At 53.3% G+C, this 91021-nt stretch carries 77 protein-coding genes, 1 tRNA gene, 1 pseudogene and 1 riboswitch; of the genes and pseudogenes, 24 read left to right on the forward strand and 55 right to left on the reverse strand.

What is annotated here, in order from left to right; genetic code table 11:
- Positions 1-224: 224 nt before the first annotated feature.
- Positions 225-332: riboswitch (TPP riboswitch) on the forward strand.
- A gap of 34 nt (positions 333-366) precedes the next feature.
- From ADN00_RS13330 to ADN00_RS13340, 3 genes are read left to right on the forward strand one after another with little or no spacing between them, the layout of a single operon-like run.
- Entirely contained in the window at positions 367-1044 is a 678-nt protein-coding gene (locus tag ADN00_RS13330) for a thiamine diphosphokinase (protein ID WP_075063491.1), read from the forward strand.
- Positions 1041-2111 (forward strand): thiamine ABC transporter substrate-binding protein, encoded by a 1071-nt coding sequence (locus ADN00_RS13335; protein ID WP_075063492.1) that lies wholly within the window; start codon positions 1041-1043, stop codon positions 2109-2111. The genes ADN00_RS13330 and ADN00_RS13335 overlap by 4 nt, the downstream gene beginning before the upstream one ends.
- Positions 2108-3826: an ABC transporter permease gene (locus ADN00_RS13340; protein WP_201781197.1), complete on the forward strand. Its 1719-nt coding sequence runs from the start codon at positions 2108-2110 to the stop codon at positions 3824-3826. Before ADN00_RS13335 ends, ADN00_RS13340 begins: the two co-directional genes overlap by 4 nt.
- Position 3827: 1 nt before the next feature.
- On the opposite strand, the gene ADN00_RS13345 is transcribed toward ADN00_RS13340, so the two are convergent.
- Entirely contained in the window at positions 3828-4340 is a 513-nt protein-coding gene (locus ADN00_RS13345; RefSeq protein ID WP_075063493.1) for a GNAT family N-acetyltransferase, read from the reverse strand.
- A 173-nt stretch (positions 4341-4513) separates the two neighbouring features.
- On the opposite strand from ADN00_RS13345, the gene ADN00_RS20030 reads away from it, so the two are divergent.
- The 3 genes from ADN00_RS20030 (at position 4514) to ADN00_RS13355 (ending at position 6280) form a co-directional block, all read left to right on the forward strand.
- Complete coding sequence (locus ADN00_RS20030) at positions 4514-4654, forward strand: hypothetical protein (protein WP_160317528.1); 141 nt, start codon at positions 4514-4516, stop codon at positions 4652-4654.
- A gap of 74 nt (positions 4655-4728) precedes the next feature.
- Positions 4729-5775, forward strand: a complete 1047-nt coding sequence (locus tag ADN00_RS13350) for an ABC transporter ATP-binding protein (RefSeq protein WP_075063494.1) — start codon at positions 4729-4731, stop codon at positions 5773-5775.
- A gap of 7 nt (positions 5776-5782) precedes the next feature.
- Entirely contained in the window at positions 5783-6280 is a 498-nt protein-coding gene (locus ADN00_RS13355; protein ID WP_075063495.1) for a DUF402 domain-containing protein, read from the forward strand.
- A 26-nt stretch (positions 6281-6306) separates the two neighbouring features.
- Here the strand turns inward: ADN00_RS13355 and ADN00_RS13360 are convergent, their stop codons facing one another.
- The 5 genes from ADN00_RS13360 to ADN00_RS13380 all read right to left on the reverse strand — a co-directional run bounded on the left by ADN00_RS13360 (position 6307) and on the right by ADN00_RS13380 (position 9209).
- Entirely contained in the window at positions 6307-6981 is a 675-nt protein-coding gene (locus tag ADN00_RS13360) for a hypothetical protein (protein ID WP_075063496.1), read from the reverse strand.
- Positions 6982-7055: 74 nt separating this feature from the next.
- Positions 7056-7430, reverse strand: coding sequence for a hypothetical protein (locus ADN00_RS13365; RefSeq protein ID WP_075063497.1), 375 nt, complete (start codon positions 7428-7430; stop codon positions 7056-7058).
- 19 nt (positions 7431-7449) lie between these two features.
- Entirely contained in the window at positions 7450-7794 is a 345-nt protein-coding gene (locus ADN00_RS13370) for a DUF4190 domain-containing protein (protein ID WP_075063498.1), read from the reverse strand.
- Between the two features lie 21 nt (positions 7795-7815).
- Complete coding sequence (locus ADN00_RS13375; RefSeq protein ID WP_075063499.1) at positions 7816-8385, reverse strand: DUF4126 domain-containing protein; 570 nt, start codon at positions 8383-8385, stop codon at positions 7816-7818.
- A gap of 20 nt (positions 8386-8405) precedes the next feature.
- Positions 8406-9209 (reverse strand): DUF2085 domain-containing protein, encoded by an 804-nt coding sequence (locus ADN00_RS13380; RefSeq protein WP_075063500.1) that lies wholly within the window; start codon positions 9207-9209, stop codon positions 8406-8408.
- A gap of 101 nt (positions 9210-9310) precedes the next feature.
- On the opposite strand from ADN00_RS13380, the gene ADN00_RS13385 reads away from it, so the two are divergent.
- Positions 9311-10534 (forward strand): DUF3048 domain-containing protein, encoded by a 1224-nt coding sequence (locus tag ADN00_RS13385; RefSeq protein ID WP_075063501.1) that lies wholly within the window; start codon positions 9311-9313, stop codon positions 10532-10534.
- 230 nt (positions 10535-10764) lie between these two features.
- Here the strand turns inward: ADN00_RS13385 and ADN00_RS13390 are convergent, their stop codons facing one another.
- On the reverse strand, positions 10765-11877 hold the full coding sequence (locus tag ADN00_RS13390) for a 6-phosphofructokinase (protein WP_082390133.1): 1113 nt from the start codon (positions 11875-11877) through the stop codon (positions 10765-10767).
- A 129-nt stretch (positions 11878-12006) separates the two neighbouring features.
- Here ADN00_RS13390 and ADN00_RS13395 point away from each other — a divergent pair, with 129 nt between their 5' ends.
- Both ADN00_RS13395 and ADN00_RS13400 read left to right on the forward strand, forming a co-directional pair.
- Entirely contained in the window at positions 12007-13434 is a 1428-nt protein-coding gene (locus ADN00_RS13395) for a cryptochrome/photolyase family protein (protein WP_075063503.1), read from the forward strand.
- A gap of 50 nt (positions 13435-13484) precedes the next feature.
- Complete coding sequence (locus tag ADN00_RS13400; protein WP_075063504.1) at positions 13485-14474, forward strand: aromatic ring-hydroxylating oxygenase subunit alpha; 990 nt, start codon at positions 13485-13487, stop codon at positions 14472-14474.
- A gap of 64 nt (positions 14475-14538) precedes the next feature.
- Here the strand turns inward: ADN00_RS13400 and ADN00_RS13405 are convergent, their stop codons facing one another.
- The 6 genes from ADN00_RS13405 to ADN00_RS13430 all read right to left on the reverse strand — a co-directional run bounded on the left by ADN00_RS13405 (position 14539) and on the right by ADN00_RS13430 (position 20992).
- A complete protein-coding gene (locus ADN00_RS13405; RefSeq protein ID WP_075063505.1) occupies positions 14539-15447 on the reverse strand; it encodes a phytoene/squalene synthase family protein in 909 nt (302 codons plus the stop codon).
- A gap of 39 nt (positions 15448-15486) precedes the next feature.
- Positions 15487-16974: a phytoene desaturase gene (locus ADN00_RS13410; protein WP_075063506.1), complete on the reverse strand. Its 1488-nt coding sequence runs from the start codon at positions 16972-16974 to the stop codon at positions 15487-15489.
- A gap of 84 nt (positions 16975-17058) precedes the next feature.
- The gene (locus ADN00_RS13415) at positions 17059-18021 is read right to left on the reverse strand and encodes a MerR family transcriptional regulator (RefSeq protein ID WP_075063507.1); all 963 of its coding nucleotides are present in this window, start codon (positions 18019-18021) and stop codon (positions 17059-17061) included.
- Positions 18022-18170: 149 nt separating this feature from the next.
- Entirely contained in the window at positions 18171-19145 is a 975-nt protein-coding gene (locus ADN00_RS13420) for a MerR family transcriptional regulator (protein WP_075063508.1), read from the reverse strand.
- Between the two features lie 211 nt (positions 19146-19356).
- On the reverse strand, positions 19357-19869 hold the full coding sequence (locus tag ADN00_RS13425; RefSeq protein ID WP_075063509.1) for an FKBP-type peptidyl-prolyl cis-trans isomerase: 513 nt from the start codon (positions 19867-19869) through the stop codon (positions 19357-19359).
- 157 nt (positions 19870-20026) lie between these two features.
- Positions 20027-20992 (reverse strand): sugar-binding transcriptional regulator, encoded by a 966-nt coding sequence (locus ADN00_RS13430; RefSeq protein ID WP_075063510.1) that lies wholly within the window; start codon positions 20990-20992, stop codon positions 20027-20029.
- Between the two features lie 374 nt (positions 20993-21366).
- Between ADN00_RS13430 and ADN00_RS13435 the strand changes: the two genes are divergently transcribed.
- The gene (locus ADN00_RS13435) at positions 21367-22356 is read left to right on the forward strand and encodes a LacI family DNA-binding transcriptional regulator (protein ID WP_075063511.1); all 990 of its coding nucleotides are present in this window, start codon (positions 21367-21369) and stop codon (positions 22354-22356) included.
- Positions 22357-22440: 84 nt separating this feature from the next.
- Here ADN00_RS13435 and ADN00_RS13440 read toward each other — a convergent pair whose 3' ends face one another.
- Positions 22441-24126, reverse strand: a complete 1686-nt coding sequence (locus ADN00_RS13440) for a tetratricopeptide repeat-containing diguanylate cyclase (RefSeq protein ID WP_075063512.1) — start codon at positions 24124-24126, stop codon at positions 22441-22443.
- A 246-nt stretch (positions 24127-24372) separates the two neighbouring features.
- Between ADN00_RS13440 and ADN00_RS13445 the strand changes: the two genes are divergently transcribed.
- On the forward strand, positions 24373-25383 hold the full coding sequence (locus ADN00_RS13445; protein WP_075063513.1) for a glycosyltransferase: 1011 nt from the start codon (positions 24373-24375) through the stop codon (positions 25381-25383).
- A 1-nt stretch (position 25384) separates the two neighbouring features.
- A complete protein-coding gene (locus ADN00_RS13450) occupies positions 25385-26719 on the forward strand; it encodes a glycosyltransferase family 4 protein (RefSeq protein WP_075063514.1) in 1335 nt (444 codons plus the stop codon).
- A gap of 76 nt (positions 26720-26795) precedes the next feature.
- Here the strand turns inward: ADN00_RS13450 and ADN00_RS13455 are convergent, their stop codons facing one another.
- Positions 26796-26984: a hypothetical protein gene (locus ADN00_RS13455; RefSeq protein WP_075063515.1), complete on the reverse strand. Its 189-nt coding sequence runs from the start codon at positions 26982-26984 to the stop codon at positions 26796-26798.
- Positions 26985-27431: 447 nt separating this feature from the next.
- Positions 27432-27504, reverse strand: a tRNA-Glu gene (locus ADN00_RS13460).
- Positions 27505-27645: 141 nt separating this feature from the next.
- On the opposite strand from ADN00_RS13460, the gene ADN00_RS13465 reads away from it, so the two are divergent.
- The gene (locus tag ADN00_RS13465; RefSeq protein ID WP_152966354.1) at positions 27646-29622 is read left to right on the forward strand and encodes a chloride channel protein; all 1977 of its coding nucleotides are present in this window, start codon (positions 27646-27648) and stop codon (positions 29620-29622) included.
- A gap of 36 nt (positions 29623-29658) precedes the next feature.
- Here the strand turns inward: ADN00_RS13465 and ADN00_RS20585 are convergent.
- Positions 29659-29832: pseudogene (locus ADN00_RS20585) on the reverse strand (response regulator); the annotation flags it as partial.
- Between the two features lie 225 nt (positions 29833-30057).
- On the opposite strand from ADN00_RS20585, the gene ADN00_RS20435 reads away from it, so the two are divergent.
- Together ADN00_RS20435 and ADN00_RS13475 are read left to right on the forward strand one after the other, a co-directional pair.
- The gene (locus ADN00_RS20435) at positions 30058-30192 is read left to right on the forward strand and encodes a hypothetical protein (protein WP_269083470.1); all 135 of its coding nucleotides are present in this window, start codon (positions 30058-30060) and stop codon (positions 30190-30192) included.
- Between the two features lie 186 nt (positions 30193-30378).
- Complete coding sequence (locus ADN00_RS13475; RefSeq protein ID WP_160317529.1) at positions 30379-31215, forward strand: right-handed parallel beta-helix repeat-containing protein; 837 nt, start codon at positions 30379-30381, stop codon at positions 31213-31215.
- Positions 31216-31454: 239 nt separating this feature from the next.
- On the opposite strand, the gene ADN00_RS13480 is transcribed toward ADN00_RS13475, so the two are convergent.
- The 6 genes from ADN00_RS13480 to ADN00_RS13505 form a co-directional block, all read right to left on the reverse strand.
- Complete coding sequence (locus tag ADN00_RS13480) at positions 31455-32855, reverse strand: sensor histidine kinase (protein ID WP_075063518.1); 1401 nt, start codon at positions 32853-32855, stop codon at positions 31455-31457.
- Positions 32852-33541: a response regulator transcription factor gene (locus tag ADN00_RS13485; protein WP_075063519.1), complete on the reverse strand. Its 690-nt coding sequence runs from the start codon at positions 33539-33541 to the stop codon at positions 32852-32854. Before ADN00_RS13485 ends, ADN00_RS13480 begins: the two co-directional genes overlap by 4 nt.
- A gap of 88 nt (positions 33542-33629) precedes the next feature.
- Positions 33630-34271 (reverse strand): DUF4956 domain-containing protein, encoded by a 642-nt coding sequence (locus ADN00_RS13490; RefSeq protein WP_075063520.1) that lies wholly within the window; start codon positions 34269-34271, stop codon positions 33630-33632.
- A 2-nt stretch (positions 34272-34273) separates the two neighbouring features.
- A complete protein-coding gene (locus ADN00_RS13495; RefSeq protein WP_082390137.1) occupies positions 34274-35137 on the reverse strand; it encodes a polyphosphate polymerase domain-containing protein in 864 nt (287 codons plus the stop codon).
- A gap of 170 nt (positions 35138-35307) precedes the next feature.
- Entirely contained in the window at positions 35308-37230 is a 1923-nt protein-coding gene (locus tag ADN00_RS13500; protein WP_075063521.1) for a carbohydrate-binding domain-containing protein, read from the reverse strand.
- 332 nt (positions 37231-37562) lie between these two features.
- Complete coding sequence (locus tag ADN00_RS13505; protein ID WP_075063522.1) at positions 37563-38441, reverse strand: diguanylate cyclase domain-containing protein; 879 nt, start codon at positions 38439-38441, stop codon at positions 37563-37565.
- A gap of 359 nt (positions 38442-38800) precedes the next feature.
- Here ADN00_RS13505 and ADN00_RS13510 point away from each other — a divergent pair, with 359 nt between their 5' ends.
- Together ADN00_RS13510 and ADN00_RS13515 are read left to right on the forward strand one after the other, a co-directional pair.
- Positions 38801-39913: a 4Fe-4S binding protein gene (locus ADN00_RS13510; RefSeq protein WP_075063523.1), complete on the forward strand. Its 1113-nt coding sequence runs from the start codon at positions 38801-38803 to the stop codon at positions 39911-39913.
- Entirely contained in the window at positions 39913-40752 is an 840-nt protein-coding gene (locus ADN00_RS13515) for an alpha/beta fold hydrolase (protein ID WP_075063524.1), read from the forward strand. The genes ADN00_RS13510 and ADN00_RS13515 overlap by 1 nt, the downstream gene beginning before the upstream one ends.
- Before the next feature lie 24 nt (positions 40753-40776).
- Here the strand turns inward: ADN00_RS13515 and ADN00_RS13520 are convergent, their stop codons facing one another.
- From ADN00_RS13520 to ADN00_RS13585, 14 genes are all read right to left on the reverse strand, one after another.
- Positions 40777-41175, reverse strand: coding sequence for a calcium-binding protein (locus ADN00_RS13520; protein WP_075063525.1), 399 nt, complete (start codon positions 41173-41175; stop codon positions 40777-40779).
- Between the two features lie 29 nt (positions 41176-41204).
- The gene (locus ADN00_RS13525) at positions 41205-43676 is read right to left on the reverse strand and encodes a signal peptidase I (RefSeq protein WP_075063526.1); all 2472 of its coding nucleotides are present in this window, start codon (positions 43674-43676) and stop codon (positions 41205-41207) included.
- A gap of 155 nt (positions 43677-43831) precedes the next feature.
- The gene (locus ADN00_RS13530) at positions 43832-44191 is read right to left on the reverse strand and encodes a hypothetical protein (protein ID WP_075063527.1); all 360 of its coding nucleotides are present in this window, start codon (positions 44189-44191) and stop codon (positions 43832-43834) included.
- Positions 44192-44836: 645 nt separating this feature from the next.
- Positions 44837-45499, reverse strand: coding sequence for an NBR1-Ig-like domain-containing protein (locus ADN00_RS13535; protein WP_075063528.1), 663 nt, complete (start codon positions 45497-45499; stop codon positions 44837-44839).
- Between the two features lie 186 nt (positions 45500-45685).
- On the reverse strand, positions 45686-46123 hold the full coding sequence (gene rpiB / locus ADN00_RS13540; protein ID WP_075063529.1) for a ribose 5-phosphate isomerase B: 438 nt from the start codon (positions 46121-46123) through the stop codon (positions 45686-45688).
- Positions 46124-46525: 402 nt separating this feature from the next.
- The gene (locus ADN00_RS13545) at positions 46526-46966 is read right to left on the reverse strand and encodes an FMN-binding protein (RefSeq protein ID WP_075063530.1); all 441 of its coding nucleotides are present in this window, start codon (positions 46964-46966) and stop codon (positions 46526-46528) included.
- Positions 46967-46989: 23 nt separating this feature from the next.
- Complete coding sequence (locus ADN00_RS13550; RefSeq protein WP_075063531.1) at positions 46990-47397, reverse strand: FMN-binding protein; 408 nt, start codon at positions 47395-47397, stop codon at positions 46990-46992.
- 18 nt (positions 47398-47415) lie between these two features.
- On the reverse strand, positions 47416-48387 hold the full coding sequence (locus tag ADN00_RS13555) for an FAD:protein FMN transferase (RefSeq protein WP_075063532.1): 972 nt from the start codon (positions 48385-48387) through the stop codon (positions 47416-47418).
- A 2-nt stretch (positions 48388-48389) separates the two neighbouring features.
- Positions 48390-48998 (reverse strand): TetR/AcrR family transcriptional regulator, encoded by a 609-nt coding sequence (locus tag ADN00_RS13560; protein WP_075063533.1) that lies wholly within the window; start codon positions 48996-48998, stop codon positions 48390-48392.
- 132 nt (positions 48999-49130) lie between these two features.
- Positions 49131-50858 carry an NAD-binding protein gene (locus ADN00_RS13565; protein WP_075063534.1) on the reverse strand — a complete coding sequence of 576 codons (1728 nt, stop codon included), beginning with the start codon at positions 50856-50858 and terminating at the stop codon, positions 49131-49133.
- 28 nt (positions 50859-50886) lie between these two features.
- Positions 50887-51528, reverse strand: coding sequence for a hypothetical protein (locus tag ADN00_RS13570; protein ID WP_075063535.1), 642 nt, complete (start codon positions 51526-51528; stop codon positions 50887-50889).
- Positions 51529-51580: 52 nt separating this feature from the next.
- Positions 51581-56209 carry an nSTAND1 domain-containing NTPase gene (locus ADN00_RS13575; protein WP_152966356.1) on the reverse strand — a complete coding sequence of 1543 codons (4629 nt, stop codon included), beginning with the start codon at positions 56207-56209 and terminating at the stop codon, positions 51581-51583.
- Between the two features lie 26 nt (positions 56210-56235).
- Positions 56236-58104, reverse strand: a complete 1869-nt coding sequence (locus ADN00_RS13580; protein ID WP_075063537.1) for a hypothetical protein — start codon at positions 58102-58104, stop codon at positions 56236-56238.
- Between the two features lie 266 nt (positions 58105-58370).
- Complete coding sequence (locus tag ADN00_RS13585) at positions 58371-59531, reverse strand: FecR family protein (RefSeq protein WP_075063538.1); 1161 nt, start codon at positions 59529-59531, stop codon at positions 58371-58373.
- A 195-nt stretch (positions 59532-59726) separates the two neighbouring features.
- On the opposite strand from ADN00_RS13585, the gene ung reads away from it, so the two are divergent.
- Positions 59727-60398 carry a uracil-DNA glycosylase gene (gene ung, locus ADN00_RS13590; protein WP_075063539.1) on the forward strand — a complete coding sequence of 224 codons (672 nt, stop codon included), beginning with the start codon at positions 59727-59729 and terminating at the stop codon, positions 60396-60398.
- A 37-nt stretch (positions 60399-60435) separates the two neighbouring features.
- On the opposite strand, the gene ADN00_RS13595 is transcribed toward ung, so the two are convergent.
- From ADN00_RS13595 to ADN00_RS13680, 18 genes are all read right to left on the reverse strand, one after another.
- Complete coding sequence (locus ADN00_RS13595) at positions 60436-60855, reverse strand: hypothetical protein (RefSeq protein WP_075063540.1); 420 nt, start codon at positions 60853-60855, stop codon at positions 60436-60438.
- 41 nt (positions 60856-60896) lie between these two features.
- Positions 60897-62510 carry a phytoene desaturase family protein gene (locus ADN00_RS13600; RefSeq protein ID WP_075063541.1) on the reverse strand — a complete coding sequence of 538 codons (1614 nt, stop codon included), beginning with the start codon at positions 62508-62510 and terminating at the stop codon, positions 60897-60899.
- Positions 62494-63447, reverse strand: coding sequence for an SDR family NAD(P)-dependent oxidoreductase (locus tag ADN00_RS13605; RefSeq protein WP_407944721.1), 954 nt, complete (start codon positions 63445-63447; stop codon positions 62494-62496). Before ADN00_RS13605 ends, ADN00_RS13600 begins: the two co-directional genes overlap by 17 nt.
- A gap of 434 nt (positions 63448-63881) precedes the next feature.
- On the reverse strand, positions 63882-64853 hold the full coding sequence (locus ADN00_RS13610; RefSeq protein WP_075063543.1) for a sugar-binding transcriptional regulator: 972 nt from the start codon (positions 64851-64853) through the stop codon (positions 63882-63884).
- A gap of 470 nt (positions 64854-65323) precedes the next feature.
- Positions 65324-65542 carry a transketolase C-terminal domain-containing protein gene (locus ADN00_RS13615; RefSeq protein WP_075063544.1) on the reverse strand — a complete coding sequence of 73 codons (219 nt, stop codon included), beginning with the start codon at positions 65540-65542 and terminating at the stop codon, positions 65324-65326.
- Positions 65543-65729: 187 nt separating this feature from the next.
- Positions 65730-66677 (reverse strand): 1-phosphofructokinase family hexose kinase, encoded by a 948-nt coding sequence (locus ADN00_RS13620; RefSeq protein ID WP_082390138.1) that lies wholly within the window; start codon positions 66675-66677, stop codon positions 65730-65732.
- A complete protein-coding gene (locus ADN00_RS13625) occupies positions 66674-67267 on the reverse strand; it encodes a class II aldolase/adducin family protein (protein WP_075063546.1) in 594 nt (197 codons plus the stop codon). Before ADN00_RS13625 ends, ADN00_RS13620 begins: the two co-directional genes overlap by 4 nt.
- Before the next feature lie 783 nt (positions 67268-68050).
- The gene (locus ADN00_RS13630; RefSeq protein WP_075063547.1) at positions 68051-69133 is read right to left on the reverse strand and encodes a GNAT family N-acetyltransferase; all 1083 of its coding nucleotides are present in this window, start codon (positions 69131-69133) and stop codon (positions 68051-68053) included.
- 453 nt (positions 69134-69586) lie between these two features.
- A complete protein-coding gene (locus tag ADN00_RS13635; RefSeq protein ID WP_075063548.1) occupies positions 69587-70432 on the reverse strand; it encodes an SDR family NAD(P)-dependent oxidoreductase in 846 nt (281 codons plus the stop codon).
- A 440-nt stretch (positions 70433-70872) separates the two neighbouring features.
- Positions 70873-72366: a xylulokinase gene (gene xylB, locus ADN00_RS13640; protein WP_075063549.1), complete on the reverse strand. Its 1494-nt coding sequence runs from the start codon at positions 72364-72366 to the stop codon at positions 70873-70875.
- Between the two features lie 5 nt (positions 72367-72371).
- On the reverse strand, positions 72372-73259 hold the full coding sequence (locus ADN00_RS13645; RefSeq protein WP_082390139.1) for a hypothetical protein: 888 nt from the start codon (positions 73257-73259) through the stop codon (positions 72372-72374).
- Between the two features lie 48 nt (positions 73260-73307).
- Complete coding sequence (gene xylA, locus ADN00_RS13650) at positions 73308-74474, reverse strand: xylose isomerase (protein ID WP_075063550.1); 1167 nt, start codon at positions 74472-74474, stop codon at positions 73308-73310.
- A 13-nt stretch (positions 74475-74487) separates the two neighbouring features.
- Positions 74488-76632 (reverse strand): glycoside hydrolase family 3 C-terminal domain-containing protein, encoded by a 2145-nt coding sequence (locus ADN00_RS13655; protein WP_075063551.1) that lies wholly within the window; start codon positions 76630-76632, stop codon positions 74488-74490.
- Between the two features lie 117 nt (positions 76633-76749).
- Positions 76750-77619, reverse strand: a complete 870-nt coding sequence (locus tag ADN00_RS13660) for a carbohydrate ABC transporter permease (protein ID WP_075063552.1) — start codon at positions 77617-77619, stop codon at positions 76750-76752.
- A 13-nt stretch (positions 77620-77632) separates the two neighbouring features.
- Complete coding sequence (locus ADN00_RS13665; RefSeq protein WP_082390140.1) at positions 77633-78577, reverse strand: carbohydrate ABC transporter permease; 945 nt, start codon at positions 78575-78577, stop codon at positions 77633-77635.
- A gap of 195 nt (positions 78578-78772) precedes the next feature.
- Complete coding sequence (locus ADN00_RS13670) at positions 78773-80152, reverse strand: extracellular solute-binding protein (protein ID WP_075063554.1); 1380 nt, start codon at positions 80150-80152, stop codon at positions 78773-78775.
- 205 nt (positions 80153-80357) lie between these two features.
- Entirely contained in the window at positions 80358-81377 is a 1020-nt protein-coding gene (locus ADN00_RS13675; protein ID WP_075063555.1) for a LacI family DNA-binding transcriptional regulator, read from the reverse strand.
- A gap of 444 nt (positions 81378-81821) precedes the next feature.
- Complete coding sequence (locus ADN00_RS13680) at positions 81822-83408, reverse strand: leucine-rich repeat domain-containing protein (RefSeq protein WP_152966357.1); 1587 nt, start codon at positions 83406-83408, stop codon at positions 81822-81824.
- 234 nt (positions 83409-83642) lie between these two features.
- Between ADN00_RS13680 and ADN00_RS13685 the strand changes: the two genes are divergently transcribed.
- From ADN00_RS13685 to ADN00_RS13710, 6 genes are all read left to right on the forward strand, one after another.
- A complete protein-coding gene (locus tag ADN00_RS13685; RefSeq protein ID WP_075063557.1) occupies positions 83643-83894 on the forward strand; it encodes a hypothetical protein in 252 nt (83 codons plus the stop codon).
- On the forward strand, positions 83885-84184 hold the full coding sequence (locus ADN00_RS13690) for a hypothetical protein (protein ID WP_152966358.1): 300 nt from the start codon (positions 83885-83887) through the stop codon (positions 84182-84184). Before ADN00_RS13685 ends, ADN00_RS13690 begins: the two co-directional genes overlap by 10 nt.
- A gap of 172 nt (positions 84185-84356) precedes the next feature.
- Positions 84357-85574, forward strand: coding sequence for an ROK family protein (locus tag ADN00_RS13695; protein ID WP_075063559.1), 1218 nt, complete (start codon positions 84357-84359; stop codon positions 85572-85574).
- A gap of 170 nt (positions 85575-85744) precedes the next feature.
- Positions 85745-86887: a substrate-binding domain-containing protein gene (locus ADN00_RS13700; protein WP_075063560.1), complete on the forward strand. Its 1143-nt coding sequence runs from the start codon at positions 85745-85747 to the stop codon at positions 86885-86887.
- Positions 86888-87144: 257 nt separating this feature from the next.
- Positions 87145-88671 carry a sugar ABC transporter ATP-binding protein gene (locus ADN00_RS13705; RefSeq protein ID WP_236691517.1) on the forward strand — a complete coding sequence of 509 codons (1527 nt, stop codon included), beginning with the start codon at positions 87145-87147 and terminating at the stop codon, positions 88669-88671.
- Between the two features lie 40 nt (positions 88672-88711).
- On the forward strand, positions 88712-89929 hold the full coding sequence (locus ADN00_RS13710; protein WP_075063562.1) for a sugar ABC transporter permease: 1218 nt from the start codon (positions 88712-88714) through the stop codon (positions 89927-89929).
- Positions 89930-91021 lie beyond the last annotated feature (1092 nt).

A 91021-nucleotide genomic window follows, 5' to 3' on the forward strand; every position in this document is an offset into this window, starting at 1 on the left:
CAAGCACTTTTTCCTCAATTTCCTTGGTCACACCTTCCACTTTTATGGTTATACTGATATGGACAGCTTCGTCTGTCATCGAGAGTTCCTTTCTTTGTTGTTTGTGCCAACTTCAATATTGACTGGAACTCTCTCTTTTTTCAACCCCTTCTATGGATTTTTGTGACTGTAACTCGGGTTATTCGGCGGCTTGACAAAACCACTCTGAGTGTTATACTTCAAATAATTCAACATCGGGGAGACTGACAACAGGCTGAGAGGAGAGCAAAGGCTCTCGACCCGCATTACCTGATCCGGATTATGCCGGCGGAGGGAAAATACGAATTTATTCGAATTAATTACCCTCCCAGGCGGAGGGTATTTTTTATGGCTGAACCCCGCGCATTCCTGTTTGTCAACGGAGAAATCCGCGATGCCGGGCCGCTCCTGGCACAAATCCAGCCGGGCGACCTGTTTATCGTTGTTGATGGGGGGCTGCGCCACCTCTCCGCCCTGGGACTGCGCCCGCAGGTATTGATTGGCGACCTGGATTCGGTGGACGCGGACGCAGAGGAACGCGCCCGCGAGGCAGGCTGCAGCGTGCTGCGCTACCCGCCGCATAAAGACGAAACCGATCTGGAACTGGCGCTAGCTTACGCACTGCAGGAAGGCTGCACAACACTGTGCATCGCTGGTGGTTTGGGCGGGCGGCTGGATCACACGCTGGGCAATCTGTATCTGCTCACCCAGCCAGCGCTGGAAGGCTGCCAGGTGCGCCTGGATGACGGCGTGGACGAAGTCTTCGTCGTGCGCCAATCCGTTGAGATCACGGGTAAGTCGCGGGACAGGGTCTCCCTGCTGCCGGTCAGCGAAATTGTAACCGGCGTGCGCACGGAAGGCCTGGCGTATCCCCTGCGGGATGAGACGCTCTACCGGGAGCGCACGCGCGGGATCAGTAATGTGATGCTGGCCGAACAGGCAAAGGTGTGGATAGAGAGTGGGTTGTTGTGGTGCATTCACAGCCGTTTGGGTTCCCCGCAAGATTCTTCTGGAGGTGAGAAATGAAACAGAAATGGAATATTGTTTGGGCTCTGGCGGCGTTGGCGCTGGTTCTGAGCGCGTGCGCCGCCCCCCAAGCAGCGGAAACGCCTGCAGCCGCGCCGCTGGAATTAACGGTGATGACTCACGATTCTTTCGCGGTGAGCGAAGAGGTGATCGCTGAATTTGAAGCAGCGAACCAGGTGAAAGTGGTCTTCTTGAAGAGCGGTGATACTGGCTCGGTGTTGAACCGGGCGATCCTTTCCAAAGACGCTCCGCTGGCAGACGTGCTCTACGGCGTGGATAACACCTTTCTCTCGCGCGCCCTGGAGGCAGACATTTTTGAAGCCTACGAATCTGCTGGAAGTGAAGGAGTGGCGGCAGAATTTCGCTTGGACCCCCAAAATCGGTTAACGCCTGTTGATTATGGTGACGTGTGCATCAATTACGATAAGGCCTATTTTGCCGAAAAAGGCCTGGCGTTGCCGCAGTCGCTGGATGATTTGCTCAAACCTGAATACAAGGGCTTGCTGGTGGTCCAGAACCCGGCCACGTCATCGCCGGGGCTGGCCTTTCTACTGGCAACCGTGGCCGAATATGGCGAAGACGGCTACCTCGATTTTTGGGCGGCGCTGCGCGCGAATGGTGTGGTTGTGGTGAACGATTGGGAAACCGCTTACTACACCAATTTCAGCGCGTCTACGGGTAAGGGCGAACAGCCGATGGTAGTGTCTTACGGTTCAAGCCCGCCTGTGGAGGTGGTCTACGCTGAGCAGCCCTTGGATGACGCGCCAACCGCCTCGCTGGTGGGAGACAATATGTGTTTCCGCCAGGTGGAGTTTGTGGGTGTGTTGAAAGGTGCGAAAAACCCTGAGGCGGCCCGTAAATTTGTTGATTTTATGCTTTCAAAGCGCTTCCAGGAGGATATGCCCCTGCAAATGTTTGTATTCCCTGTGCTTGCGGAAGCGAGCCTGCCGGATGTGTTTGTGAAATACGCGCAAATGCCGCAAGTCCCGGCAGCATTGGACCCGCAGTTGATCGCGGATAACCGCGAGAAATGGATTGATGCGTGGGATGAGGTCGTGCTGAAGTGAGCGAGGCGCAAGGCAGCAGCAAACGTCGCGCGATGAACCGGAGACTGCCCGCAACCCTGTTGTTGTGGGCAGCTCCGGCCGTTTTTCTGGGCCTGTTTTACTTCCTACCGGTTGGTTCTATTTTAGAGCTGGCCGCGAGAACGGCGCTGCTGGAAGGCCTGACGGTCAACTTCTGGCCGAAGGTTGTGCGCCCGTTGGGGTTTACCCTGTGGCAGGCGGGACTTTCTGCGGCGGCCACGCTGATGATTGGTCTGCCGGCGGCCTATCTTTTCGCGCGCTTCGACTTCAGAGGAAAGGCGTTTTTGCGGGTGCTCAGCACGCTGCCCTTTATTCTGCCAACGGTGGTGGTGGCAGCCAGTTTTAACGCTCTGCTGGGGCCGCGCGGCTGGCTAAATCAGTTCTTGATGGCACTTTTTGCTTTGGAAAGCGCGCCGGTTCGCCTGGTGAACAGCCTGGGGGCAATTGTGATCGCGCATGTGTTTTACAATACCTCGGTGGTGATCCGGGTGGTGGGCAGCGCGTGGGAGCAGCTTGACCCGCGGTTGGAACAGGCAGCGCGGGTGCTGGGAGCATCTCCGCTGCGGGCTTTGCGCGAAGTTACCCTGCCGCTGCTGCGCCCGGCGATTCTTTCTGCGGCGCTGCTGGTATTCTTGTTTGATTTCACCAGTTTTGGGGTGGTGCTGCTGCTGGGCGGTCCGCGTTTTTCCACGCTGGAAGTGGAAATTTACATTCAAACGCTGCACATGTTAAACCTGCCGCTGGCAGGTTTGCTTTCGGCGATTCAGTTGGGCATCACCTTGCTGCTCACTTTTGCGCAGGCGCGGCTCAACCGCGAAAAGCCTATTCCACTGGCCCCGCGCGTGCGGGGTGAAGGCAAGCGCAAACCCAAAAGCGGGGCGGAAAAAGCGTTTGTGGGGTTGAGCGTAGCGGTGTTGGCGGTCTTGCTGGTGGCTCCGCTGGTGGCGCTGGCGCTGCGCTCTGTAATTGGCCTGGAAGGCGGGCGAGGCAGCCAGGCGGTCAATGAGCTGACGCTGGTGTATTACCGCTCCTTATTTGAAAACCCGCGCCAGTCCATTTTTTATGTGCCGCCCATCGAGGCGATCCGCAATTCGTTGGTGTACGCGGGCAGCACGGTGGGGATTACAGTTTTATTGGGATTCTGCATCGCGTATGCCCTGAAGGCGCGCACGCGGGCCAATCGCGCGATGGACGCTTTGCTGATGCTGCCGTTGGGCACCTCGGCGGTTACCCTGGGGCTGGGTTTTATCCTGGCGTTTCATGACCCTTACCTGGGAAAAATGAACCTGCCATGGATGGTGCCGGTGGCACACAGCCTGGTGGCGCTTCCGTTTATGGTGAGGACCTTGCAGCCGGCGCTTGAGTCGATTCCCAAAAGCTACCGCCAGGCGGCAGCAGTGATGGGCGCTTCTCCCCTGCGGGTGTGGCTGGAAGTAGACCTGCCGATTCTCTCGCGGGCGGTGGTGGTGGGCTGCGTTTTCGCGTTTACCATTTCACTGGGGGAGTTTGGGGCAACCACCTTTTTGAGCCGACCGGAATATCCCACCATGCCGGTGGCAATTTTCGCGTTCCTCTCGAAGCCAGGCGCGTTGAATTACGGTCAAGCGCTGGCGATGGCCACGATCTTAATGGTGGTGTGCGCGCTGGGTATCTGGGTGGTTGAGAAAATGCAAATTACCGAGACGCGGGCGTTCTAGGCTAAACCCCGTCAAATTCCGGCCGGTAGCGCACAACGCCGGGGCGGTTTTCCAGAGTTCCGGCTGTCAATTCGAGCAGCATGAAGGCTTCATTTGGAACTGGATAGGGACTGCGAATGTTGAAGCCGGAAGCGGGCTTGAAGCCAAAGCGGGGGTAGTAATCGGGGTGGCCCAGGACGATGACCAGGTGATGCCCCTGGGCTTTGAGAATGTCCAGACTGACTTGTATGAGATGTGTGCCAACCCCGCTGTTTTGATGTTCGGGAAGGATGGCTACCGGGGCGAGGGCGAGCGCCTGCAGGCTGCCACCATCGTCAAACTCGACCACCACCGGGCTGTAGGCGATGTGGCCAATGATTTGATCGTCTTGAATGCAAACCATCGAAAGCGTCAGGCCACCTTGATCGCGCAATTGGTCAACCAGCCGGGCTTCATTTTCTTGTTGGAAGGCGGCCGCGTTTACCAAATGGATTGCTGTAACATCTGACGAACATTCTGGGCGAATTTCGATCATAAAAACCCCTGGGTGTTAATAAGACTATTAGAAATTATAGTTATAATCAAGGAAATAGGAAACGGTCAAAAGGTCTTTTTAACAGGGTTAGACAGGCGCTTTGCCCTGGTGAAGAAAACCCTTACAATACAAGTCAATATCGTTGCTGCCTTATGTAGCGAAAGGAGCCTATGATGATTGAATTCTTGGCGGCATCCATTTTATTGTTAGTTCTGCTTTACGGGTATGGGATGCGCTCAGAAGCCCTTAAACGCTCGGCGGTTCGCATTCCGGTTGAGGTGGAAACCCGCCGCCACCGCAGGAAGCTGAACTAACCCCATGCGCTTACCCTAAACAGCCCTCACCGCGAGGGCTGTTTTCCTGATCTGCTTGCCCGAAAGGATGAAGGATGCTCGAGATTGATCAGATCACCAAAGATTATGACGGACAACCGCTGCTGCGCGGGGTGTCCTTCTCGGTGCGGCGCGGAGAGACCCTGTGCCTGCTGGGCGCGTCGGGCAGCGGGAAAAGCACGCTGTTGAGAATAATTGCTGGCCTGGAAGACGCCAAATCGGGTGAGATTCGCTGGGACGGTGAAGATATCTCGCGCGTTCCGGTTCATGAGCGCCAGTTTGGACTGATGTTTCAAGATTACGCGCTCTTTCCACACCGCAGTGTGGCGCAGAATGTGGCGTTTGGATTGAAAATGCAGAAAATTTCGGAGGAAGAAACCGCCCAGCGTGTGTCTGAGGCGCTGGCGCAGGTGAATATGCAGGCGTTTGCCAGCCGCCGCGTAACAGACCTATCAGGGGGAGAACAGCAGCGGGTGGCCCTGGCGCGCGCCTTGGCTCCCCGGCCGCGCCTGTTGATGCTGGACGAACCGCTGGGGGCGCTGGACCGGACGCTGCGCGAGAGGCTGGTGGGAGAGCTGCGCGAACTGCTGCACCAGACGCAAATCCCGGCGATTTATGTTACCCACGATCAAGAAGAAGCCTTCACGCTGGGTGACCGGCTGGTGTTGATTTCGGATGGAATGGTGGTGCAAGCCGGCACGCCTGAAGAGATTTACGCGCGGCCAGCCAGCGGGTGGGTGGCGCGTTTTTTGGGGCTGACCAATATTTTAAGCGGAGTGGTGGAAGCCACTCAACCGCTGGTGGTGCAAACAGAATTAGGCCGTCTGGTCTCTTCCGCGCCCGACTGCGGCGAACCGCGGGTTGGGGGAGTGGTGGAAGTGCTGATTAAACCAACGGCGCGAGTGGCGGGTAAGGGCGAGCAAGGGGCGAACTGTGTGCAAGGCGAAGTGATGGATTCGGTCTTCCGGGGAGAGTTTCAATCTATCTTGCTGCGCTGCCAGCCCGGCCTGGTCTTTCAATTTCATGTTCGGCAGAGTCTGCGGGTGGGCGAGCGGGTAACACTTTGCCTGCCGGAAGACGGAGTGATCTGCCTGCAGGGGTGAAGAACGAATGGAAAAATGCGTTGTCATCAAGCAAAACACGGCTGGTGAAGAAACCTGGCGGTATGATGGGATGGTTGTGGAGCGGGATGAGAAGGCCCTGCTGATTGAGGCGTTCTTCAACCGGTCTGATCTGCCATTCCACGGAATTGTGCTGAAAGAAGGAGACCGCTTTGTGGAGGCCTACTTCCGGGAGCGGTGGTTCAATATTTTCCAGATTTATGACCGCGACGACCAGGCGCTGAAGTGCTGGTACTGCAATGTGACTCGTCCGGCGCAGTTTGTGGACGGCCGCATCGAGTATGTTGACCTGGCGCTGGATTTGCTGGTGTTCCCCGATGGCACCCGCATGGTGCTGGATGAGGATGAATTTTCCGCGTTGAACCTGGACGTAGAAACCCGGCAGCAGGCGCGCTCTGCGCTGCAGGAGCTGTGGGATATTTTCGCGGATGCTCAGCAGTTTCGAATTGAAAAAGAATACGCCAGCCTGGCGGCTGGCATATTCTGATCAACTGTCGTGTGAATCGCGCTTGATTAGGGCTGGTATACTACCAGATCATCAAACCAGGCATCCGTGCCGGCGACATCGTAGGTGCCGGCGATGAGACCAACATCCCCTGATGTGAACTGCGAGTCTTTCACCTGCGCCAGAATCTCACCGTTGGCGTAGAGGGTGAGGGTGTCGCCCACACAGTCCAGACGAACTTTGTTGGACGAAAGGCCCTGGTTGATTTTGGGGCTGGTGGACATACTGTCCATACCAATCAGATTGAACTCACCATCCAGCGTCTTAAAGATGCCGTAATAGCCGTCCGCGCCCACAATCCCGAAATAGAAATTGCTGTTATCCTGGTAGCGGCAAATCAGGCCTAGCTCGGCGTCTTGCGCGCCGGCCAGGAATTTGGCATTGACCTCTGTGTGGGTGTCGGTGAAGGTTTTGCCGGGGTTGGCCCACGAGTAGTATTGGGTGGCGGTAACCAGGATGTGATAGCCGCCGTCAAAATAGTCGGTGGTCATGTCCGCGTCAGAATAAACGTCCCATCCACTGGAGGTGGATGAGAAATCGTCCTGGTACAAAACGGTGGGACCTTGTTCCACCACGCTGCTTTGGCCCGGTTCATCATTGGAGCCAAAGTTCGGCAGACCGCAAGCAAGGGCGGTCAGGATTAGGATAGAGAGCGCGATCAGAATCTTTCTTTTTGCTTTCATGGATAACCTCAATAGTTATAAATTTTGCGCCTGTGGTTAAGGCGTTTTTTTGCGATGAAGGCGCAAACCAGGCGTTAAGCAACCAATAAATGGGTCAGCAAGGTTAAATTAAAGTCTTTCATGATGTTTTCATAATTTGATGCCGCGACGATTGCCAAAATGACGCAGCACAGGCAGATGAGAATCAAGACAACTGCCAAAATGATCCAGATGGTCTTGTTGCTCTTCTTGGCGGGGGGGGCGGCCGGGGGGGTGTAGGCTTCCTGCATGGGCGGGATCACCTCGCCGGGGGTGTAGGGAATTTCGGGTTCGGTGGCAGGCGCGGGCGGTTCGCTGGCAACCGGGCCGGGGGGGATGGGCATTTCGTTGCTGGTTGGGGCTGGTTCCGCGGGCTGCTGCGGCGCGTCGGACGATTCAAACGGATCGGGGAAAGAATTAAACTCGGTCATCATGTCCTCCTGGTAGGGGTTAAGGGATCAGAGAGAAATTAGTGTTGAATTGGTTGCCGAATGGAATGCAAACGAGCGGCGCGGCAATGGCGCCAGTCATCATCAGCACAAAGAAACAAAGGCCGACGAGAGAGAGGGCGATGTTGGCGTAGCCCAGCACCAGACCAGCTGTGGCCATGCCATCGCCGGTAAGGTAACCCCCGCTTTTGCGAATTTCTTTTTTCGCGATGTGCCCGAAAATTACGGCGAGGATGCCTCCCAGGCCAAAGACGCCCACCCAGCTGAGGATGCCGCTAATCAGGCTGATGATTGCAGGCGTGCTGGTTTGGGCAACCGGCGGAGGGGCTTGATAGGATTGTGACATGAGACCTCCTTAATGGCGGCGTCAGGCCGCGGCGGTGTGGCTGCGGCTGTGGCGCAATAGACGGAAAATAATCCAACTGGTGACGATCACCAGAACGCAGGCGATGACAACCGGCACGACTACAGACAGGATGGACAGCAGGGTGGAAACGACATCTTCAAGAATGCTGACCGGAATGTTGCCTGCTCCGCCGGTGGTGGCGGTAACGGCCGGGCGAACAGCGAGGGTTTTGGTAGCGTGCACGCCTCCGGCAATCAACAAACCCAGACCCAGAGAAAGCACCGGATGAATTTCGGTGATGACGTTGGCGCTGGCCGCGAAAGCCACCGCGCCGGCGGTGGGGCGAACAAAGGTCTGAATAAGGTCGTTGATATGGTTGACGGCGGGGAATTTATCGGCAAAGAACTCGACCAATGAAAGGACAATTAATAAACCAATCACCCACCAACTGGTCAGCGCGTCCCAGGGCGTTTTCAGGGTGATCAGGTTCGTGAATTTGGCCAGAAACGCTACCACCAACAGGGGAATATAGGCATTCAGGCCGGCGCTGGCAGAAAGGCCAAACGCAGAAAAAACACCAAATAGTTCCATGAAAGGGTTCCTCCAAAACCCTAAAGGGAGAAACCAGCCCAACTTCCGGTGAGCTGGTAACGGGCGAAGTCCATCAGTGCGATTTGCAGCATCGCGGTGCCAAAACCCGCCGCCAGCAGCCACCAGGCATCGCGCAGGCGGGTAAAGCGGTTTTCTTGTTTTAACAACATACTCCAAATAATTGTGTAAATCAAGGCCAGCAAGATCACCACGGTGAAGCTGGACAGGATGGCCACGGGGTAAAGGATGAACGAAACCTGCAGCAGAATGATCCCGATAAGGCCCGCCGCCAGCAGGCTCAGTGCCAGGATCTGCCGTCCGTTGGCCAAAACCCGCTCCTCAGTCCAGTCCACAAAGAGGGTCTGGATGAAAATGGGGTAGATCATGGCCGCCATTCCGATGCCCACTCCCGTGCCGGTGATCAGCCGCAGGGTGTTGTTAGGCTCGTACAGGGACGGTAAAGAAGGAAAGAAATGCAGATAGGAATTGACCCCATCCACACCAAAAGCAGCCAGGAAAACCGCCAGCACTGCCAGAACCGGGCGGCTTGGAAGGCCGCCTTTTTTCCCATACCGAACCTGATAAATCAACCCCAGCAATGCTCCCATGTACATGCCGGTGCAGCGCGCGCACAGCGAAATCGGCCGGTCGCCGATTAAGAAACTGCGCTCCGTAATCCGGTGGCAGACGGCGTACCCTACCGCGTCGGTTTTGCCCAGCAAACCAGGCGGTGTTTCCACCCCCCAGATGACGATGACGATTAACGCCAAAACGGCAGGAATGCTTTTAACCCATAAATGGCTGCTGTGGAGGGATGGTTTCATCTTTCCTCATTATATTGAGGAAAACATGCACACGCAAGTATAATAATTTTTCTGGTACACTGGAAGGCAGAATCAGAGCAATGTTCCGAAAAGGAAGAAGCATGAACAACAATAAGATCAAACCATTGATCTTCTTTTGCGTTTTATTGATCGCTGCCGGCTGCACGACCGGCCCCAACAGTGCCGTGGATGCGGGGCAGACCGGTTTGAGCCAGGATTTGTTTGCCAGCGCGGAAGCGCCCGCGGCGGTGGAAAACACGCCGTTTGTGGTGGCGGTGCCGCCGGCCAGCGCGGAAGAAGAAGAAACCACGTTCACCTACCCGCCGGAGGGCGTTGGGCCAGAGAGCTATCCGCAGGGTATCAACCCGCTGACAGGCCTGCCGCCCGCCCAGGCGTCGCTGCTCAACCGGCGGCCGGTGATTGTGAAAGTAGAAAACATGCCGCGCGAGCGCAGCCGCCCGCAGTGGGGGCTGCCGCAGGCAGACCTGGTGTTTGAATATTACATTGAATATGGCGACACACGCTTTTCAGTGGTGTATTATGGGCAGCAGCCCGAACAGGTGGGGCCGATCCGTTCAGCGCGGCATGTGGATAAGCAGCTTATCCAGATGTACCGCTCGTTTTTTGTGTTTGGCGGAGCCTACCCGGAACTGTACGATGAAATGGTTCAGGCTGATTACGGTGACCGGATCATTCGCGAAGGCCCCAATACGTCTCCGGCGCTGTTTCGCTTTGAGCCGGACCAGAACAACGAGCTGATGGTAAACCTGGGTTTATTGGAAGAGGTTTATGCCACCTACGGCATGGATAACAGCCGCCAACCGCTGCAGGGCCTGGCCTTTAACCCGGTGGCACCCCAGGGCGGGCAGCCCGCCAGCCGCGTCTACGCGCGGTTTTCTGGGGCGGTGTATAACCGCTGGGACTACGATCCGCAGAGTGGAACTTATTTGCGATTTGCCGATGCGCAAAACGATGTCAATAACGTTGAAGAAGTCTACGCGCCGTTGATGGACGCGGCTTCGGGGCAGCAGGTTGCGATGGAAAATGTGGTGATCATTCTGACGCGTTATTATCAGTTAAACGGCGCGGAGGTGTACGATATTCCCTTGCAGGGCAACGGGCCGGCGTTTGTGGCGCGCGACGGGCAGATCTACGCGGCGCGCTGGGAGCGAGCCGACCAGGAAATGCCGCTCCGGCTGATGTTGGATAACGGAAAGGCTTTTCCGCTGAAGCCGGGGCGCACCTGGTTCGAGCTGATGGGTGAGAGCACGCAGCAGTCGGTCGTGGAAGAGGCGGGTTGGCGCTTTGTTTTGCGCATGCCGTAATGATGAGAATCAGATTTGAATCGTGTACATTGTATTGACGGACGATTGAATTTATGCCATACTAAAACCGTTGGGGGGCAACACATTCACCGCCATTCTTTGAACAAGGAGGTGATGTCCATGTCAGATAGTACGAGTTTGCGTAGCGCTGCGGCATCCCTCCTTATCGTTCGATAAGTGATAGATGCCGCAGCCAAAAATGAGAGACGCCCGTTAGGGCGTCTCTCGCTTTAATGGGTATACACTTCTTCGGGCAGCGTCTCATCACCAAAGGCAATGCCCAGCGCGCGGGCAGTTTGCAGGGTGTCGCCGTGGATGTCGACTCGCTTGGGGACGGATAACGCCTCGTCGAGCGAGATGTCGGTGATGCGCTGGCCCTGCAGAGCCACCATGCGGCCAAAACCGTTGTTCAAGGCCAGGCGCACAGCCGCGGAGCCGAGGCGGGTGGCCAGCTGGCGGTCAAAGGCGGTGGGGCTGCCGCCGCGCTGCAAGTGTCCCAGCACAATGACGCGGGTCTCGATGCCGCACAGGTCATTGATATATTTCCCTACAAGGTTGCCCACACCGCCCAAGCGGGCGGCATAGGTCTCGCTGCCTGGGATGGCAAAAACTTGCTCTTTTCCAAAAGGCCGCGCGCCTTCTGCCACGGCGACAATGGAGAAGTGCGATCCGCTGCGCACACGCTCTTGAATTTTGTAGCAGATGGCATCCAGGTGGAAGGGAATTTCGGGGATAAGAATGACATCCGCGCCGCCCGCCATACCGGCGTGCAGGGCGATGAAACCGGCGTCTCGCCCCATCAGTTCCAGCACCATCACGCGGTGGTGCGATTCGGCGGTGGTGTGCAGGCGGTCTATGGCCTCGGAGGCGATGTTGACGGCTGTGTCGAACCCGAAGGAGAAATCGGTGCCGTAGATATCGTTATCAATGGTCTTGGGAACGCCTACCACCGGCACGCCTTTCTGAAAAAGCTCGTTGGCGATGCGCAGGGTGCCGTCACCGCCGACCACGATCAGAACATCGAGGTTAAGGGCGTGAATGGCGTCAATGATCTGACCGGACAGGTCTTCAATCACCACCTGGCCGTTGTGTATCACCTCGCGGGCAAAAGGGTTGCCGCGGTTGGCGGTGCCCAGAATGGTGCCGCCACGGGGTAAAATTCCGCGCACGTCGGCCTGGGTGAGCGGGTTGACGCCGCCGGTTTCCAGGAAGCCGTCGAACCCATCTTTGACCCCTAGAATTTCACAATCGCATTGGTGGTAAACCGTTTTCACCGCGGCGCGGATGACGGCATTCAGCCCCGGGGCGTCTCCACCGCCAGTTAAGATCGCTAATCGTTTCAATTTTCCCTCCGATTCTTTTCCTCTAGATTTGATTATAGCCAGAGAGATTGCTTTGAGGAAGAAAAGCTTTTACAGTATGCAAACATTTGGTTGTGAGGGGGGATAGAATCAGATTATGGAGGAGAAACGATGAAAACAGCCATCTGGTGGGTGAGACGCGATCTGCGGGTGGAAGACAACCCGGCCCTGAAGGCCGCGCTGGAAGTATCCGCTGAAGTGGTTCCGCTGTTTATCGCGGATGAGGGATCGATGCGCCTCGACGCGCCGAAACGGATCGCGTTTTTGTGGAATGGGCTGCGCGCTCTGGACGGAGAGCTGCGCAAGCGCGGCAGCCGGCTGATCGTCCGCAGCGGGCGGCCGGAAGAGGTTCTGCCGGCGGTGCTGGCGGAGAGCGGAGCGCAGGCAGTTTTCGCGGAGGAGGATTACAGCCCTTACGCGCGGGCGCGCGATCTTAAGGTAGGAGACACGCTTCCGCTGCGCCTGAGCGTGGGGCTGACAGCGCAACACCCGGTGGCGGTGGTGAAGAACGACGGCGCGCCTTACACAGTGTTTACCCCTTTCAGCAAAGCGTGGAAAGCGCTGCCCCAGTCCAGTCCAGCGGGCTTATTGGCAAACACACGCATTCATACCCCGCAAGGGCTGTTCTCGGAACCCATCGCGGCGGGCGCGGAGGTGCCTGGTTTCCCGGCGGGAGAAGAGGAAGCGCGGCGGCGGTTGGAGCAGTTCCTGGCGCAAAAAGTGCGTGATTATCACGACGGACGAAACCAACTGGACGAAGAGGGTACTTCCAGACTGTCGCCATATTTTCGGTTTGGCATGCTTTCGGCCAGACTGGCGGCGGCGAAGATGAGCGAAAGCGCACGAAAAGCGGCAAGCAAAGGCGCTGAAACGTGGTTAAACGAGCTGATCTGGCGCGAGTTTTACCAGGCGATTCTCTATCACTTTCCGGGGGTATTGAAACAGGCCTTTAACCCGGCGCTGCGCGAGATCGCGTGGAGAGACGCGCCCGCCGATCTGGCAGCCTGGAAGGCGGGGCTGACTGGTTACCCGGTAGTGGATGCCAGTATGCGGCAGTTGGCCGCCACCGGCTGGATGCATAACCGCGGGCGGATGATCGCCGCTTCTTTTTTGGTGAAGGATTTGCTGATCAATTGGCAGGAGGGGGAAACATGGTTCATGCACAGCCTGATCGACGGCGACCCGGCATCCAATAACGGCGGCTGGCAGTGGACGGCCGGGGTGGGCACCGATGCCGCGCCGTATTTCCGCGTGTTTAACCCGGTTTTGCAGGGAAAGAAGTTTGATCCGCGCGGTGATTTTGTGCGCGCATGGGTGCCGGAACTGGGCAGGGTGCCGGAGAAGTATATCCATGAGCCGTGGTTAATGAACTTACAGGAGCAAAGCGCGGCCGGCTGTCGGGTGGGGAGAGATTACCCCGCGCCGCTGGTGGATCACAGCGCGGCGCGCGAGCGAACCCTGGAAGCTTTTCGCGCTTCGCGGCTGCGGTGGGAGCAGCGCCAGGCAGGCGAGCAACCAGAAACAGACTTGCCTGGATAAGGATGGCCGTGTATACTTATTAGTATAACCATCAAACAGGGCAGGTGAATATGATCCGAAACCAATGGTACGTTGTGCTCGAATCGGATGAGGTGAAAACAGGGATGCCGGTGGGTGTAACCCGCTTGGGCGAAAAAATGGTCTTCTGGCGGGACGGCCAGGGGAAAGCGAGCTGCATGGTGGATGTATGCCCGCATCTTGGCGCGCCCTTGAGCCTGGGAAAAGTCAAAGACGGGCATATTGCCTGCCCGTTTCACGGGTTTGAATACGACACCAGCGGCCAATGTGTGGTGCTGCCCGCTTACGGCAGCCAGGGGAAAATCCCCAAAGCGCTGCGGGTAAAGGCCTATCCCGTCCACGAAGCCCACGGTTTGATCTGGATCTGGTGGGGAGAGAACGTCCCCAAAGACTTGCAGCCGCCGCGTTTCTTTGAATCGCTGGAAAATGAGCGCTTTGTTTTTGGGCGCTTTCGCGATCACTGGCCGGTGCATTATTCGCGCATGGCCGAAAACCAGTTGGATGTGATGCATCTGCCCTTTGTTCACCACAATACGATTGGGCGCGGCAACCGCAGCGTGGTGGACGGGCCGTATATTGAATTGGATGAGGGCTTGATGAATGTGTGGGTGATGAACCGCCTGGACGACGGCAGCCCGGTGAAGAAACCCAAAGAAGTTTCCCGCCCTGACCGGCGGCCATTTTTGCAGTTTCGCTTCCCTAATTTGTGGCATAACTGGATTGCTGAAGATATTCGCATTGTGATCGCGTTTGTGCCGGTTGACGATGAAAACACAATCATGATGGGGCGGTTCTACCAGAAAGCGGTGCGGTTTCCGCTGGCGGCGCAGCTCTTTAACCTTTCGGGGGTCATTGGCAGCCGGGTGATTGCCAACCAGGATAAGCGCGTGGTCAGCCGCCAGGTGCCGGTGAAAACCAGCCTGCACATGGGTGAAAAGATGATGAGCGGAGATTATGGAATTTTGACCTACCGCACCGAGCGCAATCGGCTCAAGGCGCTGGCCGGGCAGGCAGAAGATTAATCAAAATAACACACCCCGCGCAGTTGGTTGGCGGGGTGTGTGCTTTGCATTGGCTTGAGCACGATCAGGATTTGGTGGGGTCAAGCTTTGGCCTTTTGAGAAAGTTGATCGTAAGCAGGATGGACGGGAGCATGGCGATTTTTTTGAGCGCGGACGTGTGAGCGCGCTGCTGGAAGACGTTGTATTGAATGGCCTCAATTTCATCCAGAATGGCGCGGTATAAAATGGCTGACGCGCCCACAGCCAGGCGCACCGAGGGATGCAGGAGCAGAATACCCGGCAAAGCCTGGCGGTAAAGCTGGCGGGCGCGCTGGATTTGAAACTTCATCAAACTGATGAAGCGATGGTCGTAGACTTCTCGAAGGATATCGTCGCTGGTCAGGCCAAATTGGCGCAGATCTTCTTCGGGCAAGTAGATGCGCCCGCGGTCTTTATCTTCCTTAATGTCGCGAAGAATATTGGTGAGCTGCAGGGCGATGCCCAGCGTTACCGCATAGGGCGCGGCTTGTTCTGGGGTGGCGCGGTGCGCCAGTCCGATGATGGGCATGGAGAGCAGCCCCACCGTCGAGGCTACCAGGTAGCAGTACTGCTGCAGGTCGGCCCAGGTCTGATAACGGGTTTTCTCCAGGTCTTTGCGCACGCCGTCGATCAACTCGTTCTCGTAGCGCGAATCCACCTGATATTGAGAGCGGATTTTGCCCCAGTAATACAGAACCGGGTCGGTTTGCTCTTCAAAAGAAAGCGTATTTTGAGACCGCCATGCCTCCAACTCATCAAGGGTGGCTGACTCGCGGTCTACCAGGTCGTCGGTGGTGCGGCAAAACGCGTATAGAGCGCGAATCGCAGAGCGTTTGGCGCGCGGCAGGAGCGCCGTGGCAAAAAAGAACGTGCGCGAATGCTGGCGGATGATTTCTTCGGTGCTGCTTTGAGCTTGCTGCAGGTTGATCACCTGCGATTGTTGGATGGCGCTCATCCGTTTTCTCCTCATCAATAAAAACCGGTCAATCGCTTTCTACTGCAGATCCTCGCTGATCAGGTTCTCGGCAATCACCGCCGAAGAGAGAACTCCAGGCAGCCCGGCACCGGGGTGGGTACCCGCCCCAACCAGGTAGAGGTTGGAGAAATCTTCAGAGCGGTTGTGTGGGCGGAACCACGCGGACTGGGTCAGGATGGGTTCCACCGAGAATGCCGCGCCCTGGTAACTATTGAGGGTGTTTTGAAAGTGCAGCGGATCGATATAATGCTCGGCAACGATGCTGGATTGCAGGCCGGGCAGGTAGTTGTCTTCCAGGAACTGCATGATGCGGTCGCGGTAGGGGCGTGCCATGGTTTTCCAATCCACGCCGGAGCCAAGGTGGGGCACCGGTGAAAGGACGTAGAATGCTTCATGCCCCTCGGGGGCGAGGGAGGGATCGGTGATGGTCGGCATGTGTAAATAGAGCGAGAAGTCATCGGCCAGCGTCTTTTTCTTGAAGATGTCGTCCAGCAGTCCTTTGTAGCGCGGCCCAAGGATAATGTTGTGGTGCGCCAGGCGCGAGTCGGTGTAGCGGCGGTTGGTGCCAAAGTAGATGACAAACAGCGACATGCTGTAGCGCATGCGCTGGTAGCGCGCGTTAGTGTTGACGCGGCGATAATGCGGCTGGATCAGGCGGGTGTAGGTGAAGGCCGGGTCGGCATTGGAAACAATCGCGTCGGCGCGGTGAATGCTGCCATCGGCCAGGCGCACGCCGCTCACTTTTTTGTCTTCCACCAGAATTTCTTGAATTTCGGCCTTGAGATGCACTTTGCCGCCCAGTTCTTTGAATAATTTTTCCATCGCGTCTACAATCGCGCCGGTGCCGCCTTTAGCGAAGAAGACGCCCCATTCGCGTTCCAGGTAGTGGATCATGGCATAAATGCTGGTGGTTTCAAAGGGGTTGCCGCCCACCAACAGGGGATGAAAAGAAAACACCATGCGCAGAAAATCGTTGCTCACGAACTGTGAAACGTATTGATAAACACTCTTGTAGGATTGAAGGCGAATTAAGTCTGGGGCCACTTTAAGCATATCGGTTACATGCAAAAATGGCTGATCGGCCAGTTCCAAAAAGCCTTTCTCAAAGATGGGCTTGGTGGTGGCAATAAATTCCTGGTAGCCTTTTTTATCTTCGGGGCTCCAGCGGTCAATCTCGCTGAGGATATATTCAGGATCGTTATTGTAATTAAATTCTTTTCCCTGATGATCGAAAATGCGGTAGAAAGGATTGACGGGCACAAATTCCACATAGTCGGCGCGGTTTCTTCCGGCGGCCTGGAAGATATCATCAAACATGAAGGGGGCAGTGATGACGGTCGGGCCACCGTCAAACTTGAAACCGTTCATTTCATATACATAACCGCGCCCGCCCAATTTGTCTCTTTTTTCAAAAATTTCTACTTCGTAGCCGCGGGCGGCCAGGCGGCAGGCCGTAGCAAGACCGCCAAATCCGCTGCCAATGACAATGACTTTTCTTTTCTTCATGTTCACCTCAAAATTTATATTTTTTGATTATGGATAGTGTATCCATTTTTTATTTTTTACACGCTAATTGGCGTGAAGGGTTGGTTAACTGGCATAAGGGGTGGAGCGGTTGGCCTGCATGAGGCTCTCAATTTTCTGGGTGGAAGCCTGAAGCCCGGCTGCCTGGACCAGGTGAACGCCTTCCGGCAGGTCGGGAAGCGCTGAAAAGGCTTGCCCCCCAACCACCACCAGCGGGTGCGGGTGGGGAAGCTTTTGCAAGAAAGCGGGCAGCTCAGAGATAAAGTTAAGAGATTGCGGCAAGGTGGCTGAGAATAAGAGCATCCACGGGCGGAGCGTTTTGATCGATTCATCCAGACGCTCGAGGCTCAAATCAGCCCCCAGGTATTTTACGTCCCAGCCGCGCCAGCGCAGCATCACCACCAGCGAGAGCAGGCCTACCTGGTGCATTTCGTTGGGGGCGCAGGCGGCCAGGATGATTCCCGGCCGCACCGGCGGCGGTGAGGAACTGATGATTCCCATGAGGTGCTGGGTGAAAAAATTGGTGACGAAGTGCTCGGAGGCAATATTCATCTCTCCGCGATGCCAGGCTTCACCAATGGCGCGCTGCACCGGCTCAATAACTTCTTCAATCACCTGGTCGATTGGATAAATGGCCAATGAGTGGCGCAGCAAGTCGGTGGCGCGCTGGTCCTGGAACTGGATGAGGGCCGCTTGCAGGGCAGAGCGAACCTGCTGCAGGGAGGTGGGCTGTTCCTGCGCGATGGTAGGGTGGGCGGTAAGCGGGTCTTTGCCTTTCGCGCGTAAATCTGTCAGCAGTTGAACCGCGCGGCTGATGCTCATGCCAGTATCAACGCGTTCTTTAAGCCACTGTAGAACTTGTAAATCTTCTTCGGAATAAAGCCGGTAACCCTGGTTTCCGCGCTCTGGATTGGGAATGCCATATCTTCTTTCCCAGGCTCGAATGGTTACTGGCGGAAGACCGGTCATGCGGGCCACCGCTTTAATGTTATAGATCGGATCAAGCATGCTGTCTTCGGAATCTTTCATAGCGCACTCTTTTCTTTTTCAGTTATGGACATCATAAGCTGATTGATCTTCAATATCCACTATTTGTATAAAGTTTGTATAGTTGAAATTGTACCATTAAGGCATCAAACCCTGCGGGAGCAGGGTTTGATGCTGTGCGTATGCCAGGATTAAGCAGGCTGGGCCTCTTTTACCTTGATGTCGAAGAGCTTGAGCACATTCTCCACGGCCAGCTGCATTGAGTTTCCCAGGAAGATGCCGGGGACTTCCTGCTGCAGTTCGGGGTGCTCATTGAACGCGCTTCCACCGTAGCCGAAATACACCTTGGGGCGAATCTTTTTGAGTAGAGCCTGCATGGGTTTTAACCGGATAGCGGTCTCTTTGAGGGTGGCCGAGAGGATGATCATGCGCGGTTTTTCGTAGGCGGCGTATTCGGCCAGGTCTTCCAGTGGAAGGTCCGCACCCAGGTATTCCACGCGGAAGCCCGACTGGCGCAGCAGCAAGCCGAGCATCAAGCTGCCAATCTCGTGACGTTCATCGGGGCCTGAGCCGACCAAAATCAGCGGCGCGCTGCGATTGGTGGGGAAGGTGTCCATCAGGTTGAGCAGTTTTCCCTGAATGATGTTGCTGGCGTAATGCTCGGTTGAAATGCGGATGCGGCCGTGATACCAGGCTTCACCGATTTGAACCAGGGTGGGGCAGATAATCTCGTGCAGCAGTGAATTGAGGTCAAAACTTTTGATCATCTCATCAAACAGCTCATTGACACGTTCTTCCTCATGGTTGATCAGGGCGTCGAAGAGATGAGTGGAATAAAATTCGGGGGGAACAGAATTATCTTTCTGACGCTGAATCAGCGGCGATTGGGGCAGCGCATCGGGCCAACTGCCAATCCTCTGCATGGATTTCAGCTCTGCGACCGCGCTGCTGATTGGAATTCCCCGATCCACGCGGCTCTTAATCCAGCGCAGAATAGCAATGTCGCGGTCGGAATACAGCCGATACTGGTTGTCTGCCCGGTGGGGTTCGAGAATCTCGTGGCGGCGCTCCCAGGCGCGCAGGGTTACCGGGCGGATGCCGGTTTTGCTGGAGACAGCTTTAATCCGATATTTGGGGTCATCGGGTAATTCTACGATTGAAGACATGCCAACCTCCTTGGACTGTGTTTCATGCTTAGGGCGAAGATCATCGTTATTCGTAATAGTTACAAAGATTATACAAAAATTAATCAAACAATGCAAGTAATATTTGTCCAAATTAACCAATTGTTAATTTGATGTCAAAGCAATTGAAAAGTTACAAAAAAAGAAGGCCGGAATGGCCTTCTTTTGGATCTCTGTGAAAAATGAAGGGAGGTTAACCGCAGCCGGAGGAGCAGCTTCCGCCGGAGCAGCTGGAGCAACCGCCGCCCAGGCGGCCGTTTGCCATTTCCTCATCGGTCGCCACACGAAGACCAGCGATTTTGGCATAGAAGAGCAGATCTTTACCGGCGAGGGGGTGATTGAGGTCTAAACGGACGCTGTCTTCGGCGATTTCGCAGATGCGGGCGAGCATTACCTGACCGTAGGTATTGGCAACGCGCAGCTCGCGGCCAAGCTCAAAGGGGAAGTCGGCCGGGAACTTATCTTTTTCAACGGTAGCGAAGGCTTCGGGATCAATTTCTCCGTACCCTTCGGCAGCCGGCACCAGCACTTCCTTCACTTCACCTTCGGCCATCCCTAATAAGCGGTTTTCCAATCCAGGGACAATATTCTGATGACCTTGCAGGTAATCGAGGGAACCGGTGTCAACGATTTCTCCGTCGACGGTGAGGGTGTAATCGAGAGTGACGACCATATCGTTGGCCACTACAACTGCAGATTCATTCATAAGGGTCTCCATAGTTATCCAGCGGAATGGTATTAGTATCTGGATTTTCTCCTGCGATTATATCATATAAAAATGGAGAAAAATGGTTAGATTAAGATGAGGGTTTTTGAGGGCAGCGGTGAAAGAGCCGCTGCGCCGGGTTAATCATGGATTGTGATCAGGCGTGCGGGTTCGCCAGCCGCCGGGCGGTGAGCTGGTCGGTGATGAGCACGTCTACCAGCTTGCCGGCCAGGGCGCCCTGGATGGCGGCGGTTTTACTGACACCGCCGGATATGCCCACCACGCGTTCGATGCAGCTAAGCTGCTCGAGGCTGATGCCGATCACGCGGGTGTCGAGGTCAGAATAGATGGGGGTTCCGCTTGAGTCAAAGAAGCGCAGAGCGATATCTCCCACCGCGCCTTGCGACTGCAGTCTTTCCAGGTCTTGCTGGTTGAGGATGCTTCCATCCCGCATCACCACCGACGAGGGCGTGGGCGCGCCAATGCCAACAAAGGCGATGTTCAGGCTGCAGAATTCATGAAACGCTTTCTGAACATGGCTGTCGGAGAGGATGACTTCTTTGACCTGCTGGTTATCCACAATGCCGGGGGCGGGCAGCAGGGTCAAACGGCAGCCCAGGTGTTGGGCGGCGCGGCGGCAGAGGTCGGTGGCGTGGAATTCGGATTCGGGGGGGCCCAGCCCGCCGATAATCTGCACAACCTGGGCGTCGGGCAGGGACTGTGCTTGAATGTATGAGACGACCTGGTTGAGGGTGGTGCCCCAGGAAAAGCCAATCGAATCACCGTTTTTAATAATGCGGTTCAGGTAATTGGCTGCCGCAATGCCCAGCTCCTGGTTGACCACCACTTGAGAATCGGGGTCGGCAACATCCACAACGATGACCTCGCGCAGCCCGTAGCGGGCTTCAATTTGCTCTTCAAGGTCAGAGTAGGTTCCCGCCGGGGCATTGACAGTAATGGTTACAATGCCAACATCGCGCGCCTGCTGGAGCAGGCGGGAAATTTTGGCGCGCGAGAGGTTCAGTTTTTCAACAATGGTGTCCTGGGTGAGGCCTTCGTTGTAATACAGGCGGCTCACCTTGGCCATTAAGCGCAGTTCTTGTTTGGGGTCGAGTCTGGGCATAGGGATTACCAATCTTCATCCGTTGAATGCGAGAATGAAAATATTTTCAATATTGGTAGGATTATATCTTTAATTATGTCAAGTATACAACTATATTCGCACTGAAATGAGAATGTGCCACTCTAGACAAAATTCTACAGCCCGTCGAGCGGCTTAAGTGTCCGCGAGGATGTGTGGAGCGACAACCTGGAAAGGCGTGAACGGTTTATCTGTTCCTGGTAAACAATACCCGGCGGAAAGGATGAGAGTCTCCGGCCTGAATAGCACAAAATTACTTGACAGTCCGGTTGATAATTCTTATGATCAATTTAAGCGCTTTATCAAAAATATAAAGAGAAACCCGGTATTGTGCCTTTATTCCATCACGGTGAAATATGGCCAGACGACCGACTCAAAAAGATGTAGCCGTTCGAGCAGGGGTTTCGTGCGCGACTGTCTCCTATATAATTAACAACCGTGTTGGCGGAAATATCCGGATCTGCGCAGAGACGCGGCAGCGTGTATTGGACGCTGTGCGCGAACTGAACTATCTGCCCGATGTGGCTGCTCAGGGGTTAAGCCAGCAGAAAACCTGGCTTTTGGGGGTTGCTCTGCCAGATTTGACAAAGGCGTTTTACGCGCAAGTGTTCAGGGGGATTCAGAGAGCTGCCGCGGAGGCGGGGTATGACCTGATTGTTGCGGAGGTAAGCCCGGTCGCCGGTGATCTGAACGCGGCCAGCGAACGCATGCTGCGAAGAAAAGTGGATGGCGCGATTGTGCCGGCGCAGGGGTTGGCGGAGGAAACGATAAGCCGGTTGAGAGATGCGGGGGTGAAGGTGGTGGTGTTGGGGGCTGGCGGCAAGACGGAAGGAGTGTGCCAGGTAGTCTGGGATGAGGAAGAGGGGGTGAGGCAGATGATAGCGCACCTGCTTTCACACGGGCATCGCAAGGTAGCCTTCGCGGGTGGCGCCGAGAAAGATGAAGAAACGCGCAGAATCAGGCAGGCTTTTCTGAACAGCCTGCGCGAGTTGGGTCAGACCGCGTTGGCCGGCATGCTTTCGGAGGAAGATCTGGCGGCGCACCTGGAAGCGCTCTTCCAAGGGGCAGAGAAGCCAACCGCCGTGTTTTGCGCTAATGGCGCGCTGGCGATGAAGGTCATCTGGCGGCTGGAGGCGCTGGGCTGTCGCGTGCCAGGAGATGTGGCAGTAGCCGGGTTTGGTTCTTGCGGCGAAACCGCGCCGGCTCTGACGACTTTTGACCCGGACCCAACCGCTGTGGGCAAGGCGGCCGCCACCTGCTTGGTGGAGTGGTTAAAAGAAGGCGCAGACGACACCGCGCGGAGTATCCATGTTGGCGGGAGGCTGGTGATCGGCGAGACGACTTGAGAAATTTTCGGTGGTTTAGAAAAAATGGCACACGCTCCCATTCTCAGAGAGCGTGTGCTTTTGCGCCCAGGCGAGGCGAGCAAGTTACTTTTGCGGGGAGGGAAAGCTCTCTGGCGCGCCGAAGATTTGATTGCGGTTGCGCCCGGCGCGTTTGGCCGCATAGAGAGCCTGGTCGGCCTGATTGAGCAATACCGGCAACGCAAAGGAGTCTCCAGGGGGCAGGGAGGTGATACCGGCGCTGAAGGTAACGTGAATCTCAGGCAGCTCGGCGATGAGGGTTGAAGTGGAAAGCATGTCGCGCAGGCGGTTGAGCAAACGCTCGGCTTCGGCGGGCCGGGTGTTGGGAAAGAGGATGATGATTTCTTCGCCGCCGAATCGCCCAGCCAGGTCTTGAGGACGCAGGCTCAATATCAGGCGGCTGGAAAAGGCAACCAATAGATCATCCCCGGCTGAATGGCCGTATTCATCATTAATTCTTTTGAAGAAGTCCAAATCGAGAAGGACAATGGAAGACCAGTTTTCCTGCTGTGCTTCACGAAGGAGGATGCTGTGCGCCTGAGAAAGCCAGCTGCGGCGGGTGAGCAAACCCGTCAGCGTGTCTGTGCTGGCTACTTCTTCCAATAACTGTTGGGCGCGGGTGCGCCGGGAGATCTCTTCATAGAGTTCGTGATTGCGCAATTGCAGGATTTCGGCTTCCTGGCGCGCCTGGCGAAGCTGAAACGCAGCATGAAGGTTTTTTAACTGGGTATCGGTTTGCTCGCTGTAGAGTTGTTCTTTGCATTGGTGGAAACGTTCAAAATAAAGGACGGCTTGTTCAAAATTGGCGTGCGTTTTGTACAATTCAGCCAGAGCGTAATAGCTATCCAATTCAATGGGCCGGCTGCCAATTTCCTGGGCAATGGCCAGCCCCTGTATCAGCAAGGATTCAGATTCGGAGAAGGATAGGGGTGTGTTTTGAATGCTGCCCAGAGCGTGCAGTGCGAGTGCTTCTGCGTTTCGGTAGCCATAAAGGCGGGCTTTTCGCAGCGCGAGGCGAATGGTGTGAGCCGCTTTTTGAGGTTGGTTGAGGCGGTTGAAAGCTTGACCCCAGTGAATGAGATGCTCGCAGAAGGTCTTCCATTGATGGGTTTCGCGGCATAGCCGGATCAACTCGATCTGGTAAGCGCGCGCCTGGGGAAAATCGTTCAGGCCCAGATAGGCGCTGCAGAGGCTATCCAGTACCCAGCACAATGGAATTTTGCTGCCGCTCTCTCGAAAAAAGGCCAGGCTGCGCGTGAGCAATGGCAGGGCATCCGTGAAGCGCCCCATCACCACAAAACTGTAGCCGAGGTCATTGAGAACTTCGGCTTCTAATTGGGAGTCACCGGCTTGCTGGGCCTGTTCGATGGCGTTGTAAAAATAGGCCTGCGCTTGCGGGTAATCACCCAGGTAAGCCAGGGCGGTGCCAACATAAGAAAGGCAAAGTGCTGCCTGGCGAGGGTGATTTATCAGTTCGTATTGAGAATGGGCAAGCTCGAAAGCCTCGAGGGCTTCAGGATAACAGCTCAACTGCATCTGAAAGCGGCCCACGCCCAAATAGCTTTGAGCAATGTGGGTTTCAAATCCCCCTTGGGCGTCCTGATGCCAGAGGGCAAGCTCCAGGGCCTGCCGGGCAAGCATTAAACCCGCTTTGGGGTCATCATCAATCAGGCCTAGAGCTTGCTGATTAAGATAGTGAATGGTTTCTTTTGCGCTTTGAGCAGAGGAAGGGTTGGGGGTTGAACTTATCATGGATGCGTGGTTGTGAGCGTGATCTTGCCTTTCTAATTCTTTCCAGTATACAGGAAAAGGTCAATTCGCGTGGCGAGTTTTTGATTTTTGGAATGAATGATAAAGGATGGGGGTGGCGATTGACAGAGATGAACGATATTGGATTGCTTATCGATTGTTCTTTTTTGCTCTTGTATGTTTTCTTCTGTATAATCAATGTGTATTTGATAAGTGGGCGATTTGGTTTCCATTCGGAACTCAGGGTTTATGACAATACAACCGTTATCTGTATGCGTAATTGTCCCCGTTTATAATGGGGAGAAGACGATTGCAGCATGCCTGGAGAGCCTGCTACAACAACAATTCAACGCGGGTCCGTTTGAAATCATCGTTGTTGAGAATGGTTCGACCGACCGGACGCAAGCGATTGTCCAGACATACCCGGTTCGTGTAATTCAATGCGAGCGGAAAGGACCGGCATACGCGCGTAATGTGGGGGCCAGGCATACCCAAGCCGATATTCTGGCGTTTACCGACGCGGACTGTGTGGCAGACCCTGATTGGTTAGAAGAACTGATACAGCCTTTCTCCGATGAGGAAATCGGCGGGTGCGGCGGGCGGATAGAGGCTGCCTTGGATGCAAATTCCACCTTTGCAGAATTTTTCTGCCAGAAACGGAACACCTTGACTAATTACATCAGTGGAGTACATGAATATCTTCCTCACTTATACACGGCCAATGCCGCCTACCGGCGGGATGTCTTTGAACGGGTGGGGGGGTTTAACGCTAATCTGCTGACCGCGGAAGATGTGGATTTATCCTGGCGGGTGCAGATAGCCGGCGGAGTGCGCATCGGCTACGCTGATCGGGCGGTGATTTATCACCATCACCGCAGCACCATGAAAGCCCTCACGCGGCAGTACCGGCAATATGGGTTTGGAGAGATTCTGGTTGACACCCTGTATCGGGAAGCGCCGGGGTACCCGCGCACGCCCGGTTATCAGATGCGGCAAATCTTCCGGCAGGTGATGGCTTTGCCGCGTTACCTGCTTTCGATGGGTGTGCGGCGGGTGAAGAGATGGATGAATCGGGCAGACGCGTACGCCGTGGCAGAACCGGAGATTAATCTTCAGGTGGAGTGGAGTAATATTCGTGGTAAGATTTCGGGACTGTGGGCTACCCGTGGAATGCGCACTGTGGAGCACGTTTTTCAACTTGATCCACAGCAAATGATCGACCAATTCTACGGCAAAGCGGTCAAGAGGGGAATTCACTGATATGAAGATCGTCATTTCGGTCCACCATTTTCCACCAGATCGAATAGGCGGCGCGGAACTGCGCGCATTTGACATGGCCATGTGGCTGATGCAAATGGGGCACGAAGTTCGGGTTGTAACTGTGCGGAATCTTGAAAAAGACGAGCAAAGCGGTATCCGCTGGTCTGATGAAGAGTACCAGGGAATCCCCGTGCGCCGCTTAACGCTGGTGCTGCCCAGTAACGATAAATTGCGTTTTGTTTCCCTTTATGATAATCCTTTGATCGAAGAGAACTTGAGGAAATATCTTGAGGCGTTTCAACCGGATGTATTTCACATGGTCAGCGGTTATCTGCTGGGGGCGGGGGCGGTAAGGGCTGCGAAGTCTCTGGGTATTCCGGTGACGATCACGTTGACTGATTTCTGGTTCATTTGCCCGCGCATCAACATGCTCAAGTCGGACGGCAGCATATCAAATAAGGACGAATTCAACCCCGAGACCTGCGCGCGCTGCCTGCTGGCCGAGAAGCGGCGTTTCCAGTTGGTATACTCTCTGTTTTCTTCGCCTGGGGTTTCAGAGCTACGGCAATGGATTGAACATCGCCTGGTGTCGCAGAAGGTTGTGGATGACCTGGCTGAACAGGTAGAGCAGCGGTATATCACGCTCATGGGTGTTCTGGATAGTGCCGATTCGTTGATTTTCCCCTCGCGCTATTTACTGAGTGTCTGCAAGACGCGTGGTGTGACACCGGAAAAAATGGTCTATATTCCGCATGGGATTCACACCATAGGAGAAGTGCAAAGAGCAAGTTTAACCCAGCCACCTATCCGGGTGGGATACCTGGGCCAAGTTGAACATCATAAGGGAGTACATTTATTAATTGAAGCTTTTCTCAAAGCAGCTTCTGCGCAGGATATGCGGTTGTCTTTGTTCGGTTCTTCCTCTTCCAACCAGGATTACCAGCACAAGATAGAATTGTTGGCCCGGCAAGATGACCGGATTGAATTGCGTGGTGGGTATTCGATCAGCGAAATTCCTGAAATCCTCTCAAAATTGGATGTGGTGGTGATTCCTTCTTTGTGGAATGAGATTGGTCCACTGGTAATGTTTGAAGCGCTGCGCTCCAAGGTTCCAGTGATTGCCAGCAATATTCCCAATATGTCCTATGAAATTCAGGATGGAATCAACGGCTTGCTGTTTGAAGTGGGGAATGAAGACGCACTGGCGGATATTTTATCGATGCTGGCACAACATCCAGAAAAACTGGACGGAATGAGCCGCAACATCCAACCGGTGCGCACTCTGGAACAGGAGATGGAGGAGATTCAACAAATCTACCGGCAGAAAGCGGGTTGATGAAGATTGTGAATTCAATGGAAGCCGGATTCGGCGCTGCGCCGAATCCGGCTTCTATGATTAATCTCGAATCGGGCTAATCTTGCTGGTAAGGAACCATGCGTTCAGCGCCGGGGAGTTTGCCAATCAGTTTTTGGGGTTCGTGGATGAGCAAGGGAATGTGCTGAGGGCAGACAAACAACTCCTGGCCTTTGAAGTCCAGTTTAATGAGGGGAACTTCCAGGCTGGTAATTTCGCAGTAGAGGCATTTATTTGTTTCAGGCATAGTCGGGTTCCTTTATGGATATCGGAGTAATATACCTAATTTTACCATATATGTATCCAAAGAGAAGTAATGGCTGATTGACGTGCCCCCAGGGGAATTCGAATAACATCCCTCCTGCGGGGATCACCGTTTTGAAACAAAAAAGCCAACTGGTGTGAGCTGGCTTCTGTCAGGTGCCCCCAGGGGAATTCGAATAACATCCCTCCTGCGGGGATCACCGTTTTGAAATAAAAAAGCCAACTGGTGTGAGCTGGCTTCTATCAGGTGCCCCCAGGGGAATTCGAATAACATCCCTCCTGCGGGGATCACCGTTTTGAAACAAAAAAGCCAACTGGTGTGAGCTGGCTTCTGTCAGGTGCCCCCAGGGGAATTCGAATAACATCCCTCCTGCGGGGATCACCGTTTTGAAACAAAAAAGCCAACTGGTGTGAGCTGGCTTCTGTCAGGTGCCCCCAGGGGAATTCGAATCCCCGTTTTGGCCTTGAGAGGGCCACGTCCTGGGCCGCTAGACGATGGGGGCCAATGAACGGAGTGATTTTATCAGACTCACTGCTGGTTGTCAATTGATTGGAAAACCGAGTCTATTCGTAATGAGAGTATAATTCGCCCCATCAATCTGATTGAAAAAGAAAAACAATTACCTAAGGTGTTTGAGGTTATCATGAAGCGTTTCTTTTCTTCCCAGACAATTCGCATGGGAGGATTATCCATGTTGATTGGGGTATTGAGCAGCGCAGGAGTGTGGGTATTTAAGAGCCTGTTTGAGACCCTGTGGGGCTACAACCTCCAGCTCCCAATGATCACTGGCCTGCCCTGGCTGGGAGCTTTGCTTCCGGTGGCGGGGGGTGCCGTGGTGGGCCTGGTGGCGCAGCATTGGATAGGTGAAGAGAAACTGCATGGCACCGCCGCGATCATGCAGTCGGTCGCCATTACGGGCGGGCGGTTGGGTTATCAAAAATCGCCCGTTAAAACGCTGACCGCGGCGCTTTCGATTGGGGCGGGGGCTTCGGTTGGGCCGGAAGACCCGTCGGTGCAAATTGGGGCCAACATCGCTTCGATGATCGGGCAGAAACTGCGCGTATCAGAAGAGCGCTTGCGCACGCTGGTGGCTGCCGGGGCGGCTTCTTCGATCGCGGCGGCCTTCAACGCGCCCATCGCGGGGGTCTTTTTCGCGTTGGAAATCATTTTGGGCGAGATTGGTGGGCAATCGTTGGGCATGATCTTGATTGCCTCGGTTTCCTCGTCGGTGTTGATTCAGGCATTGTCGGGCAGCCAGCCGGCTTTTCAAATTCCGGCTTATTCTTTTCACTCGATTGGTGAGCTGCCGCTGTACCTGCTGCTGGGGCTGGCAGCCGGGCCGGTTTCGGCAGGGTATGTGCGCCTGCTGTATCAAATGAAAGACCTGTTCGGCAAGATCAGACTGCCAGCCTGGCTAAAGCCGGTTCTCGCTGGCGCGGTGGTGGGCGCGGTTGGCCTGGCGCTGCCGCAGGTGTTGGGGGTGGGCTATGAGACCATTGGAGAAATTCTCAATCGGGCTGACTTTTCGATTGTGATGCTGCTGGTGTTGATGGCGGCCAAGCTGGTTTTGACCCCGGTCAGCATTGGTGGTGGGTTTTATGGAGGGGTGTTTGCGCCCTCGTTGTTTATTGGGGCGGCGCTCGGTGGGGCGGTCGGCGAAATTGGGAAAATTCTGCTGCCTAACTTGGGGATTGAATCGGCGGCCTTCGCGCTGGTGGGGATGGCTGCCGTTCTGGCCGGGGCCGTGCATGCCCCGCTGACCGCGGCAATTTTGTTGTTTGAGATGACAGGAGACTACCGCATCATTCTGCCGCTGATGCTGGCTGTGGCGGTGAGCCTGCTCGTCTCTCAACACCTACAGCGCGATTCGGTCTATGCCATGGGACTGGCGCGGCACGGGATTCGACTGGATCGGGGGCGGGATATTGAGGTGCTCTCATCGCTGACGGTGGGCGAGGTGATGGAAACCGATCCGCATGTGCTGCAGGAAGGCATTTCTTTGGAGGAGGCGGCTGGCATCTTCGCGCGCACACGGCGGCACGGCTTGCCAGTGGTGAGCGCGTCTGGTGAGCTGGCCGGTGTGCTTACCTTGCGGGATATCGACGCGGCTAATGAAACCGGGCGGCAGAACTTAACCGTGGGGGATATTTGCACCCGCGATGTGGTTTACGTCATGCCTGAAGAATCGCTGTCTCTGGCGATGCAAAAAATGAGCCGACGAGATCTGGGACGGCTGCCGGTGGTAGATAGTGCTAACCCCCGCAAGTTGGTGGGTATTTTGCGCCGGGTGGACGTGATCCACGCCTATTCGGTGGCGATGACTCAAAGGACCCTGCAGCGCCACCGCAAGCAGGCGGCACGCTTGGATTCTCTGACGCCGCCGCGCATGGCTGTGAATGAGATTATAGTTGAGCCGCTCTCGTGCGTGGTGGGAAAAAAGCTGAGCGAGATCGCCTTTCCACAGGGTTCCATTATTGCCAGTATTCAACGCGGATCTGAGGCTTTTGTGCCGCACGGTGAAACCTGCCTGCAGGCTGGCGATGTGCTGGTGGCCGTGGCGGAAGAGGCGGCGGCGGGTGAGATTGGAAGAATGTGCATGAATGAGCCGCCAGTTGCTTAAGCGCGGCCGAAATCTGAATTCATAAAGCCAGCCGTCGGTACCCGAATCAAATCCGCGGACGATATCGGCTTCCTGCTGTTTGGCGGAGATCATGACGACCGGAATGCTGGACTCGCGGCGGAGCTGGCTGATGAACAGGCACCGATGCATATTGGGCATCATGATGGCCAACAAGGTCAAATCGGGGCTGGCCTTATGGACGGTTTGAAGAGCTTCCCTATTGTCTTATGCGCTAGCGGTGAAGTTGAGCCAGGACTGGTTAGGGGATTATGAGGCGATGCGATTCAGCCAGGGGAATGTGGTCTATAACGGTCTGGACGGTGGAAACAGGCGACCTCTGATTCCACTGCTATGGAAACCCGGCTGTATCGTCTGAATGAGGAAGAGGAAGAAAGGGCGCTGCCGATCATAGAGACCGATCCGCGCTGGTGATTAATGAGCACAACAGAACCGGTGGTGGTCTGCCAGACTAAAACCGTGCTGCTGGAGTCTGCCGCCGCTGGTCGCGGGCTTGTTGAAACGGTAACAGGCAGCCTGGCTGGCTTTACAATAGACTGTCATGTGTTCTGATTGCTTGCCCCATTGTGGCTACTTTATCGACGGTAGCGCGATACAAACTGCCAGTTGAATCACGGGGGAGATGATCCTATAATCGGGATGGAAGAGAATTGTACAGTTGTACAATCAAATATGCTTCACCGCAGGAAAACTAACCATCAGCACTTTCTGGTGGTTTTGGTTTTTTGGGAGGGTGAAATGAAAAAGCAAGCTGTTTTCTTGATGATCGCGGTTTTCCTGCTCACCAGCGGGATGAAAGGCTTGAATTCGGTTTCCCTGACCGCCGCGGATGTAGACGGCGCGGAGGATATTGAGTTCGCGATTAGACAGGCCACAGCCGATGGAACCTTGCCCGGCAGAGTGGTGCTCGACAACAGCCAGGGAGATTTTGTATTCTCAACGGATGACAAAACGATCAACATATTTGTGCCGAACTTAACCCTGATCAGTAAAAATGGGGCGGTGATTAAGAACTGCGAAGGGGCAATCAACTTTGATGCATTACCGGCCTCGAATGTCACCATCGAAGGGATTCGGTTTTTATGCAGTGGAGATGGTATTTCGTCTTCGGATTATCCTAATGCGGGTATTCGCATTGTGAAGAATGAGATTTACGTTCAGGGCATTGGCCTGGATTTGGGAAGTCTGAACAACGCGACCATCGCAGATAACAAGATCACCGGTAAAGTGGGTGTGAGACTTGATGAATCCTCATCCGCCCTTAAAGTGTCGCACAACCAGATTGATGCGGTCAGCATTGGAATTGCGGTACAAGGTTCCGATTGGAATCAGGTGGTGGAAAATCGCATCGCGGCAGGCTGGCAAGGGATTTTGTTGAGCGGAGAAGCAGATTTCAATCAGGTTCTGGCTAATAAAATCAGCCGGGTGGAGCAGTCTGGCGTTGCTCTCGATGGCGACCCATTTGGCAATCAAATCTTAGGTAACAAGGTGGTTTGCTCTATTGGGGCGGAGTGCAAAGCGGTGGATGCCCAAATGGAGCTCATTGAACAAAACCATATCAAGGGCAATCATTGATGAATGGGGCATAGAGCTGGTTGAAGGGCGCGCACCGCTGCAGGATGATGACTAAGCCAGGTCTGCAGATGGTTACGCGCGATATGCAAAGAGGTGGCGGTTGGCGCGGGCTTACTAAAGCGGTAAAGGGATCGCTAAGCTCAACCAAACCACGGAAGCATTAAGAAAATCACCTGAGATCAGCGTGCTATGATGCACGGAGGGGGTCTTCCCTGCGAAAGATCTGCGTTCTACAGGGACTATGAAAGGTTTTCGGGCTGGTATGGATCGAAGACGATGATCATGCGGGTCCCCTGGCCGGCCCCGCCCGATTCAGCGCTGATGGTTCCTCCCTGGGCGCTGACCAGGGCTTTGCAAATGGCCAGGCCAAGCCCCATTTTGCCAGCCTGTGCGCTGCGGGCTTTGTCGGCGCGGTAGAAACGGTCAAAAACGTAAGGCAGGTCTTCGGGGTCGATGCCTGAGCCGCTGTCGCTGACGATCAATTCCACCTTGCTTCCGGCGCGCCCAGAGAGGTGAATAGCCCCTCCTTCAGGAGTGTAGCGCAAGGCGTTTTCCAGCAGGTTCTTAAGCACCTGGAGCAGGCGCCCCTCATCGGCGAGGATGGCCGGCAGACTAAGAGGCGCGTCGAGGGTCAGGTCAATTCCTTGATGCGCGGCGATGGGCTGGTAGGCTTGGAAAACCCGTTCCAGGATGGTCGCCGGTTGGACGGAAACAGCCTGCATATCCACTCCACCGGCTTCCACCTGGGCAAGGGTGGTGAGGTCGCTGACCAATCGGCGCAGGTGGTTAACTTCGGTTTTAATGATCTCAATGCGCGGTGGGGTGAGAGTAACTTCGCCTTCTTCCAGCATTTCGATATAACCTGAGATGATCTGCAGCGGGGTGCTGAGGTCGTGGGTAATGTCGGCGGTCATGCGTTTGCGCTGCTGGTCGGCCTGGTCGAGATCGGCGCTCATTTTGTTAAAGGTGGCAGTTAATTCTCCTAGTTCATCTTGCGAGGTTACCGGTACCTGCTGCTGCAGGTCTCCGCTCGCCAGAGCGCGAGAGGCCTGGGTGAGGCGGCGGATGGGTTTGAGCAGCCCGCCGGCCAGCGCGTACCCAGCCAGTACCGCCACCAGAATGCCTGCCAGGGCGGCCAGCCCAATGGCCAGGTTGGTGCGCTGAAGAAACACTTCTTCTTCGGCGCTGAGTTTGAATTGAAATTTGGTGTCGGGCAAAATATAAGCGATGGTCTGCCCGTCAACCTTGATCGGAATGGACTGCTTGACCTGTTCGGCGGGAACGGTTTGCCCGGCTTCATAGCCAAAGGTGGGGATAATGGCGGTGTAATTCGCATCGATCAGGCCGTGCACGCCGCGAATGTCGCGCGGTTCGGGGGGCTTGTCCTGATCGTCAGGTTGGGGGGGATAAGGCTGGGGGAGGTTCGTTTCCATATAATCTGTTACGAATCCCTGCAGTGTGCCGTTGGCTGAGTAATAATTCTGAACAGCTTCTTGCAGCAGGGCAGTTTGCTGCTCAACCACCAGGTTCATCAATGATTGCCCCGAAGTGAGGCGGATCACTGCGGAAACCACCAGCACGGTACTTAAAGCCACAGCTAAATAGGAAAGAATCAGCTTTACCTTTAATGATCGGTTCATTCGGCGGCCTCCACAAAGCGATAGCCAATGCCAAAAATAGTTTCGATGTAACGCGGCTGTTCGAGGTCATCTTCCAGCTTCAGGCGCAAATTGCGGATATGAATCTTCAGTGTGGCCTCAGAACCGGTGAATCCGCTCTCCATCAGGCGCATGGAGAGATCCGCGCGGCGGACAACCTGGCCGGAAGAGTGCAGGAGGATTTCAAGGATATTGAACTCCAGCGGGGTCAATTCGATGACACGACCTTGCTTTCTCACTTCGTGCTTGCCGGGGTCGAGGGTGATGTCGCCGCAGGAAAGCAGCGGTTTGCTCTCTTCACATGGGGCAGCGCGGCGCAGCACGGCGCGCATGCGTACCAGCAGCTCGCGCAGGCGAAAAGGCTTGGTAATATAGTCGTCTGCGCCCAAATCAAATCCGTGGATGATATCGGCTTCCTGCTGTTTGGCGGTGATCATGATGACCGGAATGCTGGACTCGCGGCGGAGCTGACTGATGAACTGGTAACCATCCATATTGGGCATCATGATGTCCAGCAAGATCAAATCGGGGCTGGCCTCATGGACGACCTGCAGGGCTTCCCGGCCGTCTGAAGCGGTGAGAAGGGTGAAGTCTTGACCGGTGAGAAAATCACTGATCATGACCTGCACGTTGCGGGTATCGTCTACCACTAAGATTTTTCGCGTCATAAGAAGATTATAGCCATTCCTGAAGATTTTTTGCTCCGGGCGGGGCGCTGTTATTCGCCGCCCCGCCGTTTAGGGGAGGAGAGATGAATTATGCGTCGCTGTCATCGCTGGCATAGAGCGCCAGAACTGGCTCATCCTGGTTGGCCCAGGTTTCATGCCCGCGCTCATCGTAGTAGATGGTAAGCTCTACGGTGTCACGCAGGAAGTTAATTTTTCCGATGTTGATACGCTTGATGGCTAAACCGGTACGGGCTTCCAGGTCGGCTTTCAATTCAGCGTGACGGTCGGGGCGGATCAGCTCAATTTTCTCGTAGACTACGCGCCGAGAGGTTTCGTAATTAAAGCCCCATTCCTTTTCTAAAACGAACATGATGGCGAGGATAGCCAGATTGGCGGTGATAAGCTGCGGCCACACATTGGCGTTGGCGCTGGCAAAGTTCATCACCGGTAGGGCGGCAATGATAAAGAGGTAGGTCATCTCGCGCACGGGGATGGGATCGGTGCGGTAGCGCAAGATGGAGAAAATGGCGAAGAGGCCGAAGCCAACCCCCACACCGATTTCGATACTGGTCATAAAACTTAACACGAAGAAAATCACCGTGTTGAAGGCCAGAAACGTGAAAACGTAGCGTTTATTGTGCGTGGAGGGGTAATAAATGAAGCGCACCAACATCAACGCGACGATAAAATTGAAACCAAAACCAAGTAAAAAATTTGTGAAGTTTTCCATGCTTAAAATCCTTGTGTCATTCTATTTAATAAGATTAATTTCGATTTGAGAGCGTTTTTCTTCAAATGATCGTAGAGAAGAGAAGCGCCGATCACATATTTGCTGAAACCCTGCGGATGTATTCTTTCGTCTTGCATGCGTGTCAAAAAGGGCGAGCGCGTGCTCCGGCTGTCCAGTTTGACCTCGGCAATCACGATGCCGTCCAGCCGGATTTCGTTGAATGCGTTTGAAAAGACGAGATTGGTATCGAGGGTAACCCGCTCGCAGCCGGTGTTGCTCACCAGGGTAACGCGCGTGAACGTGTTCCACACTTTGGGCTGCAGAGAGCGGCTGTCGAACGGAAGCACCGAATCCAGCCATTGTTCTGATTCTGGGGTCAGGTCGTCGAGGGGAGCGGGGGTGGAAATGCGGTCTTTGATGGTGCGATCCTTGCGCGTTTTGTGCTTGACCTCCAGGAAGGAGAGCTGAGAATCAACGTACTCACGGCTGCGGACCTTGAACCTGTCCGCGCGCCCGTTGACATGCAGGCGATAGAGATCAAAAGCGGGGGTGTCGAAATAGAGGGTACGGTAGTGGTTCAGACGCTGGCCTTGCACGGATAAAACGCGGTAGAGAGGGCGCAGCGCGGCCAGCAGGCTGTAGAGCCGGCCCATCGAAAAAACGAATTTGGTATCAATGCGGTTGAGCAGGGCGACCGAGTCCATTTCTTTCAGGGTGATCGGGGAGTAGGCATTCAACACCTGGTTAAGCCATTGAGTCGATGTGTAGGTTTGCAGAGAAGCGCCTGGCAGCGCCCAGGGCTGCAGGAGTTGGCGATCCTGTGTCTGCGTTTGGGTGGGGTTGGTTGTCCATAAGTTGTGGTTCATTGTTTGCCTCCATACGGCGTCTGAGCGCCTGAGTTGACCTGATGATACTTCCCGCCGGGAGAGAAGTGGTTTATTTTTTGTATAAATGAGAGATGCACTGCACAATCGGAGGTTAAAGAAAACGAGGAGCGTTGGTATCGCGCTCCTCGCTGGTGTTAAGCGGACTGGAATTAGCGCATGGGACGGTTCTCGACGCTGCCCACGGTGGTGACGGCGCTGGCGATGGAAAAACTGGCAACCTCTTCACCGGGTGTATACGTTCCGCCCTGGGTAATACCGTTTGCGGTCTCGCCGCTTACGCTTCCACCGCTGAAAAGGGTATAGGTTTCACCCTGTGCCAGGGCGGGCGAGGTGAAGACAAGCGATTGAAGCTGCTTCGTGGGTGTAAAGTCCAGCACGGACTGACCTGTGCTGTCTTGAATGTGGATCAATGTGCCCGCTGGGAGAGTGGTGTCGAAAAAAATCAGCACGGAGTTCAGGCTGGAAGAAGCGCTAGGGGCCTGCACCATGCCGGCGCTGCCGGCAGCCACCAACTGCCCGCCGGTGATATTGAACTCACCATCGTAATCGAGAGCGCCGTTCATCTGTTCGGTGGGGCCGTTGACGATAACCAGCCCGCCGGTCATCTCAATCGCGCCGTTGGCGTCCAGGCCATCGCCTTGCGCGTCAACAGTGATCGTTCCGCCGTGGATGTAGAGGTAGTAGCTGCCGGAATAATTGAAAGTATCGGCAAAAACCTGGCCCTGTGCGGGTTGCTGCCCGTCCGCAGGCAGAGCGCCTGGCCCGCCAGCAGGCCGCTGGGGGCGGCCGGGATTCGCGCCGGGGGTCATGCCCGAACCGTCCATGCCGCCAGCCACATTGATGCCGTCATCGCTGGCGGTAATTTGAATTGTGCCGTCGTTGATGGTGATGACCGCGCTTTCCAGACCCTCATACGATTCGGTTACGTTGATCTCGCCCGCGTTGATGGTGAGGGTCGTATCGGCGTGCATGGCGTCGTCACCGGCGGCGATGGCAAAGACGCCACCGTTAACCACCAGGTTGGCGTTGCTGTGCAGGGCGTCGTCGCTGGTTTGCAGGTAGAAAGTGCCGTCCTCAATCGTCAGATCCGCGGCAGATTTGAGACCTTTGGTGGATGGCGTTTCTTCCGCGGACAGAGCGGCTTCAGCTAGCTGGCTGGTGGTGATGTTGAAGTCGCCGCCCAGGATGCGCAGGCTGGACTGGGCCGTGACGGCATCGCCGTTGGACGTAATTTTGAAAGCGCCATCTTGAATAAGAATATAGCCTTTTGAGGCATCTTCTTCATTGTCGGCCTTCAGCCCGTCTCCCTGGGCGCTGATGGTGATATTGGCGTCTTTGATCACCAGGTAATCTTTGCCGCGAATGCCGTCATCCACAGCCTGGACGGTGATGGTGCCGCTCTCCAGAATGAGACCGTCTTTGCTGGCGATTCCGTCATTGTAAGAGGCAGTAACCGTCAGGCTGCCGCTGCCAGCGATGGTCAGGTCGGCTTTGCTGAAGAGGGCGGCATTGGGTTCGTCTTCCTCGGCGCTTTCAAAGACGTACTCGCTGCCATCGCTGATGGTGTTCTGGCTGTTCTCCGCCAGGATGATGACGGTTTTTTGCGCGTTTTGAATGTAGAGCGGCGCGCTGGTGGAACTGTGCAGGCTGGCGTTATCCAAAATCAGGCGCACGGTTTCTTCATCGTCTGTGTTTACAATCACCTGGCCGTCATCGAGCGTGCCGCTGAGGCGATAGGTTCCGGCGGCGCGGATGGTAAGGGTGCTGCCGTTCACCTCCACACCGGCTGCATCGGTGTCTATGCCGCTGCCGTTGAGGAATACCTGTATGACATCGGTGCTGTCCCAGATGGTGTCAGCGGGATCGTCGTGAGTTTCAGCCAGGGTGACTTGCTGCGCGGCTTCCGCTGAAGCCGCAGGGCTGGCTGGATCTGTTGTGCTGGCTTGCGCGCTCGCGGCTTCCCCGCTTTCCACGGTAGTTGTAGTTGTGGTTAACGCGGCCGCTGCCGGTGAGCAGGCCGCAAGGGAAAGAATGATTAACCCGATAAGTATTGTGTAAAGACTTTTTTTCATGGTGATCTCCATTTTAATTGATTCAGGCGAGAGTGTTCGCCCATGCGGTCAGGGTAAGGTTGCAAACCCTTCAGGGAGCGTGATTTCCTTGATTGTAGGCTGGAAAAGGAATGAGGGGGTTTATTTCTTGTATAGGTGATTCTGGAGGGATAGAATGTGTTGATAGACAAATTGCAGGTAGATACCGCTTTGGGGTGTCTGGAAAGATTGCTGGTTAAATCTGTAATGGGAAGCAATTATAGAAACTTTGAAGGGGTCAAGTTCCTATAGAGTAGCGAAAGGACTCTGTTTGTGAGTGATAGAGGATTTCTACTGTGCCGGGTCTGTTGGCTTCAGGCCAGGGTGAAGTGAATGGCGCTTTTCTTGGCAAGGTACATGGCCTGGTCAGCCGCTTTGAGCAGTGAATCGGCGTCCTGTCCGTTGCGCGGGAAAATGCTGATCCCGATTGCCGCGGTAACACAATGGGTCAGCGGGTCCACTTGATCGTGGATGACCTGAGCCAGTTTTTCGGCGATGAGGGTAGCGTCTTTCACCTGGTTAATCCCATTGAGGAGCACAACGAATTCATCTCCTCCAAAGCGCGCCACCGTATCGGTAGTGCGGACCTGCTCCGGCAGCAGGCGGGCGATTAATTTCAGGTAGCGGTCTCCCTGGTCGTGACCGGCCAGATCGTTGACCTGTTTGAAACCATTCAAGTCGATGAAGAGCAGCGCAAAAAGACCATCATCCCGCCTGGCGCGTAAAATGGCTTGTTCAATGCGATCGAGAAGCAGGTAGCGGTTGGCCAGCGAAGTGAGCGGGTCGTGGGTGGCCAGCCAGTGAAATTCCATTTCAGACCCTTTTAATTCATTGATCTCGCGGGTAATGCCCAGCAGCCCAATGATTTCGCCCTGGTCATTGCGCAAGGGAAGTTTTGTGGCTGAGGTCCAATTAGTCGCGCCTGTGGAACTTTTGCGGCTTTCGATAACCCCCATCATCGGCTGGCCTGTTTCCATCACCTGCAGGTCATCCTGCAAAGTTATTTGACCGAATTCCTCACCAAAAAGCTCGATATCGGTTTTTCCATATATTTCTTCTGGATTGGAGAAACCCAAGTCTAAAGCCATTTTGCGGCTGACCCGCCACAAACGGCATTGGCGGTCTTTAATGTAAATACTGTCCGCCGTATTCTCCATGAGGGTGGTTAAAATCCAGGAATCTGCGATGATCATTGTCAATCCCTATCAGCTTGTTGGGACGGTAAGTAACGCCAAACCAATTATACTCATTAACAATTGGTTAAATTTCGAAAATAGAGGAAAAAACCGAAAAAAGAAATGAAAATCCGAAAACTACCGAGGCTAATTTTCAGCCAATTTGGATGACAAAAACAGGTGGTTTGGATTGATTGGCGCGTGCTATAATTTTTAAGTTGTCGTTCTTTGTCAATGAGGATCAATTTTCCGTCAAGAATCGTGCTCATCTTAGGCGAAATTGAAACTCCATGTTTTGATTTGTCCACGAGAGAGAGTTCATCGTCGTTGATTGATTTTCGAGTGCATTACATCTTCGCGAACAGGAGGCATCGATTATGGCAGAACTTCAAACTAACCTGTGGGGGCATGTCTTCAAAAACCCCGTGATTCCTGCGGCGGGCCCCAATGTGGGCAGCGGAAGGATGGCCGCGCTCGCGGCGGAAGGCGGGGCGGGCGGTGTTTTGACCAAAACGATTTCTCGCGTTGCGGCTGAAGTGCCGCACCCCAACATGGTGCGCATAGGCAGAGACAGCCTGCTCAACACCGAGCTGTGGAGCGAGTTATCTCCGGAGGACTGGTTTGAACGAGAATATGACATCGCGCTGGCCGCCGCGCGCTCACACAACCTGCCCCTGATCGCCAGCATTGGCTATTCGGCGGAGGACCTGGTAGACCTGGGTCCGCGCCTGGAAGAAAAAGGGGTGGATCTGATAGAGTTCTCCATTCATTACCTGGATTCGGAACAGCTCACTCGCACTGCCAGCGCTTTGCGCAAAGCGGTTTCCATTCCGATTATTGCCAAACTTAGCCCGCATGCCGGCGACCTGGGTGAAATTGCCCGGCTGATCGACCCGTATGTGGACGGGTTTGCCTGCATCAACAGCTTTGGTCCTACCCTGGCGATTGATATTGAAAACCGCGCGCCCTTTTTAGGCTCGCGGTTTGGTTACGGGTGGCTGTCGGGGGCGGCGCTCAAACCGCTGGCCATGCGCTCGGTGTTTGAGGTGGCGCGGGTGAGCCAAAAACCGATTATCGGGGTGGGGGGTGTCTCGCGGGGTGAGGATGTGATTGAATTCTTGATGGCCGGGGCGGCAATGGTGGGGGTTTGCACGGCGGCCATTCTCAAAGGCCCAAGCGCGTATGGCAAGATCGCCGCGGAGGTGGATGCCTGGCTGGAAGCCCACGGCTATCAGAGCGTGGATGAGGTGAAAGGCCTGTACCTGGAGGCGATGCGCGCAGGGCAGGCGGTGGTTACCACGCTGGAAGAGACAGCCTGGGTGAATGAAAGCCGCTGCAAGGCCTGCTCGCTGTGCGAAAAAGTGTGCCAGTTTGACGCGCTGAAAGCGCCACTCAAAGAGATCGCCAAGGTGGATGTATCGAAGTGCGCGGCGTGCGGCCTGTGCGTTTCAGTGTGCCCGCATGGCGCGCTGGAGATGCGCCCGCGCTGATGAACCCGGAACAGACCGCATGCCTGGCCGGGGAAGCCTACGCCAGGGTCTCTGATGGCGATGGAAAACCCGTTATTTTGATTCACGGGCTGCCGTCTTCGCTGGACGAGTGGAATGATTTCTTCGACGACTTGAGCGGCGCGGGTTATAAGCCGATGGCGATGGATCTGCTGGGGCACGGCCGTTCGCACCGGCCTGTATCCGCGCGGTGCTACACGGTGGAGAATTTTAACGCGTTCTTCTGCCATTGGATGGATTCGCAGAAACTGGCTGGCCCTGTTACCCTTGTGGGCCACTCTTTTGGGGGACATTTGGCGCTGCGCTATGCGGCTGAACACCCGGATCGGGTTGAGCGGTTGGTGCTGATCAACCCGTTCCTGTCTTTTGACCAGATGACGTTGGTGAACCGGTTGGTTTTTCGCTTTCCATTGTTCGCGGCGGCGCTCTATTCGCGCGTGCCCGCGTTTCTCATTCGCTGTTTTGTGTGGCTGGGAAGTTTAGAGAACGGACGTTTTTTGCACTCTTCTTTGACCAAAGCGGATTTTGAAAGCATGCTGCTGGATTATCACCGCTGCTCGCCGCAGGTTGTGTATCTTCCCCTTTCGGTCTGGGACGAGGCAATTCCCTACCCGCAGATTCAAATGCCGGTGCTGCTGTTGTGGGGGGTGAAGGATATGACCTTGAAGGTTTCGTGGTTTGAGCGGGCGTCCAGGAAAATGCCTAATTGTCAAACCGCGCGGGTCGCTGGCGGTCATTATCCGCACCGGTCGAACTATGGCGAAGTGAAGCCGGTCATTTTTGATTTCTTGCAACGTAGTGCTTCGAGCGTTGAGGGATAAATTTCCGGCAATTTGCATCGCTGGTTATTGAATGGTTACCGAGCAGTCGTGAAACGTGTCGTTACCGGGGCCGCCAATGCAGATGGAAGAGCTGCCATTGCCAGTGATGTCATCGTTCCCCGCGCCGCCCAATATGCAATCGTCTCCTTTTTTGCCGCTGGTGATCATGTCGTCCAGAGGGCTGCCCAATATGAGCTCGTCGCGATTTTTGCCTTTGATCCTGCCTGAACCAACCAGAATAGTGGTCAGGTTTATGCTGGCGCATTGGGGTGGCTTTAATGCGTTGGCATTCACGCCGAAAGATTGGCTGGTGAGGTGAGATGGGGGAATGTAGTTTGCCGCGGCCGAGGCGGTGGACATCGATGTGAAAACCAGCCCCATTAGATGAAAGAATGCCAGAAATAAAAGTAATTTGCGGATCATAGGCTGTTCTTGGTGGTTACTTTCTTTATTTAGATCACTGCTGCCGCCGTGTCCTGCTCTTTAAAAAGTAGCGAGAGCTCTTCAGCGGGGGCGGGCCGTCCCAGCAGGTAGCCCTGGGCTTGCGGGCAAAGGTTGGTGCTCAAGAAGCTGAGTTGTTCTTCGGTCTCCACTCCCTCGGCGATGACGTTGATCCCCTGGTTGAGAGCCGCTGAGATCATGCGGTGGATGGTTTCGGCCTGGTGTGGATTGTTGACCTGCTCCAAGATGGAGCGGTCAATTTTAAGCGTGCTGACAGGCAATTGATCGGATTGAGGAATGGGGAAATGCCCCGAATAATCGTCAACCGCGATCTGGATGCCCAGCCTGTTCAGTTCCTGCAAATTACGGATCACTTTTTCGGGGTGCGCCAGGGCGCTGGCTTCTGGCACTTCCACCTGCAGGGCGCACGGGTCCAGACCGGCGAGTTGAAGGGCGTGGATGATGAGACGGTTGGGGGCTTGTTCCAACTGGCGCTGCGAGAGATTGACAGCCAGTTTGAGCGGCACGCCGGCTTCCTGCCAGATTTTAATCTGGTGGCAGGCTTCTTGAAGCATCCATTCACCGAGCATGTCGATCAGGCCGGTTTTCTCGGCGGCGCGAATGAATTCCTTCGCTGAGACCAGTCCGTTGTTGGGATGCTGCCAGCGTAAGAGCGCTTCTACCGCGGTGATCTTGCGATCTGTTAGCGAGACGATGGGCTGATAATAGACCTTAAACTCATTGCGTTCAAACGCTTTGAGCAATTCTCTTCTTTTTTGAATGGGTGAATGGAAGAAAGGCTCTGTCTCTTCCTCACGAGTGGAATAGCGGTAGAGGACCTGCCCGGATTGCACAAGGTACTCATGGCCGAAATTGCGCGCTGTGTGGATGATGAAGGTGTTTTCGCGGGCGGCGAGTTTGGCGAGGTCATCCATGGCAGCCAGGTTCACCTCGGGCATGGGGAGATTGAGAGTGGGTTCATCCGCGTCAACCAGAAGGGAATCGTATTTGACGCGAATCAGGGCGGCCTGGCTCTGGCGCGCGAGGTTGGAAAGAATCCACGCGAGCGAGAGCAATCCGATCACAGAAAGAAAAAATCCGGTCGCTGAAATGACCCGCAGCGGTAAGACCTGTGCCGATAAGCCCAAAAACTGCAGCGTGTTGGGTTCAACGCGCGGTTTTTGGAGCATTCCGGCTTGAATCGGATAGAGCGGCGTGGGGTTGGAAGGGTCCTGAAGCAGATAGAAGTGAAGTTTATCGAACTGAAAAACCAGTTGCGGTTGAAACTGGTCAGCCAGGCTGGCCCCGGCCAGGTTGCCGTGGATATCCACAAGCGGGACAATTTTCAACAGGTAGGTATACGGACGGACTTCGGTGAGGGTTTCATAGCTGTCGGTCATTGCCACCACCTGGCAAATATCCAGGTTCGCGGTGCTGGTGTAGGAGTTGCCGCTGAATGGCGTGGGCGGCTCGAGGGTCATTGTCCGCTGCCAGCCGCTGGCAGGGTCAATGATTTGAGCGGTGAGCTGGTGCGTGCCTGACAGGTTTTGCGCCTGGTCGCTTAAGATGTGGTAGCTAAATTGAAGATTGACCTGACAAGACAGGCGGGGGAAGAGCGGTTCGCCCGATTTGACAGACGCAGTGTCGTAAACTCCGATGGGAGCATCCGCGGCGTAAGAAAAAATCCCCGCGTGCTGGAAGAAGACATTCTCCTGGACTGTGCGCAGCCGTGGATGGGAAAAGGCAAAGAAGCCAATCACCAGCGCGGTGAAGAAGAGCATGCCCAAAACAAATATGGAGCCTTCAATGATTCCACTGAGGCGCCGGGCATGCTGGTCGGTATCTGGTTGGGTGGGCGGTTTGCTCTGAAATCGAAACCGGCCGGATATTTTTTGCCGCAGGGCATTAAAACTCAAATTCCGGGCGCCCGCTGACCCGTTATGGGGCGCAAAACTGACTTGAATGTCTTTTAGCGCCCCGGCGAGCGAGCTCTTGAAATTCTTTGATTTGTGGTTGCTTTGATTCAGCTCAGAAGCCATGAAAAGTCCTCCAATTCCCCCTACGATCAGCGCCATTACGGCAGGACGGCGAATTCCCTCCACGACGTTGCCAGCGCGGGGGATGTGAATCCATAATTTGCCGGTGATTTCTTTTGTGTTGGGTTGATAAGAATCGTTCCAATCGTTGTTGTCGCCTTTGAAGATGAAGCGGTCCAGGTTTTGAGCGGTGATGCGGTGAAACACAAAGCGGCCCAGGTTAGGGTCGCGATAGGCGGCGGCATCTCCGACCTGATAGCCTGTTGAGCGGCGGACAATGACCAGATCGCCGGTGTGAAATCCGGGTTCCATGCTGGAGCCCTGGATGATCACATAATCGGTTTGCCCCCCGGCGGCGGATGGCGCGAAAAACACCCAGGCCAGCAAAGCCAGGATTAGGGCCGAGCCGGAAAGGAAGTTGATCATCCATGCGCGATAGACGTTCATTGTGCGCGGTTTTGCCTTTTTTTGAATCAGGCCTGCTTTGATGAGGAAGCTTCGAAGCGGGGAGCAGGCCTGATGTTGGTGGTCAGCGCGCCGGCTGGTTTCGGCGAGTGGCAGGAAGAGCCGGCGCTGATGAATGCCTGACGTTGGCGGCGGCTTTAATTGGCCGCGATGACGCGCAGGCTGACGGCTGCTTCAACGGTGGTGGCAGCGGGAAGTGTGCACGTCCAGGTGCTGGCAGACAGGGTGCAGTCTGCAAACGTGGTGCCGTTGACGCTGGCTTTGACGGTGGTAGCGGCTTCATTGAGGCTGAATGAAACCGAATCGATGATGCCAGGGTTGGCGGCGTTTAAGTTGTAAACAATGTTGGAAACTGTGTAGCCGCTGATGACGCCGGTTCCATCACCGGCGCGGGTACCTGGCACAGTGTTGGCCGCCGCGAAAGCGTAGGTGAACCCTGACAGCGCCAGGGCAACCAGAACAATGAGCAGTGTTTTGAAAACCCGTTTGGACAGCATGAATTCTCCTTTGATCAACTAGACGCCCGGCTCGCGTGAATGCCGGGGTGGCACAGTTGGGCTGCCGGACCCCCTGGCAGCTCAGTATGTTGGCTTTCAATGGGATTGAATGGTTGGTATGCGTGGCAAAACGCTCTTGAAAATTGCCCCCTCCTTTCATAAAATTTGCATAAAAAACGCGTAAAAACGCCTTTTCTTTGTTGCATACTTCATGCCGATTCAAGACTCGAATGAAAAAACTCGTCCTTAACAGCGCGTTTTTTGAGGGTGACGCTAGGGAAACCAATGCCTGGCTTGAGAAAGGGCTTTTGCGATGAAGGTTCACCTGGCCGTAAAAACCCGGATAGTTTTTCAGGTTTACCAGACCCACTTAGATGGCTCTGACCACTTCGCTGGCTTCGGCGATGGCGTCGATCACGTGCCGCGGGCGGGGATTTCTTCGCACTGACCGTTTTGCTCAACTACGACGTAATCGGCTTTGCGGCTGATTGCCGGGTTGTAAGGCTGTTACATGAGGGGAGGTCTCCCTCTTTATAGCCAGCGTTTAGAGGGTGATGAAAACTGCTGGTGGAACGGAGCGGCCTGTTAAAAAGAATCAGCCGTGATCAAGAAAACCACGGCTGGCTAGACACAAACAGAATTGGACTACTTGACTTTCACATTGATGTTGACTGTGCAGTAGACAACCCCGCTCCCTTTCAGCACCCACTGGGCTGACTGGGAACCGGTGCCGGTATTGGCAACCATATCGACGATGAAGGTAACCGATTTACCCGGCTCAACGTTACTTTCCAGGTCGAGAATATCTACACGTTTCTGGAACTTGGCGCCGCTCTGATAGAGAAAGTCAGTATTGCTGCTTTCCCAGGTTTTGGTACCGGTGTTCTTTAGCGTGACTTTCAAATCAAAATCTTCGCCGCTGTTCATTTCCCGGCCGCTCGCCGGGTCCAGGGAGGTAATGGAACACTGCCACTCAGATTGGGTGGGAGTGAGGGTGGGCAGTGCGACGGTGCTGGTGGGCAGAACCGGAATAGCGGTTGGCACGGGGGTATTCGTGGCGGTAGCGGTTGGCTCTGGGGTGTTGGTGGGCGGCGTAGTGGGAGTGGCCGACGGATTGAGGAACGCCTCTTGAGTCATGGTCTGCATGGCCGCCATTACCGCTTCGGTCTGGATGACCGATACCGTGCTGGCGATGGCTGCCGAGTCTACGGTGGGCTCGGGGGTGGGGGTGGCCTGCGCGCAGCCTGCCAGCACAAGCATAGATGCCAGCAATGCCAGCTGAAGAATCTTTTGGGTTTGTTGTTTCATTTTTTGATCTCCTATTGCTTCACTCATCGTGAACTATACAGGCAATTATAACTACATAAGTTGACGTTTGAGGAGGATGAACTTCAAAGGTGAGGGTGAAACTGGTCAAGTGGACAGGTGGCGATTGGAACTCACCCAGAAACGAGATGGTGATGGGGACACATTCTTAATGATTTTCGGTCCTGCTCAATTTTCCAATTGGTGAATTTTATCCAGACGCTGTTGGTGGCGTCCGCCCTCATAATCGGTGGAAAGCCAGATGCGTACAATCTCTTCCGCTACAGCCGGGCCAATCACCAGCGCGCCCATGCAAAGCACGTTGGTGTTATTGTGCTGTCGCGAAAGGCGGGCAACGTACGAGTCCTGGCACAAGACGGCACGGATGCCCTTGACCTTGTTGGCGGTGATGCTCATGCCCACCCCAGACGCGCAAATGGCAATCCCGCGGTCAGCGCCGCCAGCCGCGACCATTTCCGCGACCGCCCGCCCGTAGTCGGGATAATCCACGCGCTCCGGGCCCTGGGTACCCAGGTCAACCACCTCCATGCCCAGGTCTGTCAGCACTTTTTTGACAATTTCCTTCAAATCAACCGCTTTGTGATCGCACCCGATAGCTATTTTCATGCGTTTGCTCCTGATCCTTCAATATTGATAAACTTGCCCCTAATCATAAACCACTTTTGCATTGTTGGCCTGAATGTGTTTTTGAAATTTGGCTTTTGTCATTCGCAACTATGCTGGCAAGCATCCACAAATTTTTATTGGATGTTTGGATTGGGTGTTCGTAATTCAATCCTTGTCGCCGGGGAGCATTCCCCGCCTCTGGCTGCGCAGTGATCACGGCGGTAGAAGACGGCATTCTGGTGGTATTGACCGGAAAGCCGGTTGGAAGACATTCAAAGGCTTTACCAAATGGTCTCAGTCGAGTGTTTGAACCAATAACCCTGGCCAGCTCACAATTGTATCGGGCTGGCCAGGGTGACATTGTTGAACAGGGTGCTTGTCGCTGTGGGAGGGAGGCGCGCGTCAGTTCTGCTGCGCCTGGAGCAGGGCATTCTCTACAGCTTTGAGGTAGGCTTTAGAGGTGAGGGTGGCCCCGCTGATGGTGTCCACCTGCAGTGACTGCGCCTGGATGACGCGGTCATACAGCATTTGAGCGTCGGTATTCTCGCTGCCGGGGTCTGTGCTGGCGGCCAATTGGATGCTGGTGACCTTTCCGTTGGTTACGGTAACATCACATTCATTGGCGCGCCAGCGGTACATTCCGCCGGGATACACGCCATGGTATGTGCCATCATCCAGCTGGTTGAAGTTAACTGCGTCGAGGGAAAGGTTGGCGGCTTCCCGGTGCTCTTTGGAGATGAGTGACCAGCCTACCCCTCCACCAACCGCGACCAAGACCACCAGCGCAAAAAATCCAATCAAGCAGCCGGTGCCTTTGCGTTTCTTTTTGTCCTTCGCGTTCATTCCAACATTTCCTTTTTATATTTCTACCCGTTTTGTGCCTGAACAAGGGCGTTCTCAATCCCCTTGAGGTAGGCTTTTGAGGTGAGGGTAGCGCCGCTGATGGTGTCTACCTGCAGCGACTGCGCCTGAATGACGCGGTCGTACAACATTTGGGCGCCGGCTCTCTCTTTATCGGGGTCCATGCTGCCGGTGAGTTGAATATCCGCTACCTTTCCGGCAGATACGGTAACTTGGCATTGATTGGCGCGCCATTTGTACATGCCGCCTTCATAAGCGCCCTGGTATGTGCCTTCTGCCAGGGTGCTGAAATCGATGACCTTGAGCGGCAGGTTTCTGGCTTCGTGGTGTTCTTTTTCCAGGTGCGACCAGCCAATACGTCCGGCAATGCCCAACGCGGCCACGATAACCATTGCAATGATCCAACCTAACATTTTGATATCTCCTCAATTTCAATGAACAAACGAAACATCCACGCCTTCGGCCGGTTGAAAGCGGTATTTCAGGCCAGATGTAACACAGACCCGGATATGCTGATCGATCAGGATCGCTTCTGTTTCCGGGAATTTCTTCAGGCATTCGAGCCCTTTCTCGATGCCTGCGACAAACAACATGGTGGATAAAATATCGGCGGTCTGCGAGCTTTCAGAAATAATTGTTACGCTAACCAGGCCGGATTGGGATGGGTAACCCGTGGTGGGATTCAGAATGTGATGAAACCGCTCTCCTTGCCTGTTGGCCGCGTAACGCTGGTAGTCGCCAGAGGTTACCACCGACTGATTGGCTGCCGATACCGATCCGATGAGAAGGTCTTTGTTGCGGGGGTGTTGAATCCCCACGCGCCAGGGTGAGCCATCAGGCTTCGCGCCGAGGGTCATTACGTTCCCGCCCAGGTTAGAAAAAGCTGAAGTGATCTCAAAATCTCTCAGGATTTCTGCAACCCGGTCAGCGGCGTAGCCTTTGCCAACACCGCCCAGGTCAATGGACTGCCCGGTGCGCCTGAGGCCGGCGGTCATATTCAGCTGATCCAGCGCTAAGTCCTGATCGTTGGCCAACGAAAGGGCTTGCTGAATGCTGCGCGTATCCGGCACGGAGAATCTGGCTGCGCCGATTTTCCACAAGGCTACCAGCGGACGGATGGTCACCGCGAAGCAGCCAGGACAGGCGCGCGAAAGCTCAAGCGATTTGCTTAACACCTCAAAGGTTTCAAAGCTCACAGGCACGCTTTCCATGCCGGCGCGGGCATTGATCGTACTGATCTCGCTGGTGGGGATAAACCGGCTGAGCAGCGCTTCGATCCGTCCGATCTCTTGAACAATCGCGGGAAGAGCCGCGGCCTGATGCGTGCCAAACACTTTGTGGGTCATCACCGTGCCCATCGCAGAGTGGGTGGTCTGCGCCCCCTGGATTTTTCCTATCAGCATTTTTACTCCACGCTTTCCTGCCGCCCGGCGGGAAGGTCCATTGTGCCGGTGAGCCCTTTGATGATAAATTCAGTCAGATACTCCTGAATTTTGGGGAAGAACTGTAGGCCGATATCCTCTTTGTGCTCGTCGATGATAATGACTGTGGAAAAGATGGCCATGATCATCTCGCTATCGATATCCTGCCTCAATTTGCCTTCTGCCTGCCAGTTCTTCACAATTTCAATGAAGCTGGTATACATGAAATCCACATAATCAAGGCCATGCTCTTCCCGATATTTTTCTTCGATTTTGGCAAAAACCTCTTTGTTGTACCATTCGCGCAAGATTGGGTTCGACGCCATGCCTTCCATGTTTCGCTTCATCATTTCCTGGATGACGGCGAGGGGGTCTCCGTTCGGATCAATCGCGGCGAGAATTTCTCGTTTGAGCTTCACATTTTCTTCCAGGAAGAGTTCCATGAAGAGCTTTTCTTTGGAAGAGAAGTAAAGATAGAACGTTCCTGCCGCGATGCCGGCCATTTTGGTAATATCGGCGATCCCCGTAGATTTGAAGCCGTGGGTGCTGAAGAGCTCTTTGCCGCACCTCAAGATTTCCGCTTTTTTATCCATGTCTGCCTGCCATCCATTTCTGTTGTATGATCAATAATGAATGAATATAAAAATATTCATTCATTATTTTATTCAAAACCATTGATCTTGTCAACCCATGATTTTGTTTTTGGGGAGATAGGGAAACTTGCGTTAGGTGGATGTGGTATCTGCTGGTATAACCTGCAACCCAACCTGACCTAAAAGTGCGGGTAAAGACCGGAAGAACGCCCGGTTTTTTTCTTTCTCTGTTTCGGGAAGTTCTTCCCAAGGAATTAAAGTCGGATTGGTTTTGGCGGTTTTATTTTTGGGGCCGGGGTGATATTTCCAACCTTCGTTAATTTTCTTTTGCATCCATATTTGGTGCTCTACTTTTGCCATCGCGTCAAGCGTCTCTTCAGAAAATTGGGATGAGGGCGCTGCCCAATCACTTAAGGCTTGAATGTCGTAGCCAAATTGTGACAATATTTTTAACTGGTGGTCAACCAAATCGTAATTCTGCTGGCGCAATTCAGGGCTTAAGGTTTCCCAGCTCTGCAGGGAGGCAGGTGAGGATGATGCCGCGGATAGGCTTTGGGTGCGTAAATACTCATTGTGCAAGGCTTCTGCCAGAAGGTCTCTGGGTAACAATTTAAGTAATTCTGGCGTGCAGGTGCTTTCCAGAAGGAGGAAGGGGATGAGTTTGAGCAATTTCGTTGTGCTTTGCCCATTCAGAATTCGAGCCAGACCTTCGCGATCGGCCATGCGCAAGACGACCGGTACTTTGGCGTGAGTTGCGGTTTGCAAGTCCAAGCCCGCCTCCAGGGCGAGGGCGTCCTGGTCCACGCAAATGTAGATGCAACCGATGGTCTCTTGAGGCAGAAATTTTGCCAGTTCAAACTGAGCAGAATGGATGTTCATGTCGAACGGGCGGTCAGCGATGGCTTCTTTCAATTTTGGGTAACGCGCATGCAAAGTTTCCATCACCTGGCTGGCCTGTAGATCAATAATGGTTACAGGCAGTTTCCAGTTTGGATTTTGTCGAACATTCCACCAGGAGCGGGCCATGTGTACCAGCAGGTTTTGCCCGAACTTTCCCACACCAACCAGAATGATATTCGCTGGCGGTTCAGCCGGGTTCTGCCAGGCCGGGTATGTTTGCAGCATGCGCACGGCTCCACGCTCGAAAACATTAAACAATTCCATCTGAAAGGCGTTGAGTTGAAATTTCACCATCTGATTTTTCAACAAGGCGCACAAACGCGGATCGTGAATATGGACCATGCATTTTAACTTGCCGCTTGCATCCCCGGAAAGGCATTTTTCCGCCTGCAACGCAATGGTTACGTTAGTGCCATCGTTATCGCACACAGCAAAAAGCGAACCTGCCCGCCCGATACCCGCCCGGTGAAGTGTGGATGGGTCACTCGCGTCTCCAATGATGATAAATGCCCCACGGTCACGGCAATTTTGAATCCAGGGGTGGTTTTCATTTTTTTCAATAATGACAACCCTCTTTTGGTCATCGCGGAAGGAATTCGCCAGGAGAAAGCCTTTGCGGCTTAACCCACAAATGATGGTGTGATCCGAAATCCGCCATAACCCAGAGGTGAAAATCCAGTCGTGAAACAATTCCCAGAAGGCTTTGATGGCAGTAACTGCGCTTAGAAAGAGAATAAAAAACCGTGCGAAATTGAGCAAGAAGGGCACGGGAGGTTCGGGGCTGCCAGACTCCATGGAAATGAGCTGAAAAGTAAGGTAGAGCTTATCCCACAGGGTGTAGGAGAGACCGTGCCAGGCGGCGTATTGAGCAAAGCCAACCACACCCGATGAAAAACCCAGCACCCACAGCAGGATGAGGATAGCCCACTGACGATCGCGGCGGTCTGAAAGCAGATTCATAATGGTCTCTTTACCCTGTCATTGGCGTTCAAAAATTCTCGTAATCGACTCTTCCCTGTTCATCTCCAAGACTGGTTGCCGTTTGCGTGCCAGAAATGCGATTGCCGGCGTGAATCCAGATCATCGGAATTTTCCGCCGGCGCGCTTCCAATGCGATTTCACCTGTTCCGCCTTTTCCTTGCGAAGCAGAACCATCCCAGATCACCAGTAGAATATCACAATTCTCCAGCAGGAACAAACCCAAGGCTGCATAGGCTTGGTCAACGTCCGGTTGGGCAGGCAGTTGGATAACTTCTTGGGCTTTGTAGAGATATTGGGTAAACTCCTCGCGAGAATCTGCCGTGGAGAAGCTGAGCAGGTACTCTTCTGGTGGTAACGGTAGAATCGCGATAAGATCAGACTGATGCTTTAAGAAAACACTGGCGGCCAGGCGGTCAGCGCCTTCTGCCAGGGGAGAGCATATTTGCCAACCAATTTGGGGGAAACGAAAGTGGAGTGTTTGACAAACATTCTCCAGGGCAGCGGTTAATCGCTCCGGGTCACTTAAAAAGCGGTGGCCAGAGATTCCTATACGAAGAATTTTGCGAGTGTTGGTCTGTAAGATCGGCATCATATTGAATAAAGGAAGGCCGGCGAATACCACCGGCCTTAATTCGGTGATTGTTTCCATTGTAATGCAGGTTCTGCAATGTAGAAGCACAGATGGTTTGGTGAAAGCCGGATCACTCGTTTTGTAGCTCGAGGAGCGTGCCTTCATCAAATGGATTTTGGCCGGCTTCCAATGCTTCTATCCAGGCATCTCGTTTCTGGCCATACTCCTCATAAGCGTCGATTTCTTTGGTGAATTCCACAAAAACTTTGAAGTCTTCCACCGCACCTTGATAATCGCCGGAAAGCGCGCGCGCCAGTCCGCGAGAGTCGTGAATCATCGGAACGATTTCTGGCTGCGATTGGTTTGCCAGGGAAATGGCCCGCTCACACGTCGGGAGTACCTGCTGGGCGTACCCATCAATGCTGCCCAACCAACACAAGCGATTGTTTAATGAATATTCATCAATCAACTCCGATTGCCGCAGCGATTCTGCATAAGCCCATTGGGCTGTTGGAATATCCTTGTCCGTTTGGGCGTCGTGAGCCAGGGTGATCATTTGATCCAGGGAGGATGTCGACGCCGGCAAGTTGGGGCAGGTCTGTTGATAAGGGACTTCTGGAATATACTGCTTCCATTCTATATAGCTCAGATTGCGATTAACCATCTGGCACACATCAATATTTTGCGAGAGATAGCTCACATCCCAAAAACGGATGGTTTTATCTCCGCTGCCAGAGACCAATTGGCTGCCTTCCGTGTTGAAGGCGAGCGCGTAGATGGCGTCTTGATGCCCCAGCAGCGGCTGGCCAATACGCTTATGGCTGGAAACGTCCCAGAGAATGATGGAACGGTCAAAACTGGCCGACGCCAGTGTTTTACCATCCGGGCTGAACGCAATGGCGAAGACATCATCAGAGTGACCAGTCAGCGGCATGCCAATTTGCTGGTGTGTGGCGGCATCCAGAAGAATGATTGAAGATTCGCTGCCCACGGCCAGAATGCTGCCATCGGGGCTGAAAACCAGACTGTTGGCGTTGGGTGAATACAATGGAACGGGCTGGCCAATTTGCTCTCGTTTGGCCACATCCCAAAAAATGAGTTTGTTGCTCAAAAGTCCGGCTGAAACCAGCGTTTTGCCGTCCGGGCTAAAAACCGCGGCGATGCCAACATGCGAATCAACGATCAACGGATCCGCGATTTGTTGATGGGTTTGGGTATCCCATAAGCGCACGGTTTGATCACGCCCGGCAGACGCCAGCAGGCGGCCATCCGGACTGAAGGCCACACTCATCACTTCCGCGGTATGCCCGAGCAGGGGCGCGCCGATGGGCTGGCGGGTAGCCGTGTCCCACAAAATGACGGATTTGTCGCCGCTGGCCGAGGCCAGCATGCTTCCATCCGGGCTGATGGCGAGACCGCGGATAAAGTCGGTGTGCTCCACCAGCGGCGCGCCTATCGGTTGGCGGGTAACAGCATCCCAGAAAATAATAGCATTATCACCATCGCAAGAGATCAGCGTTTTTCCATCCGGGGTGAAGACGGTGCCAAAAATGCTGTCTGTGTGCCCCAAAAGGGGTTGATTGTTGATGCTGAATTTGGAAATATTCCAATTGATGATGGTTTCATCACTGCTCGCGGATACCAGACTCTTCCCATCTGAGCTGAAGGCGATGCCATTGATGGTCTCGGTATGCGCTTTCAGGGCTTCCCCAATTTGTTCATGTGTTTTGGGATTCCAAATACGAATGGATTGGTCAAATCCGGCAGAAGCCATCAGGCTTCCATCCGAATTGAAGGCGATGCTGTAGATGGATGCGATATGCCCCCGCAGCGGAGCCCCCACCTGTTGCTGGGTGGCAATATCCCATAATTTAATGGTGTCGTCCCAACTTGCGGAAGCCAGCAGACTTCCATCCGGGCTGATTGCCAGAGCCGTAATATGGCTGTTTTCTTCCATCGGCTCTCCAATGGGTTGGAGTGTTTCCGTATCCCACAGGATGATGGTGTTGTTTTCCCCATAAGAGGCCAGAGTCTTTCCATCCGGGCTAAATGCGGGGCTTGCTAAAAAGATAGTGGTGTCTGGAATTCGAGTGGTTTCTCCTTTCTTTTGGAGAGTTGCCGCATCGAAGAAGCTAATATACCCGCTTTCATCTTCCGACAGGTTGGCGACAGCAATTATATTTCCATCACTACTGAACGAAACACCCAGGGCAATCGCCGATTCGCTCAGCCTGTATCGGACCGGTTCAGGTTGGGTAAGGTTCCATACATACACCCTGGAATCGCTTGCCAGCGAGGCAAGAAGATGCGAATTGGGACTGAAAGCCAGTTGACGCACATCATTTGCATGCGCAAGAATGGGGTCTCCGATGGCCTGGTTTGTCTTCGCGTCCCATAAAATGATCGTTCCGTCTTCATCTCCCGAAGCGATGATGGCGCCATCCGGGCTATAGGCCACGGCCGTCACTGAGCTTAAGTGACCGCGCAAATAGGCGTGAATGGGCGCTTCAATCAATGCTTTACGAATCGCCAGGTGAGCTTCAACAGTATCCTCAACGGTCAGCGCCTGCTGGCCCAGCAGGGCGGCCTGGTCAAAGGGCAATCCCTCGGCCTGAGCCGCCAGCTGCCTGGAAAGAGCGATATTGGCCTGGTGTTGGGCTTCTTTGGCTTTTGAATCGGCAAGAGCTTTTAATTGCTCAGCTTCTTTTTGGCGGGTCAACGCCAGGTTTGCCTGCTGCTTTGCTTCTTCTTTTTGAATGCCGGCGAACACACCAAATCCGGCGGCCAGCAGGGCGGCGATCACTGCCACCAATCCCACAATAGCGATGACCCGGTTGCGGGCGCGCAGGCGCGAAACGTTTTGCGCTTGTTCGGCGGCGCGCTGCTTCTCCGCTTCGGCAAGCTGGCGGGCGGTTTCCAATTCTTTTTGGCGCTGCGCCTCGCGAAGGTCGGCTTCACGTTGAACCAGCGCCCGAGATGCGGCAATAAATTCTTGATCCAGTTCGTCCAGCTCATCGGGGTTTGTTTGGCTAAATTCGAGCGCTTCGGCAAGGCGCGCGCCGCGGTAAAGGAGGCCCTCATCCTGCTGCATCTGCTGCCATTCCTGGGCGGAGGCAGATATCCTGCGCTGCAGGCGCAGGTTAGCCCGGTCTTCACTCAGCCAATCGCGCAGGCGCGGCCATTCTCGAATGAGCGCTTCGTGGGCGACCTCGGCGGTGGTTTCTGTGGTGGTGATCAGGCGCGCGTCGACCAGCTTTTTCAGCAGCTTACGGCTGGAGGGAAGGTCATTTGCTTTTGCATCAATTTCTGCCAGGAGGACACGCCTGCGGGTATCCTGGGTGCCTTCACCCAGTTCAGTGAGCTGCAAAAAGATGCGCCGGGCTTGATGTTGTTCCGATTCGGATAATTGGCTGAACACCGTCTCGGCGGTGTGGGCGATAGCGCCGCGCACGCCGCCGGAATCAATGTATCCCCGCACGGTCATCCAGCGACCTTCGCGCCGCTCCCATGTCTCTAACAGGGCGTGCGAAAGCAATGGGAGTGCACCCGGTTCACCGACGACCTCGCGTAGGAGCAAATCGACCAAACCGGCTTCAAGTTGCCAATTCCCCTGTCTGGCAGGCTCTTCAATGGCTTTGCGCAGTTCTTCCGTGGTCATCGGTCCGATGAATTGCTGGTTTTGGGTTACAGCCTCACGCAGGTTGGGGTAATCAGCGCAGTGCGCATAGAAGTCGGCGCGCAATGTGATCACCACCCGCATCAGACCACCCGTTTCCAGCGCGGCGGCAGTGATGAGATTATCAATGAAGGCCTTGCGCTCGGATAGGTCCTGGCACTGCGTGAACAATTCTTCGAATTGATCAACGACCAGCAATGCCTGCGGATTTGACCCTGGAAGCGTTTTGCCCATGAAGAGATGCAAGGCGCGGGGTGTTTGTTTGAAATCTTGAATGAGCGTGTCGGCGGCGGTAACGGAAGCGGATTCTTTGGTCAGGCTCAAGGCGAGAGAATCCAAAGGGTGGGCGCCGGGTGTGATGATGTGAATCGGCCATTGGCTGGAGCCCTGTGGCGGATAGGTCTTGTCTGCTAAAGGAGAACCCTTGCGCAAAGCCGGGACCATTCCCGCGCGAACAATGGAAGATTTGCCGCTGCCCGACGCGCCAACAACCACGGCCAGGAAGCGGTGATCGCGCAGGTTGCCAACCAGCCGGGCGATGAGCATTTCGCGCCCGAAGAAGAGTCCCGCGTCTGCTTCGTCAAAATAGTTCAAGCCTTTGTAGGGGCAATCACCTGGCTCGGGTGGTTGGAGAGAGGCGGGTGTTTCGCGCAACACGCGATTGGCAATGTTCACGTCACCGGCCAGAAGGCTGGGAATTGTTTTTGCCAGCCGGGCGGCATGCTGCTCGATGGGCGGAATGGTGGCATCCAGCCATTGGCGGCGCTTGAGAAAATACTCCAAACCAGAGGAATAGGGCACATTCTCGATAAGGAAGGGGAGGATGATCAACCCGTTGGCGTCCGCGTTGTGGATTTCGTTCAGCACCTGCGGAGAACTGTTGGACTGCGCAGAGTAGATCAGCACAAAAACCCGGGCCGATTGAATGGCGTTGGCAATAGCAGCCGCCCAGTCGGGGATACCGGGGATAAGCTCTTGAGAGGCCATCCAGCAGGAAATACCTTGAGATTGCAGAACGTTATATACGGTCTCCGCAGCCTGATGGTCTTTGGATGAATAGCTAATGAAAACATCGTGTGCCATTTTGCGCGCCTTTGTGCCTTGCCAGTCTAGTTCTTTGTAATCTTCTTCGATGAAATCAGCGTATACCAATCGGTGGTATCGCTAACCATGAGAGAAATTGCCTGATGAGCAAGCCAGCTAAAGTCCTCGAAAGAAGACTCGGGCCGGGATTGCTCAAGAATAACGCGTGTTTTGATTTGTTGGAGGTCATTGACCATTTGCTGGCTGCGCTGCGATAAATCTTTGAACCCAATCAGGTTGTGAATGGAGAAGAAAGTAACCGCGAAACCAGGCAAAAGCATGGCCAGCATGTTGGCAAAAGAAGCCAAAAAGGTTTTCCCGTCCACGGCAACTTTGACCGCGCCGGTATAGAATTCGTGTTTCGCAATCCATTGGTTCAAACCCAACGATGGTTCGACTGCCTGAAAAACAGCCCGCGCAATGACCGTACCGATTCCCAGCCAGAACAGCCCCCAAGCCGTTTTGGTCAGTATGTTTGAAATCTTTCTGTAACGGGAAGCAACCAGCTTGTGATAATGGATCTGATGGTCCAGCAGTGTTAAGAACTGGGTAAAAAAAGCTTCTTTAATTTCAGGCTGCTCAAAGTGAATGGGATGAATACTGGCTGCTCGCACGATGCTCCTGATCCGGTGGCGGACGGGGGAGCTTTTGGGCAGCTTTTTCTCGAAGCCAGCGATGGTTGTATTGATAATGGGGATATTATAAGGAGAGAAATGCACAGCCATACGCAGGGTTTCGGCAAGATAGCGCTGATTGACGAAGTTCTTATGCCACCCACGATAGTCAGTCTGGTTGCTTAACCAGTTGATGGAGAGATTGAAAAAGGCTTGCATGCCAAACCCGGCTGCGGCCAGCCACACCCAATTCAGCGGAAGGTTGAAAAAGAGATACCCGCCCACGCTTTTTGCGTAAAAGCCGAGAGCCAGGGCAAGGTTGGCCAGTAAAGGCAGGATGGCCCTGAGAAGCAATGTGGAGCGGTATGCGTTGTTGAAGGAGATAGCTGCCGTGTCTGCCTGTTGGAACGATTGCTGCAAATAATCAACCTGTTTTTGGCTGGCTTGCAGGGCTTTTGGCAGAGCTGTGCTGTTCGACAGGTTGGGGTCCGAAGTTGGTTGAGCAGACGAAACTGGAAATAAACGAATAAAGTGAGGGTAAAAGCTCGCCCAAAAAGGCGTGTGTTTCACGCCGGGCTGGAAGAGGGCTGCCAGGTCTTTAGCGGCGGCCTGTCTTTCCGATTTTGACCCCAGTCCCAGCGTTCCATCGAGATAATCCACGAGCTGCTCGGTTTTGAAAGGCGCGCTATAGCTATCTTGACACCAATAAACCTGCTGTGGATGAAGCGGATCGAGCCATACGACGGGGATATGATTTTCCGCGGCTGTGCGGATGATCTCCCAGAGACTTCCCTCGCCATACAATTCGCTTCCGTCCCACAGAGCGATCACCAGGTCGCACTGAGCCACCATCCAATGACTCATTTCGCGCAGGCTTTTCGCCGTCAGAGTGGGGGGCATATCAAATTCGACCAGGGGATATGAATCCAGCAGGAATGGATCGATTTTCTGGTATTGCTGGGTGGTTGAGGGGGACGGGGAAATGCAATAGGGGGAATAACCCAAACCGACCGCGGTCTGAAGTGGAAAATCCCCCAGCAAGGGTGAATAGAGGATTTTCAGGTCGAGGGTTTTTTCGTCAAAACCGAGGCAATTCTGGTTATAGGGCAGAACCAGGTTTTTGACCTGCGCAAAGATGCTGGTGATATGCTTGATCACTTCTTCATGATTGAAGGAAGTGGAAAAACTGCCAGCAACGGCCAGGTTGAAAACAAGGGGAGGAAATGGATGATCAAGGGAAACAGATTCAATTTGGGTTGCGCGCTGGGGTGATTGTTTCATTGGAACCTGCTGTTGTGGTGGGCTTTGAAGATTCATAAGGGCCATTCATTCGCGCGCCCTGTTGAATCTATTCCTATTTAATTGTGAGAACCACACTGCTGTGCTTTATGGAAATTAAAAAGCAATTATACTCTTCCTCCAAGTTTATGGTGATTAAGATTCCTGGCAAATCGGCCAGACTGTTTTCGTCAAACAGCAATCACGTAATGTAGACCATCATTTTTTTCTGCACGCCAGTCGAATCAGTTTTCCGTTTCTGTAAATTTTTACCGGCGCGTATACGTCCAGAAGACGCACTGGCTCTCACCGGTGAAGCCGTCTTCGGTAAACGTCATGGTAACAATATCAACGCCATCACTGGCCTGGTAGGTATTTTCGTCTACTTTGGCGAACTGGCTCTGCTGGTTTCCGCTGGCAAGAATGACCTGGTTCCCTTCAAAGCGGATTTGCATCTGGTTGATTTCACCGGAGGCCGGTCCGCTGCAATTGCCCGAATAGCTCGCTGTGTAAGTGTAGTTATGCGTGCCGCTGTTCGCCTGTTCGGCGCTGCTTAACGGCGCGTCTGGATCTACGGTGATGGTGGGGCGCAATACCGGCGCCGGGGTGGCAGTAATGGTTGGGGTTGAGGAGGGCAGCGGTGTTTGGTTGGGTTCAACAGCCTCTGTGGGAGTGGGCGTTTTTGTGTATCTGGCCACTTTGGTCAAGGTTTGATTGCGGGCAGCTTCCGTTTGGCGCATGAATTCAAGATCGATATACATTTCTTCCCAGTCGGAATATGCGTCCAGCTCATAACGTTGAACTGGCGCGGGATTCTGACATTTCTTCACTGTCCATTCATCCTTTGTGCTAGTTGATATTTTTACCCCGGAAATTAAATGGCAGCTAAGCGGAGATTCTTGCGGGTTGTAATCAATTTCGGCATTCACGTTCCCTTCAAAGCAGGTGATGTCTGCGGTGTTCAAGGACGAAATATATTGAACCGCCATTTTTGAGCCAACGATACTGCCGGTCATGACCGGGGTATGCACTTTGAAGCTGCCGCCCCCCAATTCTTTGGTGACGCGAACATATATCAGCCCATCTGCAAGATCAAACAACGTGATCGGGTCTTGGAGGGACGTGGAAAAAGTGACCAGCGAAGCCTGAGTATTGGGGGTGATGCCCACCAATGAGCCGTCGTTGATTTCCAGATACACCCAGGTATCTTCACCCGTGCGGATGATATCGCCCGGTTGGATGATAGTTTTATGTTCCAGAATCTGCCAGTTTGCTTCCCCATTTCTTAATATCTCAGGCTGCCCGCTGCGGGTGAGGGCAACCATTTGGCGGCTGGATGCTTCGACTGCCGGGCTGCTGCAAGCCGATAATACAAAAAGGAGAACAATTAAGGTAGCGAGAATCATGGCTGCAAGACGTTTGCTTTGCATTCAAACCTCCCCCGGATTGTGGATGTTGGAAGGACGGATTCCAGTCTATTTTTACCCCAAAGAGATTTTGCTTAATTATAGATGATTTTCTCTACGGCGGATTTGAGCGTTTGCTTGTATACTGGCATGAGAAATGTTGTTTCTGACCCGACCGCGAATTGAAATTCCACCATATTAAGGAAAAGGAGCCGCGTTATGCCGATCCCCGATAGCTGGCTTCCCGCTTTGGTCGGTGAGACCACCCAGCCCTACTACGAGCAGCTTTACCGGTTTGTGAGTGAGGAACGCCGAAAATATCGAGTCTATCCGCCAGCGGAAGATGTGTTCAACGCCCTGCGCTACACACCATTTGAGCGCGTGCGCGTGGTGATCATTGGACAGGACCCATACCATGATGAAAACCAGGCGCATGGATTGGCCTTTTCCGTGCGCCCGGGGGTGGCTGTTCCCCCTTCGCTATTGAATATTTATAAAGAGCTGCGGGATGATGTTCAATTTCGCATCCCCAACCACGGCTGCCTGATACCCTGGGCTGAACAGGGGGTGCTGCTGCTGAATGCTGTGCTGACGGTGCGCGCTCACCAAGCCAATTCGCATCAGGGAAAGGGTTGGGAGAGTTTCACCGATGCTGTGCTGCGCGCAATCAACGCCAGAGAAAGCCGGGTGGTCTTTCTGTTGTGGGGAAGCTATGCCCAACGCAAGGCCGAATGGATTGACAGCAACCGGCACACCGTGCTGAAGGCGCCGCACCCTTCACCCCTTTCCGCCTCGCGCGGGTTCTTCGGCTGCCGGCATTTCTCCAAAGCCAATCTGGCTCTCCAGTCGGCCGGGCTGCCGCCGATTAACTGGCAGCTGGCAGATTTGTAAAATTTAGGAAGGAAGATGGTTTCTGGAAACTAATTGATTAGACCAAAGCTGCCAGCAAGAATACCACAATCAAAATAAAAATCATCACCCCTAATACCGTGGAGTAATTCTTAGGGTCAACTTGCCCATTCCGGTCCATTTTTCTAATGAGTGGGAACAGTCGCCCATAAAAGGACAGGGTCGCGGCGGCAAGCGCCAGCAGGCTTAATCGCTGCAGGTTCAAATCTCCAAACAGGGCGATCACCCCCAGGAGCAAAAGAAAGATTAATTTTGCTCCGGCTACCCAATTAACCAGGTATTGAATGAAGTCGTGAATTTCAGGGTATTGTTTGGATTCTTCCCAGGCAGAAAATACGCCCACCGCGTTGGCTCTTTTTGAGCCGGGGGCGAAATATAGCGCCAACACATTGGAAGTCTCCAGAATGATGAACGAGATAATCACGATTTTTGCAATCATGGTTTGATCTCCTCACGCATATGGCCAGACCCACTCGCCGATCAGGCTTGTTTTTTCTTTGAATGCTTGAGGATGCTTTGGGTTGCATACCAGCCTGTCAGCATCGCGATGGGCACGCCGGCCGGGGAATATGCCCATTGGCCTGCCTGGTAAATATTGGAGACGGGGGTTAAGACAGATTTTGGAATATCTTTCAATTGGTTGATCACCGGCGGGGGCGTTTCAAACGACCAGCCGGTAATGGCTCCTTCGGAGCTGCCGGATGATTTTTGGATGGTCAGCGGCGTGGAAGAAAACTTAAAGAGGATGTCTTTATCGATGTTTTTATAAATGGATTCCGAAAGAATGCGGATCACCCGGTTTTCAACGGCTTCTTTGAATTCCTCGTACCAACCCGCTTTTTCGACTTTCTTGATCAATTGATAATCAAAAAGACAGCTCACCATTAATCCCGTCTGCCCTTCAGGTGCGAGGGTGGAATCACGCAAGGCGGGCACGGATATTTCGTAGGTGTTTAATTTGAGATATTTTTCCAGCCAGGCGAGGATTTCGATTTTTGATTTTTGATCGAAATCTTCAATCAGGCTCAGCCTTTCTGACTGGTTTGTCTCTCCCAAGCCTTGTTTGGAGGGCGTGTAGAATAAATGCTCACCACCATTTTGCCGGAAGTATGAAGGCGGTCGGTTGACCCCCAGGTGCAAAATGAAGGTCGACTCGGCCCCTTTGGAAGATTGAATGCGCTGCGACTCAGGTTCGATTTTGGCGGTTATTTTCTCGTCTAATCCGGCCGGATTCAGGCTGCGATACATGGTTTTCAGGTCTGCCGCCCAGATCAAATAATCATAGGGATATTCAATCCCGTTTGAGTCAATCACTTTTGATGCGGAGGGAACGATTTCTGTGATGTGTGTGTTCAGTTTGATTACCCCGCCCAAAGCGAGTACTTTTTCTTTCAAGAGGCTGCTTAAAGCCCCTGTGCCGCGCCTGGGATAAAAGTAATCCAGGTAAACATAAAAATACCCCAGCGCAAAGTAGGTGGGCGTCTTTCGAAAGAAGTGCTGAATCAAGATGTCCATCAATGATCGATTGGATAGGTGGCTCTGAAGAAAATCTTCCATTGGTTTGTTGTACTGGTCGAATTTTCTGAGCGCGTGCAAAAACTTGAAGGTCCAGGGGATCAGCTTTCGGAAGATGAATTTTGTATCGCTCTTGAAGTCAACAAAATTGGGGTTGTCAAATTCGTATAATACCTGTGTATATTCCGAAAGCTGCCCCATGATGGCGATGATCTGGTCAATTTCCGCTCTGCTTTCAGGGTACAGATGCACCAGTATCCGTTTGTATTCCTGTAAATCCTCCATCGAATTGATTCTGAACAGTTGATCTTCAATCCCGATGGAGATGCCATTTGGATAGAAATCCCATTCAATCCCCAAATCCTTCAACATCGGTTTGACGATTCCGGAATTGACAAACGCCCTTGGGCCGGAGTCGAAGAAAAAACCGTCGTTCTCAAAGGTGCTGACCAACCCCCCGACTTTATCGTTTTTGTCGACTACCAGAACGTTGTATTTCTCGCGGGCTAAATACGCGGCAGCTGTTAGCCCTGCCATTCCTGCGCCTACAATCACGATTTTCTTATTTTGACTTTTCATATAGGTCACTCAAATCGATACTTATTTTCCATAGTTTTTCCGCAGCATTTATATCCAGTGCCGGAGGGGCGGGTTCTTCTATTGTGGTAAGGTTAAAGAATTTGCCGGAAACATGATCCAGTTCTGAGGAGACTCCTAAATAGTAGAGGGCTTCTGCGGCAACCTCCAGCGGCCGCGCAGATCGATCAATGAATATGCTCTTGAACTTTTTATAAAGCCAACCATTGTCTTGCCCGCTGTTGGTTTTGACATTACCGGGGTGCATCGCGTTCACGGTGACCCCGGTTCCTTGATAATAATTATTCAATTTTATCATCAATAGCAATTGCGCCAGTTTAGCCGCGCCATAACTCTTTAATCCGGAATAACGATGTTGGTTCCAGAATAAATCATCGAAATGTAATCCTGAAACGGCAAATCGATAGGCTTCAGAATTGACAAACAGGATCCGTCCGCTGTTTTGCGATTTCAACTTTTCCAGGAGGTAATAATTCAGAATGAAGGTGCTGAGATAATTGGTCTGAAAGACTGCTTCGAGATGATCCTCCGTCAGCTTTTTTTTCGTCAGGTACACACCGGCATTGTGGATGAGTACGTCGATATTTCTTTGCAAGGCGGCTAATTGCCTGGCTGCCGAATGCACGTCTGACAGTTTTGAAAAATCTGAGATGATATAGGAGCAGTTTGTATTGAATTCGCCGCGCAACTCCGCACACAATTCTTCTGATTTCTTTTGGCTGCGGTTGACCAACAATAAATCTGCCCCATGAGCAGCATATTTTTTTGCAGTGACATAGCCAATGCCTGAAGTGGCTCCCGTAATGACCACCAACCGATGCTGGAACTCATCGGTGCAAACTTTGGGGTCCAGATTCAGATTCTTGATCATTGCAAAGATATTCGACCATTGATATTCCTTGAGATATGGATTCAACACGCCTCCCGAGAAGCTGGTTCTGTGTGCTCAATGCTATGCTTCCATTAATTATACGGTCATTCTGCGGTGATGATTTTCGGTCGTATCGTTTTTTTGAGCGCCTAAAGGCAGCAAATGGGAAAAAGTTGCTTGCAGCAGGGGGGCTGAACGATAATTTTTTACTTTTCGCCCCCCGCTTTTCTGGTAAGCGGAGATTTGCAAACGGGTTGATCACTGACACTGGGTAACCTTGACTGGTCAGAACATCATTCAGAGACAGTCAGTATAGGCAGGTGACTTCCAGACCGATGGATACTTCATTCAAGCGGGCGGTGTCTCTGGCAGACGTAGCCACCTGTGTGACCGACCTGCCCACTGCCTTGCTGATCCCCAGGCCCATTTCCGGACAGGCATTGGTTACAATTGAGACCTGTCCGGTGATACGAATAAGGTTTCTATCCTTTTTCTGCTGAACTCAGTTCTTCCAAAACTGCTCGCGCCAGGATTTCATCGACAAATAAATCGGTGCAAACACCGCTTCGCAGCACACCCACAGTGGCTCTCGCTTTCTCAATTCCTGAGGCCAGGGCGATGCGGTGCTTTGCGCGCGTTAACTGTGGAAGGTCAATCCCAATCAAGCGGTCGTGGAAATCGGTTTGGATGTAGCTTCCCTGGATGTTAAAATAGCGCACAACCACATCTCCCACCGCGCCCTGCTGTTCAAACATGGATAGGTTTTCCGGCCCAATGTAGACGACCTCACCGTCCTGTGGAACGATCGAACCGACACCCATGATAGCATAATCCAAACGATCCCACAGCGAAGAAACGCCTTTCACCGCCTCATCCTCATAAAGACTGGTGCGCAGCGTGTTTGAGCTTACCAGCAAGGGCACCAGCAGAAAATGAGCGCGGCCATTGAAAGCGTGCGCAGTGTTCATCACCATTTGATTGATCTGCGAAAACGACCCGCTGATGCCGCTGCTGCTTTCACCAAGCAAAGGCACTACATCGACCAGGCGCGGTCTGCTGGGGGCCAGCAAGTTGATTACTTCTGCCACGGTTCTGCCCCACCCCAAACCAATCACATCACCGTCTTTGAGCGAATCTTCCAGGTGTCGCGCAACCACACCCGCCAGCGAGCGGCGGGTGAGCGTACTGGAATTATGTGAACTGGGAACCACCACAACATGATGCAGCCCGGCCAGCTCTTGAATGCCGCAGGCCAGGTCTTCCAGATTGTCTTGGGGATTGATAATAGAAAACCGGATGATGCCCTGATCTCGCGCTTTCTTGAGATATAAAGCAACCAGGGACCGCGATACCCCCAATTCATCCGCAATCTCTTGCTGGGAACGGTCTTCCAGGTAATAGAGTGTGGCAATTTGGATTAGGGTTCCCATCGAATTGTTTCGATCACTGCTCATCTGTCACCGCCGTCTTCGTGAAAGGATATTCTTTCTCAACAAGGCATCCGCCGCGACCCCAACCAATGCTGAATTGAAAAGAAGCTTCGCCTACCACCTGCAAATCGCGTCAGGTTTCTTCTGCCATCAAAAAAACTTGAACGCAGCGGTTAATCCGGTCGATGAATTCTGAAGACCATCATTGACGCTGCCTCTTATGACAATCAAATCCAGATCGAGCAACTCGACAACTCTGCTTATGTTAATCACTATCAGCCAGATTGTCAGGGTGAGAATTCCCTGGGCGGCTGGGCGGGTCGCCCTTGGCTTGAAACACCTGGCGGGTGGTTACCTTCCGATTTTTTCACCAGGCGCGCGAGCGCCGGGCTTTGGCCCGCCTTGTAAGCCGCTTGCCCGCCCCGCGCTATTTCCGGCCACGAAAGTCTCCACACACCTATTGCGCCCGCAGCCACACGCGTAATATCTTCTGACTAAATTACCACTTTATGCGTCTTGCGAATGGATGTAGAGATCGTATCCATATCTGGCGGCGCGAAGGTGCGGAGGTCGATCACCTCCACTTCAATCCCCTGATTATCCAGATCATTGGCGGCAGCCAACGCGCAGTGAGTCATAACCAGTGTGGCAATCGCGGTTACATTTTGGCCAACCCGTTTAACATCGGCTTTGCCGAACGGAATGGAGTGCATTGATGATGTGCCACTCCAGTATGGACGCCTGGTATCGCGCAAACTGCAGCTAGCCAGTATTCGTGTGGGTATCGATATATCCAGCCTGTATTCTTTCTGCCTAGGAATCACAACATGGGATTAATCCACACCGCGACTCGGTTTTGTAAACATAAGTCTCCTTATGATTACTCCTGATTTTCAAGGGTCATTCGTTGAAACACTCGACTGAGACCAGCGGGTAAAGCCTTTGAATGTCTTCCATCCGGCAGTCCGCAGTTCCCTCCGTCAGTACTACCGCGGCACTGGTGGCAGCCGATAGGCGCAGCGACTCTTCCCAGCTCATCTGCTGTGTCAGCGCGTGGGTGAGCGCTGCTGAAACCGAGTCTCCTGCGCCGGCCGCGTTCACCGCCACCTGCTGCGGGGCTTTTGCCCGGTAAGCCGTATTCGGCAACACTAGCAGGATGCCATCTTCACCGGCAGTGATCACCACGCAGTCCACTCCTATTACACGCATCAACTCTCGCACAGGGGTTATCAGGTCTTTGAGAGCGGCGGCTTCCAGCCCAAACGTGGCTTTGAATTCTGAGCGGTTCAATTTGAGAATGTCTGGCTTGTGGGGTAGGGCGGCCAGCATGGGTTTGCCTGGCGAGTCGATTAGGCATTTCGCGCCGTGCTGGTGCGCGATGTGAGTCACCTGGCCGAACAGGTCATCTGGGCAGCCTTTGGGCAAAGAGCCGCCCATAATCACCCAATCCGCATGCGGGGCGTGCTGTTCGATCTTCCGCAAAAACTCCCGCCACTCTTCCTCATTGACTTCATACCCTACGGTCATAATGTGGCTCAAGCGGTGATAGTCTTGCTCAATCAGCACATTGGCTGTGCGCGTGTCGCCATGCACCCACACCAAGTCGTGCTGAATGCCGTAACTATCCAGGATGGCGGCCAACGCCTGGCCGGTATTCCCGGCCATAAAACTGACCGCAATGTTAGGCGCGCCCAGCACCTGCAGCACCACAGAGGCGTCCAGTCCTTTGCCGCCCACGCTGTCTACCATGCGCTCCGCACGCATCACGCTGGTCGGCTCAAAATGGTCAATAAACAGCACGCGGTCAAGGGCTGCGTTCGCGGTAACCGTCAGGATCATGCTCTTCATTCCCCAATCAGACGCTGCGCCATAATGCACCAGCAGTTGGTATCGATCCGTTCCAGCGCATCGACCGCTGCGTACAGGTCTTTACCGGCTACCATGATTCCATGGCGGGGCATCAGCACGGCCGCAGCCTGTACCTGAATGCGCTCGTCCTGTCCGCGCAGGCCTTCCACAATGTATTGCGCCAGGTCGGCGCTGTGCGCGGGCGCGTATTTGACCACATTCACGGTTCCAAATTTTTCGGTGGCTTCCATCACTGCCGGAATCGGTTTTTCTGCCACCACGAAGGGCTGAATGTGGAATGCGTGCGCGTGGATCACCGCTTTGCAGTTTGGAAAATTGCGGTAGATTGCCAGGTGGGCTTTGCCTTCTCGCGAGAATAAGGGATGATTTAACAGCTCATCACCTTGCAAGGGGCCGCTCAAAATATCTTCGGGGTTAAGCTGCCAGTGGCGTTTCGATCCGCTGAAGCGGGGGGTGATATACACCGTTTCGCCGTCCCGAGCGCTCAAGTTGCCGCCGGCCATGTCTGTCAGACGCCGCTCGAACATGGTGCGGGCGATGGCTACAATTTGTTCGGGGATGTTTGCCATGAAAAAGCCTTTCTTTATGGTGTTCTACTTCGATAAGTCTTTCTGTAAGTGGGAATAACCCTCAATATCTTTGTTCACGGTTGTGCGCGAAACCAGTGAAATATGTTGATAGAATAGGGGTGTGATCAGAAGATGGTATTATAATTTGCTATGTTATCATTTGTCAATGACAAATGTCAAATTTTGGGAATTCCATTCCAATTTTACGCATCAACCTGAGTAGTTTAGCGGAAATTGCCCAACCCGGTTTGGCGCAAGCACTTCACGTATTGATCATCCCAGGTTTGTGCGTACGCGGGGAGCAATAACGCCGTTGGAAACGAATTGCGCGCCAGTTCGCGTGCCTCATTCAGCAACTTCACTTTCCCTGTGCCACCATCTGCAGCAGCACATTCCCGATGGTAGTCGCTTCATGCGGGCCGGGTACACCAAGGCACAAAAACTGTGATTGGCCGGGTGGATGATCACGCAAAGGTGGTTCAGAAAAGCGTGTTCTTATCCATTTTTGCACTGCCGAAGTGTGGGCCAAAGCAATAAGAGCAGCTCGCCGGGCAGGCCAGGGAAGGCACGATCATGATGTGACGATGCATGTTGGCTCTTTTCAATGGATTGGCATGAACTGACCACTCAGCAGGTATTATGATGACTCCTAGATCACAGGCAGGCTCAATACACGATCATGGAAGAAGCCATTTCTGAATCATGATCATTCGTATAGGTGAAATCACGTATCAGGCGAAGAAATTTCGCCTTTTGGGAAAAAAGAAAGACAGTCTTAAGCAATTATAGCCTCGCAAGAAACACCAGCGCTACCGCTGCCAGACTGACCAGCGCCCAGATGACGCGGTTCCAGTCCCACAGACGCCGCCCGTTATAGCTGATCAGCGGGAAGAAGGCAACAATGGATTCCAAAATCGCCAACATTCGGCTGAGCTGTTGCAGGGGGAACAGCACCGGACCCAACCCCGGCGCCAGATTCCAGCGCAGCGCTGCCCAACTTCCCCAGGCGACCACCAACGTCGCGAGCGTTCCCGCCAGCGCCATTGGTCCAATTTTGGGCAACACGTCGCGATAGCGCCATTCATTCCCCACGGGATAGAAGCTGCCAGGGAACGGAAAGAAGCCGCCAAAGAGCAGCGCGATGATCGCTACTAACGTTGTGCTGGATTCCCACGCGCGGAAACGCACAGCAAAGCCCTGCGCTTTTGCCGCTCCCCACATTGCCAGCGACCGGAGACCGAAGAGCGCCAGGATGGCGGTTGGAATCGTCCACAAATCATTGACACTCAGAGTCCCCACTCGCCACACCGCGACCAGGAGCAACAACGCATTGATGAGCCATGTTCCCAGCCACTGTAGCAAGGGGCTGTCGGGTTGTTCTTCGCCGGGTTTGACCCACAGAAAATGCCCCACATCGATGAAGTGAAAGGAATGCCACCAATAGGGGAGGATGCCAAATCCATAACGGCGTAACTGCTCCCCCAGCGAGAGAATCGTAAAACCGCGCGTGGAAAAGACCTTGCTGGAGCTGGTGTTGTACCCCTCCACGCACGCCGAGAATTCTGTGCAGCCCTGTGCTTCAAAGAATGCCAGCGCCCCCTCAATCAACGCCTGCCCTGCGCCCAGCCCGCGCGCTTCTGGGTCGGTAAAGAGCCATGAGACAAAACCCACCTTCCGCTTACTCGCAGTGAAAACCTTGAGTACCACGCCACCCACAATGCGGCCCGCGTGCTCTGCTACCAGCACATCCTTACTCCACGTCTGAAACAGCCAGGTAGGCGGAGAAAACGCCCGGCGCATCACTCTTTGCGCCTCAGCCTTCTCTCCATCGCGGATGGGCCGAATGAGTAGCTCTGGATTGATCATGTTGAATCTTCTCCTATGAAATCGCCGCTTGCGGATTGCACCAAACGCTCAGGGATTTAGCCTGGATATGGATGCGATAAGGGCAGACCGCTGCCTTGTCAGATTGCCAGGTGGTGTTTTCCAGCGCACACCATAGCTGGATGGTATGTGCTTAGAACCCCTTGCAAAAATCTCATCGTCTGGAGAGAAGGCCATGCTGTTTACATTACCCGTTCGTTTCAGACAATGAGAGGTTTTTTGAGCAAACTCCGCAATTTACCTGACCTGAGGGACGCTCTCCTGATGAGGCCGGAGGATCTTTGATTACGAGTTTCTTGTCGTATGCATTTTGATTACGACACCTGGAGGACAATGGCCACGTAATATTTAATGAACATCCACAAATTCAGACTTTATGGCCCTTTCACGTTTTTGATTTGTCAAGATTCATCAAGAGATGAATGAAGGGGTCAATTACATCCTCGTTACTCGAACCTGAATTGTGGGTTTTGTCATCGGAGCGTGGGTGACCCAACGCCAGAATTCCTTGCCAATGCCGGCCATCATCCGATCGAAAGACAGGAAATTTACCATCAGCCCATTTCTGTGGTCGGTAGCGGATGACGCCATCCAGGCTACTTTTTGGGCGGGTTCTTCAGGCATATTTCCCCAGAAGCGAATGACCGTATTCAGCGGCAGAACTTTCTCTTCGAATCCGGGAATAGCATCTACCTGGGTAAGCATTTCTGTGATCACCAACCCCGGATTAAAGGCCATCACTTCCACACCTGTTCCGGCATATTCCCTGGCAAGCGCTTTGGTAAAATTTTTCACCCAGGCTTTACTGGATGCGTACGCATTCTGATAAGGCACTGGACCAGATTCTCCGCGGCCAAGCAGGTTAATGAGTTTTCCGGAGCCTTGAGTAGAGAAGTGCTGCATTGCGACATAAGAACCGTAATAGACACCCATGATATTGGTATCGACTACTTTCTTAAATCGCTCTGGCGCGATGGACATGGTTAATCCGTAAGGGGCGCTAATGCCAGCATTGTTGATCCAAATATCAAGACGGCCAAAGGTAGCAACGGCCTGCTGTGCCAATCTCTCTACATCTTCAAGTTTTGAAGTATCACATGGGAAACCTTCCGCTTTGTATCCCTCTTTTTTTAATTCATGAACAGCTGATTGAAGCGTTTCTGCTGTCCGGGCAGCCAAAATCACGTTAGCTCCCTGTTTGGCAAGGGCTTTTGCAATCGCAAATCCCAATCCTCTGCTTGAACCGGTAATTACCGCTGTTTTTCCTTCTAAAGAATTCATATACCTTTTTGCCTTTTCGCCTACGGAGTTGTACTTTTCCAATCATACTATACAAAGTTGTTTCAATATAAAAAAATCGGCCAAATTATATGTACAAACCACTACCGCACCACCCATTCATAAAATTCAACCTCTGATTACTTAACGCTAGGGCAGTTTTGTGTTTGATGGATTTGTTATTACAAAGTGAAAACGACAGGCCTGAGGGATTCCGGTTCACTGAAAAATCCTCTTGTCCGATGCATCTTCGGTGAAAGTAATTTTTCGCGACCATCAACCCTCAGGCCCTCGCTCTGCACCCCTTTGGGGACTCTCTCTGTAGCGGGGAGTGGATTCAAACAATTACGCTTCGAGAAGCACACTGCAAAGGGCGCATGCTTTATGTGGTTGAGGCAGTATCCTTCTCAAAAGCTGGTATGTTGAATCGGGAATCGACCCATTTAATCACCCATCAGCTTAAATGTATCTTTAAGGGCTGGGTAAAGCTTCTGATAAACTTCATATCCCTTTCGATATTGTTCCATCTCAGCACTTTGAGGCTCTTCTTTTCCGGTGAGCTTGATCGCTGCCTTGCATGCCTCATCAACATCCTTCCAATAGCCTGCGCCAACCCCGGCCAGCAGAGCAGCCCCGTACGCTGCCCCTTCCGTTGTGTTGACCGTAACAAGTTCAGCTTCCAGAACGGATGCTAATATCTGGCGCCATAAGCGGCTTTTTGTTCCTCCACCAGAGGCGCGCACCTGATTGATCTGGCCTAATCCCGAATTCTGGATTAATTGAAAACTGTCTTTCAGCCCGTAAGCCACACCTTCCAATACGGCGCGGGTCATGTGAGCGCGTTTGTGACGAACGGTCAAGCCAATGAAAGCCCCGCGAGCCAATGGATCTGGATACGGGGTGCGCTCGCCGCTCAGGTAGGGCAGGAACTGCAGCCCATCACTTCCTGCCGGAATATCTTCCGATTCCCTGACCAGGTCAGCGATGGACATCTCTGGGGCAAGTGTGTCGTGGTACCATTGCAGGCTGCCCGCGGCGGAAAGCATGACGCCCATGAAGTGCCATCTACCCGGTACCGCGTGGCAGAAAGCGTGCAACCGGCCTTGCGGCTCGATCAATGCGGAAGGCGTGGTGGCAAAGACCACACCGCTGGTTCCCACGGTCAGGCCGATGATGCCTGGCTCAACAGCTCCTACGCCAACAGCCTGAGCTGCCTGGTCGCCGCCACCGGCCATAACCGGTGTGCCGGGTTTCAAGCCGGTTGCCTGCGCTGCTTCCGGGGTGATCCGTCCGGTGATCTCTTGCCCTTCGTAGAGTCGAGGCATCCAGGAGCGGGGAATCTCCAATCCGTCCAAAATTTCCTCCGACCAATTCCGCTGCTTCAGGTCCATGAGCACGGTGCCCGAACCATCCGCCATGTCCATGGCGAACTCGCCGGTCAACCTGTGCCGGATAAAGTCCTTTGGCAGGAGCACATTCGTTACCCTGGCGTATACTTCCGGTTCTTTCTCCCTGACCCAGAGAATCTTTGGGGCGGTAAAACCAGTTAGGGCAACGTTACCGGAGATTTGGATGAACCGCTCTCTGCCAATCCGCTGGTGGATTTCATCGCACTGGGCTTGAGTGCGCTGGTCATTCCAGAGGATCGCTGGCCGCAGGACATTCTGAGCCGCATCCAGCAGCACCAAACCATGCATCTGGCCGGTCAGGCCTACACCGAATATCTCAGAAGGATCAACCGCTGATTCCTCCAGAACAGATCTGATGCTCTGTTGGGTGCCGTTCCACCATAATTCTGGATCCTGCTCGCTCCATAATGGGTGCGGTGTCTCGAAGCCATAGGTGGTGGAATGGACTGCAATCACTTTCCCTGAGGAATCGATCAGCAGGGCTTTGGTGGCCGTAGTGGAAACATCTATACCAAGAAAGTAGGGCATATTATTTACTCCAATCTGATTTTTTGCAGGATTGCCTGTATCGCAGATTCATCGTTTGGCATAGGAATGTCTGAATGCAGTTCCCAGGTTTCTGTATGCGTTGCGGAGGCATCGGGCTCAATCAATGCTAAGGGCGCCAAGGTCTCCAGTTCCAGGAAGGACTGGTTGCAATAGCATTCACTGGAACTGCCGTTATCAGGGTAGCGCCCTTGCGGATCGAAGGCTGCCTTTTTGACGAACAGCACGCCATCCAGCCAGTACGCCATCCAACCGCGCGGATTGGGGAAACCGACCTTGAACGGAGTCTGCATGTTGGCATGCAAGAGAATAAACTGGTTCCCCAGTTTCAGGCACGGAGACGTAATATCCGTGTACGGCCACAAGGAAAGTGTCCGATTTGGCAAAAGCCCGGTTTGCGCACCAGACTGGGGCAGGATAGCCAACCCGCCTGTCCGGAACTGGGTGATCGTCCAGGGAGCGTATTCCACCGGCCTGCTTGACCGATTCGTGAGACGGTGCGTCAGGGTCAGTTTCGCCTGCTGCGGATCGAGATTCACCAGGATGGACTTTTCTATGCCTGTCTCCGATTCCGCTTCTTTGCGGATTAGCAGCCCGGCTTCGGATGAGGTGATCTCCACCGCCTGGTCATCGAAAGCGTAACTGAGCAGCGGGTCTTCCGGCGCCAGCCACAGGCGGTGCCCGCCGAAAAAGTGATATTGCTTGCCATCCGGGCGTTCCGTGGTAACATCCGGCAGTACTGCCAACAGGTTCTCACCTCCGCGGAAGCAAAGGGAAAGAATACGCGGTCCCAGTGCTTTCGGCACCAGGATCCGCAAGAGATCATTTTCCAGCACAACGCATTCAAGATCGTTTAAGTTGGCCATTTTCACCATAGGGTATGCAAAAGGGAGAGAGGATTAACCCCTCTCCCTTCCGGAAATTTACCGACTACCCAGCAGCAGATCGATGGTGAGTTGGTCCAGCCGCTCATATTTCAATCCGCGGGAAGCGATTGCAGCGCGGTCAAAGGGCTGCGCTTTGAGAGCCGCTGCCTTCTCCGCCGAGTATTTTCCGAGGTATGAGCTCATCGCTCCGTCATCCGCGTTAATCTCTGCGACGAGAGATTGAATCTCTTTGTCTTCATTCCACTGCTTTGCCTTCTCTTTCAGAATTAGGTAGGTGCGCATGCAGCCGCGGGCAAAGTCTTTGACGCCTTCATAGTCCTCGGTGCGATAGGCATGGGCATCAAAGTGGCGCGAGCCGGCATAGCCGATATCCTCGAGGAACTTGACTAAAAAGAAGGCAGCCTTGAGATCTCGCGATCCGAAACGCAGATCCTGGTCATAGCGGCCGGGGTACTGATCGTTCAGGTCGATATGGAAGAGTTTCCCGGCTTCCCAGGCCTGCGCCACACTGTGCATGAAATTGAGACCGGCCATATGTTCGTGAGCCACCTCGGGGTTTACGCCGACCATTTCGGGATGATCGAGCGTGGCAATAAAAGCCAGCATATGACCTGTGGTGGGGTTATAGATATCCGCGCGCGGCTCGTTGGGCTTGGCTTCGAGGGCGAACTTCAAATCATACTTTTTTTCGAGAGCGTACTCGCACAGAAAATTGATGGCATCACGGTTGCGTTTGATGGCATCGACCGGGTTTTTACTGGCATCTGTTTCGGTACCTTCGCGGCCTCCCCAGAAAACATAGATCCCGGCACCGAATTCTACACCGAGGTCGATTGCTTTCATGGTTTTTTGAATTGCGTAAGCCCGAACTTTTGGATCGTTTGAAGTAAAAGCCCCATCCTTGAAGATCGGATCGTAGAACAGGTTGGTGGTTGCCATGGGAACAACCAACCCTGTTTCGTCTAATGCTTTTCGGAAATCCCTTTTGATTGCTTCCGCTTCGGCAGGGGTTGCATCGATCGGAATTAGATCATTATCGTGAAAATTAACCCCATAGGCTCCAACTTCTGCCAACATGTAAACAATCTCCGCGGGGGTTTTCGCTCCGCGTACCTCACCTCCAAACGGATCGCTTCCGCGATTCCCGACGGTCCATAATCCAAAGGTAAATTTATCCTCGGGAGTGGGTTGATAAGCTGCCATAAATTCCTCCTATTTATCTGACTTCGAAATATGCGATTACAGGTGATGGGGCGCCCAATTCTTGGCCGCGTTTACCTGGTGAACACCCGCCAACTTCCAGTTTGAATTCCCCGGGTTCAAGCGTTAGTTTGCCATCATCATTATACAACGACATCATCTCTGGCGTCACAGAAAAACTGATGACCCGGCTCTCGCCAGCATCAAGCGTGACTTTCTCGAAACCGATGAGGTGATGAATTGGCACAATCGTTGATGCTTCGAGATCGCTCAAATAAAACTGCACAACTTCCGCGGCCCTTCGATCGCCCTGGTTGTGGATGGTAACGTTGACGGGCAAAACTTCGCCGGCTTTTACCGACTTGCTGTTCAGATGCAAGTCTGAATACGCAAACCGGCTGTAGCTCAGGCCAAAACCAAAAGGATAGAGCGGTTCTTCAGTGGCGTATCGGTAAGTACGCCTGTCCATGCTGTAATCATCAAAAGCTGGCAGTTGATCCAGTGATTTGGGGAACGTCAGCGGCAATTTGCCTGAAGGAGAAACATCACCAAACAGAACATCAGCCACTGCTCTTCCTCCTTCCATTCCCGGATACCAGATGAACACCACAGCGTCCACCATGTCTTCGACTTCTCCCAGGGCAATGGGACTGCCTCCAGTCAAGACAAGCACAATCTTCACACCATGGATGGCAAGCTCTTTAATGTAGTCAACCTGACTGGCTGGTAAGGAAATGCTATCTCGATCGCCATTTTGCGGAGAGAGCAGAGACTCACCTTCTTCGCCTTCGAGAAACGAAGATAACCCTGCGCAAACGATTGCCAGATCTGAAGTTTGCCCCATTTCTGGTGCCCAGGTTTTCTTGATCTCCCTGGGATGTTTCAGCATGGCGCCTGAGGTATATTCCATGCCCATTCCTTCAGGTATCCGGCCGGTGATCCCTTCAAGCAGGGTCACCATTTGATTGTTAAATCCATAGTAATTACCCAACAGGACTTCAATACTGGTTGCCGTAGGCCCGGTAACAAATATTTTTTTGGTAGAAGGTTTGATCGGCAGAATGTTGTTCTTGTTTTTCAGCAGCACTACCGCTTCGGTAGCCACTTTATATGCCAGCTGCCGGTGAGCTTCGCAGCCCACCACATCGGTACTGAGGGAGGTGTAAGGAACTTCTTCAGGCGGATCGAACATGCCCAACTTGAAGCGGGTGGCAAGGGAACGCTCGAGCGCCCGGTCAACATCCGCTTCTGTGATCAATCCCCTGGCAATAGCTTCAGGAATCTCGTTGAAAACGTGATCGCAGCCCAAATCGCAACCATGTTTCAACGCCAGCGCAGCGGATTCTGCCGCATCATTAGTTACCTTGTGGCTTTGATGAAAATCGGAGAGCGCCATACAGTCAGAGACCACATGGTTCTTAAACCCCCACTGGTCGCGCAGAAGGTCTTCGAGCAGGAATTGGCTGGCGCAGCATACCTCATCCAGCGTTCGATTATATGCGCCCATTACGGCCTCGACGTTGGCTTCGTTGACCAGCTTCTTAAAGGCAGGCAGGTATGTGTCAAAAAGTTCACGTTTGGTAACAATGGCGTTAAAGGTATGGCGGTCTTTTTCTGGTCCGGAATGTACCGCAAAGTGTTTGGCACATGCGGCGGTTTTGAGGTATTTTGGATGATCACCCTGCAGTCCGCGAACAAACTCGGCTGCCATTTCGCCGGTTAAGTATGGATCCTCTCCCCAGGTTTCCTGTCCGCGCCCCCAGCGCGGATCACGAAAAATATTCACGTTTGGGGACCACATGTTCAATCCCTGGTATTGATCTGTGTAGCCGTTACGGCGCAAGGCTGCATGATATTTCGCCCGGGCTTCGTCACCGATGGCAGAGGCAACTTCGTGAATTAATTTCTTATCCCAGGTTGCGGCCATGCCAATTGCCTGTGGAAAAACCGTTGCCTTTCCATTTCGGGCAACCCCGTGCAGGGCTTCGCTCCAATAGTTATATCGGGGAATATTGAGCCTTGGCACACCTGTTGATTCATGGCTCATCAACCCCACTTTTTCTTCGAGTGTCAGACGTTCGATAAGATCCTTGACCCGTTCAGAGATTGATGCCGATGTATCCAGATAAATTGGTTTCTCTGGTGTAGGAATATTGGTCATTAAATGCTCCTTAGAATAAAGACTGTCAATGTTTTCCCTTTTGTACACATAACCAATGGCATGGCGATGATCACAAACCGATTGGTGACAGGGGTTGTATTTTTCGTGTCAAAACGATTACCCTTTGACTGCCCCAGCCGTTAAACCCGATACGATCTGTTTTTCGGCAAAGAAGTAAAAAATAATCGTCGGGATGGATGACAACGCCACAAATGCTGAGATCAATGCTAAATCCTGACCGTATTGACCCTGGAATTGCATGACTCCTAATGGCAAAGTCCATAAGGAGTCGCTATTGAGAACCACAAGTGGTACCAGCAGATCATTCCAACTGGCAATCATGACCAACGCCGCCACCGCCGCCAGGGACGGCTTGACCAAAGGAATCATGACGCGCCAGAAGAAATCAAAATTGGTGCAGCCGTCAATATAGGCGGCATCCTGCAAATCTTGGGGAACTGCCGTGAAGAATCCACGGAGAATCATAATGTTGCCCGACAACTGGAACGCGGTTTGCACCAGTATGACACCCGCCAGGCTGTCGATCATATTGATTCCGAATTGTGTCATCTGCCTTAAGACGAAGTAGACTGGCAAGATGGCCACGTTGATGGGAAACATTAGCCCAAGGGTGAAAAGATTGAAAAAGAAATTTTTGCCGCGGAATTCCATGCGCGCGAAAATAAAAGCCACCAACGAGCACACAAGAACAGTAATCGCCGTGGTAGATAGCATGACGATCAAGCTGTTTTTCATCAATCGCCAAAAACTGGACGTAGATAAGATGTTGATGATATTGTCCCAGTTAGGCGGATTAGGAATCGAGTATGGATTGGAATACATCTGTCCTGTGGTTTTCACACTGCCAAAGAGCAGAATCACAATGGGAATGAAAACCATCGTTGACGTGACCGTAAGGATGATATATTGGATCATCCTTGGAACATTTTTTTGCATCCAGCGAGGGGTGGGGATGGGTTTGCGCATGAATGGTCCCTTTCTATAAACCGGTGAGATAATCAGGTTTACGGGTTAACTGCAGGTAAACGAGTGAGAAGATCACACAGATGATAAACATGATGATCGCGACAGCCGATCCATATCCGAATTGAAATCTGACAAATCCAAATCGGTACATGTAGGTCGCCATCGTCTCACTGGCGTTTACTGGTCCACCCCTTGTCATTACCCAAACTAGAATAAATTGCTGAATGGATCCTAAAACTGACATATAAACGGAAGTTTTTATCGTGCTGCCCAGCAATGGTAAGGTGATGAAGAAGAAATTTTGAATAGAATTCGCGCCATCCATGCGAGCAGCTTCTTCAATTTCCAATGGAATGTTTTGAAGCCCGGTGAGATACAAAAGCAAATGAAAACCGAAGTATTTCCACGTTAGAGCAATAAAGACAGCGATAAGAACCACGTTCATATCGGCGAGCCAATTGACTGGGGATAAACCCAATTGAACCAAAATGCCGTTAATAAAACCGCGTTCTGGATCTGGATTGTAGAGCAACATCCACATGATGCCCGTATTGACCTCAGAAAGCACGTAAGGTAGAAAGAACGTCGTCCTGAACAAAGCTCTACCCGGCAGATCACGCCCGACCATCGTCGCCAACACGATCGCCGCAGGAAGCTGCACCGCCAACGAGAGCACAATGATTATCAAGACGTTTTTTACAGATTTTAAGAATACGACATCATCAAGGACTTTCTTATAGTTTCCCAAACCTACGTTATTGACCGCGGCTCCCAGACCTTTCCAGTCAAAAGTGCTGTAGTAGACTGAACGGAATATGGGATAAATGACAAACAGCAGGAAAATAACGAGAGCGGGTAACAGAAAAAGGACAATAACCAACCGATCATTCGCATGACGCGAGTTGCGGGAACCTTTCTTAGGCAAGACAAAATTGCGAGTGGTAGAATTGGATTGCATTATGGTCTTTCTCTGCATTTTGATCTAATCAGGGGTCCGGGCAAAATCGGCTTTACCCAATACAGCCCCGCAGAACGCGTTTGCTGCCCCGTTTTATTTTGCTGAAGACACCTGAGGAACGGAAAATTCAAGGTTTTGACAGGTGCGTGTCGGTAAAGATCTCCTCCACGCACCTGTCAGATCTATCACTGCTGGTTATTGAGACAGGAAACCGGCTTCGATTTCGGCGCAGACTTCTTCTGGCGTTGCTACACCAGCGAAGAGCTTCTGCACAGCGTCATTGATGATGCCACCCATTGCGGAGGGCAAAACCTGGTCAAAATACAGTTGATAGTAAGTGGAATTGGCAACTGCTTCGGCAACCATCACCATGTTGGGATCGGTCAGAGCTTCGCCAGCACCCTTGGCTACCGGGATGCCGGTATTGGAGGCAGCGATGACTTTTTGATTCTCAACCGAGGTCAGGTATTTGACGAAGTCGATGGCTTCGGGCTCAGCGTTGACGCCGATGGCAAAGCCATTACCGCCACCAATGATATCGGTTACAAGCCCCGCGCCACCCTCAACTGCCGGGAAGGAGAACATGCCGAGATTCTTAACACCGGCCAGATCGGCGCTGTTGGCAGCCTGAACGGAAGGTGACCATTGCCCGCCAAGTTCCATAGCGGCTTTGCCATTGCCAAACGTAGCGTTCATTTCATCGTGGGTCGCGCCCAAGAAACCTTCCTGGAAGTAACCGCCATCAACGAGTTTCTTCAGCTCATAACCAGCCTGAACAAACGCCTCGTCTTCAAACGAGCCGGTACGGGCATCGCCAGTGGCAGCTGCTGCGGCAAACGCCTCGGCGCCGCCAATACGGGATACGAGGTAAGCCCAAATGTGCATGCCAGGCCATTTGTCGCCCTCACCCACGGAGATTGGGGTGATGCCGGCAGCTTTTAATTTTTCGCACGTGGCAAGGAATTCGCTCCACGTGGTGGGAACTGTGTCGATTCCAGCCTGGGCGAAGAGGTCTTTGTTATACCAGAAGGTAACTGCGCCCATATCCCAGGGAACGCCGTAGTTCTTGCCATCCACAGCGAAGGCATCCAAGGCACCGAGGCTGTTGCGCCATTCGCCGCCATTGGCGTCAAGATCAGCGGTGATGTCTTTCAATAAACCGGCATTAACCTGCTCGATCATGCCACCCTGACCCCAAGATTGGAAGATATCCGGAACTTCACCAGATTGCATCACGGTGGTCAGTTTGGTTTTAAAAGATTCGTTCTCAAGGACGGTGATCTCAATTTTCACATTGGGGTGGGCGGCCATATAATCATCAGCCATCTTCTGCCAATCAGAAAGAGCAGGGTCCTTGGTAGAAATGTGCCACCAGGTGATGGTCACTGGTTCAGCGGCAGCGGCCGGGGCTTCAGCGGCAGCAGCCGGAGCTTCAGTAGCAGCGGCCGGAGCTTCAGTGGCAGCGGCCGGGGCGTCAGCAGCAGCGGCCGGGGCTTCGGTAGGAGCGGCACAGGCAGACAGCATGAAAGCTGCGATGAACACAAAGCTGAGTAGAGTGTACAACTTACGAGCCATGATTCTTCTCCTTATCGGGTTACGGAAATGGTATAATCTTAACGTGCGGAGAAGTCCTCCACACGATTTGGCAGGTCTCCTTTTAGCTCACCAGGGTCAAAGAGAAGACCTGCTGTTTTTTACAATTGTCTTGATTCCCTCTCACCTCCTTTTTCTGTGCAAATAGGCTGCCCAAAATATTCGAGCATTAATTTGGGCATTGATCTTAATCCCTGGCGTCTATCGCTCGACAGGAATTTCGAATCACCAATCGTGTCTGCATTCGATAGGTTTGCTCATCAAGAGGTATTCCATTGATAATCTTGATCAGCATTTGCGTGCCCATATATCCCATTTCAGAGATAAATTGATCCACTGTGGTTAGTCCCAGGTATTTTGATTCGGGAATATTGTCAAAACCAACCAGAGAGAGATCTTCTGGGATGCGCAGCCCCATCTCTTCCGCCACTTGAAAAACTCCCAAAGCCATCTGGTCATTCGACGCAAAGATTGCCGTAGGGCGGTTTGGCAATGAAAGTAACATTCGAGAACAACTGATACCCGTCTCGGTGGTGAAATCGCCTGAGGCGATTAATTTTTCGTCAATAGGAATGTTGGCTTTCTTTAGGGAATCTCGGTAGCCAAGCAAGCGGCGGTTTGAACTCTCCAGTTCGACACGCCCGCCGATATATCCAATCCGTTTGTGTCCCAATCCGATCAGATATTCCATTGCTTCCATTGAGCCCTGATAATTGGTGGCGTGAACAGCAGGGTTTGTCGGGTTGCTCATGACTGGATCGATGGAGACAATGGGTTCATCGGTATTGAATTCACCCACTACAGGCGCAACAATGATGACTCCATCCGTTATGGATTTAGTTAAGAGCGAAACATATTTTCTTTCATGGTGCGCGCGGCCGCTTTTGCGCACGTTACCCGTGGTGTAAACCAGAAGGTCAAACTCTGATTCCGCGATTGCCCGGTTCACACCCTTCATGACTTCGATGGCAAAGGGATACGCAATATCTGGCATGATTAAGCCGATCAAGTTTTTCTTCTGGCTTCTCATGCTGCGGGCGGCCAGGTTGGTGGTGAAGCCCATTTCTTCTATAATTGAAAGGATGCGGCCTCGGGTTTCTTTGGCTACGTCAGATTTGCCGTTTAACGCGCGAGAGACCGTGGAAACGGAAACGCCAGCCGTCCTGGCAACATCTTGAATGGTAACCGATTGTTTTTCTTGATCCATGAAGGGAAGCCTCTTTCGGTAACGATGCCGGTATCGTTACCGGTATCGTTACCGGTATTATGGCATACATCAAAAAAAAATACAAGGATTTTTTAAGGTTAAAGATTTTCTCATCGATGGGCTTTCATCTATGGGAATATCAAGGGACGGATTTATGCTGGGTGAGAAAAGTGATATTTCTGAGACTTTAGCGAATTCATTTGCGGGATTGGGGAATTGGAACTACGCTTGCAGGCATCCGAGAAAGAATAGAAACGTTCCCCACGCATTATATAGATCGATTGGTTCAATAGAAACAGATCGCTCATCAAAACCTTTGATAGAGTTTTTTTAAGGTATTTGTTTGTTCGTTTTCTTCGTAGGCAGGCAAACTGTTACCATTACCTGCTTGCACTTGATCTTGTGGCATCCTACCCAACTGGTCTCGATAACACCCTATAATCCTTATTCACCTGTCGGCAGAGAATACAGCTCCTCTATCGTCATTCCAAAGGTATCACGGATGTATTGCACCATTAAATCCACGGAATGCTGGTAAACATCCTCGATCGCGGGATCGTTGTAGGCCTTGGTGAAGTATTCTTCCACGGTCTTGTCTTTGTAGCTGCACCAGATATCTTGATGCTCGCCGGTATCGATGAAGTATTCAAAACTCCCGCCGCCCTGGCTGTTATCGTCCACGCTGGCGATGAACTTTCTGTCGGCCGCGTGCCAGGTGATCACGATGCGATATTCATTACTGATGGGAGTGAAAAAGCGAACGTCAAACTCCTTCTCTCCCCATTCAGGGCGATGGACTTCCATGTTTACGTCGTCCAAAATGCTTTCGCCGCGATATTCATATAGATAGACCGCGTTGGGCTCATCCGCGTAGAAGCCCAGGTTCTTGAGATTTGGCGGCGCATACGGCAGCGCATACAACTTGGCAGGTGTCATGCCGAAGGTATCTTTGACAGTATCGTGAAAAATGCGCATGGGCGCGAGCAGCGGATCCTCGCCTTCCATGACCTCAAATGCCGCCCGCACCACCTGTTCGATATTCGCGCGGTCTTCTTCACTGATGTTGATGTCACCGCTGGGGGCGTCGTAGACGTAGTTCACGAGTTGTTCGCCGTCCTTATGGAACATGAAGACGTATGCGTCGAGATCGCCATAGTAGCCCAGTAACACCTTATAACCGCTCTCGGTATACATTGAGGTGCGGATGGTGTTGGTGAACCAACCTTCTGGAGGAGAACCCCAGGCGACATGGTGGATGGTGAAAGAAACATCCTCGCCGTCAAAGAACGCCTGGTGACTGTTGAAGTCCAGGTTGAATCCGAGTTCAGCCAGGGTTGTGGCAATGATGAAATCCTTCTCTTCGAGGTTTGGGTAAATGGTCTCGAGGGGGGACAGATCCTCAATGGAGGAGTTTGCCAGATAGAGCTGGCGCAGGTTGGTCAGCCCGGCCAGGGGAGTGAGGTCAGATATGGTCGAATGATCGAGCATGAGGACTTGTAAATTGATCAGGTTCGATAGCGCGCTGTACTCTTGAGCCTGGCTGCCGGAAAGGATCAGGAACTGGAGGTCCGTCAGCCCTGCGAGTGGCGTAACATCCGCGACGGGGTTACCAGCCAGCGACAAGGTGGTCAGTTTGGTCAGCCCCGCCAGCGGCGAAATATCGGTGACAACATGATTGGACAGGTCGAGGATTTCAAGATTGGTGAAGTTCTCCAGTCCGTTGAGATCCTTGATCGGTGCCTCTGCTGAAATGTAGCTTTGTAATTCATTGCTGAAATTCATCCTCGTCACCGCCTGTGCCTCAGCCAGGGTAATGTCGCCTTCTATTTTGCCCATTGAGCCACGTACCATTGCATCCAGCACCGGATCAACCAATGTTACGATGACGGGCACCGGCGTCGCAACGAGAGACGAGGTCGTCGTGACTTCCGCAACCGGGGTTGATGGGGGCGTTGTCACAGGGGGTGTGCTACAGGCTGCAAGGATTATGGTCAGCAAAACTGTTATCAGCTTATTATGAGATTTCATCATCGAAAGGAATCCTTAATTTATTTTGCCTGAACATGTGAAGATGGGCTAACAGGTGGGCATCCTTTTTGTCCCTATAAATTATGAGAATTTTATTCCCCTTTGTATTTAACACTTACCACCTGATCACAAGTTAAGCCGTGCAATTCAAAGGACATCACTTGTTGACGTTTAGGTTTGGTGAAAATATAAAACCCACTTCGGTGCGCTTGCATTGTAGAGGCGTGGTGGGCACTGTTGGAGTTTTCCGACCTGATGCTGGATGTGCTCTACAGCTTCCTGGCGCTATATTTTGTGGATATGGTCAATATGGACCCCGGAGGGGCGGCGATGGCCATCAGCGTGTGGACGGTGGTGGGCCTGGCGGGCGATTTTTTGCTCATTCCGTTGCTGGAGCGGGTGAAGGGGCTGGATTACCTGCGGGTGAGCGTGGCGCTGGAATTGATTCTTTACCCGGCCTTCCTGCTGGTCGAGCCTTTGTGGCTGTAACTGGTTCTATTGGGATGGCTGGGGATATTCAACTCGGGCTGGTACTTGATCATCAAGGCAATTTGTATAGTGACCTGGGCAAGCAGAGCGCGGCGATCCTGGTTCTGGATAACGCGGTTGCACTCATGGGCAGGTTGATCCCGCTGGGGTTGGGGTTGGCAGCGCAGAATTTTGGCCTGTATGCAGCCATGTGGTTGCTGCTGCTGGGCCCGCTGGCGCTGCTGGTGGGTCTGCCGAGGAAGATGGGTGACCAACCATCGAGAATTGCAGGTCGCTGTAAGGAGGTTTGAAGGAGTCTCAGGAAGGCCGCGCGCACAGGCTGGCCGAGCCGACACAAGGAGTGTGCCTAAAAAAAGATTTTCAACGCCTGCCCTAAGATTTCGTACTTGACTTTCGATCGGAAAAGTATACAATGATCCTTAAGTTTGATCGTCAAACAAACAAATTTCCCCCTAGGATGTTATGGCTAAACCAAAAACTGCCAACCAAACGCTTGTTCGCGAGATGAATGCGTCCATTGTCATGGATTGCATCCGTTTGTACGCGCCCCTATCACGGGCCGATCTGGCTGCCCGGACGGGATTGATGCGCAGCACCATTTCATTGATTGTGGACGAGTTGATTGGACACAGCTTTGTGCGCGAAATCCATCGCCAGGGCTCGAAGGTTGGCCGTCCAGGCACCCTGTTGGAAGTGAACCCGAACGCCGGGTTTGCTGTAGGATTGGAAGTCGGCGTGGATTTCCTGGCGGTCATCGTTACAAATTTTGTGGGCGAAATTCTTTGGCGCCGAACTCAGGCAACGCCAGAGAGTCAACATCAAATTGCCAAGCTGGAGCAAGTTGAACAAGTGATTGCCGAGGCACTGGAAGCAGGCAAAAGTCTTGGATTGCGCCCGCTGGGCATTGGCGTGGGGGTGCCAGGTTTGGTAGATGCGGAACAGGGCAAACTGGTGTTTGCGCCCAACCTGCACTGGATGGACGTGCCTCTGCGCCTGATTTGGACGCGTCGCTTTGGCCTGCCGGTTTTTGTGGAAAACGAGGCCAACTGCGCCTGTCTGGGCGAGTATTTTTATGGCAATGCCCGCAACATTGAAAATTTTATTTTCTTGAAGACCGGCGTTGGTTTGGGGGGTGGGGTGATGATCGACGGCAAGCTCTTCCGTGGCGCCAACGGCTACGGCGGGGAGATTGGGCATATGGCCCTGTATAAAGGCGGGGAATTGTGCGCTTGCGGACGGCATGGCTGTTGGGAGACCTATGTGCGGCCGTCCAATCTGTACAGGGATATTATCCTGCGGCTAAAGGACGGCAACAAGAGCATGATTGCCGATCTAGTTGGTGGTGATTTGTACAAGATCACGATGGACGAAGTCATCGAGGCGGCGCAGCAAGGGGACGCGGTCGTTCTCTCCGTATTAGAAGATTATGCCAGGCATCTGGCGTTCGGAATTTGCAACCTTATCAATATTTTTAATCCCGAACTGGTCATCTTAGGTGGTACATTGAGTGGAGCCGGCCAATGGTTGGTGCCGGCTATTAACGCTTCTATGCAGCAAAACGTCATGCCCCCTTTGCGCAACATAACGCGTATCGAAGTCTCTGCCCGGGGAGAAGACGCTTGTTTATTAGGGGCGATAGCTCTCGTTCTGGACGATATTCTGCGCGAACCCCTGGGTTAACCCCCAGCCTGGTTCGGAGAATTTTGGCCAGGGCGAGATTCTCCGTTGAACAGTCTCTGGTAGCGCTGGAGTCTATGAGAAGAAAACAGGAGGTGATCAGGAGAAAAGGAGAAGCTGTTCTGTCTACGCCGTATTCAATAATCTGATGGTTTCTATTTGGAGGGAAAATTATGAAAGGCAAGTTCAATCGTACGATTATGACCCTGGTAGGGTTGCTGGTGATTGCAAGTATGCTCTTCGGCTGTGTACCTGCGACGCAGGCGCCTGCCGCTGAGGATACGACCGCAGCTCCTGCCGCGGGAGAGAAGATTAAGGTCGGTTTGTCCTTCTCTGACTTCGCGACCGAACGCTGGAAGAACGAAGAGGTTCTGCTGCGTGGTTTGTTGGAAGATCTTGGATACGAAGTTCTGTCCCAGGAAGCCAATCACGACGTGAAGGCGCAGAACGATCAGATCGACAACATGGTCAGCCAGGGCGTGAAAGGCCTGATCGTGGTCGCGGAAGATGGCGACGCGGTTGTGACCTCGGTGGAAAAAGCCGCCGATGCAGGCGTGAAAGTGATCGCTTATGACCGCCTGATCAAGACCCCCAAGATTGCTGCATATCTGTCCTTCAACAACGTGGAAGTTGGCCGCCAGCAGGCGGACGGCGTGATGAAGGCCATCGACATCGAGAACTGGGACGTGGCCGCGAACGGCAAGGTCCGCCTGGTGAAGTTGGGCGGCTCCCCGACCGACAACAACGCGATCCTGTTCCGCAAGGGCCAGGACGAAATCCTCGCCAAGTACGAAGACAAGATCGAAGTGGTTGCCGACCAGTGGGTTGACAACTGGGATGCTGCCAATGCTCTGAAGCTGATGGAGAACATCCTCACGGCTGCCGGCAATGACATCGACGCGGTGGTGGCTTCGAATGACGGAACTGCTCTGGGCGCCTTGCAGGCGATGAAAGCCCAGGGTCTGGCTGGTGTCGTGCCGATCTCGGGCCAGGACGCCACGGCCGATGGCTCGAACAGCATCGTGCGCGGCGAATTGACCGTCTCGATCCTCAAAGACATCCGCAACCTGTCCCCGCTGGCTGTCGAAACCCTCGACACTCTGCTCAAGGGCGGCACGGTTCCTGGTATGGCCAACTACACCATGGCCGAGCTGACCAACGATCCCGCCTACCAGGGTGAGGTTCCTTGCTTGTTCCTAGAGGTTCAGCAGGTCAACAAAGACAACCTGTACGACCTGGTGGTCAAGAGCGGCTTCCAGCCCTACGACGATGTCTATCGCGACATCCCAGATGATCAGAAGCCGCCAAAACCCTAGGGTTTTAGCTGAAAGGCAATCCCCCGAGTTCGGCTTTAGACGCTAAGAAGTCGAACGACTAAGTCAAAAGGGGGTCTGCGGCTCTCGTAGACCCCCTTTTGCAAACTCTCTAAAAATAGTTGTACCTTATATAAGATACAATCCTATATAATAATTAATCGATTGTTTACTCGGTTCTTTCACCTGAGTCATTATGGATGAATGGAAACTTCTAGCACTTCGGTCAGTAGAAAGCCTGGCTGATGAAGGAGCATTCCGTGAGCGATGATATTATTCTGGATATTCGCAATGTAACAAAGACGTTTCCTGGCGTGGTCGCGCTGAATGATGTGTCGATGCAGATAAAGCGTGGGGAGATTCACGGCTTGTGTGGTGAAAACGGCGCGGGAAAGTCGACCCTGATGAAAATTTTGTCGGGGGTCTACCCCTATGGTACATACGAGGGGACGATCCTGTATGACGGCCGGGAGTTAAAGCTGGGAGAAGGGGCGATTCAGCAGGCGATGAAAGATGGTATCGCCATCGTGTACCAGGAACTGACCCTGGTGCCGAACATGACCGTGGGCGAGAATGTCTTTTTGGGCAAAGAGCCAACCGAGGCTGGTCTGATCAACTGGAATAAGGTGTATTCCGACACTCGGGAAATTTTGACCAAGTATAAGCTGGACGTGGTTCCCCAGGTGCCGGTGAAAGAGCTCGGCGTGGGTAAGATGCAGATGGTGGAGATTGCCAAGGCGCTCTCTGAAAACGCAAAAATTCTTATCCTGGACGAACCCACCAGTGCTTTGAACGAAGCCGAAATCGAAAAGTTGATGGAGATACTGGAAACGCTGAAGAGTCACGGCGTGACCTGCATCTATATTTCCCATAAATTAAACGAATTCTTCCGCATCACCGATTCGATAACCGTGCTGCGTGATGGAAAAACAATCATTTCTAAGCCGACCAGCGAGCTGACCCAGGAAGACCTGGTGCGCTACATGGTAGGGCGAGAAATGAAAGAGCGCTTCCCCAAGCGAGAAAGTCGCCCCGGAGAGGTAATTTTTGAGGTCAAGAATCTACACGCCACCGACCCATTAGACTCGGGCCGCAAGGTGCTGAAAGGGGTCAACTTCGAACTACGCAAGGGCGAAATCCTGGGAATAGCGGGCTTGATGGGCTCGGGGCGCACCGAACTGGTGACGACCATCTTTGGTGAATATGCAAAGATCACCGAGGGTTCCATTGTGTTGGAAGGCAAAGAGTTAAAAATCAACAGCGCGCATGAAGCCATGTTGCAGGGGATCAGCCTGGTTCCCGAAGACCGCAAGCGTCAGGGGCTGGTGCTGATCCAGACCATCCTAAAGAATGTATCACTGCCTAACCTGGATAAATTTGCGGCATTCTTCCGAATTAACAGTGACGCCGAGTATTCTGCCGCCAGCCAGCAGGCTAAGAACCTGGCGATTAAAGCGCCAAACCTGGATGTTGAGGCCGAGACCTTATCGGGCGGCAACCAGCAGAAAGTGGTCATTGCCAAGTGGCTGCTATCCAATCCCAAGGTATTGATCATGGATGATCCTACTCGGGGAATTGATGTTGGGGCAAAGTTTGAAATTTATAAGTTGATGAACGATCTGGCCGAGAAAGGCGTGTCCATCATCATGATTTCCAGCGACCTGGAGGAGGTGCTGGGGATGAGCGATCGGATCATGGTGATGTGTGGAGGGCGTTCAAGCCCGACGCTGGAGCTTGAAGAAGCAACTCGAGAATATATTATGAAACTGGCTACCGGGGTTGCCTGATCGACCTTGCTGGGTGGGTTGAAAATTCTAAGGAGGAAGTATGGCTGTTACGCCTGAAATAAAAAAGCCTGATGAAGAACTGGGTCTGCTGGGAGAGTTATCCAAGCGGTTCCGGCAAAATATGCAAACCTATACGATCATCCTGGCGTTGATCGGCATCTGGGTGTTCTTTGCAGTGTTGACCAAGGGCTCATTCCTGTCGGCGCAGAACTTTTCAAACCTGTTCCGCCAGATGACGGTGACATCGTTTCTTGCCATTGGCATGGTGCTGGTTATTGTCACTGCCGGTATCGACCTTTCGGTGGGTAAGGCAGCCGGGTTTGTCTCGGTGATGGTGGCTTTCCTGCAGGCACGTTTTTGGGTGCAAACCATCCCGATTGCAAACCCGATTGTGATGGCGATTTTGTCTGTGATTATCGGCATCATCATTGGGGTTATCTTTGGAGCGCTGCAAGGCTCGATTATTGCGTACCTGCGTGTTCCGCCCTTCATTGTGACCCTGGGCGGCCTTTTTATTGCCCGCGGGTTAATCCTGTGGCGCACGGAAGGCAAGACCATCCCGGCCAACCAGGTGGGCTTTGACTATATTGCCCAGGGCTATTTACCCGACCTGGTTGGGTGGATTATCGCCGCGCTGGTGGTGGCTTTCTTGTTCTTTAGTATGGTCACCGGGCGAAAACGCAAACGCCAATACGGCGTGCATGTGCCGAACTTCGCTTATGATATCCTGTTGACGGGCTTCTTCTCCGCGCTGGTGTTGGTTTATGTGTTCATGGTCAACCAATACAAGGGCGTGCAGGTGCCGGTAGCGCTGTTGGCAGTGGCTTCGGTGCTCATGTCTTATGTGGCCAATAACACTCGCTTTGGGCGCTACACTTATGCGATCGGCGGCAACCGTGAGGCGGCGCGCCTCTCGGGCATTAACATTAAGAAAACCCTCTTCATGGTCTATACGGTGATGGGGTTGCTGGTTGGCGTGGGCGGCGTGGTGTTGGCTTCTTATGTGGGCTATGGCACGATTGCAGCGGGTGAAGGCTACGAGTTGGATGCGATCGCCAGTGCCATCCTGGGCGGCACCTCTCCGACGGGCGGTTCCGGCACGATCTTTGGCGCGTTGATCGGCGCGTTGATCATGTCCAGCCTGACCACTGGTCTGCAAATGCTCAACGTGCAGCCGTACGTGCAATACATGGTCAAGGGTGTTGTGCTGGTGCTGGCTGTACTGTTAGACGTTGCTTTCAAGAAGGGTAAAGCTTAAACTTTTTTTCCCTTTCTCTCCTTCCCCGCAATTCTTGGATTGCGGGGAATGCAGTTTAAGGCGTTCTTGTAGACGCTAAATTTCCTGGGGCTGTCCACTCTGTAGAGACAGCCCCACTTACATCCCTGAAGTTCAGGGCGTGCCGGTAGCCCGAAGCCGGGAGCCACTCCATGAAGCATAAATCTCCGAAGAGACCAGCGCCCCAGGTATCTTAGCCGTCACAATCGAACACTGCCAAAGATTCGCTGGCACGGTAAAGCAACTAAAACCATCACAGGCAAGTTCGACGGGCAGGCCCACCATCCACATATAGTCAAAATCACGCCACATCAAGCATCGTCGTCGGAGGAATGAGCCGAAACTTGAGGAGTGTCCAATTCCAAGCGAAAAGAGTTTCCCGGCCCGCCGGTGGGTCATCGAATGGACTTTTGGATGGTTAGCCAAGCGCCGCAGTATCAAAATCCAGTGGTGCAAATTCAATCCACATTTCTAACTGCCTATAGCATTATTCCACAGTACGAGCAGTTAATCCTTCTGCTTCTTTGATGTTCAAAAATCCTTCAATAGCAATTGATAGTTTCATTGACGAACCTGAAGGTTTTCGGTTTATTACAAAATCCTCCAAAAAAGAAAATTTTATAATCGAAATCCACCGGGCTAATAAAAAACCGGAGATTGTTGGTCTCCGGTTTGCTCTAGATAGCGGGGAGTGGATTCGAACCACTACCCTAAAGGGTACTAACGTGACCTCCGGGTTACAAGAGATTTTCCTGGTTTCGGAACGTTTTGAACGCAGGCTGCGCATTTTTGCCTGGTCTGAGGGACGCTCTTCTGAAGGGGCCGGAGGATCTTTGGTTACGAGTTATTAGACGTATGATAGCGACTTTTTATGACCGGGTCAAGTGAGACTTTTTTCGCGGTTACAGTCACAAAAATCCATAGAAGGGGTTGAAAAAAGAGAGAGTTCCAGTCAATATTGAAGTTGGCACAAACAACAAAGAAAGGAACTCTCGATGACAGACGAAGCTGTCCATATCAGTATAACCATAAAAGTGGAAGGTGTGACCAAGGAAATTGAGGAAAAAGTGCTTG

The sequence above is a fragment of the Ornatilinea apprima genome (genome assembly GCF_001306115.1).
Lineage (GTDB): Bacteria > Chloroflexota > Anaerolineae > Anaerolineales > Anaerolineaceae > Ornatilinea > Ornatilinea apprima.

Excerpts from the sequence above, each read along its gene's own strand:
- ADN00_RS13330 (WP_075063491.1), top strand. The coding sequence starts at position 367 with ATGGCTGAACCCCGCGCATTCCTGTTTGTCAACGGAGAAATCCGCGAT.
- ADN00_RS13335 (WP_075063492.1), top strand. The coding sequence starts at position 1,041 with ATGAAACAGAAATGGAATATTGTTTGGGCTCTGGCGGCGTTGGCGCTG.
- ADN00_RS13345 (WP_075063493.1), bottom strand. The coding sequence starts at position 4,340 with ATGATCGAAATTCGCCCAGAATGTTCGTCAGATGTTACAGCAATCCAT.
- ADN00_RS20030 (WP_160317528.1), top strand. The coding sequence starts at position 4,514 with ATGATTGAATTCTTGGCGGCATCCATTTTATTGTTAGTTCTGCTTTAC.
- ADN00_RS13350 (WP_075063494.1), top strand. The coding sequence starts at position 4,729 with ATGCTCGAGATTGATCAGATCACCAAAGATTATGACGGACAACCGCTG.
- ADN00_RS13355 (WP_075063495.1), top strand. The coding sequence starts at position 5,783 with ATGGAAAAATGCGTTGTCATCAAGCAAAACACGGCTGGTGAAGAAACC.
- ADN00_RS13360 (WP_075063496.1), bottom strand. The coding sequence starts at position 6,981 with ATGAAAGCAAAAAGAAAGATTCTGATCGCGCTCTCTATCCTAATCCTG.
- ADN00_RS13365 (WP_075063497.1), bottom strand. The coding sequence starts at position 7,430 with ATGACCGAGTTTAATTCTTTCCCCGATCCGTTTGAATCGTCCGACGCG.
- ADN00_RS13370 (WP_075063498.1), bottom strand. The coding sequence starts at position 7,794 with ATGTCACAATCCTATCAAGCCCCTCCGCCGGTTGCCCAAACCAGCACG.
- ADN00_RS13375 (WP_075063499.1), bottom strand. The coding sequence starts at position 8,385 with ATGGAACTATTTGGTGTTTTTTCTGCGTTTGGCCTTTCTGCCAGCGCC.
- ADN00_RS13380 (WP_075063500.1), bottom strand. The coding sequence starts at position 9,209 with ATGAAACCATCCCTCCACAGCAGCCATTTATGGGTTAAAAGCATTCCT.
- ADN00_RS13385 (WP_075063501.1), top strand. The coding sequence starts at position 9,311 with ATGAACAACAATAAGATCAAACCATTGATCTTCTTTTGCGTTTTATTG.
- ADN00_RS13395 (WP_075063503.1), top strand. The coding sequence starts at position 12,007 with ATGAAAACAGCCATCTGGTGGGTGAGACGCGATCTGCGGGTGGAAGAC.
- ADN00_RS13400 (WP_075063504.1), top strand. The coding sequence starts at position 13,485 with ATGATCCGAAACCAATGGTACGTTGTGCTCGAATCGGATGAGGTGAAA.
- ADN00_RS13405 (WP_075063505.1), bottom strand. The coding sequence starts at position 15,447 with ATGAGCGCCATCCAACAATCGCAGGTGATCAACCTGCAGCAAGCTCAA.
- ADN00_RS13410 (WP_075063506.1), bottom strand. The coding sequence starts at position 16,974 with ATGAAGAAAAGAAAAGTCATTGTCATTGGCAGCGGATTTGGCGGTCTT.
- ADN00_RS13415 (WP_075063507.1), bottom strand. The coding sequence starts at position 18,021 with ATGAAAGATTCCGAAGACAGCATGCTTGATCCGATCTATAACATTAAA.
- ADN00_RS13420 (WP_075063508.1), bottom strand. The coding sequence starts at position 19,145 with ATGTCTTCAATCGTAGAATTACCCGATGACCCCAAATATCGGATTAAA.
- ADN00_RS13425 (WP_075063509.1), bottom strand. The coding sequence starts at position 19,869 with ATGAATGAATCTGCAGTTGTAGTGGCCAACGATATGGTCGTCACTCTC.
- ADN00_RS13430 (WP_075063510.1), bottom strand. The coding sequence starts at position 20,992 with ATGCCCAGACTCGACCCCAAACAAGAACTGCGCTTAATGGCCAAGGTG.
- ADN00_RS13435 (WP_075063511.1), top strand. The coding sequence starts at position 21,367 with ATGGCCAGACGACCGACTCAAAAAGATGTAGCCGTTCGAGCAGGGGTT.
- ADN00_RS13440 (WP_075063512.1), bottom strand. The coding sequence starts at position 24,126 with ATGATAAGTTCAACCCCCAACCCTTCCTCTGCTCAAAGCGCAAAAGAA.
- ADN00_RS13445 (WP_075063513.1), top strand. The coding sequence starts at position 24,373 with ATGACAATACAACCGTTATCTGTATGCGTAATTGTCCCCGTTTATAAT.
- ADN00_RS13450 (WP_075063514.1), top strand. The coding sequence starts at position 25,385 with ATGAAGATCGTCATTTCGGTCCACCATTTTCCACCAGATCGAATAGGC.
- ADN00_RS13455 (WP_075063515.1), bottom strand. The coding sequence starts at position 26,984 with ATGCCTGAAACAAATAAATGCCTCTACTGCGAAATTACCAGCCTGGAA.
- ADN00_RS13465 (WP_152966354.1), top strand. The coding sequence starts at position 27,646 with ATGAAGCGTTTCTTTTCTTCCCAGACAATTCGCATGGGAGGATTATCC.
- ADN00_RS20435 (WP_269083470.1), top strand. The coding sequence starts at position 30,058 with ATGAGCACAACAGAACCGGTGGTGGTCTGCCAGACTAAAACCGTGCTG.
- ADN00_RS13475 (WP_160317529.1), top strand. The coding sequence starts at position 30,379 with ATGAAAAAGCAAGCTGTTTTCTTGATGATCGCGGTTTTCCTGCTCACC.
- ADN00_RS13480 (WP_075063518.1), bottom strand. The coding sequence starts at position 32,855 with ATGAACCGATCATTAAAGGTAAAGCTGATTCTTTCCTATTTAGCTGTG.
- ADN00_RS13485 (WP_075063519.1), bottom strand. The coding sequence starts at position 33,541 with ATGACGCGAAAAATCTTAGTGGTAGACGATACCCGCAACGTGCAGGTC.
- ADN00_RS13490 (WP_075063520.1), bottom strand. The coding sequence starts at position 34,271 with ATGGAAAACTTCACAAATTTTTTACTTGGTTTTGGTTTCAATTTTATC.
- ADN00_RS13495 (WP_082390137.1), bottom strand. The coding sequence starts at position 35,137 with ATGAACCACAACTTATGGACAACCAACCCCACCCAAACGCAGACACAG.
- ADN00_RS13500 (WP_075063521.1), bottom strand. The coding sequence starts at position 37,230 with ATGAAAAAAAGTCTTTACACAATACTTATCGGGTTAATCATTCTTTCC.
- ADN00_RS13505 (WP_075063522.1), bottom strand. The coding sequence starts at position 38,441 with ATGATCATCGCAGATTCCTGGATTTTAACCACCCTCATGGAGAATACG.
- ADN00_RS13510 (WP_075063523.1), top strand. The coding sequence starts at position 38,801 with ATGGCAGAACTTCAAACTAACCTGTGGGGGCATGTCTTCAAAAACCCC.
- ADN00_RS13515 (WP_075063524.1), top strand. The coding sequence starts at position 39,913 with ATGAACCCGGAACAGACCGCATGCCTGGCCGGGGAAGCCTACGCCAGG.
- ADN00_RS13520 (WP_075063525.1), bottom strand. The coding sequence starts at position 41,175 with ATGATCCGCAAATTACTTTTATTTCTGGCATTCTTTCATCTAATGGGG.
- ADN00_RS13525 (WP_075063526.1), bottom strand. The coding sequence starts at position 43,676 with ATGAACGTCTATCGCGCATGGATGATCAACTTCCTTTCCGGCTCGGCC.
- ADN00_RS13530 (WP_075063527.1), bottom strand. The coding sequence starts at position 44,191 with ATGCTGTCCAAACGGGTTTTCAAAACACTGCTCATTGTTCTGGTTGCC.
- ADN00_RS13535 (WP_075063528.1), bottom strand. The coding sequence starts at position 45,499 with ATGAAACAACAAACCCAAAAGATTCTTCAGCTGGCATTGCTGGCATCT.
- rpiB (WP_075063529.1), bottom strand. The coding sequence starts at position 46,123 with ATGAAAATAGCTATCGGGTGCGATCACAAAGCGGTTGATTTGAAGGAA.
- ADN00_RS13545 (WP_075063530.1), bottom strand. The coding sequence starts at position 46,966 with ATGAACGCGAAGGACAAAAAGAAACGCAAAGGCACCGGCTGCTTGATT.
- ADN00_RS13550 (WP_075063531.1), bottom strand. The coding sequence starts at position 47,397 with ATGTTAGGTTGGATCATTGCAATGGTTATCGTGGCCGCGTTGGGCATT.
- ADN00_RS13555 (WP_075063532.1), bottom strand. The coding sequence starts at position 48,387 with ATGCTGATAGGAAAAATCCAGGGGGCGCAGACCACCCACTCTGCGATG.
- ADN00_RS13560 (WP_075063533.1), bottom strand. The coding sequence starts at position 48,998 with ATGGATAAAAAAGCGGAAATCTTGAGGTGCGGCAAAGAGCTCTTCAGC.
- ADN00_RS13565 (WP_075063534.1), bottom strand. The coding sequence starts at position 50,858 with ATGAATCTGCTTTCAGACCGCCGCGATCGTCAGTGGGCTATCCTCATC.
- ADN00_RS13570 (WP_075063535.1), bottom strand. The coding sequence starts at position 51,528 with ATGGAAACAATCACCGAATTAAGGCCGGTGGTATTCGCCGGCCTTCCT.
- ADN00_RS13575 (WP_152966356.1), bottom strand. The coding sequence starts at position 56,209 with ATGGCACACGATGTTTTCATTAGCTATTCATCCAAAGACCATCAGGCT.
- ADN00_RS13580 (WP_075063537.1), bottom strand. The coding sequence starts at position 58,104 with ATGAAACAATCACCCCAGCGCGCAACCCAAATTGAATCTGTTTCCCTT.
- ADN00_RS13585 (WP_075063538.1), bottom strand. The coding sequence starts at position 59,531 with ATGCAAAGCAAACGTCTTGCAGCCATGATTCTCGCTACCTTAATTGTT.
- ung (WP_075063539.1), top strand. The coding sequence starts at position 59,727 with ATGCCGATCCCCGATAGCTGGCTTCCCGCTTTGGTCGGTGAGACCACC.
- ADN00_RS13595 (WP_075063540.1), bottom strand. The coding sequence starts at position 60,855 with ATGATTGCAAAAATCGTGATTATCTCGTTCATCATTCTGGAGACTTCC.
- ADN00_RS13600 (WP_075063541.1), bottom strand. The coding sequence starts at position 62,510 with ATGAAAAGTCAAAATAAGAAAATCGTGATTGTAGGCGCAGGAATGGCA.
- ADN00_RS13610 (WP_075063543.1), bottom strand. The coding sequence starts at position 64,853 with ATGAGCAGTGATCGAAACAATTCGATGGGAACCCTAATCCAAATTGCC.
- ADN00_RS13615 (WP_075063544.1), bottom strand. The coding sequence starts at position 65,542 with ATGCACTCCATTCCGTTCGGCAAAGCCGATGTTAAACGGGTTGGCCAA.
- ADN00_RS13620 (WP_082390138.1), bottom strand. The coding sequence starts at position 66,677 with ATGAAGAGCATGATCCTGACGGTTACCGCGAACGCAGCCCTTGACCGC.
- ADN00_RS13625 (WP_075063546.1), bottom strand. The coding sequence starts at position 67,267 with ATGGCAAACATCCCCGAACAAATTGTAGCCATCGCCCGCACCATGTTC.
- ADN00_RS13630 (WP_075063547.1), bottom strand. The coding sequence starts at position 69,133 with ATGATCAATCCAGAGCTACTCATTCGGCCCATCCGCGATGGAGAGAAG.
- ADN00_RS13635 (WP_075063548.1), bottom strand. The coding sequence starts at position 70,432 with ATGAATTCTTTAGAAGGAAAAACAGCGGTAATTACCGGTTCAAGCAGA.
- xylB (WP_075063549.1), bottom strand. The coding sequence starts at position 72,366 with ATGCCCTACTTTCTTGGTATAGATGTTTCCACTACGGCCACCAAAGCC.
- ADN00_RS13645 (WP_082390139.1), bottom strand. The coding sequence starts at position 73,259 with ATGGTGAAAATGGCCAACTTAAACGATCTTGAATGCGTTGTGCTGGAA.
- xylA (WP_075063550.1), bottom strand. The coding sequence starts at position 74,474 with ATGGCAGCTTATCAACCCACTCCCGAGGATAAATTTACCTTTGGATTA.
- ADN00_RS13655 (WP_075063551.1), bottom strand. The coding sequence starts at position 76,632 with ATGACCAATATTCCTACACCAGAGAAACCAATTTATCTGGATACATCG.
- ADN00_RS13660 (WP_075063552.1), bottom strand. The coding sequence starts at position 77,619 with ATGCGCAAACCCATCCCCACCCCTCGCTGGATGCAAAAAAATGTTCCA.
- ADN00_RS13665 (WP_082390140.1), bottom strand. The coding sequence starts at position 78,577 with ATGCAATCCAATTCTACCACTCGCAATTTTGTCTTGCCTAAGAAAGGT.
- ADN00_RS13670 (WP_075063554.1), bottom strand. The coding sequence starts at position 80,152 with ATGGCTCGTAAGTTGTACACTCTACTCAGCTTTGTGTTCATCGCAGCT.
- ADN00_RS13675 (WP_075063555.1), bottom strand. The coding sequence starts at position 81,377 with ATGGATCAAGAAAAACAATCGGTTACCATTCAAGATGTTGCCAGGACG.
- ADN00_RS13680 (WP_152966357.1), bottom strand. The coding sequence starts at position 83,408 with ATGATGAAATCTCATAATAAGCTGATAACAGTTTTGCTGACCATAATC.
- ADN00_RS13695 (WP_075063559.1), top strand. The coding sequence starts at position 84,357 with ATGGCTAAACCAAAAACTGCCAACCAAACGCTTGTTCGCGAGATGAAT.
- ADN00_RS13700 (WP_075063560.1), top strand. The coding sequence starts at position 85,745 with ATGAAAGGCAAGTTCAATCGTACGATTATGACCCTGGTAGGGTTGCTG.
- ADN00_RS13710 (WP_075063562.1), top strand. The coding sequence starts at position 88,712 with ATGGCTGTTACGCCTGAAATAAAAAAGCCTGATGAAGAACTGGGTCTG.